Origin of the sequence: Bradyrhizobium sp. CSS354, assembly GCF_029051725.1 — a bacterium.
Classification (GTDB): Bacteria; Pseudomonadota; Alphaproteobacteria; order Rhizobiales; family Xanthobacteraceae; genus Bradyrhizobium.
In genome coordinates this window covers 57357-172699 of record NZ_JAACFU010000006.1, presented here as the reverse complement: position 1 = coordinate 172699, position 115343 = coordinate 57357, and the positions used below count along the sequence as shown (strand labels likewise).

95 protein-coding genes and 3 pseudogenes (2 of these 98 cut by a window edge) are annotated in these 115343 nt (G+C 60.8%); 45 read left to right on the top strand and 53 right to left on the bottom strand.

The genetic code is table 11. The features are described from left to right. The 5 genes from GWG67_RS16500 to GWG67_RS16480 all read left to right on the top strand — a co-directional run. On the top strand, positions 1–792 hold the 3' portion of the coding sequence (locus tag GWG67_RS16500) for a DUF3618 domain-containing protein (protein ID WP_275170669.1). 192 nt of this gene lie to the left of the window's left edge; 792 of the gene's 984 nt are visible here — the last part of the coding sequence; the start codon falls outside the window, past its left edge; the stop codon is at positions 790–792. Beyond that, positions 789–1487: a hypothetical protein gene (locus tag GWG67_RS16495; RefSeq protein ID WP_275170338.1), complete on the top strand. Its 699-nt coding sequence runs from the start codon at positions 789–791 to the stop codon at positions 1485–1487. The genes GWG67_RS16500 and GWG67_RS16495 overlap by 4 nt, the downstream gene beginning before the upstream one ends. Further along, positions 1484–1900 carry a phage holin family protein gene (locus GWG67_RS16490; protein WP_275170337.1) on the top strand — a complete coding sequence of 139 codons (417 nt, stop codon included), beginning with the start codon at positions 1484–1486 and terminating at the stop codon, positions 1898–1900. Before GWG67_RS16495 ends, GWG67_RS16490 begins: the two co-directional genes overlap by 4 nt. After that, a complete protein-coding gene (locus GWG67_RS16485) occupies positions 1897–2631 on the top strand; it encodes a hypothetical protein (protein WP_275170336.1) in 735 nt (244 codons plus the stop codon). The genes GWG67_RS16490 and GWG67_RS16485 overlap by 4 nt, the downstream gene beginning before the upstream one ends. Before the next feature lie 460 nt (positions 2632–3091). After that, positions 3092–3550 (top strand): nuclear transport factor 2 family protein, encoded by a 459-nt coding sequence (locus GWG67_RS16480; protein ID WP_275170335.1) that lies wholly within the window; start codon positions 3092–3094, stop codon positions 3548–3550. Between the two features lie 167 nt (positions 3551–3717). Here GWG67_RS16480 and GWG67_RS16475 read toward each other — a convergent pair whose 3' ends face one another. Continuing rightward, entirely contained in the window at positions 3718–3972 is a 255-nt protein-coding gene (locus GWG67_RS16475; RefSeq protein ID WP_275170334.1) for a hypothetical protein, read from the bottom strand. 252 nt (positions 3973–4224) lie between these two features. On the opposite strand from GWG67_RS16475, the gene GWG67_RS16470 reads away from it, so the two are divergent. Beyond that, positions 4225–4443, top strand: a complete 219-nt coding sequence (locus tag GWG67_RS16470; protein ID WP_275170333.1) for a hypothetical protein — start codon at positions 4225–4227, stop codon at positions 4441–4443. 865 nt (positions 4444–5308) lie between these two features. On the opposite strand, the gene GWG67_RS16465 is transcribed toward GWG67_RS16470, so the two are convergent. The 9 genes from GWG67_RS16465 to GWG67_RS16425 all read right to left on the bottom strand — a co-directional run bounded on the left by GWG67_RS16465 (position 5309) and on the right by GWG67_RS16425 (position 12340). Next, entirely contained in the window at positions 5309–6274 is a 966-nt protein-coding gene (locus GWG67_RS16465) for an ABC transporter substrate-binding protein (RefSeq protein WP_275170332.1), read from the bottom strand. A gap of 653 nt (positions 6275–6927) precedes the next feature. Next, positions 6928–7761, bottom strand: coding sequence for a class I SAM-dependent methyltransferase (locus GWG67_RS16460; RefSeq protein ID WP_275170331.1), 834 nt, complete (start codon positions 7759–7761; stop codon positions 6928–6930). Between the two features lie 593 nt (positions 7762–8354). Continuing rightward, the gene (locus GWG67_RS16455; protein WP_275170330.1) at positions 8355–8939 is read right to left on the bottom strand and encodes a hypothetical protein; all 585 of its coding nucleotides are present in this window, start codon (positions 8937–8939) and stop codon (positions 8355–8357) included. After that, complete coding sequence (locus GWG67_RS16450) at positions 8936–9130, bottom strand: hypothetical protein (protein ID WP_275170329.1); 195 nt, start codon at positions 9128–9130, stop codon at positions 8936–8938. The genes GWG67_RS16455 and GWG67_RS16450 overlap by 4 nt, the downstream gene beginning before the upstream one ends. After that, complete coding sequence (locus GWG67_RS16445; RefSeq protein WP_275170328.1) at positions 9130–9369, bottom strand: hypothetical protein; 240 nt, start codon at positions 9367–9369, stop codon at positions 9130–9132. The genes GWG67_RS16450 and GWG67_RS16445 overlap by 1 nt, the downstream gene beginning before the upstream one ends. Positions 9370–9525: 156 nt before the next feature. Continuing rightward, complete coding sequence (locus GWG67_RS16440; RefSeq protein ID WP_275170327.1) at positions 9526–9876, bottom strand: hypothetical protein; 351 nt, start codon at positions 9874–9876, stop codon at positions 9526–9528. Positions 9877–10532: 656 nt separating this feature from the next. Then, positions 10533–10874, bottom strand: a complete 342-nt coding sequence (locus tag GWG67_RS16435) for a hypothetical protein (RefSeq protein ID WP_275170326.1) — start codon at positions 10872–10874, stop codon at positions 10533–10535. 413 nt (positions 10875–11287) lie between these two features. After that, positions 11288–11638, bottom strand: a complete 351-nt coding sequence (locus GWG67_RS16430) for a cytochrome c (protein ID WP_275170325.1) — start codon at positions 11636–11638, stop codon at positions 11288–11290. A gap of 234 nt (positions 11639–11872) precedes the next feature. Beyond that, complete coding sequence (locus GWG67_RS16425) at positions 11873–12340, bottom strand: pyridoxamine 5'-phosphate oxidase family protein (protein ID WP_275170324.1); 468 nt, start codon at positions 12338–12340, stop codon at positions 11873–11875. A 442-nt stretch (positions 12341–12782) separates the two neighbouring features. Here GWG67_RS16425 and GWG67_RS16420 point away from each other — a divergent pair, with 442 nt between their 5' ends. The 4 genes from GWG67_RS16420 (at position 12783) to GWG67_RS16405 (ending at position 14866) form a co-directional block, all read left to right on the top strand. Then, positions 12783–13133, top strand: coding sequence for a cytochrome c (locus GWG67_RS16420; protein WP_275170323.1), 351 nt, complete (start codon positions 12783–12785; stop codon positions 13131–13133). A gap of 217 nt (positions 13134–13350) precedes the next feature. Beyond that, positions 13351–13914, top strand: a complete 564-nt coding sequence (locus GWG67_RS16415) for a hemerythrin domain-containing protein (RefSeq protein ID WP_275170322.1) — start codon at positions 13351–13353, stop codon at positions 13912–13914. A gap of 381 nt (positions 13915–14295) precedes the next feature. Next, entirely contained in the window at positions 14296–14508 is a 213-nt protein-coding gene (locus GWG67_RS16410) for a hypothetical protein (protein ID WP_275170321.1), read from the top strand. 46 nt (positions 14509–14554) lie between these two features. Beyond that, entirely contained in the window at positions 14555–14866 is a 312-nt protein-coding gene (locus tag GWG67_RS16405) for a cytochrome c (protein ID WP_275170320.1), read from the top strand. A 650-nt stretch (positions 14867–15516) separates the two neighbouring features. Here GWG67_RS16405 and GWG67_RS16400 read toward each other — a convergent pair. Genes GWG67_RS16400 through GWG67_RS16390 form a run of 3 tightly spaced genes read right to left on the bottom strand, consistent with a single transcriptional unit; the run spans position 15517 to position 20038 of the window. Next, complete coding sequence (locus GWG67_RS16400) at positions 15517–15840, bottom strand: DUF3240 family protein (protein WP_275170319.1); 324 nt, start codon at positions 15838–15840, stop codon at positions 15517–15519. Beyond that, positions 15837–18914 carry an efflux RND transporter permease subunit gene (locus GWG67_RS16395; protein WP_275170318.1) on the bottom strand — a complete coding sequence of 1026 codons (3078 nt, stop codon included), beginning with the start codon at positions 18912–18914 and terminating at the stop codon, positions 15837–15839. The genes GWG67_RS16400 and GWG67_RS16395 overlap by 4 nt, the downstream gene beginning before the upstream one ends. A gap of 2 nt (positions 18915–18916) precedes the next feature. Further along, positions 18917–20038, bottom strand: a complete 1122-nt coding sequence (locus tag GWG67_RS16390) for an efflux RND transporter periplasmic adaptor subunit (RefSeq protein ID WP_275170317.1) — start codon at positions 20036–20038, stop codon at positions 18917–18919. A gap of 1015 nt (positions 20039–21053) precedes the next feature. Between GWG67_RS16390 and GWG67_RS16385 the strand changes: the two genes are divergently transcribed. Beyond that, positions 21054–21716: a DUF6064 family protein gene (locus GWG67_RS16385; RefSeq protein WP_275170316.1), complete on the top strand. Its 663-nt coding sequence runs from the start codon at positions 21054–21056 to the stop codon at positions 21714–21716. A gap of 403 nt (positions 21717–22119) precedes the next feature. Here the strand turns inward: GWG67_RS16385 and GWG67_RS16380 are convergent, their stop codons facing one another. Continuing rightward, on the bottom strand, positions 22120–24747 hold the full coding sequence (locus GWG67_RS16380; RefSeq protein WP_342761045.1) for a cation-transporting P-type ATPase: 2628 nt from the start codon (positions 24745–24747) through the stop codon (positions 22120–22122). A 154-nt stretch (positions 24748–24901) separates the two neighbouring features. Here GWG67_RS16380 and GWG67_RS16375 point away from each other — a divergent pair, with 154 nt between their 5' ends. Beyond that, positions 24902–25189, top strand: a complete 288-nt coding sequence (locus GWG67_RS16375; protein ID WP_275170315.1) for a hypothetical protein — start codon at positions 24902–24904, stop codon at positions 25187–25189. A gap of 343 nt (positions 25190–25532) precedes the next feature. Here GWG67_RS16375 and GWG67_RS16370 read toward each other — a convergent pair whose 3' ends face one another. The 7 genes from GWG67_RS16370 to GWG67_RS16345 form a co-directional block, all read right to left on the bottom strand. Further along, on the bottom strand, positions 25533–27824 hold the full coding sequence (locus GWG67_RS16370) for a heavy metal translocating P-type ATPase (RefSeq protein WP_275170314.1): 2292 nt from the start codon (positions 27822–27824) through the stop codon (positions 25533–25535). A gap of 90 nt (positions 27825–27914) precedes the next feature. Further along, positions 27915–28751: a universal stress protein gene (locus tag GWG67_RS16365; protein ID WP_275170313.1), complete on the bottom strand. Its 837-nt coding sequence runs from the start codon at positions 28749–28751 to the stop codon at positions 27915–27917. A gap of 659 nt (positions 28752–29410) precedes the next feature. After that, on the bottom strand, positions 29411–30688 hold the full coding sequence (locus GWG67_RS16360; RefSeq protein WP_275170312.1) for a DUF2130 domain-containing protein: 1278 nt from the start codon (positions 30686–30688) through the stop codon (positions 29411–29413). A gap of 122 nt (positions 30689–30810) precedes the next feature. After that, on the bottom strand, positions 30811–31047 hold the full coding sequence (locus GWG67_RS39100) for a DUF6634 family protein (RefSeq protein WP_369335503.1): 237 nt from the start codon (positions 31045–31047) through the stop codon (positions 30811–30813). A 174-nt stretch (positions 31048–31221) separates the two neighbouring features. Beyond that, a complete protein-coding gene (locus tag GWG67_RS16355; protein ID WP_275170311.1) occupies positions 31222–32019 on the bottom strand; it encodes a metallophosphoesterase in 798 nt (265 codons plus the stop codon). Then, a complete protein-coding gene (locus tag GWG67_RS16350) occupies positions 32016–32522 on the bottom strand; it encodes a hypothetical protein (protein ID WP_275170310.1) in 507 nt (168 codons plus the stop codon). The genes GWG67_RS16355 and GWG67_RS16350 overlap by 4 nt, the downstream gene beginning before the upstream one ends. A gap of 137 nt (positions 32523–32659) precedes the next feature. Next, complete coding sequence (locus GWG67_RS16345) at positions 32660–33232, bottom strand: hypothetical protein (protein ID WP_275170309.1); 573 nt, start codon at positions 33230–33232, stop codon at positions 32660–32662. A 125-nt stretch (positions 33233–33357) separates the two neighbouring features. On the opposite strand from GWG67_RS16345, the gene GWG67_RS16340 reads away from it, so the two are divergent. Next, on the top strand, positions 33358–33495 hold the full coding sequence (locus tag GWG67_RS16340; protein WP_275170308.1) for a hypothetical protein: 138 nt from the start codon (positions 33358–33360) through the stop codon (positions 33493–33495). Positions 33496–33651: 156 nt separating this feature from the next. Here the strand turns inward: GWG67_RS16340 and GWG67_RS16335 are convergent, their stop codons facing one another. Further along, positions 33652–34140 (bottom strand): hypothetical protein, encoded by a 489-nt coding sequence (locus GWG67_RS16335; protein WP_275170307.1) that lies wholly within the window; start codon positions 34138–34140, stop codon positions 33652–33654. A 306-nt stretch (positions 34141–34446) separates the two neighbouring features. Between GWG67_RS16335 and GWG67_RS16330 the strand changes: the two genes are divergently transcribed. Then, the gene (locus GWG67_RS16330) at positions 34447–34704 is read left to right on the top strand and encodes a helix-turn-helix transcriptional regulator (RefSeq protein ID WP_342761044.1); all 258 of its coding nucleotides are present in this window, start codon (positions 34447–34449) and stop codon (positions 34702–34704) included. Positions 34705–34844: 140 nt separating this feature from the next. After that, positions 34845–35033 (top strand): hypothetical protein, encoded by a 189-nt coding sequence (locus tag GWG67_RS16325; protein ID WP_275170306.1) that lies wholly within the window; start codon positions 34845–34847, stop codon positions 35031–35033. Between the two features lie 926 nt (positions 35034–35959). Here GWG67_RS16325 and GWG67_RS16320 read toward each other — a convergent pair. Together GWG67_RS16320 and GWG67_RS16315 are read right to left on the bottom strand one after the other, a co-directional pair. Beyond that, a complete protein-coding gene (locus GWG67_RS16320; RefSeq protein ID WP_275170305.1) occupies positions 35960–36121 on the bottom strand; it encodes a hypothetical protein in 162 nt (53 codons plus the stop codon). A gap of 194 nt (positions 36122–36315) precedes the next feature. After that, entirely contained in the window at positions 36316–36873 is a 558-nt protein-coding gene (locus GWG67_RS16315) for a hypothetical protein (protein WP_275170304.1), read from the bottom strand. A 170-nt stretch (positions 36874–37043) separates the two neighbouring features. Between GWG67_RS16315 and GWG67_RS16310 the strand changes: the two genes are divergently transcribed. Continuing rightward, entirely contained in the window at positions 37044–41060 is a 4017-nt protein-coding gene (locus GWG67_RS16310) for a BTAD domain-containing putative transcriptional regulator (RefSeq protein WP_275170303.1), read from the top strand. A gap of 31 nt (positions 41061–41091) precedes the next feature. Here the strand turns inward: GWG67_RS16310 and GWG67_RS16305 are convergent, their stop codons facing one another. The 4 genes and pseudogenes from GWG67_RS16305 to chrA all read right to left on the bottom strand — a co-directional run bounded on the left by GWG67_RS16305 (position 41092) and on the right by chrA (position 45499). Further along, positions 41092–42576 (bottom strand): hypothetical protein, encoded by a 1485-nt coding sequence (locus GWG67_RS16305; protein WP_275170302.1) that lies wholly within the window; start codon positions 42574–42576, stop codon positions 41092–41094. Then, on the bottom strand, positions 42557–42985 hold the full coding sequence (locus tag GWG67_RS16300) for a hypothetical protein (RefSeq protein ID WP_275170301.1): 429 nt from the start codon (positions 42983–42985) through the stop codon (positions 42557–42559). The genes GWG67_RS16305 and GWG67_RS16300 overlap by 20 nt, the downstream gene beginning before the upstream one ends. Before the next feature lie 602 nt (positions 42986–43587). Next, positions 43588–44041 (bottom strand): annotated as a pseudogene (locus GWG67_RS16295) (SOS response-associated peptidase family protein); the annotation flags it as partial. 237 nt (positions 44042–44278) lie between these two features. Continuing rightward, positions 44279–45499 carry a chromate efflux transporter gene (gene chrA / locus GWG67_RS16290; RefSeq protein WP_275170300.1) on the bottom strand — a complete coding sequence of 407 codons (1221 nt, stop codon included), beginning with the start codon at positions 45497–45499 and terminating at the stop codon, positions 44279–44281. A gap of 187 nt (positions 45500–45686) precedes the next feature. Between chrA and GWG67_RS16285 the strand changes: the two genes are divergently transcribed. After that, positions 45687–47123: a multicopper oxidase family protein gene (locus tag GWG67_RS16285; protein ID WP_275170299.1), complete on the top strand. Its 1437-nt coding sequence runs from the start codon at positions 45687–45689 to the stop codon at positions 47121–47123. An 8-nt stretch (positions 47124–47131) separates the two neighbouring features. On the opposite strand, the gene GWG67_RS16280 is transcribed toward GWG67_RS16285, so the two are convergent. Beyond that, positions 47132–47434 (bottom strand): PadR family transcriptional regulator, encoded by a 303-nt coding sequence (locus GWG67_RS16280; RefSeq protein WP_275170298.1) that lies wholly within the window; start codon positions 47432–47434, stop codon positions 47132–47134. 112 nt (positions 47435–47546) lie between these two features. On the opposite strand from GWG67_RS16280, the gene GWG67_RS16275 reads away from it, so the two are divergent. The 4 genes and pseudogenes from GWG67_RS16275 (at position 47547) to GWG67_RS16260 (ending at position 49863) form a co-directional block, all read left to right on the top strand. Next, a complete protein-coding gene (locus GWG67_RS16275; protein ID WP_275170297.1) occupies positions 47547–47756 on the top strand; it encodes a hypothetical protein in 210 nt (69 codons plus the stop codon). 59 nt (positions 47757–47815) lie between these two features. After that, a complete protein-coding gene (locus GWG67_RS16270) occupies positions 47816–48997 on the top strand; it encodes an MFS transporter (protein WP_275170296.1) in 1182 nt (393 codons plus the stop codon). Positions 48998–49222: 225 nt separating this feature from the next. Beyond that, positions 49223–49423, top strand: coding sequence for a hypothetical protein (locus tag GWG67_RS16265; protein WP_275170295.1), 201 nt, complete (start codon positions 49223–49225; stop codon positions 49421–49423). A 13-nt stretch (positions 49424–49436) separates the two neighbouring features. Continuing rightward, positions 49437–49863, top strand: a pseudogene (locus tag GWG67_RS16260) (hypothetical protein). Positions 49864–50136: 273 nt separating this feature from the next. Here the strand turns inward: GWG67_RS16260 and GWG67_RS16255 are convergent. Next, positions 50137–51363 carry an ABC transporter substrate-binding protein gene (locus GWG67_RS16255; protein ID WP_275170666.1) on the bottom strand — a complete coding sequence of 409 codons (1227 nt, stop codon included), beginning with the start codon at positions 51361–51363 and terminating at the stop codon, positions 50137–50139. A 1159-nt stretch (positions 51364–52522) separates the two neighbouring features. On the opposite strand from GWG67_RS16255, the gene GWG67_RS16250 reads away from it, so the two are divergent. From GWG67_RS16250 to GWG67_RS16235, 4 genes are all read left to right on the top strand, one after another. Continuing rightward, positions 52523–52873: a hypothetical protein gene (locus tag GWG67_RS16250; protein ID WP_275170294.1), complete on the top strand. Its 351-nt coding sequence runs from the start codon at positions 52523–52525 to the stop codon at positions 52871–52873. Positions 52874–54208: 1335 nt separating this feature from the next. Then, positions 54209–55678 carry an adenylate/guanylate cyclase domain-containing protein gene (locus tag GWG67_RS16245; protein WP_275170293.1) on the top strand — a complete coding sequence of 490 codons (1470 nt, stop codon included), beginning with the start codon at positions 54209–54211 and terminating at the stop codon, positions 55676–55678. Positions 55679–56972: 1294 nt separating this feature from the next. Next, complete coding sequence (locus GWG67_RS16240) at positions 56973–58061, top strand: DNA-binding protein (protein ID WP_275170292.1); 1089 nt, start codon at positions 56973–56975, stop codon at positions 58059–58061. Between the two features lie 385 nt (positions 58062–58446). Continuing rightward, the gene (locus GWG67_RS16235) at positions 58447–59061 is read left to right on the top strand and encodes an NYN domain-containing protein (RefSeq protein WP_275170291.1); all 615 of its coding nucleotides are present in this window, start codon (positions 58447–58449) and stop codon (positions 59059–59061) included. 209 nt (positions 59062–59270) lie between these two features. On the opposite strand, the gene GWG67_RS16230 is transcribed toward GWG67_RS16235, so the two are convergent. The 5 genes from GWG67_RS16230 to GWG67_RS16210 form a co-directional block, all read right to left on the bottom strand. Beyond that, positions 59271–60320, bottom strand: a complete 1050-nt coding sequence (locus tag GWG67_RS16230) for an HD-GYP domain-containing protein (protein WP_247457016.1) — start codon at positions 60318–60320, stop codon at positions 59271–59273. Positions 60321–60409: 89 nt separating this feature from the next. Beyond that, positions 60410–60733: a PilZ domain-containing protein gene (locus GWG67_RS16225; RefSeq protein WP_247457014.1), complete on the bottom strand. Its 324-nt coding sequence runs from the start codon at positions 60731–60733 to the stop codon at positions 60410–60412. Beyond that, positions 60730–61806, bottom strand: coding sequence for a DUF2336 domain-containing protein (locus GWG67_RS16220; RefSeq protein WP_275170290.1), 1077 nt, complete (start codon positions 61804–61806; stop codon positions 60730–60732). Before GWG67_RS16220 ends, GWG67_RS16225 begins: the two co-directional genes overlap by 4 nt. A 1449-nt stretch (positions 61807–63255) precedes the next feature. Next, positions 63256–64080 carry a papain-like cysteine protease family protein gene (locus GWG67_RS16215; protein ID WP_275170289.1) on the bottom strand — a complete coding sequence of 275 codons (825 nt, stop codon included), beginning with the start codon at positions 64078–64080 and terminating at the stop codon, positions 63256–63258. Positions 64081–64732: 652 nt separating this feature from the next. After that, positions 64733–65368: a LysR substrate-binding domain-containing protein gene (locus GWG67_RS16210; RefSeq protein ID WP_342761040.1), complete on the bottom strand. Its 636-nt coding sequence runs from the start codon at positions 65366–65368 to the stop codon at positions 64733–64735. 113 nt (positions 65369–65481) lie between these two features. On the opposite strand from GWG67_RS16210, the gene GWG67_RS16205 reads away from it, so the two are divergent. Continuing rightward, the gene (locus tag GWG67_RS16205; protein WP_275170288.1) at positions 65482–66063 is read left to right on the top strand and encodes an EAL domain-containing protein; all 582 of its coding nucleotides are present in this window, start codon (positions 65482–65484) and stop codon (positions 66061–66063) included. 307 nt (positions 66064–66370) lie between these two features. On the opposite strand, the gene GWG67_RS16200 is transcribed toward GWG67_RS16205, so the two are convergent. Both GWG67_RS16200 and GWG67_RS16195 read right to left on the bottom strand, forming a co-directional pair. Next, positions 66371–67750: an OmpA family protein gene (locus tag GWG67_RS16200; RefSeq protein ID WP_275170287.1), complete on the bottom strand. Its 1380-nt coding sequence runs from the start codon at positions 67748–67750 to the stop codon at positions 66371–66373. 520 nt (positions 67751–68270) lie between these two features. Beyond that, positions 68271–68831, bottom strand: a complete 561-nt coding sequence (locus GWG67_RS16195; RefSeq protein WP_275170286.1) for a hypothetical protein — start codon at positions 68829–68831, stop codon at positions 68271–68273. A 429-nt stretch (positions 68832–69260) separates the two neighbouring features. Here GWG67_RS16195 and GWG67_RS16190 point away from each other — a divergent pair, with 429 nt between their 5' ends. The 3 genes from GWG67_RS16190 (at position 69261) to GWG67_RS16180 (ending at position 73514) form a co-directional block, all read left to right on the top strand. Beyond that, positions 69261–71177 (top strand): caspase family protein, encoded by a 1917-nt coding sequence (locus GWG67_RS16190; protein ID WP_275170285.1) that lies wholly within the window; start codon positions 69261–69263, stop codon positions 71175–71177. Positions 71178–71215: 38 nt separating this feature from the next. Beyond that, the gene (locus GWG67_RS16185) at positions 71216–72244 is read left to right on the top strand and encodes a hypothetical protein (RefSeq protein WP_275170284.1); all 1029 of its coding nucleotides are present in this window, start codon (positions 71216–71218) and stop codon (positions 72242–72244) included. 91 nt (positions 72245–72335) lie between these two features. Then, on the top strand, positions 72336–73514 hold the full coding sequence (locus GWG67_RS16180) for a hypothetical protein (RefSeq protein ID WP_275170283.1): 1179 nt from the start codon (positions 72336–72338) through the stop codon (positions 73512–73514). A gap of 19 nt (positions 73515–73533) precedes the next feature. On the opposite strand, the gene GWG67_RS16175 is transcribed toward GWG67_RS16180, so the two are convergent. The 3 genes from GWG67_RS16175 to GWG67_RS16165 all read right to left on the bottom strand — a co-directional run bounded on the left by GWG67_RS16175 (position 73534) and on the right by GWG67_RS16165 (position 77881). Next, positions 73534–74001, bottom strand: a complete 468-nt coding sequence (locus tag GWG67_RS16175) for a DUF4384 domain-containing protein (protein ID WP_275170282.1) — start codon at positions 73999–74001, stop codon at positions 73534–73536. Between the two features lie 211 nt (positions 74002–74212). After that, positions 74213–75976 (bottom strand): caspase family protein, encoded by a 1764-nt coding sequence (locus GWG67_RS16170; protein ID WP_275170281.1) that lies wholly within the window; start codon positions 75974–75976, stop codon positions 74213–74215. Between the two features lie 138 nt (positions 75977–76114). Continuing rightward, positions 76115–77881: a hypothetical protein gene (locus tag GWG67_RS16165; RefSeq protein WP_275170280.1), complete on the bottom strand. Its 1767-nt coding sequence runs from the start codon at positions 77879–77881 to the stop codon at positions 76115–76117. A 158-nt stretch (positions 77882–78039) separates the two neighbouring features. On the opposite strand from GWG67_RS16165, the gene GWG67_RS16160 reads away from it, so the two are divergent. Together GWG67_RS16160 and GWG67_RS16155 are read left to right on the top strand one after the other, a co-directional pair. Beyond that, positions 78040–78321, top strand: a complete 282-nt coding sequence (locus GWG67_RS16160; RefSeq protein ID WP_275170279.1) for a hypothetical protein — start codon at positions 78040–78042, stop codon at positions 78319–78321. 51 nt (positions 78322–78372) lie between these two features. After that, positions 78373–79401 carry a DUF4424 domain-containing protein gene (locus GWG67_RS16155; protein ID WP_275170278.1) on the top strand — a complete coding sequence of 343 codons (1029 nt, stop codon included), beginning with the start codon at positions 78373–78375 and terminating at the stop codon, positions 79399–79401. A gap of 111 nt (positions 79402–79512) precedes the next feature. Here GWG67_RS16155 and GWG67_RS16150 read toward each other — a convergent pair whose 3' ends face one another. Genes GWG67_RS16150 through GWG67_RS16110 form a run of 9 tightly spaced genes read right to left on the bottom strand, consistent with a single transcriptional unit; the run spans position 79513 to position 93106 of the window. Further along, on the bottom strand, positions 79513–81318 hold the full coding sequence (locus GWG67_RS16150; protein ID WP_275170277.1) for a serine/threonine-protein kinase: 1806 nt from the start codon (positions 81316–81318) through the stop codon (positions 79513–79515). Further along, positions 81315–82091, bottom strand: coding sequence for a PP2C family serine/threonine-protein phosphatase (locus tag GWG67_RS16145; protein WP_275170276.1), 777 nt, complete (start codon positions 82089–82091; stop codon positions 81315–81317). Before GWG67_RS16145 ends, GWG67_RS16150 begins: the two co-directional genes overlap by 4 nt. 6 nt (positions 82092–82097) lie before the next feature. Further along, positions 82098–82799, bottom strand: a complete 702-nt coding sequence (gene tagF / locus GWG67_RS16140; protein ID WP_342761039.1) for a type VI secretion system-associated protein TagF — start codon at positions 82797–82799, stop codon at positions 82098–82100. Further along, on the bottom strand, positions 82796–86335 hold the full coding sequence (gene tssM, locus GWG67_RS16135; protein ID WP_275170274.1) for a type VI secretion system membrane subunit TssM: 3540 nt from the start codon (positions 86333–86335) through the stop codon (positions 82796–82798). The genes tagF and tssM overlap by 4 nt, the downstream gene beginning before the upstream one ends. Positions 86336–86376: 41 nt before the next feature. Next, the gene (tssL, locus tag GWG67_RS16130; RefSeq protein WP_275170273.1) at positions 86377–87906 is read right to left on the bottom strand and encodes a type VI secretion system protein TssL, long form; all 1530 of its coding nucleotides are present in this window, start codon (positions 87904–87906) and stop codon (positions 86377–86379) included. Beyond that, complete coding sequence (tssK, locus tag GWG67_RS16125) at positions 87903–89240, bottom strand: type VI secretion system baseplate subunit TssK (protein WP_275170272.1); 1338 nt, start codon at positions 89238–89240, stop codon at positions 87903–87905. Before tssK ends, tssL begins: the two co-directional genes overlap by 4 nt. Before the next feature lie 48 nt (positions 89241–89288). Further along, positions 89289–90656: a type VI secretion system-associated FHA domain protein TagH gene (gene tagH, locus GWG67_RS16120; protein ID WP_275170271.1), complete on the bottom strand. Its 1368-nt coding sequence runs from the start codon at positions 90654–90656 to the stop codon at positions 89289–89291. 12 nt (positions 90657–90668) lie between these two features. Beyond that, entirely contained in the window at positions 90669–91181 is a 513-nt protein-coding gene (locus GWG67_RS16115) for a hypothetical protein (RefSeq protein WP_275170270.1), read from the bottom strand. Positions 91182–91237: 56 nt separating this feature from the next. Continuing rightward, positions 91238–93106 carry a type VI secretion system tip protein TssI/VgrG gene (locus tag GWG67_RS16110; protein ID WP_342761043.1) on the bottom strand — a complete coding sequence of 623 codons (1869 nt, stop codon included), beginning with the start codon at positions 93104–93106 and terminating at the stop codon, positions 91238–91240. Positions 93107–93436: 330 nt separating this feature from the next. Between GWG67_RS16110 and GWG67_RS16105 the strand changes: the two genes are divergently transcribed. The 9 genes from GWG67_RS16105 to GWG67_RS16065 all read left to right on the top strand — a co-directional run bounded on the left by GWG67_RS16105 (position 93437) and on the right by GWG67_RS16065 (position 105516). Then, positions 93437–94753: an ImpA family type VI secretion system protein gene (locus GWG67_RS16105; RefSeq protein ID WP_275170268.1), complete on the top strand. Its 1317-nt coding sequence runs from the start codon at positions 93437–93439 to the stop codon at positions 94751–94753. A 122-nt stretch (positions 94754–94875) separates the two neighbouring features. Then, entirely contained in the window at positions 94876–95403 is a 528-nt protein-coding gene (gene tssB / locus GWG67_RS16100; RefSeq protein ID WP_211397493.1) for a type VI secretion system contractile sheath small subunit, read from the top strand. Between the two features lie 24 nt (positions 95404–95427). Further along, positions 95428–96930, top strand: a complete 1503-nt coding sequence (gene tssC, locus GWG67_RS16095; RefSeq protein WP_027568116.1) for a type VI secretion system contractile sheath large subunit — start codon at positions 95428–95430, stop codon at positions 96928–96930. Between the two features lie 49 nt (positions 96931–96979). Further along, the gene (locus GWG67_RS16090) at positions 96980–97465 is read left to right on the top strand and encodes a type VI secretion system tube protein Hcp (protein ID WP_275170267.1); all 486 of its coding nucleotides are present in this window, start codon (positions 96980–96982) and stop codon (positions 97463–97465) included. A 223-nt stretch (positions 97466–97688) separates the two neighbouring features. Beyond that, positions 97689–98195, top strand: coding sequence for a type VI secretion system baseplate subunit TssE (gene tssE / locus GWG67_RS16085; protein ID WP_275170665.1), 507 nt, complete (start codon positions 97689–97691; stop codon positions 98193–98195). 1 nt (position 98196) lies between these two features. Beyond that, positions 98197–100158 (top strand): type VI secretion system baseplate subunit TssF, encoded by a 1962-nt coding sequence (gene tssF, locus GWG67_RS16080; protein ID WP_275170266.1) that lies wholly within the window; start codon positions 98197–98199, stop codon positions 100156–100158. Then, positions 100122–101186, top strand: coding sequence for a type VI secretion system baseplate subunit TssG (gene tssG / locus GWG67_RS16075; RefSeq protein ID WP_275170265.1), 1065 nt, complete (start codon positions 100122–100124; stop codon positions 101184–101186). Before tssF ends, tssG begins: the two co-directional genes overlap by 37 nt. Before the next feature lie 98 nt (positions 101187–101284). After that, positions 101285–103924, top strand: coding sequence for a type VI secretion system ATPase TssH (tssH, locus tag GWG67_RS16070; protein ID WP_275170264.1), 2640 nt, complete (start codon positions 101285–101287; stop codon positions 103922–103924). Positions 103925–103929: 5 nt separating this feature from the next. Continuing rightward, entirely contained in the window at positions 103930–105516 is a 1587-nt protein-coding gene (locus GWG67_RS16065) for a class I SAM-dependent methyltransferase (RefSeq protein ID WP_275170263.1), read from the top strand. A 78-nt stretch (positions 105517–105594) separates the two neighbouring features. Here the strand turns inward: GWG67_RS16065 and GWG67_RS16060 are convergent, their stop codons facing one another. The 3 genes from GWG67_RS16060 to GWG67_RS16050 form a co-directional block, all read right to left on the bottom strand. Continuing rightward, positions 105595–106494: a DUF4399 domain-containing protein gene (locus GWG67_RS16060; RefSeq protein WP_275170262.1), complete on the bottom strand. Its 900-nt coding sequence runs from the start codon at positions 106492–106494 to the stop codon at positions 105595–105597. Between the two features lie 119 nt (positions 106495–106613). Next, complete coding sequence (locus GWG67_RS16055; RefSeq protein WP_275170261.1) at positions 106614–107840, bottom strand: OmpA family protein; 1227 nt, start codon at positions 107838–107840, stop codon at positions 106614–106616. 26 nt (positions 107841–107866) lie between these two features. Next, positions 107867–109567, bottom strand: a complete 1701-nt coding sequence (locus GWG67_RS16050; protein WP_275170260.1) for a caspase domain-containing protein — start codon at positions 109565–109567, stop codon at positions 107867–107869. On the opposite strand from GWG67_RS16050, the gene GWG67_RS16045 reads away from it, so the two are divergent. From GWG67_RS16045 to GWG67_RS38955, 4 genes and pseudogenes are all read left to right on the top strand, one after another. Continuing rightward, a complete protein-coding gene (locus GWG67_RS16045; RefSeq protein ID WP_275170259.1) occupies positions 109551–111338 on the top strand; it encodes an SUMF1/EgtB/PvdO family nonheme iron enzyme in 1788 nt (595 codons plus the stop codon). The genes GWG67_RS16050 and GWG67_RS16045 overlap by 17 nt on opposite strands. Positions 111339–111835: 497 nt before the next feature. Continuing rightward, complete coding sequence (locus tag GWG67_RS16040) at positions 111836–112864, top strand: hypothetical protein (RefSeq protein ID WP_275170258.1); 1029 nt, start codon at positions 111836–111838, stop codon at positions 112862–112864. A gap of 80 nt (positions 112865–112944) precedes the next feature. Continuing rightward, a complete protein-coding gene (locus GWG67_RS16035) occupies positions 112945–113403 on the top strand; it encodes a hypothetical protein (protein WP_275170257.1) in 459 nt (152 codons plus the stop codon). A gap of 9 nt (positions 113404–113412) precedes the next feature. Next, a pseudogene (locus GWG67_RS38955) lies at positions 113413–113724 on the top strand (hypothetical protein); the annotation flags it as partial. 66 nt (positions 113725–113790) lie between these two features. Here the strand turns inward: GWG67_RS38955 and GWG67_RS16025 are convergent. Next, positions 113791–114861 carry a hypothetical protein gene (locus tag GWG67_RS16025; protein WP_211397511.1) on the bottom strand — a complete coding sequence of 357 codons (1071 nt, stop codon included), beginning with the start codon at positions 114859–114861 and terminating at the stop codon, positions 113791–113793. Between the two features lie 331 nt (positions 114862–115192). Between GWG67_RS16025 and GWG67_RS16020 the strand changes: the two genes are divergently transcribed. Then, positions 115193–115343, top strand: the 5' portion of a protein-coding gene (locus tag GWG67_RS16020; RefSeq protein ID WP_275170256.1) for a hypothetical protein. 56 nt of this gene lie beyond the right edge of the window; the window shows 151 of its 207 coding nt (coding positions 1–151); its start codon is at positions 115193–115195; the stop codon falls past the right edge of the window.

Here is a 115343-nt window from a genome sequence, read left to right as displayed (position 1 = left end):
CTGAAGCAGCAAATCATGGACAACCCGATGCGGACCGTGGCCGCCGGGACCGCCGTGGCGGTTCCACTCCTGCGCTTGGCACGCGGTGTCCCCTTGCCGCTTTTAATGATCGGTGCCGGCTTGGCGCTCACCTCGAAAACCGTGCGAGACCGCGCCGCCGAGGTTTCCGGCCCTGCGATGGACAAGGCGGGCGAGGTTTTCGAGGACATGGCGGGCCGAGCGCGCGCCATGCAAGGCGATTTCACTGATCAACTATCTTCCGCCCGGAATCAGGCCGCCAGCATGGCCGAGACCGCGCAAGATTCGACTGCCGGTCTCGCGGCGGATTTACGCGCACGGGCCAGCCAAGGCGCCGAGACGATTGGCGAGAAGCTCAAGAGCGGGGTGGATGCGGCGAAGGACAGTGCCTCGGCAGCGAAGGACGCGGCCGGAAGGGTGCCCGAACAAGCTCGCGCGACTATCAGCGATAATGCCGCGCTGATCGCTGGCCTTGGCGTTGCGATCGGAGCCATTATCGCAGCCGCTCTTCCGGAAACCAAGGTTGAAGCCAAGGCAATGGGCCAGGCGAGCGACGACGTGCAGCGGGCCGCCGCCGAGGCCGCTCAGTCCGGATTTGAAGCAGCGAAAGATGCCGCAATGTCGGCAGCCGACGCGGCAACGAACAGCGTCGCTGAGGCCGGTCTCGGTGAGCATGCCAGCCGCATGACCCACAACCTCGCTGACTCGCTCAAGACAGCCGCCGACGACGTCGTCGGAGCCGCTTTCAATCCCTCTCGCAATTCCAATACTTGAAGGAACGCATCATGAACGATCTAGACCTGAACAGAGGCACGACATCAAATCAAGATCGGGACGCGGGTGCTCCCAAGAACCTAAAGGACCAAGTGGCGGACGCTGCAGCGACTGCGAAGCAGCGGGCCGGCGACGCTTTTCAGGCAACGGCTGACGTCGCACAGGACAAGTTCAAGGAAGCGGGGGATGCGGCCAAGGACCTCGCTTCGGGGACTATGGACGAGATTCGTGGGCAGGCACGCGAGCAGCAGCGCTCTGGAGCCGAGTTCATTGAGCGACTTGCGGGGAATGTTCGGGAAGCGGCTCGTGCCTTCGAGAGCGACGTGCCTTTCGCCGCCCGCGGCATCAACTCCGCCGCGGACTATGCTGAAGATGCCGCCGAGAAGATCCGAAACGGCAGCTTCCGCGATCTGCTCGACGGCGCAACTGATTTCGCGAAGCGCCAGCCGGCCGCTTTCCTTGGCGTCTCGGTGCTCGCCGGTTTCGCCGCCGTACGCTTCTTGAAGGCCTCCGGCGGTGGCTCGCCTTCATCATCGCGACCTGGAATGAGCAGTGGAACGCCATGGAGGCAGGGCGACGCCTGGCGCGGAACCACGTCTTCAACCGGAGCCGGACACGCGTCCACGCAGGGCGCATCGGTATCCGGCAGCAATCCGCAGGGACCGACCTCCTTCAAAGGCGGCAGCGTATCATGACCATTCAGCACGATATAAAGACCAGCCAGAACGATCTTCGGACCATCTCCACACTTGTAGCGGACGCGATGGGGCAGTTTGCCAAGCTGTTCCAGAACGAGATCGACTTGGCCAAGGCTGAACTCAGCGACAGAGTGCGGAAAATAACGGGAGCAGCAGGCCTCATTGCCGGTGGCGCCCTTCTGGTGATCCCCGCCATTGTGATGGCGCTGTTCGCACTGTCGGCGGCGTTGATCTCCGCGGGATGGTCGCAACCGCTTTCCTACCTGACATCCGCGATTCTCGCTGGCGCCATTGCGGGCGTGCTGTTTGCGGTCGGCATCAACCGGCTGGACGCCCGTAATCTCGCGCCGCGGGAGACCCTCAGGCAGCTGGAAAAGGACAAGGACACCGTGAAGGGAATGGTGCGATGAGGAGCACGCAAACTAGCTTTTTCGACAATCTGATCGCAGCGGCCAAGGAAAATCCCCTTGCCGCCGTCTTGATTGGAGGCGGCGCGCTGTGGCTTATGGCTGGCGACGAAAGGATCAAGGGCGCAGCTCGGTCCACGGCGGCTGCCGCGTCCGGTGTGGTCGATACCGGAGTGAGCACGATGCGGACTACGGCGTCGGCGCTCCAGCGCACTGCGGCGCCTCCCACGGCGCCCGAAATGGATCACGTAGGGTCACTCGATGGCGACGATACGTTGCAGTCAGCCAAGGGCGCCGCATCCAGCGTTCTGTCAGAGACCGCCGACAAGATGAGGGCCCAGTTCGAGGGCGGCGTAGAGATGGTGCGGGACGGCTTCGCCAAAGTGGGCGACCAGGTTCCGGGCGGCGAAGCCGTCTCAAAAGCGAAGTCGTCGTTGTCTGATGTGCTCGAAAGGCAACCGCTGGTGCTTGGCGTCGTCGGCTTGGCCATCGGCGCTGCAGTCGCGGGGGCATTTAGGGCAACCGACATCGAGAACGAGTATGTCGGAGGGACCAGCGATGCTGTGAGGGCCGACCTGAACAGCCGAGTTGCTGCCGTCTCGCAGGCGTTGCGCGAAAACTCCGACACGCTGTTGGCAGAGGTTTCCGATACCGGCGGCGAGGCTCTGGATCGGATCAGGCAGACCGGGATGGATGCAGTCGAAGCAGCCCGTGAAAGGGCCAAGTCGCTGTAGCTTGTTGTGATTGGGAAGAAAGTCGGCGCGAGGCCTGCGGCGACTTTTCTAGATTCACCCTCGTACAGCATCAGCGCATCATCTAGGTGCCCACCTCGTGGACCCTGGTACGTCAGCGTCCCCCGTAGCCGTGCAGCGAAGCAGCAGATCTGCTTTAGCGGCGCCTGTGCGCGCTGTCAGCGCTCTAAGAACGGCTCCTGGTCATCGCGACGACCGCTTAGAGTCAAAAACGGCTGGCGAGGCAAGTGCACCTCGGCGTCCAGCGACAGCAGACATCGCCGTGACTGAACCGCTCTTCGGCTTAGGGCCAACATCCGACATGGAAACGGAGTAGGCCGACCATTGTGGCGGCCTACGCGTTGCGATGAATCGCAAGCCTCGATCCCGACTTTGGGATAGTGTAGCTCGTCCGGACCAACTTACGGGGGAAAGTTTTCAGCATTTAGTGGGAGGATACAAGATGCGAATATCTCACATATTAGGTTTCCTTCTGGCGCTTTCGTTACCTGCGGCTGCCGCAGAACAGGATCAAAACCTGAAGCAGGAAATCGCCAAGCTCGCTTCAGCATACGCGGAATGCTTCAATAAGAAAGATGCTGCCTGTATTGCTGCGCTTTTTGCAAATGGCGGCTTTATCGTCAATCCAGCAGGAATGCAGACGGATTTCGCAAAATACTACGAACTCCCGTTCAAGGCCGGTTTTGATCATAGCGAGATAACAGTTGATCAGGCGTGGCCGCTGGGCGCAGATACCGCTCTCTCTATTGGCGAGTACAAAATAAGCGGTAAGAACCAGAGCGGTACCGCTATAGAGAGTTCTGGCCGTTGGACTGCAGTTGATGTTCGCGAGGGCGGACAGTGGAAGCACCGCATGCTCACCACAGTCCCCAAGCCGCCGCCGCCGCAAGCAGCAAAGTAACTTACGCAAAGACCGCGCGGCGGTGCCAACCAGCACTGGCGCCTTTTTGCAATCGTCGGGGCAGCGCCATTACGGCGACGACCAAGCGCAACCACCATCACGACCCGAACATGCGTGGCATCAGAAGCAATTACCGCAAGGCGCCGGAAAACGCCGAAGGTTATCCATCACATCCTTCGGTTTGCCGGAGTGCCCCTTATCGGCTTGCCGGACGCATAGGGCGGGCTTTCCTTTGCAGCCCGCACCTGCCGGTCCCGCTCAGCGCACAGGTCGTCAACCTTGCTCAGCATGCGCTGAAGCAGGGTCTCAGCCGAGGCGGTCGACAGCCCGGCTCGCTGCAATTGAAGGATTTCCTTCCGCTGTCGGCTGATCTGCGAGCGCATACGCTCTATTTCCGAGCGGACATATTCGAGTGTGGGCATTAGCGAACCTGGATTTTCCGCACTAGAACAATAGAGAACATCGAGTCAAGACGGCGAACTCGATTTAACCCCGTCTCACTCCTCGGAGTATCGCACCGGCATTGGCACATAGTGCACTAGCCAAACACGGATGGTCTGTTTGTCTACGGTGCGCCTTGCCAGTCTTTCAAGCCCCCAAGCTTCCGACGATTGGCGAGAACGTCGAAGGCCCCGGCGCGGCAACAACTTCGCCGGGGCCGGTCAACGGGGACGATGGACGCAGAGGGTGAGCGGCAACGTGGTTTGGAGTTCCGCCGCCGGTGGGCGGAGCATGCTTCGGCATACGAGTTGGCCACCATGGTGAGCGGTTCGTTCGATGACCTCAGCCAGATGCTGCCAGCGGACTCGTCCGATCAATTCGTCGCCGGCTTTGGCGAAGGCGTGTTGCGCGTTTCGCGTGGAGCCTACGCCCTCATCACCGACCCCCGATGATCATCATTTCCCGGGCGTGTGCCGCTCCACTTCTGATTTTACGGAAACTTAATAAGTCATTGCCAACGTCTTGAGCATTGCAACGCGTCGTGGCGGCGACTCCGTTTCCGCTAAATTATCAGCTAAGACCTGCTCGGTTGGCAGTCTCTTCATGGGAGAGGCCGATGCTCAAAGGATGCATGATTGCTGCTTTCGCACTTCTTTTTTTGGCGTTGTGGGATCATCAAGTGTCAAACGGAAAGTACACTGACGCGGTTCTGGTCATGACGAAGCAGATAACTCGCTCGTTTGGCGTCTGACAGAGCGGCGAATCCATTCAGACGGACGAAGCATAGACAAACGTGAAAAGTATCGGCTAGTCATTTCGCATGGGCTGGATTCCGAATTGGCTGCGACGGGCAGATGTCAGGCTGCAGCCTAGGGCCGGCGCTCAGGTCGACTTACAACCACTGTCGGAGCGCGGCGGCCGATGGCTGAAGGCGAACTTGTTTCGCTTCCCGGGGGCCGTGTGGTCGCGGAAGCGTGGCTGTGTGGAGCTGTCAGAGGGCGACGTGATCGCGCTGCATCTTGTTGTCGAGCGGATCACGGAAGCCGGGCTGAAGGTGCGGCTGTCGGGGCGCCTTCGAGGTTGGGACGGTGCATCGCCTGTTTGGACTTTGCTGGTGCGCAAGTGTTAGGGGATCGGCCCGTTTTTTTTGTTCGCATTTGATGCCACTATCCTCGCCCGCTTTCTAAGGGTCACAAGCCGCGCTCGGTCCAGAGTCAGCTCGGCGTCGGGTTCACCAGCGACAGCGGACATCACGTCGGCTGAACTGCTCTTCGGCTTAGGGGCATGAACGGACTCTTGCATCGCAACGAGATAGCTCTATTCAATCACCTTGTCAGCGCGAATGAGTAGTGAGGTCGGCACTGTTAAGCCGAGCGCCTTGGCCGTCTTCATGTTGATCACAAATTCGAATTTGGTCGGCTGCTCGACCGGCAACTCGGGAGGCTTGATGCCTTTGAGGATCTTATCGACGTAGGTGCCAGCACGACGCAATAGATCGAATATATCGGGGCCGTAGACGACCAAGCCGCCATCCGCGAATTGTCGGAAGAAATGCATTGCGGGCAGATGATGTTTCGCAGCGAGCGCGATAACTCGTGGGGCTTGGCGAATGATCAGAACATCGCCCAAGACAATCATTGCATCGGCGCGCTGGGCGGCGGCCGAGGCAAAGGCGATATCAAGTTCCTCGTCCGTGGTCGCCTCAACTATCGGCAGAGCCACGCCCAGCTTCCGCGCTGCGCTTGGTGCCTCCTCGGCTACCATCAGCCTATGCATGGGGTTGCCCGGATTGACCAAGAGCGCAATTTTCGACGCGCGAGGAACCAGTTCCTGGAGGATTTGTATTTGTTTGGCGGTCCAATCTCCCGGCACCCAGCTCGCAAGGCCGGTGATGTTACCGCCTGGATGCGCGAGGCTTTGGATGAGACCGAGCCCCACGGGATCGGCGACAACCACGAATACAATCGGAACGGTGGCAGTTGCCGATTTAAGGGCAAGGGCTGGTGACGGCCCTAGGGCAATTACCAGATCGGGAGTTAGCGCCACCAACTCCGCAGCTAGGGTTGCCATGCGATCCGGAGTTTCGGCAAATCGATATTCAACGAGCAGGTTCTTGCCTTCGATCCAGCCCTTCTCGCGCAAACCATTGCGCCACGCGTTGCGACCCTGAGAATCTAGGAATCCGCCCAAGAAGCCGATCCGGCGAGGCGCGCCTTGGGCCCGCAAAGGTGTTGGCGAAACCAGCAGCACCGCAGTGCCGGCTATGAACTCCCGCCGCTTCATTCGTACCTCATTGAGGCCTGAGGACGATGGGAGGCAGGGTATCACGTCTCGTTAGTTGGTGCACCCACAGCGGCCAGCTGCGGGTATAGGCCGCAGGAGCAACTTCGGGTCACGTGCCGACATCGCTAGAGGCGAGCGCCAGGCTTCACGTAGTGGCACTATTGGATGGGGTTGGAAGTCATGACTTATCGTGTTCGTACTTCTCCAGGAGCAGCCGATTATATTCCTCTCTCACGGCCTTCCGCGAAATATGCCCTCTTCGGGTTTTGGCAATCTGCAGAAGATCAGGATCGGTCGGTGCCCGTGATTTCCGCCTAAATCTCACAAAGAGTCTCGCAGTGGGCGAAGACGTCCTTCCAAACAGTCGGTCAAACCATCCCATGATGTCCTCCCCGACGGGCCGCAATTGCGACACTATCACCATGAATTTGGAGGTCAAAAGGACAGCGCGACTGCATCTTTCAAAAAACTCGCAACCACGTAATCCGCAACGGGTATTAGCGGGCCGGTTTACGACGTTATCGGCACTCGCACGATATATCCGCTACGGGTCAGAAGCGGTCTTCGAGCGGGTGCGGGCGGAAGGTCAGCTATGGGCCAGGAAGCGACATATGCAGCGCAACAAATCACATCCACATTGAGAAGCTTACGACCTACTTCGCCGCAACAATTCTTATGCCGCCTAGTTGGCGCTGTTGAACGAGTTCGACCAATCTAATGTACGATTCATGAAATGCGTCGTGTCCGAGCGGTGTTCCGGCCTGTCGCGCTTCTTCGCGCAAGCGTTGATACATCGCGAGGCGATCCTTTAGGATTGGGCCCCATTCATCGGTCAAGTCTGTGACCGAAAGCACCTTGAGGCCAGTGCCCTCGACCAGGCGACGGTACTCGGGAATCGAGCGGAGCGGCTGAATTGCCATCCCGTCCCACATCAGTTGAGCATCTGCGGCTGAAAGCGGTTGATTGGCGACCCAATCGGTAAAGGCCAATCGACCGCCTGCCTTGAGAATACGGCTGGCTTCCATCGCAGTCCTTTTCACATCAGGGACGTGACAGAATGATTCTTGGCTGACGACGGCGTCGACGCTCGCGTCAGCCAGTGGAACGTTCATCACGTTGCCCTCGACGATTCGCGCCACGTCCTGAAGTCCGACCCGCCTGGTCAGATCCTGCGCGCCTGCGACGCGCACAGGCGTGAATTCGATACCAGTGACATTGGCTCCGTACTTATAGGCAAGATAACGCACGGTACCGCCAAGACCGGCGCAAAAGTCGGCAACGAGCGTTCCTGAGCCGATCTGAGCTTGCCGCGCCAGTTCGTCCGTGGCCTTGAGTCCACCATAATGATCCTGGTCGTGCGGAGACAATTCCTCCGGGCGCAGGTTATCGAGATGCCCGCGGGTCGCTTGCAGCTTGGCCAAGATGATGTCGCGCGAGATGGGATGCCGAGTGTAGAAATATAGCAACTGCGAGGTGGCGTCATTCATGAAACTCGCTCCATGGCTCGGGTCCACACCAAACTTCGCACTCAGACTAGCCCAAAATCGGAGCCACGCTAGATTTGCGCCGCAACAATTCCGAACGGCGCATGTCTTGTGTGGGTCAAAAACAGAAGTCGCGACCTCGCGGTGCAATGTCTTTCTTTGCTCCCCGCGAGCAGACATCGTCAGCATTGAGCCGCCGGGTGCTCGCGATTTCGAACTCAAAATCAATCTCAAAACTCTGCCACAGTCGGAGGTCGCATTGGCAGAAATTGAGAGAATCAAAAAGAAGCCTGAACTACTTTAGCGCGCTTGGGCGCGCCACGAGGCTCTGATGTGGGAGCCTGCGCGACCGCACCTGTCGCCTAACGCACATACGGGCTCAACGGAGCCGACCGAACGGCCAACGGGGTACCGCCCCAGCGTTTGGGAAACTGGGGCGGCATTGGGGCTGGGTTGTTGTCACGGCGTTGGAGGGCGCCGTGGACGAGATAATAGAACTTCAATTCGGCCATGGAGCCAATTGTCCTGAGGTACAGGATCAGAGTTCGCTTGGGCCTTTGAAACCAGAGCTAGAGTTCGGCGGTCCCTGCTGCCTCCTAGATGAAGCCCGGCCGCAGCTTCGGTGTCGACGGCGGCGATGCCGGCGACGGCATGAGCGGCATCGGCCCGCGAGCAGCGGCCATGACGGCCTTGAGTTGCTCCTGGGCTGCGCGGATCGTCGGGTCCGGATGTGACCACGCATCAGGCGGAGGTCCCATCTTCTGCGGGACGTGATTGTACGCCGAGCGCAATTTGTCACGCTCGGGATCGAAGATCACGCCTCCGCCGTACAGGTGCATCGCCAGCGCGTTCTTGACCTCCGGCGGAAGGTTGATCTTGCCCTTGGTGAACTCTTCGAGCACTTGGCCGCTAAGGACAGCGGCGTTGGTGCCGATGCCGTCGAGCAGACGATTTGCGATGGCCCTGATCGCGACATCGTCGGCATCGGGTGCCATGTTGCGGGCGATCTCGCGGGCCTTGGCCTTGTTGTTGGCATCGTTGATCGCATCGCTGACGTCGGCGGCAATCCGGGCGAGCGGTGTCCCGCTCGGGCCGCCAGTGCGAGTTTGCAGGTGCTGCAGGAGCGCTTGCGTGCCGGTGATCTCGGGCCCGACGACGGGCTTGCGGTTGAACATATTCATTGCGGTGCTCCCTGGAGCTTGAGACCCATGCGGCGCGCCAGCGCCGCGAGTTGTTGATCGGTCACGGTGAACTGACGCCCGAGCGAGAATTGCTTGAATTGGTCGAGGGACATACCGGCGACAGCTGCGACTTCGTCGGAAAGATAGAGCGCGGCGCGGGCTTGAATGCGGCGGATATCGGCTAGTGTCATTATGGTCCTCCGACAGGCAGGCGCGCGATCAAATCGCGAAAGCTGTTGCGGCGCGGCTCGATGGTGCCGCGCGGCAAGCTGCCGTAGATGCGCACGGGCATCGAGCGCATCGAGCGCGTCGGTCGCGGCGGTGCCGGCACGACCCGCCCCGGCTTGATACTGATATTATCAGCATCAGCATGCAACTCCGCCGTATTTTCGGCGTTGCTCGACCATGCGACTCGCAACTGCTCCAGCATGACCTTGCAGCGAAGCAGCCCGGCCACAGCAGCGTCGTGAGAGTCGACGTCGCGCCTGGAGAGGATCAGCGTTGTTGGATTGCTCGGTTTGTCGGTGAGGCCGATATGAACAGCCGTGGCCTTCAGGATTCGCGCGTAGTAACCTGACGGGCTGTGTTAGTCACGGATCTCGGCTTCGAGCACGCTGGCGCAAATCGAGAGCGCCGGCATTGTCCGAGCAACTTCGTCGACGACCTCAGCGCGAATGTGGAGCCTGCCATCGGCGGCATAGTCGAGAGCGCGCACGAAACCAACGACCTTGCTGATATCATGTCCAAGCACCAGCGGAAGCGTTGCCAGGTCGGCAGGAAATGAGATTGAGTTGCGCGCGAAGCTGCACCGGTCGGAATCGATGTCGCTCGACGCGGCGACGCCCGTGATGACAACTGGTCCGACAGTTCGGGCGAGCAGAGAGAGTGCCGGACGCGAGACCGGCATGCTTCGATGTCGGATCGCCAATTGCGCCATTGCGAGCTTGAGCGCGTGGCCTCTCATGGCTTGCGCTTCCTCGGTGCCTGCACTCCTCGCGGACTGCCCGCAACCTGCGCGCCAGTTCCACGATCGCGGCGTTCTCTTTCTCGAACGCTGAGCCGCCCACGGGCCCGGCGACTGCGATCTGCTCGGCCATCATCGGGTACCGGTCGGCGAACGGGACCGGGCTGACGTTCGGCGTTGAGGTCAACCGCATGCCTTTGACGATTCCGTCGCGCTTGTCATGGATCTCGGCAGGGCCGCCGTCGGCAACGACGAACGAACCGCGTTGCGGAACTTCCTTGCGCGTCGCCATCATTGTCCTCCGCCGTGCGGTGATGAGAGGCCGGGCCCCGTGGTTGGGCAACGTCGCGTCCGGCGCGACCACCCTGACCGCGCGAATGTTATCGCGGCTGCGGCGAGATCAAGCGAACTCGGTGCACGATGGGCGTGATACGCGCGCTGTACTGCAACATGAGATTCAGCGAAACTTCGAGGTCATGGGCACCCCCTTCATTGCGAAAAAAGCGGATGCGAAGTACCCCCCGGGGACCCAGCAAGGCGGACGGTCTTGAATGCGGAGGATTAGGCTGTGGCGAAAGCGTTTCGCGACACTTTTGAGAACACAGAGCCGAGAGCGGCGTTGATATCTCTCAGCTATCAGCCCGCGTAACGTCATTGCTAAGGGAATGACCCGCTGGAATGCCAATGACAGTCACTTGTCCAACGACGCTTTGAATGGGTGATCCAGACATTTGCAGCGGGATCATCCTTCCCAACAGCGCGGCAAACGTCTTGGGGTGCCTATCGGCGAGGAAAAAAAGATAACCAGTCAAACCATTCGCTCCGGCGCCATCGCCGCCGTGGGCTTCCGCAGCGGCAATGATGGCCTGACGCAGATCGCGTGTGATCCGATTTGCTTGCCCCTTCACGCGCGGGCGCGGCCGGAGATTCGCGATTCGCCGCCGTCTTAGCTCTTCGCCTGCGGTCAGCATGGTGTGCCAGCGTGGTTTTTAGAGTCACTAGACCGATCAATGTACTCCTTCAACGCATCGCGTCCAGTATCGCCCTCAGCTGCCCCTAACATTGCGCGGCAACAACAGCAGCAGGGCACCCGGCCAAATCAGTGAGATCAGTGGAATCAGTGATCGTCTTCTCCTCTCCCTCCTGCTCACCTTTTATCCCTTTGACCTTCTGAGTTGTTGTTGTCAGTAAGTAGGGGGAAGAGGATGGAAAATCACTGATTTCACTGACGACCACTGATTTGGTCGGTGTTTACATCGTCAGTTGCTGGGCTGCTGCCATCGCACGCCCAGCCTCGCCGGCGTTCATTGCAGCGTTGAGCAGCCATCGTGGCGTTCTCTGAGACCTTGTAAACCGATCAGGCTCGGTCGCGCTGATCAACGTTCTAGTCCAGACCTTTTAGGCTAAGGATGTAATTCGCGAGAGCTTCGGCTTGATCGGGCGCGATGACCAAGTTCGGCATGTTCTGGTGGCTGGTTTTCAGGAACACTTTTAGCGAAAGCGCCGTCGTTCCATGCCTGTTTGCGATTGCCGCGAAGGCCGGCGCCTGATCCGACATTCCCGCCATATGCGGTTCGATTGCATGGCACGACTTGCACCATGCAATCGCGAGACGATGTCCTCGCGACGCGCTGTCCGCAGCCAGTTTAGATCCGTTCGCATGGTGCACGCGGACAAGAAACAACGCCGCTGTCGCGATCAGCATCGCGAGGCTGACTAGCATGCTTCGCGACATTTTCCGGCTTCTCGCAGTTGGACACTCACAGCAAGCCTGACTAAGCCATGGAGGACACGTCAGGTGTTGCGCTGGATCAAAGAACGAGAGATTCTACTCGTACCGAGAGCTCGCGCCTAATTTCGTTGCGAATTGCCCTCGGCGTAAGAGAGGATGATTGCGCGCAGGCGCACGCGGGCACCACACTCGCCAAAGGCCGCCTACCTAGCAGCTGTTCGGTCCGCACTACGCCCCTTAATGGAGGATACGGCAGTTTAGCACGCGATCAGGTCGGTATGTCCAAATCGCTTTGAGTAGTCGAGCAGGGAGACGATCGTGGGTGTCAGGCGGAAGACGGTCCGAAGTTTTCGGCATGGGGAGATCAAGGCCCTTCTGGTTCGGATATCGCGAGATCAGGAGACGCAAGGCCTTTTTGAATTCGGCGGGATCCGTTACGAGCTTCGCGCGTGCCGCCATCGATAGGCCCGCGATGTCCATCACTTGCGCGGGATCGTCATCCACAGTAAGCGAGACGCGATCGTCCCGCGCCAAGTTAGCTGCCTTCTGACTGTCCGCTCCGCACAGGAAGTAGATCCCGAGGCCATCATTGGCGTAGCCAACGGTGGTCACCTGGGGCCAGCCGTCAGTTCGTAACGTCGCGATCCTCATGGTGCGGTGCTGATCCAGAAGCCGAAGGATTCTCGGCCTGAACGATTCGTCCATTGGTCTTCTCCGTTTTTGACAGAATGTACGTCCGAAGAAGCGTGCGCTTTTTGAGGCAGGTCAAACGTCGCCGAAGACACAGGGCTGACGGCTTCTTGAGACAGGTGCGCCGGCTTCGAGCGGCACCTCAGAGGACGGCCGCTATTTGGCGACCCACACTCGTTGCCCTGCACTCCCTCATCACTAGCCGAACTGATCTTTTGAGCTGCATCAAACTGGCTTTCGCCAGCCGTGGTATCGTTCTTGAATCGGGATGATTTCCTCGGATGGGCCGATTTGCCAGGACAGCTCTATTAACGGCGCTCGCTTTCAGGGCACGCGAAAGGAGCGGATTGATCGTGACCTTTGAACTTTTCGGCGGTTGGTCCGTCGGACTAATTGCGCTTAATATCTGCGGCGAGGCGACTCGTGCTGGCAATTATTGCGTGACGAGACTGCGATTATGCGATCCTTGCTGATACTTTTGGTAGCCAGTCTCTTGTGGGCCACTTCCGTCAATGCGGGCGACGAGGAGCAGCAACGTGGCAAAGAGTTGCTGCAAAGCTTGTGCGCCCGCTGTCACTCGGTTGGCAGAACCGGCGCGAGCCCCAACAAGCAGGCGCCGCCCTTCCGCAGTTTTAGCGAAACCAAACTCTACGACAGCGACTTCCTGCAACGACTGCAGGATGGCTATAGCAGCATCCATCCCTCGATGCCGACCTTCCGCTTCAAGAGGGGCGAAGCGGAGGCAGTCCTGAACTACATGAAATCAATTCAGGAAGTACCTAAACCGAAGCGATCTCTGCAGCGATGAGTTTTGGGTTACGATCCGCCGTTCGCGGCATCTGGACTGAATTCAAAGGCGATCGCGGCACCGGTCCAGGGCGTCGCGAGACCGCATGCCGTTGCCCGGCAGACACTCATTTCAGAGTGCGTGGCTACATCCTTAATCTGACTAAATTTGATCTGCCGCAAAGCGGCTACGGGCCAGAGGACCATTCTCTAAAAAATTCACTCAGTGGAGCGCTGCCATGATCATTGAGCGCTTATCCCAAGAGCATCGCAACATCGAGAAATTGCTCGCCATCCTCGAGCGGGAGCTAGAGGTATTCGACCGCGGAGACCGTCCCGATTACGAGGTCATCCACGCGGTGATCAGTTATTTCGAAGTCTATCCAGAAGTGTATCATCATCCCCAGGAGGACTTGGTCTTTGCCAAGCTGAAGGTGCGAGATCCAGCTGCTGCCGCGAAAGTCGGCGATCTAGCTCGTGAACATCAGAAAGGGGCCCAGCTTTTACGCCGCGTCGCTCAGGCCGTCGACAGCGTGCTCGCAGATCGTGAACTTCTTCGCGAGGATGTCGATATTATCGTTCACGATTTTGTTGCGCACGAGCGCCGTCACATGATGATGGAAGATCGCGATTTCTTTCCTGCGGCACTTAGGGTTCTCAAGCCTCAAGATTGGACCGAGATCGCTTCGGCCGCAACGAGCCACAAGGACCCGCTGTTCAGCGATATTGCCGAAGGTCGCTTTAACGCACTGCGCGCGCATATTTTGAGACTTGAGCAGGAAGCCGAGGCCGATCGAAAGTAGACGCGCTTTCCTGGTTATGGGGTCACAATGGCGAGTACATCGCGCCGGCCGAATACAGGGGGGCGATTGAATTCCAGAACCAGGCGACGGGCGAAAGCGTTCGCCCGGCGCGCCACTGTGATCGGCCCGTTCCATCCAGAGGTGACCATCAGGGTTAGTGACGACGCCTCCAAGTCCCATGCCTAGTACCGCGCTGGAAACATGATCAAGAGCGATGGCGCGTGCTGGGAGCATGAAGATTTGATAGAGGAGATTGCTTGCCAACTCTCAGATGCGGCCGACGGCGTCTTCGGAGTAAGTGGGGTCGGCCGGTTCAAAAAATGTGAGCGGGCTCCTGCCGATCACTTCCGATGGCCCTGCCCCGCGACAAGGAGGAGCCCCATGCCTCGCTTCATCATCCGTTTCGCCAAGGATGTCCTCGGCGAAAATGGCCAAATGTCGGAGGTGTGGCAGACCACCATCGAACTCGACGCTCGGGACGAACGGGAGGCGGAGCTGATGGCCAAGGCGAGATTCTGCGATATTCACGGGACCCACGACTGGTCTCTGCATGCGGATCGTCTGAAGGTAGATCCGGCCGACTTTCCATCGTAGTCGCGCCGTCTACTATCCTCGAAGCTGAGATGTTAAAAGGCGCACCATGTCCGAAGCACTCAAATCCTCCTTCGTCGCATTTCTCATGTTCGCAATTCTTGCGCACTCCGCCGCGGCCGATCCCCAACACGGCAAGGACATCGCGAAACGCTGGTGCTCTAACTGCCATGTCGTCGAGCCCGGCCAGACAAATGCCATCGACCATGCGCCGCCATTCAGCCAAATTGCGCGAACGCTTGAGTTCGATCAGAATCAACTCGCGTTCCTGCTGCTCAGCCCTCACCCCAATATGCCAAGCCTGTCGCTGCAGCGGTCCGAAGTCTCGGATTTGGCCGAGTACATCCGCTCGCTCAAGTGAAAGAAGAGCCGGACCGCGCCGCGCTTGGCCGCAGCAGAACGCTTAGAGTGGGTCTGGCTGGCGCAGCTCTGACGCTGATCGCGTTCGCGCCTAAGCGACGAAAACTGGGTTTCTTGCGCGCGTTCCCCCGAGCTATCGTCGGATCGACCGATCCGCGGTTGCACAGCGGTGTTCAAACCGCGCGAGCGGCTACTCACCCAGCTGGTCGCAGCTTACACACACTCGGGGCCTCACCTTCCGAGCGAGCGGGGTTCTGGACCGCGCGAGCCATTCACCCAACGCTCGACGATCATATCGCCATCAACAATCGCGGCGTCGCATTAATGGACAAGGCGAGTTCGACCGTGCAATCACCGATTTTGATCGTCCTATTCGACTGACGACGGACTACCTCGCGGCATTGGATGCTCGAGCAATGGCTTATGGCCGCAAGGGCCTGTTCGACCGGGCGCTCGCCGACCTCGATTTGGTCATCAAAGCTGACCCGAGAATCCTGCTCTAATCCATAAGCGCGGAATGGTGAAGGCTAAAATGGGGACGGGGCCGATGCGGAAGCGGACCTTTGCCCGAGCCGAGGCACTTGCGTCCGGTGCTACCCCAGATGACGCCCACTACGATCGGATGCGCGCCCACTGGCGATCGGTACATGCTCATCCATTTGAGACATCGATCACGCCAAATTCCGAGACAGGCATGATCCAATAGACGATCCTGGACCCAGCGAAGGCCGCCTTCAGCCGTTCGAGCAACTCCGTCCCACCCTGCACCTTAAGAATTGTCCGCACCATCAGTTCGTCGGCGTGGCCTTTGACCCGCTCGGCTGATGTCTGCAATCGGACCTCCGGACCATGTCCCGCGGCGTCCGAAGCCGTGAAACCGGAAACGAGATCGCGCTGTTCGCTGAGATAGTCCAGCAACTCGTCGCGGAGCGATCGACTGGCGATCAGCGTTAGGCAGACGAATTCGGCACTCATCTGGCCCCCTTCACTATGCCACCAAACCGACGATAGAGGATCGGCAGAAGGATCAGCGTCAAAGCCGTTGACGACAGCAGGCCGCCGATCACCACGATAGCGAGGGGGCGCTGGATCTCTGATCCCGGACCGGTCGCGAACAAGAGCGGGATCAGGCCCAAGGCCGTGATGCTCGCCGTCATCAAGACCGGTCTGAGCCTGCGCATGGCGCCGTCCACCACGATACGGCCTTCGGGTACGCCCTGTGCGCGCAACTGGTTGAAATACGAGACCAGCACGACGCCGTTGAGCACCGCGATCCCCAGCAGCGCAATGAACCCAACTGACGCTGGAACCGACAGGTATTCGCCGGTAAGCACCAGGGCAAAGACGCCGCCAATCACGGCGAACGGAATATTGACCAGGACCAACAGCGCTTGTCGGATCGAACCGAAGGTCGTGAACAGCAACACAAAGATGAGACCGATCGCCACTGGCACGACGATCGAGAGGCGCGCGGCCGCGCGTTGCTGATTTTCGAACTGACCGCCCCAAGTTAGCCTGTAGCCTTGCGGCAGAGGTAACTCGGCCGCGACTTTCTGCCGGGCTGCCTCAACGAATCCGACCATATCGCGGCCGCGAACGTTGGCGCGCACGACGCTCATCCGATTCCCGTTCTCGCGATTGACCACGACGGGACCGTCCACCCGTTGAATGCGGGCCACTTGCGAGAGCGCCACATGCTGACCCGAGGCCAGAGTCAGCGGCAAGCTTGCGAGCAGTGTCGGAGCTTCGCGGGTGGTTTCGCTGCCGCGAACGAGGATCGGTGTGCGGCGCCCTTCTTCGAGCACCGTGCCGATCGTGCGGCCTTCGATCTGGGTGCGCAGCGAATTGGAGATGGCGTCCACTGTCAGGCCGAGGCGTCCCGCCTCCATCCGATTCACGGCAACCGTGTAATATTGTGCGCCCTCGTTAAGAGTGGTGTAGACGTCCTCGGCGCCGTCGATGCTGGACAAAACGGCGGATAGCTTGCTCGCAATCTCATTTAGCTTGGCGATATCGGGTCCAAAGATCTTCACTGCAACATCGCCGCGTACGCCGCTGATCATTTCCTGAACGCGCATGTCGATCGGCTGTGTAAAGCTGAGCGATAGTCCCGGGAAATTGCTGAGTACCTGCCGCAGTTGTTCAATCAGGGCCGATTTGTCAACCGTCTTCCGCTCTTCCGCGGGCTTCAACACCAGGAACGTATCGGTCTGGTTGGGTCCCATTGGGTCAAGCCCCAGCTCGTCAGAGCCGCTCCGGGCCACGATGCTTTTGATGTCGGGGACCTTCGCGAGGATGGCCGATTGAAGTCTGGCATTGATCGCAATCATTTCGTCGAGGTTGATTGATGGCAGTGCCTCGACGCTGACAATGATATCGCCTTCGTCCATGGTCGGCATAAAGGTCTTGCCGAGCTGGGTGTAGGCATAGCCAGCAGCGACGAGGACCGCAATTGCCGCGATGATCACCTTGCGTTCGTTGTGCAGAGCCCAATCAAGTGCAGGTGCATAAAGCCGGGACGCATTTCGGATCAACCATGGTTCGTGGTGCGGCGTGTTCTTGAGCAGGAACGAAGTTGCCACGGGGATGACCGTGAGCGCCAAGAGCAGCGAGCCGCCGAGCGCGAATATGATCGCGAGCGCCACAGGGATGAATAACTTCCCTTCAAGCCCCTCGAGTGTCAACAGTGGGACGAATACGATCATGATAATCAGCACGCCAGACGCGACCGGCTGGAGCACCTCGCACACCGAGCGATAGATGATATGGACGAGCGGCGCAGCTTTTCCTTGTGGCTCCTTGCTGAGATTTCCTACGACGTTTTCGACCACCACCACTAGGGCGTCGATCAGCATGCCAATAGCGATGGCAAGGCCGCCGAGGCTCATCAGGTTGGCCGACATGCCGACAACGCGCATGACGATCAGCGCTATGACGATCGCAAGCGGCAGGCTTAGTGCGATCACCAGGGAGGCTCGCCAATTGCCGAGAAACAGCAGGAGGAGGACGACCACCAGGACGGTTGCTTCACCAAGTGCGCGGACAACGGTACCAACCGCGCGGTCAACCAGCCGGCCCCGGTCGTAAAACACTTGGATGCTGACACTCTGAGGAAGCGATTGCTTGACCTCGTCAAGGCGAGCCTGGACGTCGGTCACGAGTTGGCGCGCATTCGCACCTCGCAGACCGAGAACAAGGCCTTCGACCGTTTCGCCGTGACCATCCGCGGTGACAGCGCCGTAGCGCGTCAGCGAGCCCAACTGGACACGGGCAATGTCCTTGACCCGGATCGGAACGCCGTCCTTGGTGTCGATGACGATTTGCCTGATGTCGTCGATAGTCCGAATGCTACCTTCGATACGCACAAGAGCGCTGTCTTCGCCCTGATTGACGCGGCCGGCGCCGTCGTTGCGGCTGTTCGTCTCGATGGCACGCCGAAACATCTCATAGGAAATGCCGCGCGCTGCAAGCGCATCATTGAGCGGGACGATCTCGAAAGCCCGAACATGGCCCCCGAGCGCGTTGACGTCGGCCACTCCTGGCACTGTCCGCAGCGCGGGGCGGATCACCCAATCAAGTAGACTTCGTCGCTCGGCCAACGAGAGATCCGCACTTTCGATGGTAAACATGAACATTTCGCCGAGCGGACTCGTGATCGGCGCCAGTCCGCCGGTAACCCCTTCTGGCAGGTCGCGACTGATGTTGGCCAGGCGCTCGGATACTTGGTTGCGTGCCCAGTAGATGTCGCTGCCATCCTCAAAATCGACAGTGACGTCGGCGAGCGCGTATTTGGTGGTGGAGCGCAGGATTTTCTTGTTTGGCAACCCGAGGAGCTCAAGCTCGATCGGCACGGTGACCCGCTGTTCCACCTCCTCCGGTGTGAGGCCCGGCGCCTTCATGATGACTTTGACTTGGACGGGCGAGACATCCGGAAAAGCGTCGATCGGTAGACTAGGCAGCACAACCAGCCCGGCACCGATCAATAGTAGCACGCCAAGAACGACGAACAGCCGCTGTGAAAGTGCAAATGCGACAAGCCGTTCGAGCATGACTAACCTGCCCCGAGCTTCAGCAGGATTCCCCGGAGCGCGGAGATGCCGCTGACCGCCACTTCGTCCTTATCCGTGAGGGTGCCAGAGACCACGACATGGTCCTGGTCCTCCTCAAGCAGCGTGACCGGCATCAGACGGAAGCCGTCCTGCGTCGATACGAATACTGACGCTTGTTCACCGCGGCGGATCAGCGCGCTGTAAGGGACTTCCCAGGCACTTTCCCGTTTGGAAGCGAAGGAGATTCGAGCGGCAGCAGTCTGCCCCGGCCGCAGGTCGCCGGAGTTCGGCAGCTCTGCCCGGATCAACACGGTTTGTGTCGCCGGATCGGTCGTTTCAGAAACGAGCATCACCTGGCCTGGAGTTTCGTAACCGTCGACCTCGACCTTCGCGCCTTGTCGGATGGCCTTGATGTTCGATGCCGGAACTGCGATCTCGACCCATAGCGGAGACAACTGTGCGACCTTGATCAGTGGTGCCGATTGGTCCACGCGTTGGCCGGGAGAAACGGCAATATCGATGACAGTCGCCGGCCGCGGCGTCGCGACCGTGAGGGTCCCATTGATTGCTGCTTCGCTCGTTACTTTTGAGATTGCCTCATCGGAAAGGCCACTCAATCGGAGCACCTGCCGACGCTCCGCGACTGCAATGCTTGCCTGCCGCGCCTCTGCTTGGCTCCCCTCGAGAACGCGCTGTGCCACCGCATTGCCTTGAAACAGTTGGGTGTTACGGTTGAGTTGTTGGGCAGCCAGAACTTCCTGAGCAACTGCATGCAGATACTCGCGCTGCTGCGACACGAAGCTTGGGCTCTCCATCGTGGCGAGCGGCTGTCCAGCGACAACACGGTCACCCCGCGCTACTGAAAGGTTGGTCACCATGCCAGCCACGGGAGCGCTAACGACCCACAATTGCGGGGTTGGAATGACGATCTGAGCGGGATAGGGCAGCGTCTTGTCGGTCGGGCTCGCAACGGGATGAATCACGCGGATGCCCAGGCTCCTTGCCTGCTCAGGGCTGAGTTTTAACTGATCCTCGGCCACCGCCTTGGACAGCAGGCCCAGGAACGCTAGTCCGATCAGGACGTGTGTCCAGTTCAGCCGGGGCGCTGATGAACTCGGATACATGGCGAAGATCCTTTGTAGCGACCGAAACCGAGAGTTTTGGCCGCTGTGACCGTATATTGCCGCCCTGCAGGTCAGAGGTTGACGTTCATCAATCCGGTCGCCTGTCTGACCTGACGGCAACACCGAGCGGAGCGACACGCGGCTGCTTCATGATGCACCTTCACCGACCGGAAGCTCTTGATCCATGTCAGCAACTTGTAAGATCGGATGTGCGATCATGAATTGCTGATCGCGCCTGCGCGACGGCGGCTAGGTATCTAGGAGACCCACCATGCTGCTGACAAAATGCGCTCTTGCGACGACCGCGTTCGCTCTCTGTTTTTTAGGTTTGCCTCAATCTGCGTTCTCACACGGAGGGACAGCGCAAAATCCGTGGGATTCTACGCACCTAACCAATTTGCCTTCGGAGATCCGAGCCCAGGCGGAAAAATGGGAGGCTGCGTGTGGCGCCCCGATAGCTGTGGCACAGCAATTTGCGCTGTACCTCACGACCCCCAGCGCTCAATTCGTTGCTCTTCACTTCGACGATTTCCAATGCCGCAACAGGGGGGTCGTCTGCGACGCATCAGGGTGTTTGCACGAGGTGTACACGAAAGTCCGGGGACGATACCGGAAGGTACTGACACTGCGCGCTCAGGATGTCCGCTTGGTGCGGGAGCAAGACGTCGCGTTTGTGGAGATACAGGACCGCTCGGGCGGAGCACGACGGCTGCTTCGCTGGAATGGCTCGCGGTTCGTGACTCAGACTGGGGCTGAGAACCGGTAAGCTCGACATCTATGCTCGGTGAAACTGGCTATCAAGCCGAAGTGGTACATCTCGTTTGAAGCGGGTCAGCCGCGAACGAGGCCGCATTTGTCGGCGGGAAACCAAGACCTTTTCCACGGAAGGTGAGGCTAAGGCCTTTGCGCGGACGATCGTCAATCGCGCCCTTCGCATTTCCGCTGGAACAACAAAATCCCGTTCAGTCAAAGCAAGTGATCGGGTCAAAGCGAGCGCGAGATGGAGGATTGGACCATGCTTCCGTTTACTCACGAACAATTTCTTTCCGTCTTCGCAAATTACAACACTGCTATTTGGCCAGTACAGATCGGGGCCGATCTGCTTGGTTGCCTTGCAATTGTCGTCTTGCTTTGGAAACCGGTACACGCAGATTTTGTTACCGCGTGCATCTTGGCGATCATGTGGCTCTGGACCGGGATTGCCTATGACGTGGTTTTCTTCTCGGCCATCAACAAGGCGGCCTATTTCTTCGGGACCTTGTTCGTCATTCAGGGCGCGTATCTGCTCTATTCAGGCGCGTATCTTGGCCACCTCCGTTTCGGTCTTGAACCCACACCGACCGCCTGGGTCGGCGTTGGACTCGTGATCTACGCTGCAATTCTGTACCCGTTGATCGGTATGTCGACGGGCCTCACTTACCCCCAGATGCCAATGTTCGGTGTAACGCCTTGCCCAGTGACAATTTTCACATTTGGAATGCTTCTGTTGACCACGCACCCGATATCTCGCTGGCTTTTCGTCATTCCATTCATCTGGTCCCTGATCGGCGGCAGCGCCGCCCTTCTGTTGCACGTACCTCAAGATTGGCTACTGCTGGTCAGTGGTTTCATCGCGGTCCACCTCATGATCCTGCGAGACCGAGACGTCCGTCGCTTGGCAGCGAACGTCAGTGCCTAACAGTTCACCCAGTTCGCTGAGACGCACTCCCTGCCGCCGCTCGAGGGCTCGGGTGTTCGGTTCGGGCCTAACTTAATTAGGCGGTCGCTGCTCGGCTCTAAACCGGCAACTACACTCACGGGGGCCCAAGTCGGAGATCAGTCATGCGGCGCCTTTGCACAATATCCGCGGCTTTTGAACCAGAGGATGGCGCCGATCCAGATGAGGCCAATCATGAAAGGTAGCACATAGGTTAGCAGCCCCTCACCTCTAGCTCCCGCACCGCTTCCGTTTTTGCATCTTGGGTTCCCACTGGTGCTCGGTGCCTAGACCTTGTCCCCGCAGCGGGACGTTTTCGCCGAGGAATTGCACGATTACACACGGCAGAAGCCCCGAGAACAAGAAGGACAATAGCTGCCTCGCATCATCGCACCCTCGTATGGCATGCTCTGGCGACAGCGCTGATTGCCTGTGTGACAATCGTCGGCCCCAAACTAAACAGAAGGACGACTGACCACATGTCGGTGGTCGGGGGAGCAAGCTGCAACAGGAGCGCTGCCGACGGCACGTAAGGCGGCACTGCAAGTAGTGCTGCACAAAGCAAGAGCGCACCCCAAAGCCAGCCATTTCGAGTGATTTCGTTCACGATGAGCGGCGAATGCGGATCGCGCATGTTGAACGTATGCCAGAGCTGAGCAAATGCGAGAGTGAGGAACGTGACAGTCACCGTTCCGCGAGCGTCCAGAGCGAGCCAAGATGACGCGGCCAGCGCACCGAACGTGCCGGCGGTCAATGCACCACCATGCAGGATTATTGTGATCCATTGCCGACGGCCCAAAATGGGCTCTTTTGGATCGCGCGGTGGAAGCTTGAGGATACCGGCCTCACCTTCGCCCATTCCTAGGGCGAAGGCCGGAAACACGTCTGTCACGAGATTGAGATAAAGAATTTGCATCGGCAGGAGCGGCAAAGGCAGCCCCGACAAGACTGCCAACCCAACTACCATCACCTCGCTAAGATTGCAGGACAAGAGGTAAGCGACGAATCGGCGGATATTCGCGAAAATGATCCGGCCTTCGCGTATCGCCCTGACGATCGTCGGAAACGCGTCGTCAAGCAGGATCATTGCGGCCGCTTCACGCGCGACGTCGGTACCCCGCAGACCCATTGCCACGCCGATATCGGCCTGCCGCAGGGCCGGCGCGTCGTTGACCCCGTCCCCGGTCATGGCCACGATCTCGCCTGCGGCCTGATAGGCCCTGACAAGGGCAAGCTTCTCATCGGGATTTACCCTTGCGAAAATTACGACATCGCGCAGTGCAGGCTGTCCCGTCTCAATCACCTGCGCGATGTCCTTACCTTCCACGACATTTGCAATCTTATCGGGTAGGCCGACCGCGCGGCCGATGCTTCGTGCCGTCACAACGTGGTCCCCGGTGACCATGACGACGCGAATTCCCGCTTCTCGGCAGTCTCGAATTGCCTGCGGCACGTCGGCACGCGCAGGATCATCCAAACCGACGAGACCGACAAGTATCAGTCTCTCATATGGCGCGGCATCGGCCAGCTTTTCCATTTTCATCGCGCAGGCGAGTACGCGCAGGCCACTATGGCCGAGCTGATCGGCCCGGCTTAGCCACTCCGCTCGCTTGTTGTCATCAAGGGCGATTTCGCCATGTTCGGCGGTTGCGCGCGTCGCCACCGCCAGGACTGCTTCCGGCGCTCCCTTCACTGCTACCAGCACGCCGTCACCACATTCGTGAATAGTCGCCATCATCTTGAGGGCAGGATCGAAGGCGTGCTTCCGAACGATGCCGTGTCCATGCAGCAAGACTGGCCGGCTCAAGCCCAGGTGTAATCCGGCCCGGAGCAGTGCAACTTCCATCGGGTCGCCGCAGCCGCCTTCGTCCTCGCGGTTGAGATGGGCCTCGTTGCAAAGAACTGCAATCCGGAGCAATCCGGCCGCCGGTCGGTCGTTCGCCAGTTGCGAAGGCTCACCCTGTTTCAGCGCTTCCGTCTCGAGCGAGATGTCACGAGAGGCGGTGCAGAGCCGCCGCACCGTCATGCGGTTTTCAGTCAAGGTGCCGGTTTTGTCGGTGAGGATGACAGTGGTAGCCCCGAGCGTCTCGACCGCCGAAAGACGCTCGATTAACGCATTTTGCCGGGCCATGCGCCACATGCCACGCGCGAGGGCAAGCGTCGCGACGATCGGGAGACCCTCTGGGATCGCAGCCACAGCGAGCGCGATGGCCGCCTCGACCATCACGAAGGGATCTTTACCGCCCATGAGGCCGGCGCCGCCAATTGCAACTGCGACAGCAATGGTCGCCAAGACTAGCTGCGCCGTCAGACGCCCGAGCTTGAGTTCAAGCGGGGAACTGCCCGGGTCGGCTTCCAGAACGAGCCGCGTCACCCGGCCAAGTTCCGTGGCGAGGCCGGTCGCCACCACGGCTCCGGTGCCCGTACCCCGCGCGATAGCGGTGCCCTTGAACGCCATAGAAGCGCGATCGCCAAGCCGCATGTCTGCGCTGACTGGGCCCGTCTGCTTGTCCACGGCGACGGATTCGCCGGTCAGCGTCGACTCGTCTGCCGCTAGACGGGAGGCCTCGATAAGGCGGAGGTCGGCTGACACGGCGTCGCCGGCGTCCAAAACGACGATATCGCCCGGAACGAGTTCCTCGGCCGGGAGGATGTGAACGCGGCCTTCGCGCCGGACGCGGGCGCGGCGCGTCCCAAGCAAACGCAAAGCCTCAATTGATCGCGCGGCTTTTAGCTCGGTCACGAAGCCGATTAGCGCGTTGATGGCGAGGACCGCAAGGATGGCGCCACCTTCGTCCGGTTCGCCGAAATAGAACGCCAACCCTGCTGCAAAACTCAGGAGATAGACAACCGGGCTCTTGAACTGGTGAAACAGCAGGCTCATTACGCGGGTGGGGCGGCGCGTGCTGATCGTATTCGTATCGAAGCGCGATCGGCGCGCTTTGACCTCAGCATCGGAGAGTCCCTCGGAAGGGGACACGCGCAATTGCCGAAGCAGCTCAGCAACCGACAGCGCATGCGGCTTTTCCGGCAGGATTATCTGCTTAGCGTCTGCGTGACTTTCGATGGCGAGCCTCCTTTACCTAGGAAAGCGCACCTTTAGGGTAGACGAGCCTCGATAACCGGTCTTGATTTGGAGCAAGCGAGGGCCACTAAAGTCCGGAGCAATGAATCGGATGATTGCCCAAGCATCCGAACAGACGATCGAGCTTCGGGTCGAGGACATCGCCCAGCTCTTTCATACGCTCGGCCCTTTCCCGTTTCGGGAGCGAGACCTCGACCGAGAGGCGGAAGAATACATTGTGGGCTGGGCCCGAGAGCTCTCGGGGTGTCCAGCGATTCGGATTCGAGTTCATCATCCCAATACTGATGTGCAAGCCAAAGCAGCGCCGGAGCTCCGCGAAGCTTTAGTCACTATTTTGCGGATCGCGCGGACGCAACTTAAAGAGATATAAACGAGCTGTTCAGAATAGGACGTTGGTCGCTGACCATCGGCCTGGCCATTCTCATAACCTGTCTGCCGTTTGCGGCAGGTCGTGGTTGGTGCGCTATTCGTGAACCCCTTGCGGCGTCTCCTGGAGGAAAAGTCTGCTGATCTTGGGGTGGGTTGCGAACTGGCGCCCTTTAGGGATCTTTCTCCATGACTGGTGGCCGCTTGTTCGCCGGCGTGATCTGTACCGACGCCCCTCCAAGGCTGTGATCGAAACTCGGCGAGGTACAGTCGTGAACGAATCTGGTGTAGTGGCCCGCCAAGACGGTTAGTGCCGCTTCAGACGACAGATCCCGCCAATATTTCGGCTAAGCCGCTGCCGTCACAGCTTCGTAGATATCTTCTTCCTGGGCCGTGTGCATGCGGACCAGTGTTTCGATCGCCTCGATCACCCGCTGAGCGTCCCGTATTAGATAACGGTCCATCTTCTCTGACGGCAGATCCTCCACGATGCGAATGAGCAGACGAGCAAGGTGCAGGATCTCACGATGGGCACGGCTCATGGCGGAGAGGCCATGGCGTTCGCGCAGCACCTCCGCGAGCTTCGGATACACGCTGTCCTCATCCTCGCGCTCGTGCATCACCACGCTGCTCTGAACAAGGCGCTGAGCTTCCCGAATCAGAGCCGCTGCGGATTCGGGCGTGGCATCGTCCAACGCATCAACGATCCTACGCAATCGGTCGAGATCCTTGAACAACGCCAGGTGATCGTGATGCAAGGTCAACCCCTGCTCTGCGGTAATGCGGGGCCCGCCGCTGCCGAGGGCCGGAGTGAGCGCCCGCAGCGCGTTCAGGATGACGGCAACATCGATCACTTCCTGGACAATCGCCGCCGGTACGGGATCAAGCCAGCCAACAGTGGCAGCTATCATTGCCACTAACGACAATCCCATACCGACAACAATGCTCTGCAGGGCGATCCGCCGTGCTCGCTGCGCAATTATGATTGCTTCGCCAACGCGATCGAGCCGATCGGCCAAGATCACGACATCGGCTGCCTCCGACGAGGCACTGGCGCCGCGCGCGCCGAGCGCCACTCCGATATCGGCTACGGCCAACGCCGGAGCGTCATTGATGCCATCGCCGACCATGATCGTGGGATGCAGCCGCTGTTCCGCGCGCACCGCCTCGACCTTATCCGAAGGAACGCGATCAGCCAGCACGGCGTCGAGGTCGAGCGCCGCTCCGATCGCCTGCGCCGCTGCGGCGCGATCGCCAGTGACCATCACCATTCGCGCGACGCCCGCATCACGCAGCAGCCGGATCGCTCGCGGCGTATCAGCCCGCAGCTCGTCGGCCAGCAACAGTGCCCCGACTGGGCGGCCCTCCACAGCGATAAAGACGATGAGCGCCGAGCGCCACGAGGCTCGACGGGTGGCCCGCAGCTCCCACGACGACAGCTCAGCACCAGAGAGGATCATCTCGCGCGAGCCGGCGGTGATCTGGCGGCCGTCGATCAGGCCGCTCAGCCCGGAACCCATGGCCTCCTTGACATGTTCAGGGGTCTTCAGCTTCAGGCCGCGATCGACAGCCGCTGCCACGACAGTCTTTGCAAGCACGTGATGCGAGGCCTGTTCGAGCGACGCGCCAAGTCTGAGAACCTCGTCAGGGTCCTGCCCCGGGGCGACTTCAACAGAAAGCAGCCGTGCCCCGCCCACGGTCAGTGTGCCGGTCTTGTCGAACAGCACTGTATGAGCCCGAGCCAGCGCTTCCAGCGCCCCTCCGCCTTTCGCCAAAATCCCGCGGCGGGCCGCCTGCGCCACGCCGGCGATGAAGGCGACAGGCGCGGCCAAAATCAGGGGACAAGGCGTCGCCGCCACCAGCACCGCAAGGCTACGGGCCAAATCACCGGAGATCCACCAAGCCACGAAAGCGACAACGAGCGTAACCGGCAGAAGAAGCAGCGCAAACCGGTCGGCCAACCGCACGAAAGGGGTCTTTGCTGTTTGCGCCGCCGTCACCATGCGCACGATGCCGGCGTAGGTACTCTCGCCGGCCGGTGCGGTCACAGCCAGCTCGAAGGTCTCACCCGCATTCAGGGAGCCGGAAAGAACAGCGCTGCCGCGTGTCTTCTCAACCGGAATGGGTTCGCCGGTCACCGCGGACTCGTCCATGGTGGCCGAGGCCGATCGAATGATACCATCGACCGGCACGATCTCGCCGGCCCTAACCAGGAGCTCTTCGCCGACCGATACTGCTTCGATCGAGACCTCCTCGATCCGCTCGCCAGCCTTGCGATGTGCCTGCCGCGGCGCCCGATCGACCAGGGACCGCAGATCACGCTCGGCCCGTGCGATCGCGATATCCTCCAGCACGTTGCCGCCGGAATACATCAACGCAACTACGGCCCCTGCAAGCGGTTGGCCAAGCGCCAGCGCCGCGCTCATCGATAGGAGCGCAATCGCGTCCACTCCCAGGCGGCCGCTTAAGAAATCCCTGGCGATCGAGATCGCCAGTCCTCCGATCACGGGTGCCGTGCCGAGCTCCCATGCGAGATCGGCCAGATCGGGTCGCCCAGCGGCTTGCGCCAAAATGCCGACCGTCAATCCGGCGATCGCAATCAGGACGAGCGCCCATCGTAGAACCCGCTCAAACGACATGACTTACTTCCGTATGATCGTGGTCATCCAGAAACACCCGAGTCTTTCGTACGATCATAGGCGAATGGGCCGGGGTGACATCACAGTGCTTCAGTGAGAAAACAACACTGGAATGGGCGGGTTCGTCAGGAGGCTCCGGGTTGCGCCTCCCAATATGAACTCACGGAAACGCGAATGGCCGTAGGCGCCCATGACGAGCAGATCCGCTTTGCGGGACTCGATCTGTGCTGCGAAAACGGCGCCGATGCTCCGGTTGGCGGCATCCACCTCCTCGACGATCACATCGATTCCATGCCGCGAGAGGTTCTTGGCGAGCTCGGAAGACGAGCGCCGGCTTGAAATCGCTTTCTCGTTAGTCACCGTGAGGATGCACACCTCACGCGCCTTCTCCAGGATCGGGATGGCATCAGAGACCGCTCGTGCGGCAGCGCGGCTGAAATCCCAAGCGACGAGCACCCTGGAAAGATCGATCGCCTTTAGCGACGGACCTTCCGGGACCACCAGGGTCGGTCGCCCGGAGCCGAACATGATGGCTTCGGCATACCATTGATCGTAGGATTCCGGCACCGGAACGATGGTGAGGTCGCGTAACCGCGCATATTCCGTCAACAGGCCCGCGACTTCAGATGTCACACAGCGCTCGAGAATGATCTCATGCGGTACGCCGCATCTCTGAGCGGTCGCCTCAAACGTCGCGAGCAGGTCTTGTGCGTTCTTTCTGCTCGTATGCGCCTCGCTGGCCACGATCGACCCGATATTGCCGGCGCTGCCCAGGAAGCTGCCGGGAACCTGCACATGAGCTTCACATGAGATCGCTGCGATGTGGGCGCCGAGAGTTGACGCCAGCGAAACGGCGCGATCAATCACCGTGACCGGCGTCGGATCGGGATAGCTGGTGAGCGCGAGCAAAACGTCTCTGATGGCCATCTTCGTCTCCGAGGCTGTAACTTCTTCTTCGAAGGTAGCCCCGACAGGTCCTGAACACTTGATCTAGCTCATATCACCGGCACCTAAGGCGCCTACAGACCGAGACAAATGCGAAACTGCGGAGCAAACGGCTCCAACGTGACGTCCTAGTGCGACATCATCACGCAGACTGGAGCTTCATCCGGCAGACTGCGCGTCATAGCCCCCGAACATCCACTCTCCGAGCCGGCTGTGGCCTCATAGCCTCCAGTGACGATCAGATCAGCGAGCGCGTCCTTGGCTAGGCGACCAAGGTGATGCGAGTCGGGTTCGGACGTGTGCACGCGGACATCGACCTGGCATTATGGGATGGGCCCGCAGATATCTCGCGAGGTCGCGGACGCGCCGTCGCGCCGTGTCCTGTTCATTCGCTTGGCTGGTCGCTGGGTGAAGGGCCTTCCTTCTCGCTTGGGGCACGCAGCGGTCCGCGTCGGCCGACCCTTGACCGCCGTATCGGTGGCCGGCCTTGTGCAGGTCGGACCACCAGGCGCGCCATCCGGCGGTGCGGGCATCGGCGCCGCAGCTGCCGGAACGGCCTGTGTTCGCGTGCTGGTCAACGGAGCTATGTCTGCACTGACGCGGCGTACCCGCTCGCGAATGCCGCGACGCCCGTTGAAGTCTCACCCTGAAGGGGGCTCGGGCGACGTGGCGATCGCCACGACGTCCAAGCACTCGATTTCCGGCATCGCGCGCCCCGCTATTCCCTGGAGATCGCCGTAAAGACCGACGGTCGTCTCCAGCACGGTACTAAGTTGCTCCTCACGTTTCGCCCAAAGTCGCGTCATCGCCTTGCGCTCGCGATCCAGGTCACTCTGCATATCAGAAAAGCGCTCCACGATGGCTTCGATCCGGTGACGGAAGCGCGAACCCGTCAAGTAGGTATAAACGAGCTCCATCTTCGTCTGCTGCCCCTCCTGGCAAGCGCGAACGCCCGCAACGCCGAGCAGTGCCTGCCTCAATGCTATTGCAACGGGGGCCGCAAATCGCGGTTTGACAACCCAAACATTCCCGACGAGATCGAAGGTATCGAGCCCCTCCGGCATCGCGGTTGAAACGATTGCGGCCACGTCTGCCCGCGCGGCGCGCTGATCGTCCCGGAGCTTCGGGAGCCAACCGTCGCTCCAACTCCGCGTTTTCTTGGACTCCCAAAGTATCGTGCCGCACATCTGGCCGCCCGGGCCGACCACGCGCTGTACGATATCGCCGCCGAATACCCCTTTTGGCACCTCCTCGATCAGATCGGTCGGAAAACGCGAGCGGAGCAATGCTTCCAGCTCGATTTCTTGCGCTTCTCCCTGAAGCTGCTGAGAACCCTGCTCTGCCTTGCGGCGGAGGTCTTCGATCCGACGCTGCATGGAAGCGATTTGCGCCTCCTTTTCGGAAACCTTGCAACGGAGGTCGTCCTCAGCCTCGATCTTGGCTCGCTCATGCACGACCGCCAACTCTTGCTGGACCCTCTTCTCAACGGTCAATTCAAGTTCACGCTTGGCGTCGTCGAGTTCGCGCTGTTTGCGCAACGTTTCGGCATGCGCCATCTGGGCCACCGTAAGCTTATCCGCGTTCATTGCGAACAGTTGCCGCAAATCAGCAATCTCCCGGTCGCGCTCACCAAGTTCGACCGCAACCACCTGACGGGCTCGGCTGGCTTCCACTTCGGCGATTTTGGCCTGCTCAGGCCCAAGCCGCGCTGCGACTTGCTCGTCAATCTCTACCTTCGCTCGAGCAATCTGGTTCTGTGCTTCCCTGATCTGAGCCTCGCGGCGATCGAATTCAATCTCTTTGGCCGCGAGCTGCTGCTCGAAGCGGTGCCGAGCAGCAGCAACGAGCGGTGCCGCGAGTGATTCGGTCAGCTTGATTTCGTTTCCGCAGTTAGTGCAAACGATGTGTGGATCGATCATTTCGTGCATCCCGGAGTATTGGTCCGCCACCCGAGCGAGGTTCGGCTGCAGCGAATTTGCCTTGATGATTGTGTACGGCCCGCAATGGTGGCGCGCCTCCGTGTGCTGGCTCGCCCTGAAAACTAGTGCACAGTCGTGCCGGGACGACGAGTATCGTCGGCGTTGACTGGAGATCCCAAGCGGTAAAAGCGAGACAAGCTTCTCACCCAGTGGCCCTCTGGGTCCGCCCACCAGAGTTGACTGGTCATGACTGTTCGGTCCCCGTGAACGGGATGAGCGAACGCCCGGCCGACCAGATGCAAGCCTTCCGTTGTCAACGCCGGGGTCCAGTTTTCAAGCAGCGGAGCGTTCCGCAGCATCAGAGGCGAGACTATGCCGTAGGTTTTGAGTTGCTCGCAATCGTCCGCGAGCCGGCGCAGTCGGGGCGCCAGATCGGGTGAAATAAGGGTAGGATCAAGAAAGCGAAAGTAGCGCGTCAACATAGGAGGAACTCGCGTGTGCGCTGGTTGCAGATAGAGCACGTGGTTTGGTCGTCACTTGCCAATGTCTATGGTCAGCGCGCCGTCGAAGCTGGGATTCTCTGCCCCGTAGCCATGCGGATTGCAGAGAATCCGCGTGTCACCGACAAAATAATCGGATGAATTGTGGACGTGGCCGTGTACCCAGATTGTTGGCCGATAGGTCTCGATCAGAGCGGACAGGTCCGACAAGAAGGCTCCTGTGAGATGATCGTCACGAAACCTTGGAGCAATCGACGACCAGTGCGCGGCATGATGCGAGAGCACAATGGTTGGCCCTTCGAACCCGGCTCGCAGTACGCTCTCGATGTACCCTCTCGACTGGCCGTGCATAAGGGCAGCTTCCAGCGGCCTGAACCTGAGCCACGGGCGCTTTTGCCAGCCGATCAGTCGATGATCGTTCATTCCAGCCGCACATGCGTTCATCACTAGACCCTGGCTTGCTTCACCGAAGGCCCGATAGTCCGTCCAAAGTGTCGCGCCAATGATACGAACCGCGCCGCTCCCAACTCCACCCGGTTTTCCGCTCAGCACGGTCGTTTCGTTTTCCAGTAGATGAATATTGAACGCTGGCGCATGCGTGCGAGCGGCCGACAGTTCATCAGGGATAAAGCCGCGATAGTACTCATGGTTGCCGAGGACCATGACGATGGGGATGTTCATCGGAACGATGCGGCGCAGGTGCTCAAAAGCCTTTATCGCCCCTTCGCACGTATCGCCAGCGACGATGACAAGATCGACATCGGCCGCGATCGTGATCTGCTTCATGGGTCGAACGTCGATGTGTAAATCGGAGAAGATCTGGATCTTCATGCGCAGTTTCCGTTCGCTTTATCGTCGTACCGCTCGCGCAACGCAGTCAGCGATGCCGTTTCTTCCGGGCTGAAGGAACGGCGGTGCGGCGAGCGATCGATATGTTGCACGAACCACGAGGCGGACAGTTCGGTCGCGTGGTCGAGGTCCGTACGGCTGAGCACGTTAGCCAACACCAGGGCGGCTGCGCTGTCGCCCTCGGCAGCGCAGCGAAGTAGCGCCGTCATCGTAATGTCCACCTCCAGTGTGAACTTCCGGATCGGCATGACCGAGAGGGCCGTGGCAATGGCGGCAGCAGCATCGCCCTTCTGAGCTGCCTGGAGTTCGGCGGGGCCGCGCAATAGCGCGATCCGCTCTAGGGTCACTACCAACAGCAACTTCTCTGCGTCCCGGAGCTTGTCGGAAGGCAGCGTCCGCCACCATGCGATCGGCGACGTGTCCAGAGAGCTGAACCGGCACGGCCGTTTCGTGAACGAGGAAGCCTGATTGCGCTTAGTAGGCATGGGATCTCTGAAATCTCACTGTTCGATTGAATGAACTTGGATGATCGGGAGAGCCCCCGAAGGGGCTCTCCGCCTCGCCTCACCACGCCGGACCACGCCATGCCTCGCCGGGCCACGCCCCGCCCGTGGGATCTCTGCTAGTCAATGATCTCCGCTTCGAAGGTCCCGTTCTGCGGCCGCCAATCGCCGAGCCCGCGCGTGAAGCCGGCGATCATGTAGGTTTCATAGACCTCGTCGCGGTCGAGCAACGTGGGCAAGTAGTGCGCCGTGAACTCCACGCTCCAGTCGTCGAAGACGGGACGCGTCCGCATCGTCCGGGCGCCGTGCACATTGACGCCGACACGCAACCTGAAGCATTTGTCCTGCCAGAGCTTGTCGACGTCATGCGGCCCTTCGTAGCGGAGCACGGCGTTGTGGTCGACGACGAGCCCCGCCTCGGCTTGCATCGTGCGCCGTCGCGATTTCGCGGCCTCCACGAACGTCGCCGTGAGCGCCTCCAGGGGAATGCAGGGCTGGCCACCATGGAGCCAGAGCCCGCCATTCCATTCCACCCGGGCGATCTCCTCGTGATCGGCTTCCGTCTTCGCCCGCTTCGAAGTGAGGCGCGCCAATTCCTTGGTGATGGGGTCCAGAGGATCGGCCAAGCGCCCGGAGTGCATGATGAGGCGCTTGGTGCCGACGAGGCGGAGGCGGATCGATTGGGCCTTCATGATCTAATGTCCTTACGGGTCGGATCGACGAGGGGGCGGCGCAGGTCGCGAAGACGAGGAACGTCAGCGCGCAGCGGGGCACGCCGCCGATAGCGGCGTCGTCGGATAAGACATGTGACCTTCCGGTGGCAGTCGTTGCACAACGCGACCAGATCGCCGTCGCGCTCGTTGCCGAGGTTGTCGTAATCGCGATGATGCGCCTCGAGGGGACCCCGCTCAGCGCAAAGGCGGCACTTTCCCTGCGCGAACGCGAGCTCGCGTAGGCGCGCCTCATTGGTTCGCCAGCGATGGCTGGCAATGTAAGTTGCGTAGTCCATCCACTTCCCACCTTTGGCTTCGCTCGCCGCCACCGACATCGACCTGGTCGAACCGCGGTGTCGGACGGCATCCCGCCGTCCGACACCGCTACAGCACTCTCGTCAGGCGGCCTTCGTGGCCTCGTTCTCGTCCGGCATATCCGGCTTGAGGATGTTGCGGACCGGCTGCGGGGGCCGGATGGCCTGGTCGTAGTCGTCGCGGCGCAGCTTCTCGTTCCAGGAGGCAGCGGGCGACTTGCACGACCGGACGCCGCGCGCACCCAGCTGCGCGAGTGTGTGAAACAGGACGATCGCAGCCGCCTTGGTGTTGCTGCCGTTCGACAGCGCGCAGTTGAGCAACGCGGTCATCAGCGCGTCGAGCTCGACGCCGAGGTGCTCCACCGGCCACTCCGCCACGACCAGAGCGGCGGCGTCCGCAGTGCCGCCGGTGCTCGCGCCGATCCACCGGGGGTCATCCATGACCGCTTCCGAGAGGAACCGGCGGATCGCCTCGCGATCGACGTCGGTGAATTCGTCGGCGTCCTTACGACGCCAGAGGCGGTCGGCCCCCGTGGGACGGGACTGGGTCGAAAGCAAGATCGGTGCTGGCATAGGCGCTCATTCAGTCTTCCGAGAAGACTGTCCTCTGTTCGGATCAGGTGCATCGGTGGGGTGTCGTGGGATCGGCTGAACGTCAGCAGCTCACCCGGTGTCGGCAAACGGCGTCCCCATGAGGGCCATTGGGGCCTCGGCGAGACCCGCTCCCGTCACCGGGATGCGCATGGTCCGCTGCGGCCCCGCGGGCGGAAGGTGCGTAAAGCAGTTGCTTTTCGGAGCGGGGGCAGGCATCAATGCTCAACTCGATTTGCTTACTTCGGGCAATATTGCACGAAATCTGCAAAATTGCAAGCTATTTCTATGCCCCTTCCCCCAAACATGGTTAACGGTTCGCAAATCCGCGCGGCTCGCGCGTGGCTGAATCTATCCAGGGAGGATCTGTCGCGGGACTCGCACGTGGCCGTGCGCACGATCGCCACTATCGAGTCGGGTCAGAGCGTCACGCCGCGGACGCTGGCCGACATCGAGCGCGCACTGCGCGCGCGGGGGATCGACTTCATCTTCGAGAGTGGACGGGCTATCGGAATACGCGGGCCGTCTGAGCGATCGGGTGGCTGAGCCCACCGGAGAGCTGTGGCAGGAGATGCAGCTTCTGACGCATGGCCGGCGAGCCGCGTGCGCACGCGACGTGGTGCTGATTGATCCAGAGGGGGTGAACTTCCACGCGACGGTGCTCAAGATCCTGGTGAGCTATCCTGATGGCTTCGCGCCGCCATGGAGGACTCAAGCGCGACATGGCCATCCTGGCGAAACACCCTTCACGTTTCGCCGACGTTAGAAAGCGCGAAGGCAGCAAGCAAGCCGACGACCACAAGCACGCCGGCCACTGGCGGCTCGCATCGCCGGCATGGCGCCTCGACGAGCGCACGTCGCAAGAAAGCCGTTGAAGGTCTTGATGGTCGGAGGCTAGGACGACTTCACATACCCAAGCGGCCGAATTTCGTGTTTCGCTAGTCGTAAAGCGAGGATAGGGAGGTTGTGGTCTCAGTGGCGGGGGCACGCAGCCAGATCGTGCCGGCGATGACGTGAATCACTAGGAATGCCACGGCCACGGCCACGAGCCAGCCCATCCGATCTGGGGCAGGAGGCCGAGCAGCCAACCTTGCTTGAGCCGGCCTTCTGACGACGAGCATTTCATGACCTCCGGAGTCTTTGGGGTGCGCGACCAAATGTTCATATCGCCGCAGGATTCGACGTGCCTGAAGGCGTCGTGAGCAGTGCAGCGCCGATATGATAAAAGCGAAAAAGCTTCGCTCTTCCTTCTCGACGCGAAAATCGGAAGTCAGAGGCACCGGTGCGCCCGGAGCGTGCGAAACGTTTCTCATGTTTGGACCCTCGCTGAAAAAAATTTATAAAACTCGATGCCGTTGTCAGCCGAGCATTTTGGAATGAGCGACCTTGTTGACCGCCGCTAGAAGAACCCGGGACTGAGATCGAGCCCGTAAGTCATCGACAGCAGCGACACCAACAGGCCCGCTGCGCAAAACAACGCAATCTGCTTGAGAGCTTCTGTTCGGCGTGATGATGCGGGAAATACCCGGATGAAGACGCTTGCGATGGCAGCAGTTGCGGGGCGAGCATGATAACCTCCTGGATTGCCAGTGCGAGACCGTAGCCGCATCGTCGGAACAGGTGATGCAGTGGATATTTATTCGTGCCGTAGAGGGCGGCGGCGCCGGCGGCCTGACGAAAGGTCAGCGACGCCAGAATCCTTGGTCCACGCGGCCCTGTAGCCGATGCGCACCCCTTACGGCTCCGGCGGGTTCGAAACGTAATGGGTGACGAAATCGTCGGACGCGAGATCCGCTTGACGCTATCGAGGTGCCTGGCTCATCGCAGCGAAGACAATCAACAGGGCGAGGAGCGAGCCATAGAATGCGATCGCTCTCAGTCTCCACGTCCTGATGAGTCGCTGCTCCTCCTCAGGTGCGAGAAAAAGGTGCGACTTCTTTTCCAGCTGCGCGATATCGGTCAATGCGACCTCCTGCTCGATGGTTGTTGTGAAGTTGGACTGAAATCAGTCGCCCCCGAAAAGGAGCGGTGCGACGGCAGGTGAGTTCTGCGAAACGGCGCTGAGTGTTGGGTGTGCGAGGGCCGTCGCTTCATTCAGCCGGAGCACGCTCTGATTGCTCAAGTGTTTAAAGCTCCTGCCTTGCAGAGGCTGGCCACTCACCTGATCGCTGTGGGCAAGGGGTTGCGCGATCCTTTCGCGCGATCTTCGCCAGTCGTAAGCGAGGAAGGTGACGTCGCATCAGTCGCCGGAGTGATTCCAGCGCTGCGATTGGTTTCCTGAATGAATGGGTTTGGCCATTGCTCCGCCTCTTGCCGGGAGGTTGTGGTCTCAGTAGCGGAGGCACGCAGCCAGATGCCCCCGGCAATGATGTGAATCGCTAGAAATGCGACGGCGGCGGCCACGGGCATGGGGCGGCGCATCGGATTCGGGGAAGGAGGCCGAGCAGCCAACCCTGCTTGAGCGGGCCTGCTGGCGACGAGCATTTCCCAGCCGCCGGAACTCTGGCTCAATCCGTGCGGAATGCGATCTTTGGACTGCGCGAGCAAATGTTGATGTTGACGCAGGATTCGAGCTGCCTGAAGGCTTCGCGAGCGGTACAACGCCGATATGATGAAAGCGAAAATGCCTTGTTCTTTCTTTTCGACGCGCAGGCCGGAAGCGTGAGGCGCCGGTTCGGTCGTCATCCGAAGAGTCCGGGTGGGAGTGGTGGACATTGGCTACTCCTCTGACGATGTGTAATGCGGAGACGGTGAGCGCGTGACACCCGTTGAAGCCTGCCCCCGTCATCGCCGCCGTTCGTTTGGCGTGACAAGGCCGTTATTTTTCTTCGGAGGGCCGTGAAAAATGTAAGATGCGCTTCGTTGCGAATCCTGCGGATGGAACGATGGACGGCGTACCTCGCCCTAGATTTGATCTTTCACTGCTGGGACGCTTCGAGCTGACCGGACCGGATGGCGTGGTTGACCTGCCGAGCAAGAAGCTGGCGGGCTTATTGGCCTATCTGGCCTGCACGGCGCCCCGGCCGCAGCCACGTGAGAAGCTGACGGCTCTGTTGTGGGGCTCGCATTTCGACGCGCAGGCCAAACAGAACCTGCGCCAGGCACTCTTCCGGCTGCGCAAGGTGCTCGGCCAGGACGTTTTGGAGAGCGACGGCGAGGTCGTATCGCTCAATGCGGCCTTCATCCAATCCGATGTCGGCCGGTTCGAGGCCCTGGTCCGTGAGGGCAGTCGTGATGCATTGGGTGCGGCAGCTGATCTCTACCAGGGACAGTTGGTCGACGACGTGATTGTCGGCGAAGAGGGCTGGAACGAATGGCTCACGGGTGAACGCGAGAGGTTACTGGAGCTCGCGCTCGGTGCCATGATCGGGCTCGGTGAACAGGAATTGGCCGCCGGTCGCGCCGAACGCGCTCTGAAGGCCGGGCAGCGTGCCGTCGCGCTCAACAACCTGCGTGAGGACGCCCATCGGCTGATCGTACAGGCGCTCGCCGCCACGGGACGCAAGCCCGAAGCACTCAAGCACTACCAGGACCTCGTCGCACTGCTCAAACACGAGTTGAATACGGAGCCGGATGCGGCAACCAGGTCGCTGATCGCCGAACTGCGCAGCAGATCGCCGCCGGCCAGTTCGCCCGCTGTCAAAGAGGCCGCCAGGTCCGCGCTGGCGCAGCCCGACCGGCTGTCGGTCGCGGCGCCCTTTGCCGATAAGATCGATCCCGCACAGGAGCTGAAGGCCGGAAATCCCGCCGCGCGGAGCGATGCGGCATCGTCTGCGGGAACGGTCGACTCCGGCAGCTCCGAGCGACGGCAGCTCACTATCATGGCGTGCAACATCGTCGATTCGATGGCGATTTCGGCACGTCTCGACCCCGAGGACATGCTCGATGTGATCACGTCTTTCCACAGGGTGATCGACGAAGCTGTGTCGCAATTCGGCGGATTTGTTGCCCAGTACCTTGGCGATGGCGTGCTCATCTATTTCGGCTATCCGGCGGCTGACGAGCACGACACCGAGCAGGCGGTGCGCGCCGGTCTTGCCATCCTCGATGCGGTTCGCAAGCTGAAGGCTGATTCCCGCGTGCCACTGCAGCTGCGCGTCGGCATCGCCACCGGGCTAGTGGTCGTCGGCGAGCAACTGGGGACCGGCGAAACAGCGAAGCGCGTCGCGATCGGCGGGACGCCAAACCTGGCGGCGCGGCTGCAGGCCATCGCACCGGCAGGCGAGGTCGTCATTGCGGCCAGCACGCACCGGCTGGTGGGGCGGATGTTCGATTGCCGTGCGCTTGCTGCGATCGAGGTGGAGGGGCTGTCGCAACCGGTCGAGGCGTGGCAGGTGCGCGGCGAGACCGCGGGTGTCAGCCGCTTCGAGGCGCGTCGCGCCAGCGCGCAGTCAGCACTCGTTGGCCGGCAGGAGGAGATCGACCTGCTGCTCCGCCGTTGGGATCAGTCCAAGCTCGGTGAAGGGAGGGTCGTACTGCTGTCCGGCGAGCCCGGCATCGGCAAGTCGCGCATCGCTGAAAGCCTGCTGGACAAGCTCGAGGGCGAGCCGCGAGCTTGCCTTCGCTATTCTTGCTCTCCGCACCATACGCACAGTCCGCTCTACCCGTTCATTGCGCAGCTCGAGCTGGCCGCGAGATTCGAACCGGGCGGCGACTCCACCGCGAAGCTCGATAAATTGGAGGCGATGCTCAGGCCGACGTCGAAAAATCTGCCGCGCGACGTGGCCCTCATTGCCGAACTGTTGGGGGTACCGGCCGACGAGCGCTATCCGGCGGTCGCGGTCAGCCCCCAGCAGAAGCGAGAGATGACTCTCGCCGCCCTGCTCGACCAGCTTGACGGCGCAGCAGCGCAGGGCCGTGCGCTCATCTTGTTCGAGGACGCCCACTGGATCGATCCGACATCGCAGGATTTGCTCGACCGAATGGTTGCCCGCGCCGCCGGCCTGCCCGTGCTGCTGGTCGTCACCGTCCGGCCGGAGCTGCAGCCGGGTTGGGTCGGGGAGCCGCATGTGTCGATGCTGCCCTTGAACCGGCTCAGCCGTCGCGACAGTGCCGCTATCATCGCGGGAATCGCCCGGGACAGGCCGCTGCCCGACGCGGTCGTCGAGCAGGTCCTTGCGCGCGCCGACGGCGTGCCACTGTTCATCGAGGAGCTGACCAGCGCGCTGCTCGAGAGCGGAGCTCTCCGTCAATCGGCCGACGGTTACGCGCTCGACGGGCCGCTTCCGGAGCTCGCCGTTCCAACAACACTACAGGCCTCGCTGGTGGCGCGCCTCGATCGCCTCCCCTCGGTCAGGGATGTCGCCCAGATCGGCGCCGCGATCGGACGGGAGTTCTCGCACAAATTGATCGCGGCTGTGTCTGCTTTGGCTCCGATGGATCTCGACGCGGCACTTGGCCGGCTGACCGGAGCCGGCCTCATCTCTCGGCGCGGAACGCCGCCGGAGGTGATCTACCTGTTCAAGCACGCGCTGGTACAGGACGCCGCCTACGCCACGATGGTGAGAAGCCGGCGGCAGCCGTTGCATGCGAGCATCGCCGCAGCCCTGATCGAACGGTTTTCAGCGCTGGCCGAAACCCTGCCTGAGGTTGTCGCCCATCATTTCACCGAGGCCGGGCGTGCCAGCGAGGCGATCGTCTATTGGCTCAAGGCGGGCCGGCTCGCACGCGCGCGCTCGGCTAATCGCGAGGCCGTTAGCTCTTTTGAGCGGGCGCGGAGCCTCCTCCAAGCGCTGCCGGAGAGCCAGTCCACGTTGGAGCAGGGCTGCGATCTCCGTCTCGAACTGCGTCCCGTGCTGCTCGAACTTGGCAGAAGCCCGCAGATGTGGGAGTGCCTGCGCGAGGCCGAGGCTCTCGCCGAGCGGCTGAACGACGACAGCCGGCGCGGCCGGGTCTACGGGTTCGTGACGGTCGCCCACTCGCTGTGCGGCGAACTGGACGAGGCGCTCGCGGCTGGATCCCGCGCGCTGGAGGTCGCCGCGCGCCTCGACGATTTGAGACTTCGCATTGTCACCACGAGCCTTCTCGTGCAGGTGCATCATGCCCGGGGTGAGTACGACCGGGTGAGTGAACTCGCCACCGGCAACCTTACCGCATTGCCTGCCGAGTGGGTCCACGAGACTTTCGGACTTGGCGGACCGCCGTCGGTCTGGGACCGGGGTTGCCTGATCATGAGTCTCGCCGAGCGCGGACGGTTCGCCGAAGCCGCCAGGTACGAAGCCGAGGCGATCGGCATTGCAGAGTCGACCCGGCATGCCTTTACCATCAGTATGGCGCTCTTCGCCGCGAGCGTGCTGCACCTTCTTAAGGGCGATTTTGGTCACGCGCTCGCGCGGATTGAGCGCTGGCTCGCGGTGGCCCGAACCGGGAATTTCCACTTTCACCTCGCCTGGGGGATAGCCTCCTCCGCCTGGCCACTGGCACAGCTCGGCGAGACGAGCCAGGCCGTGAGCCGGATCAAAGAGGGCGAGCAACTTCTCGAGCGTCTGGCGGCGGGCGGAGTTCTCGCCAATCTCGCCTGGTTTTTCTTTGTGCTGGCGCGCGCCACCCTGCTGCTCGGCCGGTGCGACGAGGCGAGGCGTCTTGGCGAACGCGCGCTCGAATTCTGTTCGTCCCAGCCCGGGTTCGCGGCCCATGCACAGCATTTGCTCGGCGATGTCGCAGCCCACCCCAATCAGTTCGATGCCGGGCGCGGCGAGCTCCATTATCGCCAGGCGCTGGCCCTCGCCAAGGGGCTCGGCATGGATCCCCTTGTCGCCCACTGCCACCGCGGTCTTGGCAAGCTCTACCTGCAAACCGGCACACGCGAGCAGGCACAGTCGCATGTTGTGGTGGCGACGGCAATGTACCGCAACATGGGCATGACGCACTGGCTGGAGCAGGCGGAGCTGCGTTCATTGTAGTCGTCGAAATGCGGCCCGCGGGCTGGCTTTGCTACTCCAGTAGCCCCGCAATGCCTCGCAGGGTCTCCATGCTCGGCAGCAGGCAATACGCCGTCCCACGCGTCACGATGAATTGCGGCAGGCTTAAAATCCTGATCGGGTTTCCGATTGGCATCGCGATCGTGAACGATCGATCGCCAGCGGCCCCGCGGTTGGCGAGCAAGGCGTCCTGTGTGTTGAAACCCGGAGAATACGCGTTGCTGAAATCGTTGACGTTGATCCACGAATAGAGTTTCTCGAACTGGGCCGCCAGCGCGCCGCACAGGAAGATGCCGATCAGACCGCGCTCTCCATCGTAATCCGGCGGCACCGGTGGTGCGCCATATGGCACCCCGCGGCGAATCAGGCGCGGCACCGGCGTGCCGGTTGGCAACATCGTTTCGTCGCGCGGATTCGACACGCGGGAATGTGCCGAGAACGGACATCTCAGCGCATTGCCGTCGTCGCGCTTGTATAGGAAATCGGTTTTGTCCGATGTCGCCTGATCCGGCGCATCGGGCGACAGAACGAGCGGAGAGCCGTTGCGCCAACGGCCGACTAGCTTGGCCGCCAGCCATTCCCTGGCGTGATCTTCCGAGCCGCCGATCGCAGCGACGACCATCGGCGCGGTGTCGGCGAGAAATTGATCGAAAGCCCTGACATCCTGGTAGAGCACGCGGAAGGCGTTGTAGCATCCGTCCTTGGCGAACCTGCCTGCCCGTCCGGTTTCCGGTCCCGGTTGAAACGTTGACCCGGGATAGCCGACCAGAAAGTTATTGGCGTCGCCCGGGTCACTCTTGACGGGATTAGTCGGCACGGCGGGATCGGCCGGCCATGCGAGTCCGGGGTTGTCGATTCCATCCTTGTAGCCGAAATGAATGTAGTTCTCGAGCGGGGCATACTCTTCCAGCCGGCCGCTCTGGCCGCGCTCCGGCTTGAGCGGCAGAATTTCGCTCACGCGGTTGGTACCGGCCGCCTGCGACACGGTCGTGACTAGGCTGCCAAGCGCTTCGGCTGTTAATCCATAAACGTGGACGATGCAGTGGACGGCTTGCTTGGTAGCGTTCCACCACACTTTCGGATCGCTCGGGCCTGTGTCATGCAGCGATTGTTGCGAGTCGGCGGACCAAGGCCCGGCCTCGAACTCTGTCGGGAATTGACTCTTGAACCCGGGTTCGAACGTCAAGACCCCATCGAAGGTGAGGCCGATATTGAGCATCCGCTCCGGCTTGTTGCTCCAGGCCTCTGCGGATTGAACATAAGGAAGCAGTGCTCGAATGAAATCGGTAGCGCCTTTGCGATCCGCGAACGTGAACAGCATGTGGCACGAATAGCGATGGGTATACCCGCGCAGGATCATGCCCTGCACATTGCGCGGCTCGTACGGCGGCGTGGGGCTGTTCGTCATACGAAATCGTTTCTGATCTGCGTCATCGGCGCTTGCGGCAGCCTTGATGCGAGGCAGCGTAGCGCGGGCCTTACGCCGGATACTTAACATCGGCTTTGATCTGCACGACGGTGTACTTGTAAGCCTGATAGAGTTCGCCTATCTCGCTGAGATTGTTCTCATTGATGAAGTTTTCGAATCCGGTGTAGTCCGTAATCGACGTATCCGCGAGCGCCATTTTGGCGAGCCCTGCGAATACCTCCCGAAGGGCGGGATCGTTCCAGAAATCCGTGAGATAGGGATTCGTTGGCCCGTCGAACGACGTCATCACGCAGATCGCGAGAATCTTTCCGGGCACGGCGTGGTTGGGAATCAGCACGAAGCGCGCGTAGTGGACCTTTCCGAAATGGTCGAGCGCCGGGGTGTACGTGGACACGAAGTGCTTACGCGCGGCTTGGGCTGCGTCTTGCGTTGTCTGATCCTGCTTGATCGGAATGTAGAGCGTGAGCGGATTGGCCATCAGAGTGCTCCCATGAGGCTGAGTAGGATAGGAAGTGATCTTGCCGAACGGATCGAAACGCCTGTGCCGCTAGGCGCGCAGCCCCCGAGGACAAAAATTGTCCTTAGGTTGACGGTGTCAGTGACGCTATTACAAGTCAACCGTGGCAGAAGCCACCTGTCTCGTCTGGTTCTATTACTCGCTGGCGCGCTGGTTCTGGGCGCGAAGCCGACTCTAGTTTAGAAGAGCGTCACTCGGCCCACGCGATCTCTTTTCCGGTGGAGCCGCAATGAGGATCAGGTGCTGCTCTCCCCGGGCCAAAGTCGCGCGTCGATGACCACATGGCGCAAGTCCGGTTCAACTATGAGACCGGACCTTGGCCGCCTCCCGCCCCTCTTCGCTGAGGGCCAATAGCGGCGTACGAAGTTGACTCCACACGAAACTAACCGCCACTGCCGTTGGATCAACACAGTTCATGCCGGTCGGAATTTTGCTGTCGCCGCTACGCTGTGGCGTCGTTGATCGCCTAGAGGTCAAAGATGTCACCAGCTTGCACGAGGTCGCGACGGGATTTTCCGCTGACAGCAGATCAGCTTGACGCTCCTCGCGTCTTTCAGCCTTTTTCAGATGTCTTGGGCAGGATCTTCCTTGTCCGCGGCCGACGATCCGCATCGCCCCGTCCGGCAGCGGCCGCTGAAGCTTCAAGGCTTCGTCCGCGGTCACGGTCATCCAAGTCTCGACTTCGTCGGGCGTCGTCAGGATGACCGGAATCGCCTTGGGGTGGATGGCGCCCACCTCGTCGTTCGGCTCCGTGGTTGGGAACGCGTAGAGGTCGTTGGTGGTCTCGCCTTCTTTTACCTTCCTCACCGACGTCCACTCGGTCCAGATGCCGACGAAGCAGAGGAGCGGCCTAGTCTCGTCGATTGCGAACCAGATATCGCCCCCCCTCGGTTCGCCCTTTCGCACGCTGGTCCAGTTCGTCCAGATGCCGGCGAAAGTGACGAAGGGGCGCGACTCATCGACTGCGAACCACACCGGTACCTTCTTGCCGTCGATCGTGTCGTACTCCGAGAATGTCCAATTGCAGCGGAAGCAAGCCTAAGGGCTGTCTTCCTTGCAAACCCATAGAATCGATCGCACTTTTTGCAGGGCAGAAGCCGAAGTGTGCGCGCGCGGAATTTTCGAACGTCCAACTCGCACATTGGCAGGAGCGCCGCGTAAACAAGATGGGCATCTGTTGGGGCGCAATCAGGCCCGAAGACGACATGGGACCGAAGTCCGCCAGCGTCGCCGATCTGGCCGCGCCCCGTCCAGCTATGAGGCCGCTACCTCGAGCAGGACGCCGCCGAGCGCACTGATCGCAACCACGATCAGCGGCGGCGAGCGCCAAGCCGTGAGCAGGACAAAACCAACGAGTGCGATTCCGAAGTCGCCACCGGATTTCACTGACGTTGTCCAAACGGGATTGTAGAGCGCAGCGCCTAGCACGCCGACCACTGCGGCGTTGACGCCGCGCATGATGGCTTGGGCGCCGGCGCGCTTGCGAAACGAGTCCCAGAACGGCAGGGCGCCGAGCAGAACCAGAATCCCAGGCAGGAATATTCCGACCAAGCCGAGCGTTGCGCCGGCGAGCCCGTGCGGCTCCGGAGAGACCACCGTGCCGAGGTAGGCCGCGAAGGTGAAGAGCGGGCCCGGCACCGCCTGGGCGGCACCATAGCCGGCGAGAAAAGCGTCGTCGCTCAGCCAAGCGGGCGCGACGAAGGCCTCGCGGAGGAGAGGGAGCACGACGTGACCGCCGCCGAATACGAGTGCGCCGGAGCGGTAGAATGCGTCGAACAGGGCAACGCCCGGCGATCCGGTCACGTTGCGCAGGGCGGGCAGCCCCGCCAGCAGGACGAAGAACATCCCGAGGGTGATCAGCCCCACGGTCCGTGAGACCGGCATCTCGACGTGTCCGGACGGCGCCGCCATCTGGCTGCGGCACAGCCACACACCGGCGAGTCCGCCGAGGATGATCACGCCGATTTGGGCGATCGAAGCCGTGCTGAAGAGGATGATCAGCGCGGCCACGAGTGCGATCGACGCACGCTCGCGGTCGGGACACAGGTTGCGCGCCATGCCCCAGACCGCCTGCGCCACGATTGCGACCGCGGTCAGCTTCAGCCCGTGCAGCAGGCCGGCGCCGACCGGTCCGCTCAACGCACCGGCGCCGTAGGCGAACAGGATCAGGATCGTGGCCGACGGCAGGGTGAAGCCGGTCCAGGCGGCGAGCGCGCCCAGGTAGCCGGCCCGCATCAGTCCGATTGAGAAGCCGACCTGGCTGCTGGCAGGGCCCGGCAGGAATTGGCGCAGCCCGACCAAGTCAGCGTAGGCGTTCTCGTCGATCCACTTCCGCCTCACGACGAACTCGTCGCGGAAGTAGCCGATGTGGGCGATCGGCCCGCCGAAGCACGTCAGCCCCAACTTGAGGAAGATCAGGAGCACTTCGGCAGCCGAGGTGGTACCCGCGTTGCCCTTGATCGCGTCACCCGTCATGACTTTTTCTCGCCCCTCATCATTTCGATGTGGTTCTACGCGTTGTCGAATTTCGATAAAAGGCCGGTTGGTCCAGAAACTGCCGGCTACCTAGCTCAACTTCTTTTGTTGACGGTGGTTGCGCGCTCGGCTGTCCCGCGGCGTTCGACCAGTGCTACTTCATGGGCATCCGAAAAGAGATAGAGCCATGACGAAGATCGATCGACGCGGAGACAGCCCGTACAGACAGCGGCAAATCAGCCGGAGAGCTCTGCTCCGCGGCGCCCAAGCCGGCGCAATCTCGCTCGTGACGGCCAAGACCCTGCCGCTCGTTCATGCTCAGCCAATGCCGAAGGAGACCGCCGATCACAAGATCAGAATCGCGCCGATGTCGCTGGAGATCGCGCCCGGAAAGGTCATCAAGACGACGGCCTACAACGGGACCGTTCCCGGCCCAGCGCTGCGGGTCAAGGAAGGTCAGCCCGTCCGGATCGAGGTCACGAACGATTCCGGCTACCCCAACCTGATCCACTCACACGGCCTGATGATCCCGTCGCAGCAGGATGGAGCGACGGAAGAAGGCTCGCCGATCATCGAGCCCGGCAAATCCTTGACCTACGAATACGTCGCGAAGCCGGCTGGGACCCGCTGGTACCACAGCCACGCGATGGCCATGACCGATCTCAACAAGAGCACCTACACGGGCGAGTTCGGATTCCTCATCGTGGAGCCCGCCGCCGGCGATCCGGGCAGCTATGACCGGGAGGTGCTCCTCGCCGCTCACCACTGGGACGGCCACTGGGTGAGCATGCAGGACATCAAGAAGGGTCCGCCGCCCGACAACGGACTGGAGGTCATGTATCACGCAGCGACCCTCGGCGATCGCATGCTCGGCCACGGAGAACCGATCCGCGTGCGCACAGGCGAGCGGGTACTCTTCCGGGTGCTCAACGCGAGCGGCAACATGGGCATCTCGCTCGCTCTGCCGGGGCACCGCTTCAGAGTGCTTGCGCTCGACGGCAATGCCGTCCCGACCTCTGCAACCGTGGACATCCTAAAGCTCGACGTGGCCGAGCGCGCGGACGTGATCGTGGAGATGAACAATCCCGGAGTCTGGGTCTTCGGCTCGACGGAAGACGAGGACCGCAAGATGGGAATGGGCGTGGTCGTCGAATATGCCGGCCGTAGGGGCGAGCCGAGTTGGTCGACGCCCGCGCAATCCAAATGGGACTACAGCGCATTCGGACACTCCGATGTGCCGGCCGCTGCGCCGGACGAGACCATCGGCCTCAAGTTCGAGAAGATCCCGGGCGGAAGGGGCGGCTACAACCGCTGGACAATCAACGGAAAGTCCTGGCCGGACACCAATCCGCTGTTCACTATCGTCAAGGGCAAGCGATACCGGCTAGTGCTGAACAACAGCAGCGGCGACGAGCATCCCGTGCACCTGCATCGCCACTCGTTCGAGATCACGAAGGTAGGAGACAAGCCGACCGCTGGCGTGATCAAGGATACGATCAGCATGCCCAGATACTCGACGGCCGAGGTCGATTTCGTGGCCAACGACCCGGGACCGACCTTCTTCCACTGCCACCACCAAGACCATATGGACGAAGGCTTCGCGGGGCTGATCACGTACGCCTGACCGATCACCTATTTCTTGAGCGCTTCGCCCGTGAATTCGAGGACCCTCAACTTCGCCAGCGCCAGCCCGCGCTTGCCGAGCGGGGTCGCCCGGTAGAGCGTGCGCGCGGTCCGACCCGGATGCTCCTTGCGAGACCGCAGGTAGCCTTTCCGCTCCATCCCGTGAAGCAGCGGGTAGAGCGTGCCGGGGCTCAGCTTGTAGCCGTGGCGGGCCAGCTCCTCGATCATCCATTGGCCGTAAACTTCATGTTCCGCCGCGTGGTGCAGAATATGCAGCCTGATGAATCCGGTGAGCAAGTCCTTGTATTTCATGCCGTCTTTATCGAATTTCGTAATTGGAACGACGCTCTCGACGGTCTGTTAATTCGCCATCCCGCCGAGCGCTCCTATGCCCGGCGCAGCCTTAGCAGCGAGGAGACCGACCATGGCAAATGCGGCAGACCGCGATCCCCGACACCATACGCAGAAGATGCAGAAGGCGCTCCAGGACATTAGGAACCACCTGCGCGAGGACATTCAGAAGGTTGATGAACCGCAGTTGAAGGCGATGTTCGAAACGTCCGCCGAGGTTCTGGGCGGGCTTGAGAAGGCCTTCAAGGACTACGAACAGAGGAACCAAAAGGCCTGGCGCTGATCGGCCTAGGCGCCACGGCCAGCCTTGTCATCTCGCGAGTAGCGCAGGGAGAGTAGCCGATGGCGCAATCCCGAAAGGCAGGCAACTTCGGCTCTCCGGCGTTTCTCTTCGTGATGACGACGGGCATCGTCAATCTGTTCGGCGACGTCACCTACGAAGGCGGCGCCAGCATCAACGGCCCATTCATGGCGACGCTCGGCGCCAGCGCTGCCGTCGTCAGCATGACGGCTGGGCTCGGGGAATTTCTTGGATACGCCCTGCGCCTCCCGGCCGGCTACGCGGCGGACCGCACGGGGCGCTACTGGCTGATCACCTTCGTCGGCTACGTCATCAACCTCTTCGCGGTTCCGGCGATGGCGCTCGCCGGAAGCTGGCAGGTGGCGGCCGCTCTCGTTCTCGCCGAGCGCATCGGACGGGCGCTACGGAAGCCCACGGTCGAGGCGATGCTCTCCTACACCACGGGCGAACTCGGCAAGGGCTGGGTGTACGCGCTGAACACCGCGCTGGACGAGATCGGCGCCACGATCGGTCCCCTCATCATCGCGTTGGTCCTCCTGTTGAGGGGGGACTTCCGTGCTGGTTACGCCTTGCTGACGATCTCGGCTGCGGCCGCACTCGTCGCGCTGGTGGTCGCGCGGGTGAACTTTCCGCTGCCGTCGCGCCTCGAACAGGGCCGCACCGCTCCTGCGAAGGACTTCGGCATGGCCTATTGGCTCTACATGCTGGCCGGCGCCCTGTTCGCCGCCGGCCTCATGAGCTTCGAGCTGATCTCCTATCATCTCTCCAAGACGAAGATCGCCTCAGAGCAATGGATTCCTGTGATGCTCGCGATCTCGACCGCCTTCGGCGTGCTGACCAATTTGGCATTCGGAAAGGCTTACGATCGCCTCGGATTGCCGGTGGTTATCGCCGCGGTGTGCGTCTCGGCAGTGTTTTCGCCCTTCGTCTTTCTCGGGGGCTTCTGGCTTGTGCTTTTCGGGATGCTGCTCTGGGGTGTAGGCTACGCTACCCAGGACACCCTGCTCAAAGCGATCGTTGCAGAGGTGCTGCCTGAGGGAAAACGCAACTTCGCGTTCGGCCTGTACTACGCCGGCTATGGCGTCGGATGGCTCGTCGGCAGTATCGTGGCAGGCCTGCTGTACGAAAATTCGCGGGCCGCGCTGATCGCGTTCTCAATCGTCATTCAGCTCGCGTCGGCACCGGTGTTCTTCATGGCGGCACGACATTCACAGCCGAATTGAGCAGTGGCAAGAGTTGATCGCGGCCGGCGCCGGACCTGACTAACCGCCATCCAATGGCCATGGCCACCTTCATCAGATTTCGGTCAGTGGCTGGCCTGAGCTCTCGGCACATCCCAGCCGCCTCTGGTTCGCCAGATTCCGCGCATTTTCCGCAAAGCTTAACATGCCTGAATCCCTAAGCCGGCAAAACGGGGCTAGGATGGAGTTTTCCCTCTGGGGGCGCCCATGTTTGACGCGGAAACAACCGCGCTTTTGCGCGCGGTCCTGGACGAAGTTTGCGAAAGCGTGTCGCACGGCGAGATCGGGGCACGTACTCACGTCGCTTCGAAAATCCTGGAGGCCGCCACCCGAGGCGAGGTGTCGCTCGATGGCCTCAGGCAGGTAGGCCGCGACGCCCTGTCCCGTGCGCCGACGATGTGGCGCTGATCCGGAGCGGGGCGTGAACTTCCAGGTGACGGTCCTCAAGATCCTCGTGAGCTATCCGGATAGCTTCGCTGTCATGGAGGACCTCAAGCGCGACATGGGCCATCCTGGCGACCAGTGGCCGCGATTGGGCGGACCGGACCAAGCGCCTCGCCGCACGGGTGCCCGATCTCGACATCTTTTCCCATGGGCTGGTAGAACGCATCAGCAGCGGATGGCAGATCACTGCCAAGGGACGGGCGGTGCTCGAGTTCATGGAAGCCCGCCCCGCTGCGGCCGAACCGATCCAGGCGCCTTTGGTCGAGGAGGCTCCGGCCGCGATAATCGCTGCGACGCAGGGGGGTCCTGGGCTGCGGCAGCCCCCTGACCGAGCCAAGCGGCGGCGCGAACGCCGGGAACGTCGGCGCGAGGCGCGCGAACGAGCGAGGGCGAACGCCTCCTGAAGTGTCCTACAGAGCCGGCAAGGCGCGAAAAGAGGAGGTCGAGAGCCGAACCATAGGCGCAGACCACAAATTTGACCGCCGCCTCGATTTCATCGGCACTGTTGATGTCGCAGACGGCGCCAAGGGCGGTGCCGCTCCCGCTGCAGGGCAATTTTCGGAAGCGCGCGGCCCGTTCGTAAGACCATTTTTACAGCAATGAAGCTGCCAAGCAGTTCCTTCCTGTAGCAGACGCTCCGGCCCGCGCAGACGATTGCGGGCCGGAGAGAAATAGCTTTACGCTCCCTTCTCGCCGCTCATGACAGGCCCGAAGCGCTCCCAGCTCTCACCCTTGAACCGCATCATCTGCAGCTGCTCGATCGGTGCAAAGTCGGTCGGGCTGGTTTTGATGCGCGTGCCCGGTAGGTAGATGCCAATTTCGAAATCGAGACTGGCAGCCTGCTTCATCACGTTCTCGCGCGTCAGGTCGTCCTTGCATTGACGCAAGACCTGCTCAAGTCCCTTGGCGACGCCGTATCCAAAGACTGTGGCGGCATCGTCGAGATCGCCCTCGGGATACCACTTGGTCATGAAAGCACGCCATTCGTTCATTGCCGGATCGTTCTTCCACTCGGCGTCCTTGGGATCCTTAAGATACGCGGTTGAGAGAATGCCTTGCGCGTTGTCGTAACCTGCGGGCTTGATCACGCCGCCGATCGATCCGGAGACATTGGTCAAAAACTGGACCGGATGCCATTTCAGCTCGGACACCTTCTTGATGGCCTGGGCGGCAAATTTTGGTGTCGCGATATTGAAGAAGATGTCGGGATTGGCCCCCTTGATTTGCACGACCTGCGAGTCGACGGTCGGTGAGGAGGTTTCGTACGGCGCCTCCACCACGATCAGCTTGCCGGCCTGATCACCAAGCCCGTCCTTCAGCCCGATCAGATAGTCCTTGCCGAAGTCGTCGTTCTGATAGAGGACGCCGATGGTCTTGCCGGGATAATTTTGCAAAATGTATTTCGCATAGATCCGCGCCTCAACCTGATAGCTCGGCTGCCATCCCATTGTCCAAGGATGGTCCTTCGGATCGTTCCATTTGGCGGCACCTGTCGAAACAAACAGTTGCGGCACCTTCTTGGTATTCATGTATTTCTGGATCGCCGTGTTGCCCGGCGTTCCGAGTGGATTGAAAACCAGCAGCACCTCGTCGCTCTCCACCAACTTGCGGGCCTGCTCCACCGTCTTCGGTGGGCTGTAGGTATCGTCATAGGAGATGAATTCGATCTGTCGGCCGTTGATGCCACCTTCTGAGTTGATCTTCTTGAAATAGGCGGCTTCGGTCTTGCCGATAGTGGCGTAGGCTGACGCTGGGCCCGAGTACGGCATGATATTGCCGATCTTTATCGTGGCATCAGTTGCGCCGGTATCGTATTTTTTCTGGGCGTTTGCGCTGGTGATACCTGACGCGATCGCGAATGCGATCGTCGCGGTGTGGATCAGTCTGCGGCGAGTCAAATGCATTGCAGTCCTCCCATGACGCTGATCATTCCCAAAGCTTCTGTCGAGCTCTTGGTGTGTCGCAAGTATGCACGAAGACTCGATCATCGCCAGTGAGCGAACGTCGCGCCAAATTCCGTGAAATGATATTTGCGGCGACGCGGCATGATGTCTGACCGAGCGAGCATCGGTCCGACGGGAACACCCGTGTCCTCACGATCTGGGGCTGCTGATCGGTACCAAGCCACGCCGTCGCGCTGACCACGAAGCAGGCGGATCAGACGGCCACAGGAATCCTTGAACTTCTCGGCGCGACCCGGTCCGGCGCCGCCTGGCAGCGCTGCCTACTGCAACCGATACACGCAGCTTGCCCCGCGTGGGGCATGCCGCCACCCTGCGCCTCCTACTGCCTCTCTACTTCCTCGAGCAAACATTGCCGTGGGTACGGGGATCTTGGCCCATCCGGAATACTTCTATGGCTTCGTGTGAACGGCTCTAGCCGCACAAGGTATCTTTTCATGATAGCGTATGATCCCCTACGCTTTCGACCGGCGATGCTGTTCGCCGTCCTTGAAAAGCTGGCGTTCTCAGTCCCGGTCTTTGCGCTATTTGAATCCGGTCGTGTTGTCGGCTCTGTGGTGCCGTTCGGCGCCATCGACGTCTTCTGAGCGATCGTGTTCGCGTCTTTGTGGCTCCTAACGGCTAAAGCTGCCTTGGACGCTCGGTTTTGATCCGCCTCATAGATGGAATTGGATGCTCCTGCAGGGCGCGGCCGCCGAGCACCCTGATCTAGGCGCGAGAGTCCAGCTGGCATCGTTGAAAAAAAGGCCCTCCGGTAGGCCAACTTCGGCGAATTATATTGGACATATCGTCGCTCGGTAGAGGCTGCTCGGACGGCTCGTTAAGACGTGGCGGGTAGTTTTTGAGCCATGCGATACACGGACGGTTCATTTGCCGATGTGAAATCCATCAGTCAGCAGGCCATGTGCCGGTACTGGGCACGCACGGCCGGCGATCTGCCCTTTCCCTCGCTCGATCAGTTCAGGCCGGAAGCGCGGCTGCATGACCCAAAACAACTGATCATTTGGAGTGTTGAGCGCCCGGGAGAGGGGCACATATTTCGAGCGCTTTACCAAGGCGCAGCGTAGGAGAGGTCTTCAATTCGAGCTGGGCCGGGAAATCGATGGAAGAGGTTCTGCCACCAGCGTTGAAGGAGTTCGGTCTAGAGGCCGCCGAACAATGCGTGACCAGCGGCTGCGCCATCTACAATGTGTTTTCGACCTACAACAGGGCGGCCATACCATCGATTGCGAGCGCTTGCTCCTGCCTTTTGGGAAGGGAAGGCCGGGTCGAGCAAATGGTTGGGTCCCTTCAACTGATCAGCATGGCGGGATCGTTCAACCACGAGACCGTCATCCAACACTTCGAATGGAAAACGGACGTATCCTGCGCAATCCGCATCTACGCTTCAGGCGGTCTCCGGCAATCATCACAATCGACACGCGAGGAGCGGGAAGCGCACCGCACTTCTTAGCCGGATGCGCGATGGGGCGGGTTGGCGGGGCATCTCCAGACGCTAGACAGCCCTTGGGTGAGTATGCTGCCGACCCCGGATTGCTACGGTCCCACTGGTGCGTGATCGTTTACGATCTTCAACTATATTTGCGCCTATGGATCCCCCCTATGACTCCGCGCGCGAGGCCATCGCGGCAATGAAGCTTGCTGCCGAAGCCGATGGGCTAGAACGGCAGAGATGGATCATCGCCGGGCTGGCGTGGTCGGAGCTCGCTCGCCTATCCGAGTAAAGGAGGGCCGCGATCGCTGTCCCGCGAATACGGCGAGGATGAAGTGGTCATCGCGGGTGGCGGCCGAAGGCGCTGCCTTGGGTCCCGTAGATTTCATCCGACTTTCTCATACTCGCATGCCGCCTTCTTGGTCCGCGCTACATCGCACCGAGCACACCTTCCAAGAAGGGAAAGTGCGAAAGCACGTGCAACGGATTCGGCAAATATGCGGGATGGGGACCGTGGAGGCATCTCGGTCAAAGCAACACCCAGAACCGCGCCCCTTTTGACTCGGTGTCCGGCATTGCAAGAGCCCTCAGAAACCCTCTTTTGTGAATGCCATTGCGAGCGCTGCTTGACGGCCGGTACCCATCACAAGAATGACCTTGCGTCATGACGCGCCGGATTTGCCAGAGAGAACCATGATCTCAGACAGCGCGACTTCTGGTGATGAACTAATCAAGGGTCCCGCACTCTGCGCGGCTTCCGGGACGTTTCGGAAACGTTCGGCGGCCAGGGAATTCCCAAACTCTGCAAGGCCGGCCCCACTATGGTGAAACAGACAAACCCGTGGCGGGCTATGACAAGCGAAACATGGCGAAAGATCTTCGGGAACTGATGCGAAAACTGGATATCGAAAAGATCGCGTTGGTTGGTCATGATCGCGGGCGCGGGTAGCGACCCGGTTCGCAAAGGACTATCCAGACGCGACCGACCGCCTGGTCGTCATGGACAACGTCCCCACCCGCATCATCGCGCGCGACTTCAACTTTTCTAAAATGGCAAAGACATACTGGCTATTCCTCTTCCACCTAATGCGAGGGAGGGGCGCCTGCCCGGGTCCTGAGCTTATTTCATAACGTGGCGCGCACGGCCTGCCCTCGAGTCAACGCACCGCTCTCATGGACATGATGGACAAGACCAGACGTTGCCTATTCGATCAAAGTGTCGCATTGCCGACTGATACAGGCAATAGAGCTGACTTTTCTTGTCCGGCTCGGTTCGACTAAAACCAGTTGGACACAAAGGGACCGCGTCGATTGTCGCGTGGCTAGTCGAATGGCCGACTAACCAGTATCGCCAGCATGGAGCGAGGTATCATACTTGATATGCAAGGGTCATCCCCAGTCAACGAAGGCCTCCTGAATCAGCGTCTCATAGAGCTCGGGTCGATAGCGAGCTGGGCGCCTCAGACCCTTTCGGATCTCGAAGGTTTTATTCGCACCTCTGGCGACTATGATCTTTTTCGCGTCAATCCTATCCAATACGCGACTGCCAACCGCCTAAGTGACGCTGAAGGAATCGAGCTGTTCGTCCACGCCGCTAAGGTTGGCCTATTCGAGATGCAGTGGCTGCTCATCTGCGCCTATTGCCCGCAGGTTGCCGGCACTTTTCGTGAGCTAGACCAGGTTCATCCACGTTTCCAGTGCGAATTCTGCAACGCCCTCAATGAGGCGGCGCTTGACGACTACATCCAGGTCGCCTTTACCGTCTCGAGTTCGGTTCGCGACATCCTATATCGTCATCCGGGCATGCTGTCCGTCCAGGACTACTATCTTCGTTACAACTTCTCCAAGGACTTCAAGCCCCCGCACGGAATGACACACGAGCAACTCGTTGCGACACTCTCGCGGGGATTTGCCGATATCGATGCGGGTCAGCGGTTGAACTTTGAATTCGACGTAACTGCGGGCCGTTTCGAGGTGCTCGATCTTAGCCACAAGCTTCTTGTGGTCTTCTTCGCGAACGGTGAACCGGCGGAACGCCAAGAATCGCTGATCCAGCTCGAATCGGGCCGGTTCGTAGTTGCTGATCGGCCGACTGGGCCGAGAAATATGATCCTTGGCGACGGACGCTTTGCGTTTCGACAGACGGCCGATCTTAGCCCAGGCAAACACATCATCCACATTGAGAACCGCACCAAGGATCGAGGCCGCTTCTGGTTTCTTCAGTATCCGTCCCAGTTCCAGCCCCACCTGGTCGAGTATGAGCCTTTTCTTTCCGGTAAGCGATTGTTGCTCACCCCCTGCTTCGGCGAGCTCTATAAGACCCAGCTGGTGGACGAGCGCGATAGTCTAGCCGTTTCCGACATCACTTATCTGTTCACTGATCTAAAGGATTCGACTCCACTGTACGAAAGCATTGGCGATGTGAATGCCTACTTTCTCGTCCGCCAGCACTTCGACATCTTGAATAAGATCATTAGGAATCGATCTGGCACGATCGTGAAAACGATCGGTGATGCCGTCATGGCTGGCTTCGAGCGTCCACAGGATGCCGTTCTTGCATCCGTCGAGATGATCGAAGAGCTGTCGCGATTCAACGAAACCGCTTCGCGGCCGCTCGGCCTCAAAATCGGCGTGCACAAAGGCAAGGCCATAGCCGTAAGGCTCAACGATCGGATCGACTACTTCGGACAGGACGTGAATATCGCTGCTCGGGTGCAAGGTCTAGCCGGTGTCAACGAAATATGCCTGACAGAGATGGTGATGGAGGCTCCCGGAGTAAGTGACATCGTCAAGGATGCCCGAGGTCGCGTGACTACCAAAACTTGAAGGGCATCGGCCAGAAAATGGAAATACATCGGATCACAATTTCTCCCGCGCAGAAATGAACGACCGCGCGCGTCCTGCGCAGCGGCGGACCGATTCTCGCCGCGGATAAGCGGCGGCGCTGCTGCGTTGGTCTCCTGTATATTCCCGGCGGACGACGCTGACAGGCATCAGCGTGCCTGCGTTCCCAGGCCGCACGATCGTTCGGGTATCCTTTGTTTTTGAAGAAATTGGCCGGAGACCGATCGACCTACCACGAAGGCGCCCCAAGCACATTGCGGAAGCCAAAGGCACCGCATCCCACGGATGCCACCTTACCGGGATTGGCGCCTCCCAAATTAGAGCCCCCGGGCAAGAGCTTAGCCGACTACGTCTGTAGCGGCTGAGGATTTTGACAAGCTGGGACGTCTCCAACGAAACTCTCCGCATCGCAAGACGAGGTCGGCCCGCTCGAGTGCTTTCGACAACGCCTCACGCGACCGACAGCAACCCAAACCGCGGATTCGCAAAAACGATCAGTCTGCGGTTTGGTTCTTCGTCTTCTTACCGATCTTCGTGCTGCTCTACGCGACAGTCGAGAAGATGCACGTTAGATAACGCGCTCGGCGGCCGCGCGTCGATCTCAAGGCGTACCGTCCTTAGTCGTATCGCTTGAAGATGCCCTGCCCTAAACCTGAAGCCCGCTCACACTCGAAAGCCGATCCCTGAGTGCATTCCGCTGGGCAGCTCGTGCCAGGCCACCCTTCAAGCAATGGAGGATTGCTTTTTCTCGTGTCGCGCTAACGTGCGAAAGTGTACTAACTAGGTCTGCCGGCGCGCAAAGCTTCTTTGACTGCTTTCTGGTAGGGCGAGGAAGTCAATAGCTGAAACAGCGCTCGTGCCGCCCTATATCTCGCCTCGGCCCGACTGCGCTCTCGGCCTTCTACTAAGCATTCGCCCGAGCTTGTCCGAATGAACCAGCCCCAACGTCGCCCCCTGCGCTGAACATCGATGTCAAAGGTTGGCAGATCACCGGTTCTATTCCGACAGAAGTTGCGTTCGTAGCTGTTCATGAATGCGGGCTCAGCGAAAATCGGGAACAGCGGAGCGGCCCGCATTGCCCAAGAGGGCGGTCGCTACGAGCCCCTGTAGGACCGTGGCCAACTTCCGTGATGGTCATTTTGCTCTCGCCTTGCCGAAGTCGGTCTCGCCGACCTACCCCAACCCCTTGATAAGGCGAATGTCCTGAGGCAGCATGGCCCAATTGGGCTACGCCTTTAGAGGTGCGGCGGCACATTCAACGACGTCGGAATGGTGGATGGAACCCTTTGATCTGCAGCGACTTAGCCGCCTGTTGGCCGCCGCCGCGATCGATCCCTCTCTCTGGACAGAGGCATTGCAGACGGCCGCGGAATGCACCGGGTCGTATGGCGCGGTCCTGTTACCAGTTGTCGGAACATTGCCTATCGTTGCTGCTACGCCTTCCATGGATCGCAGCGCAAATGTTTACGTCAGTGACGGATGGCAAAGCCGCGACGAGCGCTACCGCGGGAAGGCCGCCTTCTTGGCCAATGGAGTGGCGACAGACGACGACTGCATGCCATTAGACGCACGCAAGCGTTCGCCTTTTTATCAAGAGTTCCTTCGGAACTGTAATCTCAGCGGTTGGGCAGGCGTCCGGATCGGCCGGGGAGATCTAGTTTGGAATTTGAGCCTACAAAGGACGCCAGAACAAGGTTCTTATTCCGCGAGAGAGTTGCGAGCTCTTTCCGAGTTGTCCAACAGTTTGGATTCGGTCGTTCAGACTTGCGCAGCGCTCGGCCTGGCAAAAGGGGAATCAGCACTAAGTGCCTTCGATTTCTCCGAGCGCGCGGCACTTCTGCTTGACCGGTCGGGCCACGTGGTTCGCGTCAATCCGGCGGCGGAGCGACTAATGGGAGCGGATCTGCAGATTTCAGCAGGACGCATTCGCTGCCAAGATCCGAAATCAAATGAACTCCTGCAGAGCGCGATCAGAGCTCTGTTCTGGAGCCTTGAAGCCTCCACTATCGCGCCCATAGTTCTGCAAAAACTTTCAGGTGGCCGACTGGTCATGTACCCGATGCGGCTTACTGGTCTAACTGACTCTCCCCTTTCCCTATTCCACGCAATACTAGTTATCTCCGACACCGACCTGATGCAGTCAGCGGGCATGATGACTCTGCGGGAGGCTTTCGAACTGACGGCCGCAGAATCCCGGCTCGCAGTGGCTCTTGCGAGCGGCAAGAATTTAGAAGATTTTGCGGCAGAGCGAGGACTTTCCAAGCAGACCCTGCGCAATCAACTGAAGTCTGTTTTTATGAAGACGGGGACAAACCGCCAGGCTCAGTTGGTGATGATGCTGTCGAACCTCGTCCCGAAGAAGTGATGACTCCAGCTTGGCGACGCCATCTATCACACTGCCAAACCGGTAAGAACGATTCACGCTAATGTCTTCGAGCCATTGCGCCGCAAGCCGGTCACGCTCACTTCGGTCAATTACGAGATTCCGCATTCATCCGAGAGGATGCTACATGCGGCCGCGCGCCCCTAGTATTGCCCGACGACGTGGCAAAACACGGTGCGGGCAAAAGCGCAAATATGACCGCCTGCAACCTGAAGTACAAAGGCAGGATCGAGAATCCCCTTTTCAACCGCCTAGCGCGCATCAGCCATGGCAACTATGCTACAACAACTGTCCGCCTTTCATCTTCAGTCTTCAGCGAAGCATTCCTTCTCTCATTTCCTGATGAAGTACCTCCGCGAAAGCAAAAATGACCTCCACCATCAACAAGATCGTGCTCTTCATCGATGGAGCCAATCTCTACGCGACGGCGAAAACTCTGGGCTTCGACATCGATTACAAGCGCCTGCTGAAGGAGTTTCAGAGCCGCGGGACGCTGCTTAGGGCGTTCTACTACACCGCGATCATCGAGGATCAGGAGTACTCCTCGATCCGGCCGCTGATCGACTGGCTCGACTACAACGGCTACACCGTCGTCACCAAGGCGACCAAGGAGTTCATCGACGCCTCCGGCCGCCGCAAGGTCAAGGGCAACATGGACATCGAGCTCGCCGTGAACGCGATGGAGCTCGCCGAGCACATCGATCAGATGGTGCTGTTCTCGGGTGACGGCGACTTCCGCTCCCTGGTCGAGGCCGTTCAGCGCCGCGGCGTGCGGGTCACCGTGATTTCCACGATCGCGAGCCAGCCGCCGATGATCGCCGACGAGCTGCGCCGCCAGGCCGACGTCTTCACCGACCTCGTCGAGCTGCAGTCCAAGCTCGGCCGCGACCCGTCCGAACGCCCCGCCCCGCGTGATCGTGAACCGCGTAACCACATGCCGAAGTTCTTGCAGCAGCCGAAAGGCAATGACCCATTGGTGTAGCGACTTTCATGCTGGGACTGCTGCCGACGTGTTCGCATACCAGTTATTATGGAAGAATTCGGCCGAAGTCGTTGATGTGCTTAGCGGACTTATCAAAATTCAGGGCGGAAGTCAGCAATGGGCCAGAAGCGGAAGCGCATGGAAGGGAGACCGCGTTCTATCACACCGTCGGTGGAGAGTTGTAATTCCTTCATAGGGTCCACCAGAATTCATCTGGTAAGCGCGACAGGCTTAAAGGAGGCGACTAGCACCCTGTCCAGCTTTCCTCTCATGCCGCAGAGAATCTCGTAAGCCGCCGCGCGGGGCATTGTCGGCTTGTACGGCCGGTGCTCGATCAACGCCGCAAAGATATCCGCAATTGTTAGAACGCGCACAATATCGGTGATGTTCTCGGCGCAGAGGCCATCAGGATAGCCGCTGCCATCGAGATATTCGTGATGGTGCCGGACCGCATCGAGGACTTCGGGTGAGATGTCCAAGTGCCCTTGCAGCACATCGTAACCCGCCGCCGGGTGGGTTGCGACCAACGCTCGCTCGTCCTCGTCGAGGCGCCCTGGCTTGTCCAGGATAGCCAAGGGCACCCTGGCCTTTCCTATGTCGTGGAACATGGCAGCAGTGGAGAGCCGTTCAAGGTCACTTTTGCGGAACCCCAGACTGACGCCGAAATCGACGGCGACGCCGGTCACGAGCAGGCAGTGCTGGAACGTTCCCTCGTGATGGCGCCGCACCGTGGCCAGCCATTCGGTCAACCCATGCTCGGAAATCCGGTTGGTGATCTTGCGGCCCGCCTCCTTGGGACCGGCGATGTCGACCCGCTCCCCGAGGGTGATCGAGGTGAACATCGATGCAATGGCGGTTGCTGCGGCGTCGACCGCATTGTCAGGCTGCGAGATGCCGCTCGTCGGCCCAGTTCCGTGGCCGACGGGATCGGCCAAAGCGGCCAGGAGCTTGGCCGCATCGATCTTCCCAGGCAACACCGACGTTGCGCCGAGCGCATAAGCTTGCGAGATGCAAACGTGGGAGATTTGCTCGACGAGGAAGATCCGCTTCTTTGCTTTGGCCAACCGCGCAGCTCTCTTTTTCAGTGCGGCGATGTTGTCGAGCGCTCGCAGGTCGACACGGACGACGACCGCAGCACCATCGTGCGGAAGCTTTGCTTCTACATCGAGCCGCTCGCCGGCAACGGTGAACTGTTCTCCAAAAAGCGAGCAGAGCCCGAAGAGCTTCTCGGAGGTGTCGGCCAATACGTGCACGAGCATGACTGGTGCCTTCGTTCGTCGGGTGCCGGGCTGAATGGGCCTCGTCGGTGGTGCAAGTTCATTGGCTCATTTCGATGAGACTGTTTGGCTCAACTTGGTTTGTGCGCGCCCCTGTCGCTCGCTGTCGTTGGGGCCTTCTTGCCATTTGCTTGGATAAAGTGGACGCCAGCCGTGGTTCCGTCGATCCAGACCAGCTCGCAGCGTCGATAGGCCAGGCCCGTCGACGACAGCAGCATGAAGAACTCCTTGGCCGAGAGAACATCGAGCGTCCCTTCGACTTCGATCTTGGCGCCGGTGTTCGAGATATCGAGCAAGACGCAGCTTCGCCGCCAGGTGCCGTCGGAGCCCATCAGGTTCACGGGCTGTCTGTTGTCCATGCGCACCCGAGACGCCTTGCGACCGTCGAATTTCATTGTGTTCCTGCCGATGTTGCAGTGTGGCGGTGGGCGCGCGCGGAGATTTCTCCCCAACGAACGGACCATTGGCTAGTCGAGAGATGAAGCGTTTCAAACAGCTCCTGCGCTCGCACGCGTTCGCCTGGTGAAAGCCCCGCGCCGCGAGTGTTGAGGACCGCCAGCGTGGTCTGCCAATTCAAGCGCGATGCCCGGCACGCCATAACCGGGCCTTCGTAACCGGACTCTGCCATAACCTGATCGATGGCCTCAATCGGTGCACCCGACAGCACCGACAACGCTGTGAACAGGTTGGCTATCTCACGCCGGATCGCGAACCGATTGACAGTCGAGTCGCTCAGCTTTCCGCTCCGATTGAGCGATATGATCCCCGGCATCGCGGCGGCGTACTCAGTGTCGGAAGGTCGCTTCGCTGTCGCTAATACTTGAGAGGACACGCTCCCGTTCGAGGCCTGAATCGCCGGTCCTGGAGATGTTGACAGCAGCTCCCGAACCACCATGTCCGGGGTGTCTGGCCTCAGCGTCAGCGCTTTCGTGATCTCGTCGTCCTTTAAAGCCCTACGGATCAAGTGGTCATAGGCCGCGCCTGAGAATTCAGCGCCCGGATTGCCGATGAGGGCCAGACAAGTCTTGCGGCTGCCGCGTTGCAATATTGCCTCAGTCACTGGGCTTTCGATCCTGCGCCGACGCGCGATGGCGAGAAGGTGAGCCTCGCTGCCGGACGTCGCGATCGCCACGAGATCAACCGGCGATAGGGCGGGAGATTTGACAAGGATCGGGACTGCGATTGCCGGATCGCCGCACGAGGCGAGACGCCTCAGGGTTTTCATCGGAGCAATAGGCAGCTCAGCAAGCGTCGTGCTGAGCTCGGCCAGCGTCCCCGGCGCAATTCGACAGGCCAAACGAATTAGGACGTCGTCAAGCAGGCCGACATGCGGCTCTTGCAATCGGTTATTACCGTCAACGAGCAGCTCGGTAGCGCGCCAGAGCATGCGCGCACAGCGTTCGGATGAGCTCTTCGCGACGGTGGCGTCCAAATCTGTAATGAGATCGGCCGCAGAAATTGCCCTCATTGGCTGGCCCGCGAAATTGATTTTAGTATCGTCACGTCAAATCAAACGTATTACGCGCTGAAGTTGTTAAGATTCCTTTATATAGCCAAACCGTGACATACGAGAGGCTGCTCTAATCCAACTGAACAGCGCTTCCTGGCGTATTAAAGTACCTGCTTGATCACGTCACGACACCGTGGTCGGACGAGAAGATTTTTACGAGATCGTCAGCCTTAGTCTTGGAGTTTTCAGTAAGTAGCTTGCGCAGCGCCTCGATCTTTGCATCGTCCAAGGATCTGTTAGAGGCGAGGTCCGCGAGGAACGCCTTTGCAATTGTCTGCTGTAACGTTGTCATAAAACCAAACCTTTGATGCAACGCAATCAAGAGTATATGAAAGAGATGTTAGCACGCTAAAGGGGATTAACTCCATAACGAGCTACTACGCAAGGCTTGCGTTCTTGGATTTTCGGCGAACGTTTAGCATGTGACCGTCAGCTTTTACATGAGGTAACAACTGATCAGGTTTTGTCAGGAAGCCTATCAGTGCAACCGTCGTCCCCTCAGCAGCAATCGCCAATCTAAGCCAGCTTCCGTCATCCGTTGCCGCAAACAGAAACTTTCAGAAGGCGCGGAGTCTCCGGCTACCGGCGTCCGCGAAACGGCGATACCGCAGCGAGCCGAGAAGTCTTCAGTTGCTGTTGCTTGAGCGAGAGAGATCCAAACCGCTTTCCTTCCAAGCGCTTGGTCTGCCGAAAAAATGCCGTACTAGACCGATTCGCAGGGTACTAAGATTCGGAGAAAATTCGGTTCTCCGAGCCAATTGAACGCCCTGTTTGATCGGAAAAGTGTTCTCTGGCGACAAAAAGGCTGGAAAACGGCCGGCCTTTTGGCCTTGTCTCCGCGTAGAAGTACGCAATGGCCTTGGTTGGCTGGCGGAGAGAGTGGGACTCTCATCCGCTATGCCGCAGATACGCTAAAAGCGCCGAAAAACAAGGATTCCGAAGAGGCCCGGCCGAATTTTGTGACCACCGCTGTGTACCACAGCGCCTCCCGATTCGGCCGTCAATCTCGGACGATTTCGAGACCGATTAGGACTGTCCGATTCCACCAAGGCAGCAGAGCGGAATGGCGAAGGACTCCGAAACGAGCCCACGAGCAGGGCCTTAGGCCAGGGGAAGCGGGACGCCCGTTAGCCGCCCTTGCTCGATACGAACCCTTTCGCGGCGAATGGTGGAAAGCGCTTGACCGAGGAAAAGCCGCGCCCTCGACCAGCGCGGGCTCTTTGCTGTCGGGCCCTGTCACCAGCGGTGATGGTCCCAGCGGTGCCGCACGACCGGATATGATCCGCGGTACCGGCCGCATTTTCAAGATCAAGGCATGCTTTCGAGGGAGTGAAGGATGGCCGCGGCGGCGGCTGTGATTGCATTTACGCGCATCGCTGACACCGGGGACAGACTTCCGGCACCGCCTCACTTCCCGAACCGTGTCGCCACAAGCGGTGAGTACAGGTTCGAATTCGCGTTCATCCGCTCGCACTCGCGCGACGCGTTCCAGAACGTTTCCACGCACGGCTTCGTAGTGCCGGCGGCCTGCCTCCAAGTGATCGCGAGCGTACTCGGATCAGTGAAAACCCACCTGCCAGTGTTGTGCGGCTTGGCGGGGGGGCCGGGCGAGGACGGCGCCGTCTTACTCGACATCGCGATACTGTCGTTGCCGAGGTAATAGTACCATGTGCTGCCGTCCCACACACGCCACCAGCCCGTCGGCCATCCATCTTTTTTTGTCACTCCGTCTGATGCGAGAACGAGTTCTTTCTGGTATCGAGCCCACTGGTTGAGCTGCGGGTCGCGCACCAGCATTCCACCCTTGAAGGCGCCTCCACCCGTGCGATAAATATTGAACCTGTTCACCGGCATCGTTTGATTGGGTCCAACGGCGGGATCATGGTGGTACAAGTCCACCCCGAGGACGGCAACGACCAGCGATACGTGTAGACCTCCGTCCCAGCTAACCATGATTGGCCCGAGCGCGGTCAGCGCTAGGTCGATATCTTTCGCTGTGGAAGTCGGAACGTCCTTGTGAAGAAAGCTTAAACCCTCGTTTCTCATAAATTTGTTATACGCGTCCCCTCCCAGTCGTTGATGAGTGCCGTCTTCGTTCTCGAGTTCCGGCAACTGCAGCGGACTGGCATAGCCGCCCCCGTAGTATAAGCGCAGCATGCGTGCACATGCCCACCAGCAACCTGTGGGATCATTGGCTTGGCTTACAAAAGGCACGGGCCGCGGCAAGGGCATGATCGACCTCTCACTTTTTCAATGCGCACCCTACGCAGTTAGAACAGGCGCGCCAATGGCTCGCCACCGCCATTGCTGCGGCGCGGTATCGCCACCAACCACCCCACCGCGCGGTCCCCGACCACTGGCAACTTAGCGGAGCGCGCGAGTTCCCACTTTCGGTAATCGCGCCCGTTGACCGTGAGAATCGTCCAGAGGACGCGCTTAATACTGGCGCCTCGGAAGATGCTGGAGAAAACCTTGAGCGAGGCGGCTTTGGCGTCCTGAGCGCCGCATCGGGCGAGGAGGGGATCAGGCTGCTCGGCGCGACACTCCTGACGCGCGCTTTGGTGACCGACATCAATCTCGCGCCAGGAGCTCGCCCGCCTGGCGCGGCAGCACGATCCCTGCTGCGCAATCCTCTACGTGACTGGAGATAGCGCTCACAGGTGGGCGGCGAACGGAGTGCCGCGCAGCGTGATGCAGTCCAAACCATTCGCGCCGGCCCAACTGGTCGAGGCGGTAACCTCCTCAATCATTCAGGGCCCCCTAGCTGACAGGGTCGAGCCGTCAGTCCGCCCATCCGGGCTGCGGCCCAGCGAGCGCGTCTCGATACTAGTTGAACCGGTCCGAGGCTCGCACAGGTTCGAGAAGGATTGCCGCGCGCGTCTGTCTAGTTCGGCGGCGGCGGTGCGGCGTTGATCGTCTGGGTCCGCGACTGCCGCCCATGCACTCCACGAGGTAGGCCACGAATACCCGGACGCGAGCAGGCATGTTCGCTCCCCCGAACGAACACGGCCTGGAAGATCTCCTTGTCCCCGGGATTGAACGGTTCGAGAAGCGGGACCAGGCGCCGTTGCGCGATCGCGTCTCCGAGGCTGAAATTGCCCACCCGCGCGATGCCCACGCCGTCGAGCGCCAGCTGGCCCAGCGTCTCGCCACTGTTCGCCTCGATGGCGCCTCGCACCTTCAGGGCGAAGTCGACTCCGTCCCGGCGGAACGGCCAGACCGGCTCTGCGCGGCGAAAACTGAAGTTCAGGCAGTTGTGGTTGTGGAGGTCTTCCGGGATCTCGGGTACGCCCCAGCGCGCCAAGTAGTCCGGCGAGGCGACGATGGTCCGGCCGTTCTCGCTGAGGCGACGCGCAGTGAGCGCGCTGTCGCTCAGCGGACCGCCGCGCACCGCCACATCCGCCTGCCCCGCCGCGACGTCGACGATCGCGTCGCTGAGATCGATGTCGACCACGATGTTCGGATAGCGACGCACGAAATCGCCAAGCAAGGGGACAATGCAAAGACGCCCGTGGGACACCGCAGCGCTGACTCGGACGCGGCGGCGCAGCGAACCTTGGTCGGAGATCGCCTGCTGGGCGAGATCGGCGAGAATTCGGCGGGCCGCGCTGAGATAGGTGCGGCCTTCTCTCTATGGCCGTCAATCTCTCGCCGAAGCAGTTCACCGACAATGAGCTGCTGGGATTTCTCGACGCAGTCCTACGTGAAACAGGCTTAGCTCCCGAGCTGCTGCAGCTTGAGGTGACCGAAAGCATGGTGATGCAGAACTTCATGCAGGCGACTGCGGTCATGCAGGCCATCAGTCGTCGCGGTGTTCGCCTCGCTATTGACGACTTCGGGACGGGCTATTCGTCTCTCTCGTTGGTGAGAAGTTTCCCGATTGACACGATAAAGATCGACCTTGGCTTCGTTGGCGGAATCGGTGAAAGCGCTCAAGATCGCGCTATCTCCGCAGCCATCATCACGCTCGGACGGGCGCTGGGTTTGACCGTAGTTGCCAAAGGGGTGGAGACCGCGGAACAAGACGCTATTCTAAAGGATTTCGACTGTCATGAATTTCAAGGCTTCCTGTTCAGTCGCCCGGTTTCGGCCGAGGAAATTTCGCGGTTGCTGGGGGCCAGCGACAGCCTCACGGAACACGTAACATCTCCCTTCCTCGTCCCGGCAGGCGAGAAAGAAGATGCATTGTGTCTGGCCTACCGGCGTTTGGGATAAGTTCCAGTGACGAAGTTCGCTGATCGCCCTTTGGCTTCGCTCGATGGCGTCAGGCGGGTCGGCCGCGATGCCCTGTCCCGTGCACCCACGATGTGGCGCTGTTAATCGCTTCCAGATGACAGTTCTCAAGATGCTGGTGAGCTATCCGGAAAGGGGTTGGCCTGCGAGTCACACGCTGGCTCGTCCCGGCGTTCGCGGGCCCACATTTAAGGTTTTGATTCGCTCGATTGAACGTGGCGGAGAGAGTGGGACTTCTCTCCACGATTTCGAACTCCGATCTACGATTAACAGTCCGCGCATCAGCGCGTCAGCTGTTCACGATGTGAAGCTCGACCCGCCGGTTCTTGGCTCGGCCCGGCTCATCCGTGTTCGGCGAAAGGGGCTGGGTCTTGCCGAAACCCTGCGTCCGGATCTTGGCGCGCTCGAGATATTTGCGCGTGACGAACCAATCGGCGGCCGCCTTGGCGCGCGCTTCCGACAGGCGCTGATTGTAGTCTGCCGAGCCTGTCGCGTCGGTGTGCCCGTTGATGAGGACATATCTCAGGCGCGGGCCGATTCTCGCCTTGATGTCCGCTGCGGCCTTCTCCAGCGCCGCGTTGGCCTCCGGCTTGATGTTCGATTTGTCGGTATCGAACAAGACGTCGCCGCTGATCCTGATCAGCGAGTCATCATTGGCGGTGACTCGCACGGGGCCGGGATCCGACGTGATGATGTCCAAGCCGTTATCGATCCAGCGGCCGGGCCCTGGATCTGTCATGACCACCCGCCACTTGGCCTTTTCTGTGATCGGCTCGGGCTTGTCGAGCAGCTTGTCCAGCAGCGTGTAAAGGGCCCACAGCCAGGGCCTCGCGTTCTCGCCCGAGAATGCCTGGCCGGCGCCCATGATGTTGCCCGCGAGTGCCGCGTTGGTTGAGCCATAGCAGACCAGCGCGTTCGTGCCGCCCGCGAGCGGGCTTCCCGCGGGCAGATACCGGTCGACATTTGCCGTGTTGAGATTCGCGGCGAGCTGGCAGATCGGCGCCTTCGTCAGCACACCGATGTGGTCGAGCCCGATGGCATGGCCGATCTCGTGAGCAATCACGGGGTGGCTTGCCGGCATGCCGGGGGCGTGGCCGAGAGGGAACGCCCATGGGGTCGCGTCGAACGAGTCGTAAAGAAACGCGTGGGAGCGAAATACCCCGGGATCGGGCACCCTGCCGGTTGCGGTGATAAAGGCGGCGTTGAGGTTGGTGACCTCGATGGTCCTGTGGGCACCGCTTGCGGGCGAGAAGTCGACCTCTAGTGCACACAGCAGGTTCGGCCGAAAGATCTTGTTCGGAAACTTGTTGAAGAACGGATCCTTTTGGTAGACCTCGTCGAGCCCCGAAAAGGCGGGCGGCGGAACGAGCCAGAACCTGTTATTCCATAGGTTGACCTGCGTCGACGCGCTGTTGACGAACGCAGACCACTGGGCGTCGGTCCACGGCGTCGTGAGGAACGGCTTGTTGTCGGCGTCCAGCTGGACCGGCAGAAATCCCCTCGCCTGTTTGAGGCTGATCTTGAGCTTAATCGTGAGCTTGACGTGTTTGAAGCCGCCAGTCGCCTGGTAGAGGAAGGTGTCGAACGCGGCCGGAACGCTGCCGCCGGTCCTGGAATTTGAGCTGAATGCCGCGCCGACGAGCGGGACAGGTTTGTAGGACGGTGCCATGGGCTCCTCCAACAGAGGTTTCGACCGCAGGATGCGCCTCTTGGTCGCGGCGAAGCGCGACGGCGTTCAATGGACCCGGCGCGGATCTCCAGGCTCGCGGCTGCGATCGCGATGCGATTCGGCGCTCCGGCGAATGCGCAATCCGCGGCCGAACGACAAAGGTCGAAAACAACCCCATGCATAGTAGATGGCGGCTGCGGGTGCGAGGTGCGCTGCAGCCGGAGAACTATCTGAAGCCTCGGGTGAAATTTCGAAAGCGGGTTACGCTGGGCAGGGGTGGCTCAGACTAGACACCGGAGCGCGTTGCGCGGCGAGCCGCCCGGTTCCGGTCACAATTTCGGAGGTCGGCAGAGATAGGTGCTCACCGCAACGTCGGTGATCCGGGTGGCCTTTGGCGCGCTCTCGATCATGTGTTTGAACAGAAACCAAGCCCGTTTTCCGAATGCGGCTGCCCGCTTATCTAATTTAGACAGCGATGACGCTGCGCGGATCAATCGCATGGTGGAGCTTCGGACGCGGGTTAGCCGCCAAATCTCTTGACAAGCTTTGACCCCTTGGCCGTGCCGATCTGCTGGCTGGTCAAATCGCTGCCTGCACTCAACCCAGGCACCATGAGGTTCTTGACGCGCTGCGCCGCCTGCTTCTCGTTGGAATAATCGATCTCGACATGATCGAGCTCCATCAGATGCCCAAGCTCGTGTGCCCAGGCGCGTCCATTGGCGTGGTCATTGCCATACCACTGGACGAAGCTCGTCGGCTCGGGAGCGCCGTTCGGAAACGAGCCCCCGCCGGCGTTCAGATTTGGAATAGAATTGACGAGGTAGATGTGGACCGCATTGTCGGGGTCATGCCGGGACGCCAGAACACCCAGCAGGACCTCGTCGCTGCTGCGCCGGCTCTTTGCCATGTCCAGCGGCCTTTCCATCACGGAATCACTGATCACGAATGCGATCTTGGCCTTCGACCAGATCGTATTGACGACATCAACCGCCTTCTTGGCGGTGTCGCAATCCCATTGCGCAGGCTCGAGAACGCCTCTATCGGCAAACGGCGTGATATAAACTCTCAGCGGAACGGACATGCGCAAGGCTGCCAAATATTTCAGGGGCCAAAGCTGGCCAAGAGCTTTCGCTAAAGCTATCGATCCGCAGGTCTAACACCGGATTTCACTTCCGCTTGATGTGCCGCCAGCGGAACGCCGATTCTAGGCAAGCCTAGCCCCTTGTACGCTTCAACGAAGCCATCGCACAAGACCAAAAAGTCGTTAAATATCAGCACGTTAAATTACAGCACGCCCCCTATACGCGCCAACCGTGCCCAACGTGCCCGGCACGACAATCGTCTCAGGCCTTTGAACGCATTCACTGAAATGCGCGACAAATTTAGGAATGGATCGGGCTCGAGACTACTCCTAAACGGAGACAAGCGGCCGCCGAGAGCTCATTTTTAAGCATTCTGCGCGGCCACCTCCGTTGACGCTCCCCACTCGGCTGATACTGGACGTTGCGCCATGAGCTTCTGTACGCAAATCAGATTATTCGCCCTTGTCCTCGGCGCCTTGCTGGTCCTGACTGCTGAGCCGGCTTCCGCGACGAAGCGTGTGGCCTTGGTGGTCGGCAATTCCACCTATCAAAACGCACCCCTGCTTCCCAACCCGGCCAACGACGCCGCCGCCATCGCAGCGACGTTGAAAGGCGCAGGGTTTGACGTAGTCGACTCGAGGCTCAATCTCACCGCGACGGACATGAAGCGAGCCCTGAGGGATTTTGCTGATCAAGCACGCGACGCCGACATTGCTCTCGTCTACTACGCAGGCCATGGGATCGAGATCGATGGCACAAACTATCTGATCCCGACCGATGCAAGGCTTGAACGCGATACGGACATTTATGACGAGGCTTTCTCGCTGGACCGTGTGCTGCTGGCGATCGAGCCTGCGAAGCAGCTACGGGTCGTGATCGTCGATGCTTGCCGCAACAATCCTTTTGCCGACACCATGAAGCGAACTGTCGCCTCACGATCGATCAGTCGCGGGCTTGCGAGGGTCGAGCCCACCGTGTCCAATACGCTGATCGCCTTCGCCGCAAAGGCCGGATTGACGGCGCTCGACGGCAATAGCAAGAACAGCCCGTACGCGGCGGCTCTGGTCAAATACATCGCAAAGCCCGGCCTCGATCTGCGCAGGGTCTTCGGCTTTGTCCGCGACGATGTCCTGCAAGCCACAGGAAACCGGCAGGAGCCCTACGTCTACGGCTCGTTGGGAGGCGAGGACGTTGCTCTCGTGCCTAGCGCCAAGAAAGAGGAACCGAAGCCCGCGGCGCAGAATCCCCAGTCCGAGGTCCGCCGTGACTACGAACTGGCGTTGCAACTCAACAACAAGGCCGCCTTGGGCGTATTCCTGAGCCAGCATCCCGAAGGATATTACGCCAGTCTGGCAAAGCTTCAGCTCAACCAGATCGAGGCGGAGGACGCACGGATTGAGGCAACCGAGAAAGCGCGCCAGGCCGAACAGCAGCGCGTTCGGCTGGCTTCCGAAGGCGCCCAGAGCACCGACCAGGAAAGGGCGGCCGCAGACTTGAAGGCCGCGGAGAACGCCCGCATTGCCGCCGAAACGACAAAGCAGGTGGCCCAGCAGCAAGCGACTGATGCCGAGCGGAAGCGGGCCGCCTCCGAGGCATCGATCATCGCTGCACTCAGCCCGAGGTCCGCGACCAAGAATTCCGCCGCAGTTGGTTCGCCTCCGGCGGCTAAGTCCGTCCAGAGCGACGCGATCGCTGCCTTGAGCGACGGGCCGCACCAAGTCGATCTCGCTAGGACCGATGTCCCTCAAGCCGAACTGGCCAAGTCGTTACAGAGCGAATTGAGCCGCGTCGGGTGCTTCACGGGTGCCGTCGATGGCGAATGGAATGCGGCTTCCCAGCGATCGCTGAAGCTCTTCAATCGCCAAGCGGGGACCAAATTCGACACCAAGCTCGCCAGCGTCGATGCGCTCGATGCGATCAAGCTCCGGTCGTCGCGGATCTGTCCGATGATCTGCGACCACGGCTACCGAGCCGACGGCGACCAGTGCAGCAAGATCACTTGCGCCGAGGGCTCGTTCCTCAACGACGACAACGAGTGCGAGAAGCAGCGCGCCGCCAAGCCCGCCAAGCCAGCGACCGCCAAGCCTGCGACCGCAAAGCGTGACGACGGCGACGAGCGTCCCGCACGGCAGCGTCGTCAAGCCGGCGGAGAGGCTGCCGGAGCGGCCGGCGGCTTTGGTGGCGCTGCGGGCATTGCTGCTGCGGCTGGCGCCAGCCGCCGCTCGAGTGGCGGACAGCTATTCTGCAACAACAGCGGCTGTCGCGCGGTCAACCGCGGCTGCCATCTCGAATATCGCGGCGGCGGCGGCCCCGGCAACGATGCCAATGCCGAGGTCTGCAACTAGCGCGCCGCAGAAGAGGTGCCCGAAGCGGAGCGATGTGAGTGACAACGTGTGAACTGGAGCAGAAGGATATCGGCACCTTTCCAGGTGTGACCCTCTTCACCAAACGGCAGGCGCCCGGCATGAGGCCGACGGCGGTCTATCTCCCGCCGAAGCACCTCACGAGCGCCACCAAATTCGACGTCGTGCTCTGGCTGCATGGATTCTATGTCAGGGATCATGAATACCTGTTCCGCAATGATCCCGCGCGCTTGCGCGAACAGGTCCGGGATTCCGGCAGGGACGTTGTGCTTATCGCGCCATTTCTGGGCTACGAATATGCCGTCGGCGACAGCTTTGCCGGCAACTACAGCGTCAAGGATCTGGCCTCCGCCAAATGGGGCGAACGCTACCTCGACGAAATACTGGGGGCTCTTGCCAAGTGGCTGGCTCCTGCTCTCGGAACCGGTCCCGGCTTCGGGACCAAGCTTGGCTCGGAGAGCGTACCCCAACTCCGGATCGGTAAGCTCATCATCGCTTGCCATTCTGGCGGGGGGAACGGCATGCGCAATCTGGTCGGAAGCCTCGGAAAATATCAGCCCAACCTGTCGGCTTGCTGGGGATTTGACTGCCTCTATGGCGCGATGGCACATCCCGATGATGCGATTTTCTGGTACCAATGGTTGTCCGCGCAGAGCACCTGCGCACTCGAGGTCGTCTACGGTCCGTCGACGCTTTCGCAATCGGTGAAGCTGGACTTGCTCGGACGCGGACTAGCAACGCCCGATGGCGATCGTGCTCCATCGCCGCGCCCTGCCCTCAAGAACCTCAATGTGAGCGTAGGTCACTATGACGCATTTCCAGCCTTCGGGCAGATGGTCAGGGTCAATGATCTGGATCCAGCTTACGTGGACCGCTTCATGATTCCGCAGGTCGCCGACCAAGTTCCCCTCGGCCACAAGCCCGCGTCGCATCACGGTGAATTCCTCAAAACGGCGATTTCAAACGTTCGCGACGCTTTTCCTTTTCCGAAAGACATTCATTACATGATCGCCAGGAGCGGTTTCTACGGCCGGTTGAGCAAGCTGTAGACTTTGCGGGAACGGCTGCGGCATCGCGGACTAGCCGGCCAACCGGCCACCTGCTAGCTTCCGCCGTGGCCACGCGAGGAGACCTTCGCAGATGACGGGCAGCCCCTTCGACCCGAACACCGCACCGATGGCCGGCAACATGGGGCAGGACCGCGCCGCGATGCGGGCGGACATGAACAAGGTCGCGCTGAAGCTGCACGAAGCCGGCATTCAGCTCTACGGCTTCTATAAAATCCACAACCTTGTGCCGTACTGGAATCCGCTTGGCTTTGACTTCATGTGCGACAACTGGCGGCAATTGCTCGCTGCCGCCGGCAAGGCGCCGCGGCTCGGTTCTGACCAGATCGACATGCCGGGTTATGACCCGTGGCTGAAGGCAGGCGTCAAGAGCGTCGGCTTCACGCAAACCGGAAAAGCTCCTCACGTGCATCTCGACATTGCGATCGACCGGCCCGGGCTGTGCCGGATCTACATTCTGGAGAAAGATGATGAGCGGCGTCTCGACGCGCTGCGACGGGCCCGGGTCGTTACGGCGAGAGACACCGAAGTGTTCAGAAATATCTACCGGCGGGTGGAGGGTCTTGGTGTCGATCTCGACGAGCACATCGGTTCGCACCTGGAGGCAGGACGGCTCGTGCTCGACGGCATCAATTTCGTCGCCAAGGATCACAACCGGCTTCTCGACGTGCTGACGAATCTGAAATATCCCGCCGGCAACAGTGTTTTTTTTCGTGGAGAACGATCCGGCCGCGGTCATTTCGCCGGCAATGCCTCGTTCCTGGCAACCGAGGGCATCGGCTTTCGGCAAATCTGGCAGACATTTCCGGAAGAAAGACCGGTTGCGACGACCGACCCGCGAACCGGGCCGGCGATTGATCCCAAGGCTTCGGCTCGGTTCGGCGATTCGAAGATCCTGCCCGATCTCACCTCGGTGCACTGTGCCGTCGCGAAGCGGATCTGCAACTTTCACATCGACGAGATGGGCTTTGTGGTCAGGGACAGCAAAGGTACCATCATCGTCGACCCGGACGCGTTGCGGCATATTTTTGTCGAACTGCTCTGGAAAACCGACTTGCAGGGCAAGCTGCCCTTCTGGGCGCTCGACAACGTGAATTTCATGATCCCGAGTTCGCCAACCGATTTCTCCCGCGTCGGAGTCAACGTCGACCTCGCGAAGTTCGGGCGTGTCAACATCGCGCTCAACGGCAGCTGCTCGGTTGACGGCAAGATGGAAACATCCGGCACGCTCACGCTTGGTTTCAAGTTCTGAGCCAGTCGAAGGCCCGGGCTTACTTGATGGAATAAAACTTGACGTCCAGCGACCAATTGTTCGACAGCAGTCTTCCGTTGGCGCTGTCCGGCACACGCAACTCGCTGGTCCAGGCCGCCAGGTAGCTCAACGCGTCGGCCTGGCTCTGCAGCTTGCGCGGGAGATCCGGCAAATCGAGCAATTGCACACGCCGCTCGCTGAGGATCGCAACCATGATTGCCGAGCCGGTCGGGGGGGCAACGACATACTCGAAGCCCCGTTGCCGCGCTGTCGGCGTCGGCACGATGAACTGGACGCCGGGCTTGACAAGATTGATGTCGCGTTCGTCCGACTGCTCCACCAACTCGGGAGTCGGAAAGATCTGGGACATGCGTCCTTCCGCATCCACATCGACCAGAATGAGATAGCCCTTTTTCCTGGAAGTTACGCCGAACGATACCTTGCCGCCGACCTCGACCGTCGGACCCGGCAGGATCTCGAGGGACACGTTCGCGGAATTGCTCTGCACCGCACTGGTCTGTCCGCGCGTGACCTGGATGCGCCAAAGCGATGAAGCGATCGCCGGGCTTGCATGCGGGGATTCCGGGGGCAATGGCGCTGAGTGCGCGGGCCCGCCCGTCAACAGGAGCAGCAACGCGAGGTATATTCGCTCGCGGCGGATCGGCTCCGATCGCAACATGGCTCCCCCGGTCAGACTGTCAGGGAGCACTGAAGAAGCCGACCGAGGCGATCCGCGCGTCCGCTGGCAGGTAACGCTCGAGACTCTTGATCAGTTGCCCCGATGCACGACGCCGATTCAGCTGGATCAGGACGGTCTCAAGGTCGGACATGCGCTGCTGCGAGGTCACCGCGACAATCTGCTCGGCGCCAAAAGGCTCGCCCACCCTGAGCGGCAGCCGCAAGCTCGGCGATTTGGCCAACGGCGCATCCGTACCCACGGGATACAACATCTGGATGGTTCCATCGCCTGACACATTGAACAGCAACAGCGCCCTCGCCGCGACGTCGGACAGTTCAACTTCGATGGTCTGGCCGGCGCGCTGCTGTCGATCGTCCGGCCAAATACGCATCGTCTGGGGTGAACGAGTCGCCATTCGCTTGAGCTCGCGGATGGCCGCGGTGCGATCCACGACCGTCGGCAAATTGGCCACCTCCATCCCGTAAGCGACCACATCGCCCCAGGCGATCACGTCATGAGACACGGGGTCCCAGATCAAGTCGGGATTGTCCGTCGGCTGAACCGCCTGCACGGTGACATCCTTGGTGCTCACGCCCGAGAAATAGCTCATCTTGCCGTCGAGCGCCGCCAGGCGGATTGGCGTTGAAAGACGGATGGGCGCCGGTGCGGTGCCGGCGAGCGCGGTGCCGGTCGGAACTGGATTGCTGGGAGCTGAATTGGGCGCGGCGGCAAGGGTTGGCACCGTCGGAGTCTTCGTCGTGGCAACCGGTGCGGGGGGCGCCTTCCCGTCGGCGGGAACCGTTGCCTGAGCAGTGGCGGTTCTCGGAGCCGGCCCTTGAATGAGCACCACCCCGCGCGTCAGTTCGAACGCGACGTCCGTCTCCGGCGTCTGGGCGGGTGACGATATTGTCACGATGTTCTGGCGCTGGTCTGAAAGCTGATAGACGACCTGGCGAACGTTGGCGAAGAGCTCCTTGAGTGTCACCTTGCCATCGTGATTGATGTCCGCGCTGCCCTCTACGGCCCGCGCCACCGCGTAGCTGAGAGCCCCGCGCAGGCCATCGATCCCGGGGATTCGCACTTCCGGGGCCTTGGTATTGCGATCAACGGCGGCCAGGAACGCGGTGTGATCGAGATCGAGCTCGGACTTCGGATCGTTGCTGTCCGACACCGGTTTTAATTCATCGACCAGCAGCGTGTAGCGAGGCACCTGGCGAAAGCTCATCTCCTCAGCCCGTGGATCGATATCGCGCACCATTCCGCCGCCGTGGCAGGTGTCCGCGACGAAAATCACCTTCGCACCGCGCAGTTCGAACTGCCGGATGAAGTGGTTGAACTCGCTCCCCAGAATACGTTCGACCGATCCAGTCGGCGTGGTTTCGAAGCCTGGCAGCAGGAACACGTTCTCCATGCCGTCCGGCTCCGAGCCCTTGATGCGCTCCGGCTCCTGCGTGCCGTGACCAGCGATCGACAGAAAGACGAGATCGTTGTTCCTTGTCCGCTCCACCATCGCGCTGATTTCGCGCAGCACGCTCGCCCTGTCCGCTTGAGCATTGGTCAGCTCGACGATGTCGCCAACCCCCATCGTCTTTAGGCTGGAGACGATATCGGCGGCGTCGGCGACCGCCCCCTTCAGCTTGCGGACGTGTTGATAATCATCAATGCCGATCACGAGCCCACGCACGGCACCGCCATCCGGATTGCCGATCGAAAGCGCTTCCGCCGCCCGAGCATGCTGCAGCGGCAGGCCGACCATCGCGGCGAGCGCGATGGCGACGCACAAGCGGCCGAACCTGTGGTCAAATCCTCTGGAGCTTCGCATCCCTGATCCACCTCGATGTCATGCAGGCCGCCCCGGAACCAGACTGTCGGATCGAGGCGGTAGTTCATAGTCATCTGTAGCGCCGAGGACACCGGGGGTTCAGCGCTTCTTGGTCGCCGGCTTGTTGGTCGCGGCTTTGGCAGCCGTCGATTTGCGTCCCATCGGCGCATCGTCCTCTTGATAGGCGTCCGCCGAGACCGTCGCGTGGTCATCCGCGAAGGCACGGAAACGGACCGGATTGTAGCCACGTGCCAGCAGGCTCGCCAACGGATAGACGTTGCGGCAGACGCGTCCATTGCATCCACCGGTCGAGGATTCCATCACCTCCGCCTTGCGATCGGGCGTGAACCGCAGGAATAACATCACATGGGAGCCCGGCTTGTTGAGCGCATCGCCAGGCTTGAGGTCCCAGGGATTCGACACGGGCGTCGCGATCGCCGGGATGGCGGCGGTCGTGTAGTGGACCGAGAGTCCCCAGGCGGCGCTGACGAACGCCGAACAGTCAACGCCCGCCGCGTCCGGCCGCGGCGCGTTCCGGGTGCAGACGTTGCCTGCCAGCGTCCCGCTCTCGATCCGCTGCCGGAAGTTTGCAAGCGAACCGTGGCAGCCCCAGCAATAGGGTACGCCGCGCACCTCCTGGTTCACCTTGCCCTGTAGATACCACGGCCGGCGAATGCGGTTGAAGCCGCTGCACTGGTTATCCGGATCGTTGCCATAGTTCGCCTGCGTCAGCTTCCACTGCACGCCTTCGAATGCGAACGCGGTCTCGATCGCCTGCTGACGATTGGACGGCCGGACCGCGGCAGGCGCGCTGAACTTGACGTCGTGGCCGGGCCGGCCCTCGGGGCCCAGGGCCGGCTTCGCTGAGGTCCGCGACGGCCGCACGTCGATGACCGACACGTTGCCCAGCGGTTTGAAGCCAACGCCAACCACTTCGACACCGTCTGGCTTGGTTCGCAGGAAATAGACATCGCCATCACCCGAGACGGTGACGAACCGCCTTGTCAGCGGGGTGTTCTCGAGTGGCAGTTCGTAGATTCCTTCGAGACGACCGTTCGCGGCATAGCGTGCGACGAAGGTCGAGGCGTTCTTCCCCGACGGCGGGATGTCCTCGGCCAGCACATAGAAGCGGTCGCTGTTGTCAATCTCGAGAAATTCGACCGTGCCGAGCTGGTCGCGCACGCGCAGACCGAGCGCGCCAATGCTCTCGTTCGTGACCATGGTCTGGATCTCGATCCGTACGCTGGAATTGCCCTTGTCCGGGAGGATGTCGGCGATCACCGAGCCCTTGCTGCGGGACGCGATGTATTGCCGATCGGGCTGCCGCCCCTGCCCGATGACGGCCGCGCGCGTGTTCTGGTCGAGTAGGTCGGTTGCGCTGCCTGGCGGCTGCGATCCCATCTGGGCGAAGGCGGAGGCGGCGACCTGATCGTCCACTCCGCGGCTTGAGACCTCCTCGAGCTGGATCTCGTCGCCGAGCCCACGCGTGGACTGGTGAGCCGCTGCCTTCAACGTGCGCACGCCGCCGTCCCAAACCATGATGTCGTCGTTGTGAACGACAAGGTCGGTCGGCTGGACATCCTTCGGCATCTTCAGGACGTCCGGGGCGGAGTTCGGTTGTTTGGGATCGAACTCGAGAATGCGGCCGTTGATCTGGTCGAGCACGAACAGGTTGCCCTGCCCGTCGGCGCTGAGCGCTTGGGGGCCCCCCAGTTCCACGTCCTCGCTGGCGGGAACGATGCCTACCATCGAGGGCGCCGAACCGCCGGCGAAGCTGCGCACGACCGTATCCTCGGCGTGCGCCACGGCGGCGAAAATGCCGGCACCGGCGATGAAGACCCAAGTCCAGCAAAATCGACGAAACATATTCGCCTCAGTGTACCCCGAACCGATCGTCGCGCCGGACCGACTAATCCGAGATGCCGTGAATGCGGCGCGTCAATTAGTGGTGACCAATCTCGATCCCGTTCAATTCTATCACTGGACGGTGATAGTCCGAATTCTTCAGCTTGCGGTGCAAATCCATGACAAGGAATAGATTTGAACAGGTCAACGAAGTCCAGCCCGACGCCATCACGCTGGTCCTGAAAGGCGACAATGACAGCGCCACTGGATCGGTCGTGATGCCGGCCGCTGCAAGCGGCGGGCGGCTGTCAAATGACCAGGTCAGCGCCCCGTTGCCTGCCCAGGATGCCTTTCGCGGCGCGATCCGGCTTGCCAATGACGTCAAGCTCGCGATCGTGGTGTGGGATCCGGACGGCGTCTGGAAGTCCGAATGGGGCGAGCTTTACCAGGCCCTCGACTAATCCATTGCCGGGCGGAACCGGCAGACGTTGCCACGCCATATGGAGACTAGCATGGTGAATGAACCACCGCCCCGGCCTTCGTTCCGGCCGCTGGCCCTGATGGCCGCGTTGATGGTTGCAACCGCTTGGCCGGCACGGGCCAACGACTCGGCTGCCGAATTGTCGATTGGCGGGCTGCAGTTCGTTCGCACCAACGATGTGGCCATGGAGAGCGAGGATCTGCGTATCGCTCTCGACAAGGTCAGCGTTCGGTATCAGTTCGCCAACATCACCAATAAGCCGGTTACGCTGACTGTGGCCTTTCCGCTGCCCGACATCGACCTGTCGGAAGCCGACAATATTGCTCTGCCGTCGAACGACCCGGTGAACTTCGTCGACTTCGAGACCAAGGTCGACGGCAGCCCGGCGCCGCTGACCATCGATCAGCGCGCCATGATCGGCGACAAGGATGTCAGCGCGCAGCTCCGCCAGTTCAAGCTGCCGCTGCTGCCCATCGGCAGCCGGGAGATCCGGGTAGCCGACCTGCCCGCAACAATCCGGACGCGGCTGGTGGACGATGGGCTCTTGATGCCTGCCGGCATGAGCGACAACGGTCGGCAGCAATATGCACCCGGCTGGGTCACCAGGACCTCCGCCGTGCGTCAGCAGGTGTTCCCGCCCGCGCGCACCGTCGTCGTTGAACATCAGTACCGGCCGAGCGTCGGCTCCAGCGCAGACACTATCCTGCGCGCGAGCCTGCGCCGCAGCAGCGCGCTTAGCCCGGAGGTCGCGCGTTATCGGAAGGAATATTGCGTCACGGATGCATTCCTCGCCGAGCTTGATAAGCGCGCAGGCGACGGCCAGGCCAATAGCGCGAAGCTGCAGGAGCGGCGCATATCATACGTGCTGAAGACCGGCGCCAACTGGGCAGGTCCGATCCGATCGTTCAAGCTGACCATCGAAGCCGGCGGCAGCGACCGCCTGGTCAGCTTCTGTCAAGGTCGGCTCAAGGCATCGTCTGCGGGGGGCACGCCTGAATATACGGCAGGCGACTTCAAACCGGATACCGACCTGAAGATCCTGGTGATCGGAAAATTCTAATCCGCGATCATATTGGGACGAACTGCCATCGCGCTTTAGCTTGTCGATTGAGCATGATCCCAGCGGAAAACTGCTTCAAACTTTTCCCGGATCATGCTCTGGGCGCGCTGATCAGTTCGTGAGCAACACGTAGCGTGCCGCCGCGGTGATCGCCACATGGTTGCGCTGGGAATCGCTCAACGCCTGCAGGAAGAATGTATCAGCGGCTGTCGGTCGCGGCTGGCGCAACGAGTCAAGAACCTTTGGCGTGGCCACAGCCAGCAGCAGTTGCGGACCGTTCGCGCGCGGTGCCGGGAGTGTGAACGAAAGCGAGTCGATCCCCGGCTTCAAAAGGTAGGACAAGCTCTGCACCTCGCCGCGGTCCGAAACCATGAGCAGCTCCACTACGCGGTTCGCGAAGTTCTCGATGGTGCCATTGAGGGTTTCGCCTCCCTTTAGCTCCGTCGCCGACAAGGTGATGCGCGGCACCCGCGTCTGATCGCTCCCGAGCTGGCTCAGGAACTTGACGGCGGGGCACTGTGCCTCGGTCACCTGCCTGACACCAACTGACGCCTCAAATCCCTGGTCCCGCCTGAAAGCTTTGTCGAACGTATCGAACGGAGCCGTCGAAGCACCAAAACCTTCGATCACCGCGGCGGTCTGACTAACCGCAACCGGCAAGATGAAGAAGCAGTCGCCGCCGGAATATTGGGCCACGTATTTGCGGATGCGGTCGGCTCGAGCCGGCCCATCGCTGGGCTGAGTGGGTGTCCCCGTGGGCGGTGGCGACAGCTTCGCCGTCTCCTGACGTTCGGGCTTTGGCGGGGGTTCAGCCTTCGTCGGCGACATCGTTCCCGCAAGCTTCGGAGGCGGCGGCAAAGTGGGCACGCCGGGCGCCGACCGGACCAGCTCGAATAAAGCATACCCGCCCCCGCCGAGCACAAGCAACACCGCTGCCACGCTCACACCGAGCCAGGCGGCGCGCCGCCTTGGAGCGGTCGATGGCGCCATGTCCTGTCGCACCTGCGCGGCACTTTCGGGCCGCGCCAGCGGATCGAAGCCGGACAACGGTGCGGTGGATGTGCGAGCCAAACCGGTCGGCGTCCAGCTGGCGACTTCCGCCATGGTTGGACGCAACGCCGGATCGGGCTGCAGCATCTGCTCCAGCAAAGGCCTGATGCGCATGTCTACCGCACCGAGATCGGGTACGCGCCGGCGCTTCTCAACCAGCTGAAACTGGCTCCCGCCCATGTCGAGCTTCTGTCCCGTCAGCGCATGAAACAGCACGAGGCCAAAGCTGTAGACGTCGGATTTGGCGGTCACCTCATTGCCGTACAGCCCGACCTGTTCCGGCGACGCGTAATTGTCCTTGCCGGCAAAGCCTGAGCCGATAATAGTCTTTTCACCCATCTGGGTCGATCGCGCGATACCGAAATCGATGATCTTGGCGCGCCTCACATCATCGAGCGGGACGATGATGTTGTCCGGAGAGACGTCGCGATGGATGATGCCATGCTCGTGGGCGGCATCCAGCCCGGACGCGACACGCTGCATCAGCTTCACCAGCGCCTCGAAGGTCAACGGGCCTTCGTCGAGCATGTTCGACAGCGAGCGGCCGTTCACGAACTCCATCGCGAGATATGGCCGCTGCAGCACAGGCTCTACCGTGAACAGGAAATAGCGAACGATCGCATCGTGCGGAAGATTGTGGAGTGCCGCCGCCTCGCGCCGGAACAGCGCAAGCGCCGCCTCGTTTTCGACCATGTCGGGCAACAGCATCTTCACGGCAACCGGCGATCCGGTCTGGATCTCACGGCACTTGTAGACCTCGCCCATCCCGCCCGCACCGATCACCGCTTCGATCTCGTAGATGCCGTTGAGCCGGGTGCCGGGCGGCACACCGCGATAGTTCGACCGGAACGGATCGTTGGAGTTCATGCTTGCGGCTCCCGATCCAGGGGCGTTCTCGTCGGCTCCGAGGATCGAGGCGTCAGCAGCCGCACCACTACGATCGTCACGTTGTCGAGCCCTCCTCGGTCCAGAGCCAAAGTAAGCATATCATCGCAAGCCGCCTGCGCGCGCTGCATGGCTGCATACTGCAGGATCTCGTCGTCCTGCACATGCCTGGTCAGGCCGTCGCTGCAGATCACAAAGACATCTTCCGGCTCGGCCGGACCTGTCACGACCTCGAACTCCGGATCGTCGGCGACGCCGACTGCCCGGGTGATCGCATTGCTCGGCCAGTCCTTGACGTCCTCGCGCGACACCGCACCGCCGGCAATCAGTTCCTCCAGCTCGCTGTGATCATGAGACACCTGGTTGATGCCGCTGCGGTTGATCAGGTACACCCGGCTGTCGCCTGCCCATATACAGGCATAATAGCCGTCGCGCACGAGCAGAACCGCCGCCGTGGTGCCGACGGTTGCGCCCTGCCGTTCCCGGCTGAGCGTCAGTATCTCCTGGTTCGCCCGGAACAGCCGCTCCTCGCACTCCGCCAGAAAGTCGGCGGCGGAATCCGTCATGCCTATTGCATCGAGCGACTGCACCACGATGCGGCTCGCGAGATCGCCGGCCTCGTGGCCCCCCATGCCGTCTGCGACCGCCCACATGCCGACATCGGTCCGGACCAGGCAGGAATCTTCGTTACGCGTCCGCACCCGTCCTGCATGGGTGACGCTGCCAACATCGAACAAGGATGCGACTTGTACCATCGCGCGTCACCCGGTCCCGGATTCTGTACGGCCGAGATCGCCGGTCAGCAGTGTGGAATAGTGAAACGGATCCGGCAATCCGCGACAAGCCAGCGCCATTGACGGAAAGCCTTCCCCACCGGCGGTCCACCAGAAACTGGCAGCGGCATGAATCTGCGGATTTGCGGCAGCAAGCGTGGTGAACGACTGGGCGAACGCGCCGACGTCTGAAAGCGCTGCCACCCCCGTTGCGCCCAATGCGGTCACGTCCGATCCATTGGAGAGCGATGGCTGTAGTCGCGGCAGCGAAAGACGATCCAGCGAATCCGAGATCTGCTCGAACGTTGCGGCGCGGTCCAGGGTCGAGAGCAGAAAGGCCTCCGCCTTGGCGAACCATTCATCCTGCGGGTCGATGCCTGGCGGCGGCAACAAGGCGATCTCGTCGCTCACCGCATGCAGCGTCAACGGATAGTATCGTCCCACCCCATCGAGCGAAGGCATGATCGCCCCTGTCACCGTGGTGCCGCAGATCGCCGCGCCGAGCCAGAAGCGCCACACCGGCGCAGTGAGGAAGGCCTGCTGCCAGCCCGAGCCAAGCTGATGGCGACTTGCAGACAGCCCAGCCTGCACCCACGGCTCCCAGGCTTCCAGGAAGCTGCGCGGCGTTGCGATCGCGATGAAATCGCGTTTGGCGCCGATCTTGCCGAATAGTCCGCAACGCATGGTCATATTCCGGTCGGGCAACGAAACTCGCGGAGCACGGACAGGTTGAGGGGATTGCGCAACGATCCGGTCGAAATCTGATAGTTGAGCTCCCGCCCGGCGACGATGAAAGTCGCACTGGCGCTTTCCGCCTTCACAGCCAAAGAGCCCGCCTCCAGCATCCGGAACAACGACCAGGGGCCGATGCGCTCGAGAATGGATGGCGCTCCGGTATCGTTGCTCACCGAAATCGCGGTTCGCGGCGATGGGCCCGGCCAGAGCACGGTGGTCGGTGGGTTGCTTTGCGGTTGCGGTGGCGGAGGTTGCGCGCCGCCGAACATCGGCGAGGCGGTCGGCGCGCCCGGCGTGATCGGGCTCGCTATTGTAGTACCGCCGATCTCCGTCTTCACCGTCACGCCGGGTCCGGATGCGCCCGGCGGCCGGATCGCGAACGATACTGCAGGCACGCTGCCGCCGGTCTGGAAGAAAGCATCACGGATATAGGCCGCGTTCTGGAACTGCTTCAGCGTGTCGGAGGAGAACGATCGTCCGACGGGACTTTCCTTTCGCCAAGCCCAGTCCGATTTCGAGGTGTCGGCGTAAGGCGCGAGGTACTGGGTAAAAAACTTGTCCATGACGCCGTTCGGACTGAACACCTTGGCAAAGTCGGCGAGCGGGACCTCTTGATTGCTACCGCGGACGAACGGGTAGCGATTGCTCACCGTCTGCTGGCAGACCGGCGTGACCTGATCGCGCAAGGTCTGCAGAATCTGTCCGGCCGTCGAGGCCGCGATGTTGCCTTCAAACTCGGCAGCCGCCGCGCGCAACATGTCGGAGAACGGCGGCGGCATGCGGGAGGCATTATTGCGCAGGGCTGCGACCTGGGTCTGAAGCGAAGCGGTCGCCTGCGCGGTCAATTGTGGATTCTCGATCATCAGCGTCAGGTTCTGCGCAATATCGTTCAGGTTGGCGATGGTCGAGTCGATCGGACGGTGCGTGCTGTCGCCTTCCAGCACCGCATGATAGGGCTTGAACTGCGCTTCGATTGTCGCCCCGGGCGGTCCATCCTGGGCGTTGGTGAAAAGAGCCGGTGCCGGCGCGGCCGCGGCAGGCGCCGCTGCGTTCGCCGGCTTCGGCCGTTCCTTGGTCAGCACCGTCTCGTCGCGCACCGATTCCAGGATTTGCCGCATCGGTGAGGTTGGCGCGGAAAGAGCCCTCAGCACCTCGTATTTCGGCTTGTCGGCGAGCAGTTTTTTCAGACGCAAGCTGCCCAGTGCGGTTCGCCACGTCGTGACAAATTCGTTGGAATAAATATTCAAGAGGTCGCCGGCGAGTTTGTCGTACTGCTGGTCGATGGCCGATTGCTGGCCGGCATCGCCCAGCACCCAGCGCTCCTTCTTCATACGCTCCGACAATCCCGGCAGTTTCGCGACGAAGTTTTGCTCGAAGCCGCTATACGTAAAGAACTGGGGCACCCGCACAGCGTCCAGACGCTGCCCCGTCGTCGTTTCGAACACGATGGCCATATCAGGACCACCGCGCCGGGCGGCGATCCAGTCGCCTGCGGTTGATGACCGCGCCTCGGATTTCAGGAACTCGTACGCGCGCTGCGACACGCTGAGGCGCGCGAGCGAGTTCTGCGCCTGCTTGATCAGCCGGCCGTCGAGCTGGACAAGCGGCGGCTGCTCCGTCTCGAGGTCGAACATCGCGGTGAGATTCTCATCGAGCAAGCGCCGTCCCTCCGCGTTGGTTGCACCGGGATAGAGGTTGTCCTGCCAGTCGCGCTGCATCCAGGAGCGGATCAGCTCGCGGTCCGGCGACTGCAGGCCGCCGAGCATCAGGTAGACCTTGAGCGCCTCGTAAACGAACGCGGGCTCGTTGATGCGTGCATTGAGCTGCTCCTCCAGGCGATACAGCAGGCGCGGCCGGAACATGCGTTCGAGCGCGGCGTGATAGGCGGCCTTGGAGGGCGACAGCAGGCGTCGATGCTGGCTGAGGCCGTAGCGGGCCGACAGGGGCACCGCCTCGTTGCGCAATCCGTAGCCTGCGGGCGCGTTGCGCAGCCGATAGAGCAGCGGCAACACCTTGTCGAGATCGTGGTCGTCGATCAGCGTCTGCTTGATGAGCGGCGCCCCGGCGGCTGCATATTCGCTGTCCGCCTGCAGGCTCTGCTCGATCAGGTCGGAATTGCGCTTGTAGCTCGTCAACCACGCCGCGATCAGCCCGATCGAGACAAGGCCGATCAAGGACAGCGCCGCGGTCTTGATGATCAGCGCGCGGCGGACCGCAGCACGATCAGTCGAGACCCAGTCAGCCTCACCGATGATGACTTTGGAAATGAGATCGGCAAGGAAGTAGCTCTTGCCCGTTCCTGAATAGGATCCGGAACCGACCTCCTCGGCGCCGAACGTGCGCGCAAGCGACCCGATCAACTGGTCGATCGGCGTCCCCTGCTGGGTACCCGAGGTGAAGTAGAACCCGCGCAGGTTCGCATTAACGTGATAGCGCGTCGGCTCGAATATCTGGTTGAGGAAGTCGTGGATCTGGGGCTTGAGGCGCGCCATCTGCGCGGGGAAACCAAACAATTGGACGCGGTGTTGCGGCGTCGGTTCGTCCTGCAGACGATCAAGCGTCTCCTCGCTCAGGCGCTCCAGCAGACGGTCAAACTCGACCGGAATCTGTCCCACCAGATTCTGGGTCTTGTCGGCGGTCTGGAACGTGGCGCCCCAGACCTGACGGCGACCGGCCTCGCCGAGATAGGCGAAATATTCGGTGAAGCCGGCGACCAGATCGGTTTTGGTGAAGAGGGCATAGACCGGGAAGCTGACCTTGAGCCTCTGATGCAGTTCGAGCAGGCGCATCCTGACGGCGTCGGCGTGAAGCGCGAGTTCCTGCTTCGGCAGCATCAGCACATCCTCGACACTGATGGCGACGAGAACGCCGTTGATCGGCTGGCGCGACCTGCTTTTTTTCAGGATGTCGAGAAAAGCCAGCCAGCTTTCCTTGTCAGCCTTGCTGTTGGAGTCCTGGGTCGTGTAGCGGCCGGCGGTGTCGATCAGCACGGCCTCTTCGGTAAACCACCAATCGCAGTAGCGTGTACCGCCGACCCCCGCGATCGCCGCCGGCGTTGCCCCGCGTGCAAGCGGAAATTTGAGCCCGGAATTCACCAGCGCTGTGGTCTTGCCGGCGCCGGGTGGCCCGATGATGACGTACCAGGGCAGATCGTAGAGGTAGCCCGACTTGTTTCCGCTTGCGGTCTTCAGCGTCACGAGCGCATCCTTCATGCGCTCTTTGAGCACCGGTTCGTCGCTGACAGGCTGATCGGACGCGCTGATCCCGTCGGCGATCTTCTCGGCGTTCTTGCGTCGCTTGAAGTAGCTGAAGCCGCCGATGCCAGCCGCCGCCGTGGTGAGCAGCAGAATTGCGATCTGGCGGATAATGTGGTTCTCGAGTGGGTGCCAGTCGCCAAATGCGATGAAGGGACCGGCGAAATAGATCACGCAGCCGAGCGAGCTGAGCCCAACTCCGTAAAGAATGATGCGGATAATATCCTTGGCGAGCATTGACCGGTACCTGTCGCAAACAGCGTGAGCTGTGGTGGCAGCTATTCGCTGCGTTCAATAAAGATTTCGACACGCCGGTTCTTGGCGCGTCCTTCAGGTGTCGTGTTGGGAGCGATCGGCGCGTCCGCGCCCTTGCCCTCGACGTCGACACGCGAACCATCCGTCAGGCCGGGCTTCAGCGCCGCGGCGACCGCCTTGGAGCGCTCGACCGACAATTCGAAGTTCGACGGGAAGCGCACGGTGCGGATCGGCGAACTGTCGGTATGGCCGACAACCCGGATTCGCCCCGGCTCCTTGTCGAGGGTTGCAGCGACCCGGACCGCAATCGGCTTGAAGCCGTCGAGGATGGTGGCCTGGCCCGACGAGAACAGTGCGAGGTCACAGACCCTGATCACGATGAAGCTCGCGGTCTGGTCCGCGGTCATGGCGCAGGCGGTATTCTCCTTGGCGAGCGCGTTGCGGATGCGCTGCAACTGGGTGATGCGGTCCGGCTGTGGTGGCGGAGGCGGTGGTGATGGCGGCGGCGGCGCGATCACCTTGCGTTTGAGCTCGATCGGATCAGTTGGATGCAGGGCCAGCGCCACCTCGGCGGCATTCTCTGACCGGCCGGCCAGCAGTGTGCGCAAGACGAAATAAGAGCCCGTCAGCAGCGCGGCGGCCACGGCCGCTACCAGCCAAACCGGAACACGGAGGCGCTGCCGGCGAGCCGCCAGCGCCTGCCCCCGCCAGTTCGGCGACAGGTCGCTCATCGTCTTGGGACGGACCCGGCGCAGCGTTTCATACAGGTTGCGCTGGATCACCTGTAGGTTGGCGAGCCCACCCGTCGATGTGCGGTGAATGCCCTGGAAGCCGAGCGCGAGGCAGGCATGCTGCAATTCGAGCACCGGATAATTGACCAGCGGATCAACCTTCAAATGGTCAAGGATCTCGAAGAAGCGGACACCGCCCACCCGCTCGCCGAAGAACCGGCTCAACATCGAGTATTGCGTCCAGACGTGGCGCTCCTCGGTCGGGATATGCTGCACGATATCGTCGGCGGTGGCGCACAGGATATATTTTGCCGTATTGGCCTGGTGCTCGGAGATGCCCGCCGAACGGATGTCCTTCTCGAAGAATTTTATGGCATCGGCCACTTGTTCCATCAGACTTGCGAATGAAGCGCGCATAAGCGCCACCCGCAAGCGGCCCAGCAGTTGCAGCAAGGGCCCTGCGGCGCGCATCACCGGATTGGCGTTCGGCGCGACCAGATCGTCGACGCGCAGAGGCGGTCCGGGCGGCAGCATCGCTTGCTGCGCGGAGGGTTGCGTCGGGGTCGATATCCATTCCTCCGACGGGTGGCTGGTTGGTGCGGCGGCGTAGCTCGGGCCTTGCGGAACCGGGGAAAACGATGACGACGGTGCGGCGCCGGGAGACGGCACGGGCGACGGCGAATAGGCAGGGCGTGCCGCAGGCCCTTCTCCCGCCGGCGGCTGGGCGGCAGGCGCCGGCGGCAATTTCCCGCCGGGATTGGGACGGATGATCGTCCGCTCCCCCCGACCGAATGGATTGACCGGCTTGTCCCTGTCGCTCATGGCCTATCTTCCAGGATCGCCCAAAGGTACAGTTCAAGCTCCGGCCAGTCGCCGGAGAAGTGCATCCCGATCGAGGCCGCCGTGCTGAACTCGGGCCACAGCGGCGACTTGCGATCGAGATAGAAATAGACGTGATCGGTGATGGCCCGGATGTGCGGCGGCGGGGTCGGCAAGTGCACCAACGTCAACCCCGGCAAGTTGGCGTGCACGATCTCGTTCATCTTGGTGTTCGGGCCGACCTTGAACAGATGCGGGAAATCGTTCTGGATTTCCACGAGCGGCCGCCGTGCCGCAACTTCGAGCACCAAGGTCGCATTCCGGAATAGCGCCCGATCGCGGATCGGCGACACGAATGCATTCTGTGCACGCTCGATGATCTCAAGGCGGATCGCCCGCCGGCCAAGCCGCGCGCTCAGGAAGTCCTGGATGTCGCTTACCAAGGGGGTGAAAATGTTTTCGAGGTCATCATGATCGTATGCCCGATAGTTGCGTGCGCGGCGTTCCGGCGTGGCAAACGTCGCAAGCTCACCGGCGAACCTCAGCAACTCCTCGTACAGCCGTTCGGGATGAATACTTCCGGAGCGCTGAAAATGGGTCAGCACGGGAATGGTGCGGTTGAGGACCTGCAGCACCAGATAGTCCACGCTCTGCAATCCGCCTCCGGACGATGGATCGACCGCGTAGCGTGCGAGCTCATCGAGCTTGGTCTCGACCCAGCCGATGATGCGATTGAGCCAGCCCTCGATGATCGGATGTGCGGCGCAGACCAGCATCGGCGGCACGAACTTGTCATCGAACAGCACGTTCTTGTCACGCACCTCCAGAATGCGCGCGATGCCGAGGCCCATGTATCCTGGCTTGCTGGTCTTGCGCAATTCGAATGACAACCGCGGATAGGCGATGTCGATCTCTTCCTCGATGCGCAGCGTGGAGGTCGAGTCGATGAAAGTCTCCGAAGTGCGAACATAGCGGCTGGCGCTGTCGGTCCGATCTTCGTCCACTTCGCGCGTGTTCGGTGCGGCGACGGGCATCATCAGCCAAACGATCTGGCCGGCAGCCGAATCCGGCACCTCTATCGCGTCCGGGATCGGGCTGTCCGCTGGGATGTCGAATGGCGTGCCATCTGGCATGACGCCGGAGGCGTTGCGCACCGCAAATTTACTCTGTTCAGTGAGGTCCGTGTTGATCTCGAGCTGGGCAAATCCCCAAGGGTATGGCGTCGTGTAACGAACGCGCTTTTCCAGCAAGTGCTCGACATAGCGATCATTCTGCTGCAAATGGTGCGGCCGCAGAAACAGACCTTCCGACCAGAAAACCTTGCTGTACCAAGACATTCCTACATCCACATTAGCAATGTCGGCGACCGGACGGCCGCCGCTAGTTCACTTTGCACCGCTTTTGTCGGAGCGGTCGTAATAGTCGGAGAAATACAGCATAAAGGTATCGATCGGCGCGCTGTTGTCGCGGCCGAGATGCGCCTTCCAGCGCGTCATGAACTCATCCCACAATTTGCTCTTGTTCGAACCGAGCCAGGATTTGGCCCCGCGCTGAAGCTCGAGCTCGCGCGCAATGAGGGTCGGATCGATGCCGGTGATGAGCTCGTGAACGGCGTGCTGCATCGCCATGTACGTCTTCAACTGATGTGATTTGAGGTCGCTGAAACCCTGCGCAAAGGCGCGTTGCGCGTCGAGATAGCTCCTCGTCTTGGGCCCGAACAAAATCCGCATTGCATCTTCCGAGGTGGGCGAGAATTTCAGCGGGTTGTTCTCAATCGCCTGAACGGTGGTCTGGCTGGTGCTGCGCGTCAGCTGCTTGGCCTGAGTTCGCGCTTGCAGCAGCGCCATCAGATTGTCCACGGTCATGCGCAAGATGCTACCAAGCTGTCCGGCGAGCTCGGCATCGGTCGTGTTCGCAAAGAAATTGTCGGGCAATCCGGCGGCGCGTGCCACCAGCCGCGCGAAGTCGGCACCGCCGGCCGTCATGGCGGGCGCCGGCGTTTCGTCCATCGCCTGCGCCGGTCGCGACGGCTCGACATATGGCGGTGGCGGCGGCTGGACGGGCGCCGCTTCAGCATCGGCCCACACCGAGGGCCGGCGCGGGGTCGGCATCGCGGGCGGCGGTTCGATGGGGGCTTTCGGTGCGGCGACCGGGCCGTCGGCCCAGCTCATGTCGTCCTGCGCGGAAGACAGGTACGGCGACGTCGGCGGTGGTCGTCGAAAGGGATCCACGCCCGGCGACGGGACGCTCGCCGCCCAATCCAGAAACTCCGGATTGACGGGTCGCGCCGCCTCGCGCGGCTTCTTCAATTGCTGCGGATCGATGGGCGGCGGTACGTCGCGATCGGCCGCCCACAATTCCTGATAATCGGCATGTTGCTGGACGAGAGGAACGTGCTGCTGTGCCTCGCGGTCCTGCGGATGCCCGCCCGCCTCATCCTCCAGTGAAACCCCGATGATGTAGTGGCCAATGGTGAGCCGGTCTCCGTCACGCAGCCGGTGCGGTGCCCGCATTCGCTGGTCGGCGCCATTGAGAAAGGTGCCGTTCGTCGAGACGTCATGCAGCCAATAGCCGCCATCGCGAAAATGCACCTCGCAATGCTTTCCGGAGATCGTCCGAGCCGGATCAGGCAACGTCCAGTCAAGATGACGGTCACGGCCAATATCGACCGAGCGCCTGCCGGTGACCGTAAATGATACAGGGCCACCGTCCGGAAGGTTCGATTCGTTCTCGATATTGAAGCGAAGCACCATCTCTTCGTCTCGTTAGCGCGGCGGGCGCGGTTCGCCGCGTGCCAACTGAATACCATCCTCTAGGCATGCCGTCATTATCCGGTCCCGGGACTCGCGGGGGAGCCGGCAAAGGGCGATCAGCAGGGCCGCGCGTACCGCGCGTGCAGCTTGATCGGGCTTGGCCTCGACCGGCGCAAATTCCGCCGGGACCACGCTTCCGCCAGACCATCCGGCCGCCAGCGCAAGCCATGTCGCCGGCTGTTCCGGATCGTTGGCGTTGCCGACGGCCAACGCCTTGTTCCGGGACTGCTCGTCGGGCTGCCTGACCCAGGCCTCGACGTAGTTCAGCGACCTGGCGTCGTTGGCATCGAAATGGTCGAACATCCGCCGTAACGAGCGGCATCCCCAGGCAACGGCGACGCGCCGGGGCAGCAGATAAGCGCAGAAGGAGACGGCCCCGTTCCAATTGCACGCATCGGTGGCGTCCTGCAGGAAATCGAGTGAAGGCATGTCGGGCTCGGCCCTGCCGACGTCATGGCGCGCCATTGGGTAGGCCTGAAAGAGATCCCGCACCGCACCGAACCTAACTTGGCTCATAGCACTCAACCGACAAGGGTTGGCAGGCCGTGGGCACCCAGCGGGCCCCCGGCTGTTAGCGCCATGGCTCCCTGCGCCGTCATCGCGATGGTCGGCGCGTTGATGACGATGCCCCCAGGCGTCAGGATAATCTGGCTGGGGCCGACCTGCAGCGTGATGTTGACGTTGGCCATGAGCGTGATGGTTAGGCCTGCGGTGACCGACTGATCCATCGCCATACTGATATGCTGACCGCCCAACTCGATATCGAGCTTGTCGTTGCCATTGACGAGGGTCGTCTTGCGGGTGTCGCCGCCGAGCGCGGCTTCGCCGATGGTCCGCGTCTCGGTGTCGCGGACCGTCACGTCATGGTCTTTCTCGGCATGCACCGTGATCTTCTCGGAGCCCTTCTTGTCCTCGAAATTCCACTCATTGTAGCCGCCGCCGCCCTTGGTCGAATCGGACTTCAATCCCGCGATCGTCTTCTTAGACGGCAGGTCATAGGGCAGCTTGTACTCGTCGTTATAGACGGTGCCGATGATCAGGGGCCGGTCCGGATCGCCTTCCAGAAATTCGACGACCACTTCCTGTCCGACGCGCGGAATGATCTGACCGCCCCATTTCTTGCCGGACCAGACCTGAGCAACGCGCAACCGGCAAGACCGCTTTTTCTTCCGGTCCCAGAAAAACCGTACATAGATTTCGCCGAGGTTTTCGACGTCGATCTCCTCGCTCGAATTGTCGTCCTTGGTTACCACCTTGGCGGTCTGGACACCATTAATCCTTGGCTTCGGCGTCAACATCGGCGCCCGGAACGGACGGTCGCTCGGCAAGAACTCGTAGCTCCCGAAATAGACGTGCTGACCGGCGTCGCTGGGACCACCCGTGCGGTAAGATTCGATCGAGAACGAATGGGTGGCTCGTACCACCAGATATTCGACGTTCTGCGAGTCCTTGTGATGCTTCTCGAGTTTAGTCAATCCACCGGGGAACAGGTTGACTGCATCACCGTTGCCGCGGCGCCGCCGGTCCATGGCTTGCTCGGACTGAAGCTGGATCTTCGCGTAGCGCTCGCCGTCGGATTTTTCCTTGAACTTCCCCGGATAGTCGTAAAATTCCATTTCTGATCGGGAGTAATGCTCGTTGCCCTTGGCGTCGCTGATCATCTGCGCGTTGGGCTTCTGGTAATTGTAATCGTTGAGCTCGACCTTGCCGGTCCGAAACCTGCGCTCCGAGACCCATTCGTAGATGTGTTGCTCGCCTCGCCGGTCGGCACCCGTCAGCGGTATGTATGGGATCGAGGCGAGTCCATTGATCGGACTGTGCGACGATTTTGAGTCCGCCAGTACCAGCGTGTGCTTGCCGCCCTCGTGCTTGAAGAAGTAGTAGATGCCGTGCTGCTCCATCAATCGGCAAACGAAATTCAGATCGGTTTCGCGGTACTGAACGCAATATTCGAGCTTCGGACAGGAACCTTCCTCGGTCAGCTTCGATTCGTAGTCGGTGAAGCCGCGATCGTTGAAGACCTCCTTGATGATGTCGGGCGCCTTCTTGTCCTGGAATATCCGGCAATCGGTGGTTCGCGATAGCAGCCATAACCAGGGCCGAAGCACGATTCTGTAGCTGAAATAGTCGTTCTTCACCCCAAGCCATTGCGCTTCGGTGAGAATGCCGCTGAACTCGCGCTCCTTCTCATGAAGCTTTATCTTCAGCGTGCACTGCTGACCGATTGCGCGGTCGAAGTCGAGATCGGCGTCCTCACTGAGACATTCGATACGATACTCGAAGAGTTCGCTGAGACCTTCCGAAGCCTCGTATCCGACGAAAACCAGAACGTCCTTGCCGAGTGGCGTCTTGAGCTCGCAGAGGCGGGTATCTTGGGTAAGCTGGCCCATGTGGGCGTTAAACTCCCTCGTCGGCCGCATGATCGGCTCCAAAGAGCAGATCAGACGGTCATGCAAGAACCACGGACATCTGGCCGCTGCTGGCAGGCCGGTAAGTCCGTCCGGGGTTGGCATCCTGACGCGCCACAGCAGCCGTACAGAACCACCCAGGCCTTCAAGTAGTCGCCTCCAAGAGCTTGCTGGTTCACGCGAAACTGTCATGATCACCGGGAATGAACCGGGACCGCCAGGCATCTGACCCATAAGACAATCGGATCATAGTCCCTCCCGCGCTCCTGGGTACGTCACGGGGTTCGGCGGGGGCCCAGCAGATGGACGATCATGCTCGACGTCGCCTCCTTGACCCAGCCCGTAGCCGCGGACGATCCCTGCGGGCCCGATCTCGAGGCAAGTGGGGACGTTCAGTACCTCAACTTCTTCGCAGGTGCGGAATCGCTGCTTCCGATGTCGTACTTCGAGGTGGTCAACGCCAATGGAGATCGCGGGCGCTTCGATCCGAAGGCCATCGACGTCGCGGGCCAGTTTGCGGCCGCACGACCTCTTCTGGCGCGCACCCGCGATCTGCGTTTGAACATGCTGCTGGCCAAGTTCTCCATCCTCAACCGGGATCTTGACGGCTTTCTCAATTGCCTGAAGGCGACGACCACGTTGCTTAGGGAGCAGTGGGAAGCTGTACATCCGAGGGCCGAAGACGGCGACTACGCTCTTCGCGCAGTCACGATCGAAGCGATCGACGTGTTTCCGACCGTGATCAATCCCCTCCAATTCCTGCCGCTGATCGAAAATCGCAGACAGGGGACCCTCAACTACCGTGCCTATCAGGTTGCCAAGGGAGAAATTCCCGCTGGTGGCGCCGACACTGACGGTCCCGATCTTGCAATGATCGAGCGGATCATTGACGACACAGATCTCGAGACCCTGAGGGCGGTGAGTGCACGTTGTTCGGCAGTCGCTGCCGAAATTGCAGGCATCAAGACGATCTGGCACGAAAAGTTGAACTCGGGGCAACCCATCAGCCTCGACAGGGTCTCCGGCGTCGTCAATGGCATGGCCGCCTGGCTTGCGGGTCTCGTCGCGGAGCGTGACCCGAGCGCCGTTGTGGCTGCGCCGTCAGACGACGCTGAACTATCCGACACGCAACACCCGATTGAGGCAACCGGTGCGCTGACGTCGTCGGGGCAGGCCACCGCGGCACTTGCCGCCGCCGCGGACTATTTCGCCCGAATGGAACCGTCGAATCCCGCCCTGCTGCTGGTGCGTCAGGCGCAGGAGATGGTTGGTAAATCTTTTATCGAAGTGATGCGAATGCTGGTGCCCGCCCACGTAGAGAGCGCCGCGATCAATATCGGGCGAGACAAGTTCTTCGACCTGCCCATCGAACGGATGGCGGAGCTTGCCACCCCATCCTCGTCCGGGATCGAGAGCGAAGTTCAAGATACTGTTTTCTCTGCAGAAAATAGAGCACAGGCCTTGGGCATGCTGGCCAAAGTGGCCGCATTTTTCCGGACCGCAGAACCGTCGAGCCCTATTCCCTTTTTGGTCGACCGCGCGCGCGAACTGGCACAGCGAGACTTTCTCAGCCTTTTGAATGACGTCCTGCCCGAGGGCGCGCTCAAGACAATCGACAAATCGTATTGAACCCGCATTTCGCTCGACGTCACTAACAGGACATACAGATTTTGCCGACCGCAAGTTGAGCTGCTCTTGTAACCTGCGTCGCGGCAAACCGGCTTCTCAATGATTTCGCAAAGAGGGGAACCATGGCTACCGACAGCGGTCAAAAATTCATCCGTCGTAACCGCGCACCGCGCGTTCACATCACTTACGAAGATCCCTACGACGCTGAGCGGCTGATCGAGTTGCCGTTCGTGATGGGCGTCCTTTCCGACCTTTCCGGCAACAACGCTGGCGTGGAGAAACCCAAGGTCGAGGAGCGCAAGTTCCTCGAATTCGACATGGACAATTTCGACAACCGCATGGCGGCCATCCAGCCCGGGGTGACAGCCCGCGTGGCCAACCGCCTAAGCGAAGCGGCCGACGAGAAGATTTCCGTCAGCCTGCGCTTCAACAAGATGGCCGACTTCTCACCCGTAGCGGTCGCCCGACAGGTTCCAGCCACGGCCAAGCTGCTGGAGGCCCGCGAACAGCTCGCCAACCTGCTCCGCTACATGGACGGCAAGGTGGCTGCCGAGGATCAGCTGAAGAAGCTCCTTAGCGATCCGCAGCTGATGGCCGCGCTGAAAGAACGGACAGCGAGCCAACCGACCGAACCCGACGCCGAGAAATAGAAATAAAGAGAAGGACTGGGGACCATGGCAAAAGAAGCTGGTCAAAAGGCGAACGTCACTCAGGTCGGGACCGCCGAGGCCGACGAGTTTGCGAACCTACTCAAGCAGAGCTTCAAGCCCCGCACGGAACGCGCTGCGACCGAAGTCGAGAATGCGGTATCCACGCTCGTTCAGGAGGCGTTGAAGGACACGAGCGTCATCAAGTCGGATGTCCTCGACACCATCGAGGAGATGATCGCGCGGATCGACCAGAAGCTCACCGCGCAGATGAACGAGATTCTTCATGCGCCCGAGTTCCAAGCGATCGAAAGCGCCTGGCGCGGCCTGCATTACCTCGTCTTCAATTCCGAGACGGACGCCAATCTCAAGATTCGCGTGATGAATGTCTCCAAGACCGAGCTCTATCGCAACCTGCGGCTATATCCAGACGCCCGCTGGGACCAGAGCCCGCTGTTCAAGCAGGTCTACGAGTACGAATTCGGCCAGTTAGGCGGCGAGCCGTTCGGCTGCTTGATCGGCGACTACTATTTCAGTCATCTGCCGACCGACGTGCAGTTGATGCGTGATCTCAGCAAGGTCGCCGGCGCCGCGCACGCTCCCTTCTTCGCCGGAGCCGAGCCCACGCTGATGGGCATGGATTCATGGACCGAGTTGTCCAATCCCCGCGACATCGGCAAGGTGTTCGACACGCCGGAATACGCGGCCTGGAAAGGTCTCCGCGATCAGGATGACTCGCGCTATCTCGGCCTTTGCATGCCGCGAGTGCTGGGTCGCCTTCCCTACGGCGCCAAGTCGGAGCCGGTGGAAGAATTCGCCTTCGAGGAAGAAACCGACGGGCATACCGGCGACAAGTACGGTTGGATCAACGCCTCCTACGCGATGGCTGTCAACATCAATCGCGCCTTCAAGGAGTTCGGCTGGTGCACCCGCATCCGCGGTGTTCAGTCCGGCGGCGAGGTCATCAACCTGCCCACGCACACTTTCCCGACCGACGACGGCGGCGTGGACCTGAAATGTCCAACCGAGATCGCGATCAGCGATCGTCGCGAGCATGAACTCGCCAAGGCGGGTTTGATCCCGCTGATCCATCGCAAGAACACCGACAAGGCGGCTTTCATCGGTGCGCAGTCGCTCTACAAGCCGAAGAAGTATTTCGGCGAGAAAGGCGTGGATGCAACCGCGTCTGACAACCTGTCGTCACGTCTGCCCTACATGTTCGCAGTGTCCCGCTTTGCGCACTATCTGAAGTGCATGGTTCGCGACAAGATCGGATCCATGAAGGAAAAGGATGAGCTGACGGTCTGGCTGCAAACCTGGATCAACGAGTACGTTGATGCCAACCCAGCCCTATCGTCAGAAGCTCAGAAAGCGCGCAAGCCGCTGGCCGCAGCGAAGGTCGAGGTCATAGCAAACGAGGAGAACCCGGGATATTACAACGCACGCTTCTTTCTCCGTCCACACTTCCAACTCGAAGCGATGGACGTCGGCCTCAGTCTTGTGTCGCGCCTACCAGGCCCGAGCTCCTGACGCCACATCATCGCAACTGTCAATTGCAGATTTTTGAGAGGACTAAGCTATGGCTGTCGATATTTTCTTGAAACTCGATCCCATCAAGGGCGAGTCGCTGGATGACAAGCACAAGGACGAGATTGATGTATTGAGCTGGTCGTTCGGCGAAAGCCAGGCCGGTACATTCCACAGCGGATCCGGAGGCGGCGCCGGCAAGGTCAACATCCAGGATCTCCACTTCACGCACTTCGTGGACAAGGCCACCCCGGAATTGTTTAAGGTCTGCGCGAACGGAAAGCACATCGAAACGGCGATCCTGACTGTGCGCAAGGCTGGCGAGAACCCGCTGGAGTATCTGAAGATCGAGATGAAGCACGTCCTGGTCTCCAGCGTGTCGACCGGCGGATCGCACGGCGAAGAGCGCCTAACCGAAAACGTGAGTCTGAACTTCGCCAAGGTCAAGATGACCTACAAGACCCAGACGGACAAGGGTGCCGCCGGCGCCTCGCCGACCTTCGGCTGGGACGTTCCTGCCAACAAGGAATGGGCATGATCTTCGGCCCCTCGCCTGGCGCCGGTTGCCAATAGCGGTCACCGGCGCCATGCGGCGATATCCCAAATTGCATCCTTCGAATGGCCCCGGTTACGGCCGGGTGCCTGGCCACGATACGTCAAGTGCGACGCCGATTGCCGCCTTCGAAGCGGCATAGGCGCCGAACGTCATGGGGACCAGATTGACGCTTACGCCAAAAAAGGATCGGCTCTCTCCGCCGCTGATGCTCGCCTTTCGCGCGGCGCATGAAGCGCGTGATGCGCGCAAGAAGCTCGATCTGCGCGATCAGTCCGGTGAACGGATTATCGCAGGCCGGCGCAGCACAGGACGCCATCCGATCTCGGAGGCACTCCTCCGGCGCGAGGTCTCCCATGACGTCGAAACGCTCCTCAATACAATCGCTCTCGAATCGACGCTAGACATGAGCGGCCGGGATTGCGTACGAACGTCGATTCTGAACTATGGCTTTCCCGACATCGCCAATCGTTCGATCGACGAGGTCACGGACGACGAGCTCAGCAACTCGCTGCGCACCACACTGCTCAATTATGAACCAAGGCTCGATCGCAAGACAATCCGGGTCCGCCGCGACGCCTCGATCGGACCCGAGCAGCTCAAGCTGCGCTTCATCGTTCACGCCGATCTGAAAGCTGAACCGCTCAACGTTCCCGTGGAATTCGTCGCCGACGTCGAGCTCGACAGCGGCGATATCCAGATCAACCGACTTTAGCATGAATCGCGAATTCCTGGACTTCTACAATCGCGAATTGTCCCTGCTGTACGAGCAGGCAGGAGATTTCGCCGAGGAGTATCCCGGCATCGCTGAACGCCTGGGCGGCCTGATCAGAGACCGCTCGGATCCGATGATCACCGGGCTACTGGAAGGCGCGGCGTTTCTTGCCGCCCGTGTCCAGTTGAAGCTAAAGCACGAATTTCCGGAATTCACCTCGAATCTGCTGGAACAGCTGGTTCCGAACTACCTTGCCCCTACCCCGTCGGCCATGCTGGTCGCAGCAGGACCGCCCTATGCCGACCCGGCGCTGCGCGACGGCAAAAAGATCGCGCGCGGCGCCTATTTCGACGCCACCTACCGCGAGAGAGAGCGAAGCCTCGCCTGCCGATTTCGACTTTGCCGCGATATCACGCTCTGGCCGTTCGACATCACAGGCGCCGAATACTTCTCGACGGCGGGCGCGCTGCAGGCACTCGGAATCCCGGTCGGAGGCGACGTCATCGCCGGACTCAGGCTGTCGTTGACCCACCGCACCGCGGCCCAGGTTGACGAGGAACTGTCGGATGCAGAGGCTCGGACAAAGCCGGAAACCTGGTTTGCGGGCTGCCGCATGAGCGAGCTCCCGATCTATCTCGTCGGTGCGGAATCAGATGGCATAGCGCTCTACGAACAACTGATATCGAATTGCAAGGGCGTCTACTTCCGACATCTCGACGATTTCGGCGATCCGGTGGTGACGCGCGCACCGCACGACTGCGTGCAGCAGATCGGTTTCGACGAAACCGAGTCGCTGTTTCCGCACGACAACCGCGTCTTTCGCGGCTCAGAGCTGCTCCGGGAATATTTCATGTTTCCGCGCAAGTTCCTTGGCGTTCACTTGACCGGACTCCGCAGCGTGATGCCGCGCCTGCGCAGCAAGTCGATCGATATCGTCTTCGCCTTCGATGAACACAATTCTCGGCTCGCCGCCGCGGTGCGTTCCGATAGCTTCAGGCTCTACACCGCACCGGCGATCAATCTGTTCGAGAAGACGAGTGATCGAATCCCCGTCAAGTCGAACACCCACGAATATCACGTGGTGCCGGATCGCAGTCGCTATCTCGAATACGAGCCGCACCAGGTCCTCGAAGTCTACGCGCATTTCCCGGCGGAGAAGGACAAGCGGCTGGTACGCCCGCTGTATTCGGCAAGCGTCGACCAAACCAGCGCACAGGGGCTTTACTTCACCGTCCGCCGCCTGCCCCGGCGCCGCACGGTGGAAGAGAAGACGTACGGCTCATCTTCCGATTACACCGGGACGGACATGTTTCTATCGCTGCTCGAGCCCGGCGAATTGAACGGGCAGAACTCGGCCGCCGAGCTCAGCGTCCGAGCGCTGTGTTCCAATCGGCACCTCACTGAGCACCTGCCGGTCGGCGCGAGCGGCGCCGACTTCCACCTGCTGGACGACACGTCCCTCGACCTGGTGTGCGTTGCTGGTCCAACCCGGCCGCGCGAGCCGGTGGTCGCCCAGTTGCGCAGTCGCAGCGAAATCGCCAACAGCGGGATCGTCAGTTGGCGGCTGATCAACATGCTGAGCCTGAACTATCTCGGCCTCGTCGAGCGCAACGGCGGCAAGAACGCAGGAGCGCTACGCGAGATGCTGTCCCTGTTTGCCGACCAGTACGACGACGCCACCGAACGCAAGATCCGGGGCGTGCGCAGCATCGAAAGCCGGCCCGTCGTGCGACGGGTGCGGGAGCGCACCGGGAGCGGTGCCGCGCGCGGCCTGGAGATCACTGTCACACTTGACGAGAAGGCGTTCGAGGGGAGCGGCGTGTTCCTGCTCGGAGCTGTGCTGGAGCGCTTCTTCGCCGACTATTCAGGCTTCAACACCTTCACCCAAACGATCGTCTCGACGCCGGAGCGTGGCGAGATCATGCGGTGGCCACCGCGCATGGGCACGCGGAGACCACTGTGACGCTGATCGACCAGATGAAGACCGAACCCTGGCGGTTCGATTTCTTCAATACCCTGCGTCAGCTCGAGCGAGCCAATCCGGATCGACCTCGGATCGGTGACAGCGCCGCCCGCCGCGAGGAGTACGTCGATCTCGGCCAAGTGCCCTACCTCGAGTTCCCTGCCTCTAATCTTGCCGTAGTCGACGACCAGAATGGCCGGCTCAGAATCCTCGTCAAGTTTCTCGGCCTCCTGGGTCCGCAAGGTGCGCTGCCACTTGCCACGACCGATGAAAGTCTGAGCTGGTGGCTGATGCGGGACGACGCCTTCCCGCGCTTTCTTGACCTGCTCAACGGCCGGTTCCTGCAGCTCTTCTTTCGTGCCTGGGCCGACGCCCGGCCGATCGCGCAGCACGACCGTCCCGCGGATGATCGCTTCATCGCCTATGTCGGCTCCTTCGCCGGCCTCGGCTCAGACGTTTTCGCCAATCGGGACACCGTACCCGACATGGCGAAGCTCAGCTTCGTCGGACTGGTCGCCCCGAGGACGAAATGTGCGTCACGGCTGACGCGGTTCTTGCAGGGACTGTTCGACGTCAAGGTCGAGATCGACGAGTTTGTCGGCACTTGGCTTGCGTTCGATCCAAGTCACTGCAGCCGGCTCGGCGAGGCGCATGCCAGCCTCGGTCGGGACGCGCTTCTCGGCTCACGCGTGTTCAGCGTCGAAGACAAGATCAGGGTTCGGGTCTTCGTCAAGAATTTTGTCCAGTACGAGCAGTTCCTGCCGACCGAAGCGCGCAACTTGTCGGAGCCGCTGGCCGACGCCGTTTTCTTCTACGTTGGCGACGAACTGGAGTGGGAGGTCGAGCTCGCCATTCCAGCAGGAGAGGTCGTCCCCGTCAGACTAGGGCAGAGCGGACGGCTTGGATGGACCACCTGGGTCTCCCCGAACTGGACCTCCACTGAAGAATATCGCCGCGATGCCCGCTTTCAGCTCGGGGAGCGCCTGCGAGCCCGCCGGAACGCCGCAGCCGATGCCTCGGCAATTTGAACCTATCGACCGCGCCGATCGTCCCAATGTCATGGGATTCGCGCCAATTTCCGTTGGGTGTCAAACATCGGCGGAGCAATTGAGCAGGAGGGGCCGCCGTGACCGACATCAGTATTGAAGCCGTAACGGGCAAACTGAACCGCGCCGGTTACGACGCCTTCATACAGGCTCTTCGCCATGCCAAGAGCGCCGGGAACCGCAACGTCGAGCTTGCGCACTGGCTGTTTCATATCCTGCAGCAGGAGCGCACAGACGTAAGCCTCTCGGTGGACCATTACAAGCTCGACCGGGGGCGGTTGCTGTCGGAACTTGCCGGCGCGATCAATGGCTTTCGGAAGAACGAAACAGACATGCCGGGTATCGCCAATCCGGTCATCGATCTCCTCGATCGTGGCTGGCACTACGCCACGCTCTTTTTCGGCGAAACCCAGATCCGCACCGGCCACCTGCTCGTGGCTGGGCTGAAGTCGAACGACATCCGTCGCGCGCTGAACAACCTCTCCCAGGAATTCGCCAAGGTCAACGTCGAAGCATTGGCCGCCGAGCGTCGCGCCATCTGGGCCGGCTCCGACGAGGAGACCATGCGGCCCATGGACGGCTCGGGTCTTGTAGGCGCTGGCACGGACGGCGCGGATCAGACCAGCCCGAAAGGCACGACACCGCTCGACCGTTTCTCGCAGGATCTCACAGCGAAGGCCAAATCGGGCGAGATGGACCCGATCCTGGGGCGGGACGAAGAGATTCGCCAGTTGATAGACGTTCTGATGCGAAGGCGGCAAAATAATCCGATTCTTACCGGCGAAGCCGGCGTCGGCAAGACGGCGGTAGTGGAAGGATTCGCGCAACGCATCGCCGCCGGGGACGTACCGCCGCCGCTGCGCAATGTCCGGCTCTGCGCCCTCGACATCGGCTTGATGCAGGCCGGCGCCTCGATGAAGGGCGAGTTCGAGCAGCGGCTGCGCTCGGTGATCGACGAGGTGCAGAGCTCGCCCACCCCGGTCATCCTTTTCATCGACGAAGCCCATACCTTGATTGGCGCCGGCGGTGCAGCCGGCACCGGCGATGCGGCAAACCTCCTGAAACCTCCACTCGCCCGTGGCACGCTGCGCACGATCGCAGCTACAACCTGGGCAGAATATCGCCAGTACATCGAGAAGGACCCGGCGCTCGCGCGACGCTTCCAGCCGATCCAGATCGACGAACCGGATGTCGAGACCTGTTGCGTGATGCTGCGCGGCCTTCTTGGCCCAATGGAAAAGCACCACGGTGTCCGCATTTCCGACGCCGCAATCATTGCAGCCGTCAACCTCTCGCACCGCTACATTCCCTCCCGACAGCTGCCGGACAAGGCCGTCAGCCTGCTCGATACCGCCTCGGCCCGCGTGGCGATCAGCCAGAGCGCCACGCCGGCCCTGATCGAGGACACGCGTGTCGCGATCACGGCTCGCGAAGCTGAGAAATCCGCGCTGGTCAGCGACCGCGATCTGGGCATCGAGGACGGCGAGCGCGTCGCTACGATCGACAGCGATATCGCCGCGTTGAAAGAAAAGCTAACCGCGCTGGAGGCTGACTGGGCCAAGGAGCAGGAGCTCGTCAAGGACATCCGCAGCATTCGTGACATCCTGTCCGAGCCCAAGGAAGATCAAGATTCAGATGCAAAACGAGCGGAGCTGCGCGGCAAGTTCGAGACGCTGGAGGGGATCAATCCGGAAAAACGGATGGTCTATGCCCATGTGGACCAGCAGTCGGTAGCGTCCGTCGTGTCCGACTGGACCGGCATCCCGGTTGGTCGGATGATGCGGGACGAGATCGAAACCGTGCTCAAGCTACCGGAGATCCTCAACCGCCGCGTCGTCGGCCAGTCCCACGGGCTGACGATGATCGCCAGACGTATCGAGACCAGCCGCGCCAAGCTGGACAACCCGTCGAAGCCGATCGGCGTTTTCATGCTGGCCGGACCATCCGGCGTCGGAAAGACCGAGACCGCGTTAGCGCTTGCCGAGACGCTCTACGGCGGCGAGCAGAACATGATCACGATCAACATGTCGGAGTTCCAGGAGGCGCATACCGTCTCGACCCTGAAGGGAGCACCTCCCGGTTACGTCGGCTACGGAGAAGGCGGCCGCCTCACCGAGGCGGTCCGGCGCAAGCCATACAGCGTCATCCTGCTCGACGAGGTGGAGAAGGCCCATCCCGACGTCCATGAGATCTTCTTCCAGGTGTTCGACAAGGGAGTCATGGAGGACGGCAACGGACGACGGATCGACTTCAAGAACACCTTGATCATCCTGACGACCAATGTCGGTACCGATCTGATCATGGGGCTGTCCCGCGATCCAAAGTACCGCAATGAACCGGAAGAGCTCGCGAAAATGCTCAGGCCGGAACTGCTCAAGGTATTTCCGGCGGCTTTGCTCGGGCGTATCGTCTCGATCCCCTACTTCCCGCTCTCGGACGAGATGCTCGGCGGCATCGTCCGGCTGCAGCTCGACCGCATCGGCCGTCGGCTACGCGATAATCACAACGCGGCCTTCAGCTACGACGACACCGTCGTTGAGCACATCGTGTCAAGCTGCAACGATCCGGATTCCGGCGGGCGCATGATCGACAACATCATCACCAACACATTGCTGCCGGAGCTGTCGCGCGAGTTCCTGAGAAAATCACTTGCCAAGGAAGAGATCAAGCAGACGCGCGTCTCAATCGCGAACGACAAGTTCGCATATTCGTGGAACTGAGCACGATGAATGTTCACACTGAGCATCGCCCTTCGACGACCGGCCCAACACGGTACGACGAGGTCTACTATCCCGGCCACGTCTACGGGCTCACCCACCCCAACCATCTTGCAACGATTGCCGCCGTCTACGGCATGCAACCTGCGCCGGTCGAGTGCTGCCGAGTACTGGAACTCGGCTGCGGCGTCGGCGGCAATCTTCTGCCAATGGGCTTTCAATATCCGGACAGCGAGTTCGTCGGTGTCGACCTGAGCGGCGTGACGATCGAGCGCGGCCAGAAAAATATCGCGACACTTGGCCTGAGCAACATCAAGCTCCTCCATTGCGACATCATGAATGTCGATCCAAGCTTCGGACAGTTCGATTACATCATCGCGCACGGCGTGTACTCATGGGTGCCACCGCCCGTGCGTGAGAAGATGATGACGATCTTCAAGCAGAACCTGTCACCGCGCGGGATCTGCTACGTCAGTTACAATGCGCATCCGTTCTCGCACCTCCGCGACATGGCCCGCGACATGATGCGGTATCACACCCGCCGCCTCACCGGCATGAAGGAGAAGGTCGGACAGGCTCGCGCGATCCTGAAGTTCCTGAGCGAAGGCTCGAAGGCCAACACGGTTCACGGCGCGATCATGCGGGATCAGTACAACCGCGTTCTCAAGTCTCCCGACGAATTGTTGTTTCACGACGATCTCGACGATGGCGCGACCGCCTTCCTGTTGCACGAAGTCGCAGAGGATGCCGCCCAGCGTGGCCTGCAGTATCTGGGCGATTCCGATTTTTCGCGCCGCTATCTCGCCGGCTACTCCGAGGAGGTCCGTGCCACGCTGCAGCATTTCCCGGAAAGCGAGTTCATGGCACGCGACCAGTATCAGGATTTCATCGACGGCAACGGCTTCCGGCGCACCTTGTTTTGCCACGACAATGTTTCCCTCGACCGGCAGATCGACACAGATTTCGTCAGGCGGTACCACCTCTTGAGCACGACCAGCGCCGTCGATCCCGAAGCCTGTGTGACAGACGATTCTGCAATGGAATTCGAGATCCAGAACGGCAGCAGGATTACAGTGACCAATCCCCTCCTGAAGGCAGCGCATCTGTGCCTCGGCCGCGCGTGGCCGCGCGCATTGTCATTCGGCGAGTTGCTGCACGGTGCGCGCGCGCTGCTGGATGGCCGTCACGCCGACGATGACGAACGGGTCCTGACGGAGGCGATGTACATCCTGTGCTGCAGCGGCGAGGTCTCCTTCCTGGTATCGCCGCCATTCCTGCTGAAGGAAATTACCGACCGGCCGCAAGCGAGCTTACTGGCCCGCAAACAGTCGCACACAAGTCCGCACGTCACCAACCTGCTCCACCAAACAGTGCAGTTGGAGGACGATCGAACCCGGCATTTCCTGCAATTGCTCGACGGCCTTCACACGATCGACCAGATCACGGCCGAGATGACCGAAGCATTTGGCTCCAGCATCCGGATCGAACAAAAGGACAAGGACGGAAAGCCAGTAGAGCCGCTGCTGCTTTCAACTCGAGAGAGCGTTGAACGCTCGCTTGCGATGGTCGGCAAGCTGGGCCTGTTGGTCGCCTGAGGCGATCGATCTCAACTCAAAGCGGGGCGCGAGACCACTGCGGTGGGCTGCGCGCGTTCGCGTGTCTCCGTCTCGTGCCTAATGATAGTGCGATATTCGGTGATGTTTCCGCGTCGGCGGCTTACGACCGTTGGCGGTCACCACAACATTGATAAGCTGCGAAAAAACCGGGGGATCGTGTGGTATGTGATTTTCGTCGGCCAGGATCAGCTGCAGCTTGTGACGACCCAGCGGCAGATTGATTTTGGCTTCGGTTTGACCCGCGCCAAAATGAAGATGGTTGAAATCATTGGGGATCGGCTGATCAAATGGCGGCAGGCTGGTATCGATCAGCAAATGGTGGTGCCCCGTATTCGCCTTTTCGAAGCCGGCGGGAGCAACGCCCATGCCGACCAGGCCGAAACGGACAACAGACGTTGGCGTGACGTACGCCCCGTCCACGGGATAGACAAAATAGACCTTCGCTCCGGAGGGCGACGGGTGACGTCCCGAATGCGGCGTGGCCTGGGCCGACGGGGCTGCAGCCTGATCGACGACGTGAACATGGATACGATCAGAGAACAGCGGCGGTGACGTCGGCACATGATTCTTGTCGCCCAACAGCAGCTGTAGTGTGTGGTCTCCCGGCGTGAGCGTAACTTCGGCTTCGGTCTGACCTGCACCGAAATGCAGATGATTGAAGTCGCTCGGAATGGGACTGTCCATCGGCGGCAGCTCGGCATCAATCAAGAGATGATGGTGACCGGAGTTTCCCTTGTCGGATCCGGCTGGCGCTACGCCCATTCCCTTCAAACCGAAATGAACGGTGAATTTCGTCGGGACGGTCTGCCCGTCCTTGATGTCCACGAAATAGACCGCAGCACCAGCAGGCGAGGTTGTAGGACCGCCGGCGGGCTTTGGCTGTGCATGCGCTGAGCCGAACGCTCCCGCTAAAATCAGGAGGGACGTCGTCATTGCGACCAAGGCTTTCGATACCATGAGAGACCCCCTAAGGCCGATAATTTGGAGCGCGGTGCGCTCTGGATTGAAGGAAATGAACGTGGCCAAACAAGACAAAAGTTGAGAGTGCGCGGCAGCTTCGAGACTTCAATGCGCATTCAGCATCGGTGTACGTTGAAATCGACGCGGCGGTCGATCGCATCGCTCGCGTCATCGCGGCCCGTCCCGACGATCGATTCTCGAGATCCGGCGCCGACCGCCTTCAGCCGGTCAGCCAGGCTGGGAGAAGCACTCTGCAGGAGATCCTTGATGAACTGCGCCCTTAGCACCGATAGGCGTTCATTGATTTGCGCCGGTCCGGTATTTGATGTGTGCCCAACGACATCGATGCAGGAATCGTTCTGCATCGCCTGCGACGCGATCTGACTTAGCCACATCGGGTATGGACCGGTGATATTCTGGTCATCGAGGAACTGCGTCGTGCCCGGCTTGAACAGAAGCCGTACGGACAACTTATTGGCCGTCAGGCCATACTTGACGAGACTGCCAAATGCCTCGGTGGCATCGGTCCGGCGATTAAGCTTCCAGCTGGACAGATAAATACCAGAATGAACACGAAGTTGGTCGCCGCCCGACATTTGCCGGGCCGTCCGATAGAACGCCAGCGCCTCTCGATAGCGTTTGTCGTCGTATTCGAGGATTGCGTCGCTCACAAATGCCGACGTGGCGATCCTCTCGACATATAGGGGATCGATCGGGTCGCCCAGCTTCGTCCCCTGGCAGGTCTTGATGTAGACGGCAATCGCCGGATCATTGGTCCAGATCGGAGCCTCGGCGAAGGCCGGCGTGGGTTCGGCTTTAACGCCGTCGAGTTTTGCCCTCGCAACGGCCTTCGATACGATGCTCTTGCTGCGAAGGTCTGCCAATGCAAGACAGATCCTATAGGCGTCTCGAACACCGTCAGGTGCACCGGCATTGTTTATCGCTGTAAAGGTCCCGATCAGGACAACAGGAGCGCGGCTCAGGGCCTCGCTGGAAAATGGCAACACGGCGAAGCGGGGATATGACTTGGCCACGAGGTCCTTGATGCGCTCCTGCATCAAGCGGGTTGCAGCTGATTGCGCGCCGGTCGCAGCGTCGATTAACGGATCGATGATGAGTTCAACCTTGTCCGACCCCGCGGGCACCGTAGCCTTGGAAAAGAGATCGTTGGCGGCCCGCAACAGCGCGTCGTCGAAAGGGATCGGCGTGGGCGGTGGCGGCGGCGCCGAAGAGGCTTGTGGCGGCGAAGGCGTTGGCGAGGTCGCCTGCGCATAGCACGCTTGGATGGACGTCATCAGGAAGCCGATCGCGAAGCAGGTGACGATTGGAGCGCGATCAATCATGTCTGTTCAACCTTGATTAAAATGAACTAGCGACATTGGCGAAGGGCAATGCGATCGGATTCCGATATGTCACCCAGTTGCGCACGTGCATTAATCTCCTGGCAACGGGGCGTCGATTTCTGCCGAGTCGGCGCAGGGGCTGCCCGCGAGTCAGCCGCGACCGACGGCAGCCGGGCAGTCTCGATCGCAAGGCGTTGCTCGGCGCGCTCACGATCGGATTGCGCCTTCGACAGTTTCTCCGCCATCGCGCGCTCCAGTGTGGCGCGTTGCTCGGCCAATCTGATCCTGTTTGCCTCGAGTGCCGCTACTTCATTCGCGAGCTGATCACGCCGATCTTTTTCCTCGGCGCCAGGTTCGGGAGGCGAAGGCCTCGACGGTTGCGCGGGAGCGCTCGAACTCAATCGCTTTTCCTCGTCGGCTTGCCTGACCTCGTCGCGCTTACGCAATTGGGCCAATTCCTCGCTGGCTTTTCGGAAGCCGGCTTCGGCCTGCTCCAGATCAACCCGAAGCTGCCGCTCCTTCTCGTTGTATTCGTTGACCAGTCGGTCGCGCTCGTTGGCATTCTCGATGGTGTCGATCCGGGCACGGGCCGCGTCGACAAGGCTGCTCGACGGAAACTTCGTGATGAATGCCTTCAATGTCGCAACGCTCGCGGAAGACAGCGGTCCCATCTTCTTCCATGCGTCCAGATCGCTCTCTTGGGGATTCAAATAGAAATCCCCCAGCAGGGAGACCGAGAGCTCCGGTGTTTGTTGCCCGCGCGTCTCACGGTTGACACTGACGGCGACATGCCGGAATAGCGCGCCGACTTCGATCCCCGGTTCCTGCATCTCGCGAACCAGTGCGTTTGTAAACGGACTGTTGCGGCCGGTACCATCAGCCGCCACCGCGTTGGCCTGGGTCGCATAGGCGATCAACATGCCCTGAGTCCGGTCGATCCGGGCAAGTCCTCGGGTGATTTCCTCGCCGCGATTGCCGCTGCGTTGGGCTATAGCCTTCGCAAACGGATTGGTCCGGCAGGCATCCAGAACCATAAGTCGCGTTCCCGAGCTATATCCGAGCGCTTCGACAACATCGTCAAGCTTCACGAGGTCGAATGTCACGATTGAATCGGGATCGACTTGGGCATCGACAGGGACAAGGTAGTTCTGACCTTCAATCTGAAGCCCATGGCCCGAATAATAGAACAACGCAGCATCAGTGCCCCGCAGCTTCTGCGCAAAACGCGCCAATGCAGCGCGCATGCCACGGCCATCGAGATCGCGACCGTCGATGACCTCGAACCCGAGGCGACGCAATTGATCGGAGATGTCGTCAGCATCGTTGCGGCTGTTGCGGAGCAATGTGGCATTGGCATATGCCGCATTGCCTATGACTAGCGCGACACGCCCGTCAGCGTGCGCCTCTGGCGAAAGAAGCAGAGACAGGCACATGGAACAAGCAATCAAGCAAAGCGTGCGAACGAATTTCACGAACGGAGTTCCGCCAAATGGCTTGCCGAGCGGCACCGGTAATCTGAGACTAGGAGCAATCGCCGAATCTCGCAACTTCTTGTTTCCATTCAGCCAGCGTGTTAGCTTCACCAACATATTTGCACACTGCGCCCGTTCGTTTGCTTCAGGCTGAGCAGACCGCATATGAACCGGAGTTTTTGCGCTGATCCAAGTCTGGGGCATTTTGCGTTGATCCAGGTCCAGGGCTGATGAAGCGATGAAACTGTCAGGCATGGGCCGCACTTTAAAGGTGCTCGTCGTTTTGTGCGCCTTTGCGGCTGGCGCGTTCATCCCACAGCTCTTTTTTCTTTCGGCCGCCCGGGGCCAGAACGCGAGTGCTGCGCAGGCCGACAAGAGGGTCGCTCTCGTTATCGGAAATGGATCTTATCCGCAGTCGCCTGTCCGTACGGCGGTTTCCGACGCGAAAGCGATCGCCGAGCTTTTGAAGGCTGGTGGTTTTGACGTGGTTTATGCGCAGGATGCGCGAAATGCCGATATGGATGGGGCAATCCAACAATTCAGCCAAAAACTGGAACGCGGTGCCACCGCCGTCGTCTACTTCTCCGGTCATGCCATCCAGTATGAAGGCCGCAATTTCCTCATCCCGATCGACGGTACCATTGCATCGGACCTCGATATTCACTCCAATGCGGTGGATGGCGATCTCATTCTCGATCCGCTGATCGTTGCCCGGCCCAGAGGTTCAGCCGTTATCCTTGATGCGGCGAGGAGAAATCCATGGCAGCAAAAGACATCGGTCAAGGCAATTGGGCTCGCCAACGTCAGTCCTATCCAGGGCATCACTCAAGCTTACCCCGCACTCCCCGGGCAGGTCGTGGAGGATCAAAAGGGAGCGCTCAGTCTGTTTGCTGACGAGTTCGTGAAAGCCGCCAAGGCCCCCGGTCGAACCTTCAAGGAAGCATTTGGCCAAACCCGGGCTGCGGTCGCAAAGGGAAGCCGCAACAAGCAACTCCCCTGGGAAGCGTCGCTCGAGGCCGCTGACTTTGTCGTTACAGGCCGCAACGAACCAACAGACACGGCGTCGCGCGCGGTCGCGAGATTGGGCAACCCGCCGGATACGGTGGAACAAGGTTTCTGGGATACGATCAAGAGCAGCAACAACGCGGCCGATTTTCAGGCCTATCTCGATGCCTATCCGAACGGTCCGTATGCCTCCGAGGCGCGGGCAGGCCTGCAACGCCTTGGCGCGGTAGCCAGCCCGGCAAAGCCGCAAACACCGACTGTGACCAACACGCCCGCGCCGCCGGTCTCGCCGCCACCGAGGTCTACAATTCGTGACTGTTCCCAATGCCCGGAGATGGTGCTGATACCTTCAGGCAATTTCAACATGGGTTCGACTGAGGTCTTCCCGTTTGAAGGCCCTGTGCATCAGGTGTCGATCCGCAAGCCGTTCTACATCGGTAAGTACGAAGTCACATACGATGAGTGGGACGCCTGTGTCATGGACAGAGGCTGCACCTATCGGCCGGCCGATGCCGGAGCGGGACGCGGCCGCCGTCCCGTCACTGATGTCGATTGGAACGACGCAAAAACCTATGCCGCATGGCTGTCGCAAAAGACCGGGAAGACCTACCGACTGCCAACGGAAAGTGAATGGGAGTACGCCGCCCGAGGCGGCACCAGTTCACCCTACTCTTGGGGCCGGTCAGTGGAGAAGGACCGCGCAAATTGTGCGGGCTGCACCAGTGAACCGCACTATGCCACCATGCAGGTTGGATCATTCAAACCAAATGCGTTCGATATTTATGACATGGCCGGCAATGCCGCAGAGTGGGTCGAGGATTGCTGGACCGAGGGGTATCGAGGGACGCCCACTGATGGATCCGCTTCGGTCAAACCGGGTTGTCCCGAGCGGGTGCTTCGGGGCGGCTCGTTTAATAATGACCCGAAATATCTGCGCTCAGCCGCACGGTTTAGATATGATTTCAATGTTCGCTATCAGGCGAATGGATTTCGAGTCGTTCGCGAGAAGGACGGCGACTAGGACGGTGATCGGAGTTTCCGGTCGGCAGGTTCAAACCGCCTTAGCCCAGGCACCGTTGACGTGTGACTCTGACCAGAATTGAGCTGGACCGCTGGCAACTTCATTGAACATTCCGGCATTTGAACCCGTCCCAGTTCGGATGCGACCAATCCGTGCCGAGGCGCGAGGCTGACCACGTGAAGCGCGATCTGGGTGCTGTGGACAAGATATTTTCACAATAGGACTCAACGGTTATCGGCGGGACCTGGCAAGGTGGGATTCCTATTGCCGGTTTCGAAGCCACGAGCGCCCGCAGGCTTTGAGGGTATGCAAAGGTAAGTGAAAGCGAGCTGGTTAGCCGATTTTCGCACCTACTTCGTGCTGTAGCTCTTCCTGTCGGGCCTGACGACCCAGACGGACCCGACACCATACACTTCAACTGAGCCGGCGCTTTGATTCAAACCGCCCGCGCGCAAAACTTCGCGTTGACGCGCCGAACTAGAACAGGAGAACCGGACATGGCCGCTTTCCAGGAGGTTTTCCGCCGCTCCGGCATCGATGAGCGCCGCAGCCCGCCAGGCGTGGTGGTGCCGTTCGGCGGCTCGAACATCGTGGCCCTGATCGATCCCGGAAGAAAGCTCGAAGTCGATCCTAACGCCCATGCCCTCGCAATAAAGGAGATCGATGGCGCCGATACCCTTAGACGCGTCATGCAGGCCAGAGATGCATTCTCCGCACCCGATATCGATCCGCAGCTCAGGGCGGCGTCACTTCCCGCCACATTCAATGGCGATGCACGGTTTTTCGAAATCAATGGCCGAATTAAGCCGATTGGCTTTCCCGGTCTGGAGGTGGTGGCCCGGTCGGCCGACCGGAAGATCGAAGCCAAGCTCCATGTCGTCGTGCTGCCGGAAATCAAGATCAAGGTGGCGTTCCGCAATGTCATGGTTCCGGGCAGTGGCGGCGCTCCGATGTTTCACGCCAAGAAGCCTTGCAGCGAGCAAGATGAATTGCTGACGATGAACAATATATGGAAGCCGCAGGCCAACATCCGCTTCGAGCGAGTGCCAAGCGACTGGCTCTTCATCGACGACGCGCAGGCTGCCATCAAACAGGAGCTCGCCACCGCGACTGGCATGAAGGATGCGAGCCTGGCGACCTTTCCCGATATGATCGATGTCGAAAAACTGAAGGGCTTCTTCGCCAAACACAAAGTCCGGGGCGCCCACTTAACCATTTTCTGTGTCGACAAGCTTCTGTCCAATGGCTCCTTCCCCAATGGCTCGTTTGTTCGATCGTTGGACCTTGCCTTTATCAGCTCGCAACGCGGGCCTAACACGTCTGCCCATGAAGCCGGGCATTTTCTCGGCTACTACTCGAAGAGCGCGACCAAACCTTGGGACAGCAACGGCCACACACTGGAGACCGATCCAAAAACCGGAAAAGAAAACAGGACGGAGGACATCAAGATGCTGATGCGCGACGGAGGCGCCGGGTGGAAAATTCCGTTTAATCTCGTCAAGGAGTTCCGCGAGTTCCCCGGTTAGCATCCGAAGAACGGACAGAAGCCGGACATCACGCTAGACGTTGAATAGCACCTTTGGGTCAACAGCACCGATCCGGCAAAATGGTCAAAGAACAACGGCCTTGTTGGGATGAAAAGACGCAAGCTTCCTTTGCAGAGCGGGACTGTTTCGACGTTTACATCACCAGCGTAACGAAGGTGACCGGCTTCGGCAAAAGCACCACTCACAACATCGCTGGTACCCGTGGATACGAGATCTCCGGCTTGCTGGTCTACCCACAATGGCAGGCCAAGCTGAAGGTCGATGAGAGCGACGGCGACTTCGGGCTTTGGTTCTATCACTCCTACGGCCGCGCCAACGAAGCTCGGCAACCGTTTCTGGAAATCTGGGTCAGTGATCGCGACTACAGCATCCGCGCGGCCATCGCGAGTGCTCACCAGGCTGCCGTCATCAGTGGGCACAAGCGCTCACTGGTCAGGTTCTGGAAGCGCAAAGGGACGGAATTTTCACGGCCGAGGAAGCCGCAGCTGGCTGGTCCTCCGAGAGGCGCTATCCATTGAACGGCATGTATGTGTGGGAGCAGTTCGAATCCGTGCATTTGCCGAGATGGGCGCTTCCCACGTCGAATGAACGTTTTTCGTCAGATGGAATGGCGGACTGGTACGATCGTTTCAAGCGCGCGAGAGCCGCTGGATTCGCGTTCGAGAGTGCCTATCTTTCCCGGAATGCTGAAATCCTCCTTTAAGCCTTGTCTGCCGACTCGTAGCACCAAAGTCCCCGACCGTCCCGACTGGATCCACGAGATCAAGCACGACGGCTATCGCCTGATCGTCCAGCGTGACGGCAACCGTGTCCGGCTGTTCACGCGCAACGGCCATGACTGGACGGCCCTCGAAGCACGAAGCCACAGCTCCGTCGGGAAATCAGTCTGCCAGCTACCCGCCCCATCACGGCGTCGGGGCGACCACATCCTTGAAGTCAGACAAAGCGCGAATGGCTGCCGTTCTGTTCAACACAAATCGCTTCACTTCCTCTTGCTCGCTCGAACTCAAATCCGTCCATTTATGTTTTTCAGTTGGGAAGCTGATCAGAAGGCCTTCGCTGCGGTGCTGTGCGACTTGGACAGGAATAACGTCATCAGGTGTGTCGACGAGATACTGGTCTGACGGATGATTTTCGGCTTTGAGTGTTCCGGATTGCACCTGATTGGATACCTCGGGAATACCCAACGAGAAACCGAGCGCCTTCAGATCGAAGACCAATGAGCCGGGATGAGTATCGACGCTGACGAACTGGAGAAAGCTGGTCTGCGACTTGGTCACGCCGGTTTTAAGATGACCGTGAACGACCCGCACGAGCTGGCCTTCCGATCCGTTGATCCAGTCTTCGAAGTCCATGAGCGGTGTCGTGAACACGACGGGCTTGCCCACTTGCGCATCCCGCAATTGTTTGGGATCGAACTTGTCGAAGCTGACGGGCGACACCTTGGGCACCTTCTTGAACATGCCGGGTCCGATGGTCAGATCACCGCCGATAATCGGCCCAAAAAGCGACAGTTCGCGCCCTGTACTCAAGTTCTTGATCTTCACGCGGAGCAAGCTCGATTTTACGCCGATACCCGAGGCGCCAAAGAGCGCTGCGATTTTCATCTCCCAGAAGGTGCTCGGCGCATAAACAAGCCGAGGCGGACGGTGCACCCTCTTGTAACCGCCCGTACCTGTCCAAACTAGGTCGACCATGAGGACGACACTGCGATCGATGGCGGCGTTATCTTCGCCGGCCGTCGGAAACGGTTCCGTGCTCCCGACTGCCTTTTGGCCAAGCGCGACGGGCAATCCCGGCAGCTGCATTTTGACGATGGGATCAACCTGGTCGAAGATCGTTTTCGCCCTGAATTCCGACAGGCGCTGATTCAGTGCGGACGCCGCCGCCTTCGTGCGGGCACCTCTCCAGCGTCGGCTGGCGTGACCAACGCATGTGATGCGGACCGAAACCGTCCCATCTTTGGGAATGCCCATGGAACTGCTCCTATATTGCAGGTCTTTTTTGGTCAGTTGAGCGTTTGGAACGGTTCAAATGCGCCGAAATGGATTTATCACGAGTGTGCTGTTAGGGGTTCACGCAGACCACAGCCTTGGACAGCGACGACAAGGTGTCGCCACGAACGCTGATGTGGGGATTGCGTTCGATGCCAAACAGCTGGATGACATCAAAGAAGTTTTTACTCCAAAAGCGAGTTATCGCGCACAGCCTACCTCACCTCGCCACCACCCACACCACCACCGGCAACGTCACAGCCGCCAGCAACGTGCCCAGCGCCACCGCGCCCGAGACCGGGTTCACCCGCGCATGGACATCAAGGAAGCCTCGGCGATGACGGAAGCCTCCGGGCTGGTGAACGAGCAGGAACAGGCGCCAGAGACGCGCCGGCCGCAATCCCAGAAAGACCCCGCCGCGAATTGGGCCGATCGTCTCCGGAAAGCAACCGTCCAGGCGCCGC

What these genes read in the sequence shown, in the direction of transcription:
- GWG67_RS16490 (WP_275170337.1), top strand. Translation starts at nt 1,484, where the DNA reads ATGACCATTCAGCACGATATAAAGACCAGCCAGAACGATCTTCGGACC.
- GWG67_RS16485 (WP_275170336.1), top strand. Translation starts at nt 1,897, where the DNA reads ATGAGGAGCACGCAAACTAGCTTTTTCGACAATCTGATCGCAGCGGCC.
- GWG67_RS16480 (WP_275170335.1), top strand. Translation starts at nt 3,092, where the DNA reads ATGCGAATATCTCACATATTAGGTTTCCTTCTGGCGCTTTCGTTACCT.
- GWG67_RS16475 (WP_275170334.1), bottom strand. Translation starts at nt 3,972, where the DNA reads ATGCCCACACTCGAATATGTCCGCTCGGAAATAGAGCGTATGCGCTCG.
- GWG67_RS16470 (WP_275170333.1), top strand. Translation starts at nt 4,225, where the DNA reads ATGGACGCAGAGGGTGAGCGGCAACGTGGTTTGGAGTTCCGCCGCCGG.
- GWG67_RS16465 (WP_275170332.1), bottom strand. Translation starts at nt 6,274, where the DNA reads ATGAAGCGGCGGGAGTTCATAGCCGGCACTGCGGTGCTGCTGGTTTCG.
- GWG67_RS16460 (WP_275170331.1), bottom strand. Translation starts at nt 7,761, where the DNA reads ATGAATGACGCCACCTCGCAGTTGCTATATTTCTACACTCGGCATCCC.
- GWG67_RS16455 (WP_275170330.1), bottom strand. Translation starts at nt 8,939, where the DNA reads ATGAATATGTTCAACCGCAAGCCCGTCGTCGGGCCCGAGATCACCGGC.
- GWG67_RS16450 (WP_275170329.1), bottom strand. Translation starts at nt 9,130, where the DNA reads ATGACACTAGCCGATATCCGCCGCATTCAAGCCCGCGCCGCGCTCTAT.
- GWG67_RS16445 (WP_275170328.1), bottom strand. Translation starts at nt 9,369, where the DNA reads ATGCTGGAGCAGTTGCGAGTCGCATGGTCGAGCAACGCCGAAAATACG.
- GWG67_RS16440 (WP_275170327.1), bottom strand. Translation starts at nt 9,876, where the DNA reads ATGGCGCAATTGGCGATCCGACATCGAAGCATGCCGGTCTCGCGTCCG.
- GWG67_RS16435 (WP_275170326.1), bottom strand. Translation starts at nt 10,874, where the DNA reads ATGCTGACCGCAGGCGAAGAGCTAAGACGGCGGCGAATCGCGAATCTC.
- GWG67_RS16430 (WP_275170325.1), bottom strand. Translation starts at nt 11,638, where the DNA reads ATGTCGCGAAGCATGCTAGTCAGCCTCGCGATGCTGATCGCGACAGCG.
- GWG67_RS16425 (WP_275170324.1), bottom strand. Translation starts at nt 12,340, where the DNA reads ATGGACGAATCGTTCAGGCCGAGAATCCTTCGGCTTCTGGATCAGCAC.
- GWG67_RS16420 (WP_275170323.1), top strand. Translation starts at nt 12,783, where the DNA reads ATGCGATCCTTGCTGATACTTTTGGTAGCCAGTCTCTTGTGGGCCACT.
- GWG67_RS16415 (WP_275170322.1), top strand. Translation starts at nt 13,351, where the DNA reads ATGATCATTGAGCGCTTATCCCAAGAGCATCGCAACATCGAGAAATTG.
- GWG67_RS16410 (WP_275170321.1), top strand. Translation starts at nt 14,296, where the DNA reads ATGCCTCGCTTCATCATCCGTTTCGCCAAGGATGTCCTCGGCGAAAAT.
- GWG67_RS16405 (WP_275170320.1), top strand. Translation starts at nt 14,555, where the DNA reads ATGTCCGAAGCACTCAAATCCTCCTTCGTCGCATTTCTCATGTTCGCA.
- GWG67_RS16400 (WP_275170319.1), bottom strand. Translation starts at nt 15,840, where the DNA reads ATGAGTGCCGAATTCGTCTGCCTAACGCTGATCGCCAGTCGATCGCTC.
- GWG67_RS16395 (WP_275170318.1), bottom strand. Translation starts at nt 18,914, where the DNA reads ATGCTCGAACGGCTTGTCGCATTTGCACTTTCACAGCGGCTGTTCGTC.
- GWG67_RS16390 (WP_275170317.1), bottom strand. Translation starts at nt 20,038, where the DNA reads ATGTATCCGAGTTCATCAGCGCCCCGGCTGAACTGGACACACGTCCTG.
- GWG67_RS16385 (WP_275170316.1), top strand. Translation starts at nt 21,054, where the DNA reads ATGCTTCCGTTTACTCACGAACAATTTCTTTCCGTCTTCGCAAATTAC.
- GWG67_RS16375 (WP_275170315.1), top strand. Translation starts at nt 24,902, where the DNA reads ATGAATCGGATGATTGCCCAAGCATCCGAACAGACGATCGAGCTTCGG.
- GWG67_RS16370 (WP_275170314.1), bottom strand. Translation starts at nt 27,824, where the DNA reads ATGTCGTTTGAGCGGGTTCTACGATGGGCGCTCGTCCTGATTGCGATC.
- GWG67_RS16365 (WP_275170313.1), bottom strand. Translation starts at nt 28,751, where the DNA reads ATGGCCATCAGAGACGTTTTGCTCGCGCTCACCAGCTATCCCGATCCG.
- GWG67_RS16360 (WP_275170312.1), bottom strand. Translation starts at nt 30,688, where the DNA reads ATGATCGATCCACACATCGTTTGCACTAACTGCGGAAACGAAATCAAG.
- GWG67_RS39100 (WP_369335503.1), bottom strand. Translation starts at nt 31,047, where the DNA reads ATGCTGCGGAACGCTCCGCTGCTTGAAAACTGGACCCCGGCGTTGACA.
- GWG67_RS16355 (WP_275170311.1), bottom strand. Translation starts at nt 32,019, where the DNA reads ATGAAGATCCAGATCTTCTCCGATTTACACATCGACGTTCGACCCATG.
- GWG67_RS16350 (WP_275170310.1), bottom strand. Translation starts at nt 32,522, where the DNA reads ATGCCTACTAAGCGCAATCAGGCTTCCTCGTTCACGAAACGGCCGTGC.
- GWG67_RS16345 (WP_275170309.1), bottom strand. Translation starts at nt 33,232, where the DNA reads ATGAAGGCCCAATCGATCCGCCTCCGCCTCGTCGGCACCAAGCGCCTC.
- GWG67_RS16335 (WP_275170307.1), bottom strand. Translation starts at nt 34,140, where the DNA reads ATGCCAGCACCGATCTTGCTTTCGACCCAGTCCCGTCCCACGGGGGCC.
- GWG67_RS16330 (WP_342761044.1), top strand. Translation starts at nt 34,447, where the DNA reads ATGCCCCTTCCCCCAAACATGGTTAACGGTTCGCAAATCCGCGCGGCT.
- GWG67_RS16325 (WP_275170306.1), top strand. Translation starts at nt 34,845, where the DNA reads ATGGCTTCGCGCCGCCATGGAGGACTCAAGCGCGACATGGCCATCCTG.
- GWG67_RS16315 (WP_275170304.1), bottom strand. Translation starts at nt 36,873, where the DNA reads ATGTCCACCACTCCCACCCGGACTCTTCGGATGACGACCGAACCGGCG.
- GWG67_RS16310 (WP_275170303.1), top strand. Translation starts at nt 37,044, where the DNA reads ATGGACGGCGTACCTCGCCCTAGATTTGATCTTTCACTGCTGGGACGC.
- GWG67_RS16305 (WP_275170302.1), bottom strand. Translation starts at nt 42,576, where the DNA reads ATGTTAAGTATCCGGCGTAAGGCCCGCGCTACGCTGCCTCGCATCAAG.
- GWG67_RS16300 (WP_275170301.1), bottom strand. Translation starts at nt 42,985, where the DNA reads ATGGCCAATCCGCTCACGCTCTACATTCCGATCAAGCAGGATCAGACA.
- chrA (WP_275170300.1), bottom strand. Translation starts at nt 45,499, where the DNA reads ATGACGGGTGACGCGATCAAGGGCAACGCGGGTACCACCTCGGCTGCC.
- GWG67_RS16285 (WP_275170299.1), top strand. Translation starts at nt 45,687, where the DNA reads ATGACGAAGATCGATCGACGCGGAGACAGCCCGTACAGACAGCGGCAA.
- GWG67_RS16280 (WP_275170298.1), bottom strand. Translation starts at nt 47,434, where the DNA reads ATGAAATACAAGGACTTGCTCACCGGATTCATCAGGCTGCATATTCTG.
- GWG67_RS16275 (WP_275170297.1), top strand. Translation starts at nt 47,547, where the DNA reads ATGGCAAATGCGGCAGACCGCGATCCCCGACACCATACGCAGAAGATG.
- GWG67_RS16270 (WP_275170296.1), top strand. Translation starts at nt 47,816, where the DNA reads ATGGCGCAATCCCGAAAGGCAGGCAACTTCGGCTCTCCGGCGTTTCTC.
- GWG67_RS16265 (WP_275170295.1), top strand. Translation starts at nt 49,223, where the DNA reads ATGTTTGACGCGGAAACAACCGCGCTTTTGCGCGCGGTCCTGGACGAA.
- GWG67_RS16255 (WP_275170666.1), bottom strand. Translation starts at nt 51,363, where the DNA reads ATGCATTTGACTCGCCGCAGACTGATCCACACCGCGACGATCGCATTC.
- GWG67_RS16250 (WP_275170294.1), top strand. Translation starts at nt 52,523, where the DNA reads ATGGAAGAGGTTCTGCCACCAGCGTTGAAGGAGTTCGGTCTAGAGGCC.
- GWG67_RS16245 (WP_275170293.1), top strand. Translation starts at nt 54,209, where the DNA reads ATGGAGCGAGGTATCATACTTGATATGCAAGGGTCATCCCCAGTCAAC.
- GWG67_RS16240 (WP_275170292.1), top strand. Translation starts at nt 56,973, where the DNA reads ATGGAACCCTTTGATCTGCAGCGACTTAGCCGCCTGTTGGCCGCCGCC.
- GWG67_RS16235 (WP_275170291.1), top strand. Translation starts at nt 58,447, where the DNA reads ATGACCTCCACCATCAACAAGATCGTGCTCTTCATCGATGGAGCCAAT.
- GWG67_RS16230 (WP_247457016.1), bottom strand. Translation starts at nt 60,320, where the DNA reads ATGCTCGTGCACGTATTGGCCGACACCTCCGAGAAGCTCTTCGGGCTC.
- GWG67_RS16225 (WP_247457014.1), bottom strand. Translation starts at nt 60,733, where the DNA reads ATGAAATTCGACGGTCGCAAGGCGTCTCGGGTGCGCATGGACAACAGA.
- GWG67_RS16220 (WP_275170290.1), bottom strand. Translation starts at nt 61,806, where the DNA reads ATGAGGGCAATTTCTGCGGCCGATCTCATTACAGATTTGGACGCCACC.
- GWG67_RS16215 (WP_275170289.1), bottom strand. Translation starts at nt 64,080, where the DNA reads ATGCCCTTGCCGCGGCCCGTGCCTTTTGTAAGCCAAGCCAATGATCCC.
- GWG67_RS16205 (WP_275170288.1), top strand. Translation starts at nt 65,482, where the DNA reads ATGGCCGTCAATCTCTCGCCGAAGCAGTTCACCGACAATGAGCTGCTG.
- GWG67_RS16200 (WP_275170287.1), bottom strand. Translation starts at nt 67,750, where the DNA reads ATGGCACCGTCCTACAAACCTGTCCCGCTCGTCGGCGCGGCATTCAGC.
- GWG67_RS16195 (WP_275170286.1), bottom strand. Translation starts at nt 68,831, where the DNA reads ATGTCCGTTCCGCTGAGAGTTTATATCACGCCGTTTGCCGATAGAGGC.
- GWG67_RS16190 (WP_275170285.1), top strand. Translation starts at nt 69,261, where the DNA reads ATGAGCTTCTGTACGCAAATCAGATTATTCGCCCTTGTCCTCGGCGCC.
- GWG67_RS16180 (WP_275170283.1), top strand. Translation starts at nt 72,336, where the DNA reads ATGACGGGCAGCCCCTTCGACCCGAACACCGCACCGATGGCCGGCAAC.
- GWG67_RS16165 (WP_275170280.1), bottom strand. Translation starts at nt 77,881, where the DNA reads ATGTTTCGTCGATTTTGCTGGACTTGGGTCTTCATCGCCGGTGCCGGC.
- GWG67_RS16160 (WP_275170279.1), top strand. Translation starts at nt 78,040, where the DNA reads ATGACAAGGAATAGATTTGAACAGGTCAACGAAGTCCAGCCCGACGCC.
- GWG67_RS16155 (WP_275170278.1), top strand. Translation starts at nt 78,373, where the DNA reads ATGGTGAATGAACCACCGCCCCGGCCTTCGTTCCGGCCGCTGGCCCTG.
- GWG67_RS16150 (WP_275170277.1), bottom strand. Translation starts at nt 81,318, where the DNA reads ATGAACTCCAACGATCCGTTCCGGTCGAACTATCGCGGTGTGCCGCCC.
- GWG67_RS16145 (WP_275170276.1), bottom strand. Translation starts at nt 82,091, where the DNA reads ATGGTACAAGTCGCATCCTTGTTCGATGTTGGCAGCGTCACCCATGCA.
- tagF (WP_342761039.1), bottom strand. Translation starts at nt 82,799, where the DNA reads ATGACCATGCGTTGCGGACTATTCGGCAAGATCGGCGCCAAACGCGAT.
- tssM (WP_275170274.1), bottom strand. Translation starts at nt 86,335, where the DNA reads ATGCTCGCCAAGGATATTATCCGCATCATTCTTTACGGAGTTGGGCTC.
- tssL (WP_275170273.1), bottom strand. Translation starts at nt 87,906, where the DNA reads ATGAGCGACAGGGACAAGCCGGTCAATCCATTCGGTCGGGGGGAGCGG.
- tssK (WP_275170272.1), bottom strand. Translation starts at nt 89,240, where the DNA reads ATGTCTTGGTACAGCAAGGTTTTCTGGTCGGAAGGTCTGTTTCTGCGG.
- tagH (WP_275170271.1), bottom strand. Translation starts at nt 90,656, where the DNA reads ATGGTGCTTCGCTTCAATATCGAGAACGAATCGAACCTTCCGGACGGT.
- GWG67_RS16115 (WP_275170270.1), bottom strand. Translation starts at nt 91,181, where the DNA reads ATGGCGCGCCATGACGTCGGCAGGGCCGAGCCCGACATGCCTTCACTC.
- GWG67_RS16110 (WP_342761043.1), bottom strand. Translation starts at nt 93,106, where the DNA reads ATGGGCCAGCTTACCCAAGATACCCGCCTCTGCGAGCTCAAGACGCCA.
- GWG67_RS16105 (WP_275170268.1), top strand. Translation starts at nt 93,437, where the DNA reads ATGCTCGACGTCGCCTCCTTGACCCAGCCCGTAGCCGCGGACGATCCC.
- tssB (WP_211397493.1), top strand. Translation starts at nt 94,876, where the DNA reads ATGGCTACCGACAGCGGTCAAAAATTCATCCGTCGTAACCGCGCACCG.
- tssC (WP_027568116.1), top strand. Translation starts at nt 95,428, where the DNA reads ATGGCAAAAGAAGCTGGTCAAAAGGCGAACGTCACTCAGGTCGGGACC.
- GWG67_RS16090 (WP_275170267.1), top strand. Translation starts at nt 96,980, where the DNA reads ATGGCTGTCGATATTTTCTTGAAACTCGATCCCATCAAGGGCGAGTCG.
- tssE (WP_275170665.1), top strand. Translation starts at nt 97,689, where the DNA reads ATGCTCGCCTTTCGCGCGGCGCATGAAGCGCGTGATGCGCGCAAGAAG.
- tssF (WP_275170266.1), top strand. Translation starts at nt 98,197, where the DNA reads ATGAATCGCGAATTCCTGGACTTCTACAATCGCGAATTGTCCCTGCTG.
- GWG67_RS16065 (WP_275170263.1), top strand. Translation starts at nt 103,930, where the DNA reads ATGAATGTTCACACTGAGCATCGCCCTTCGACGACCGGCCCAACACGG.
- GWG67_RS16060 (WP_275170262.1), bottom strand. Translation starts at nt 106,494, where the DNA reads ATGGTATCGAAAGCCTTGGTCGCAATGACGACGTCCCTCCTGATTTTA.
- GWG67_RS16055 (WP_275170261.1), bottom strand. Translation starts at nt 107,840, where the DNA reads ATGATTGATCGCGCTCCAATCGTCACCTGCTTCGCGATCGGCTTCCTG.
- GWG67_RS16045 (WP_275170259.1), top strand. Translation starts at nt 109,551, where the DNA reads ATGAAACTGTCAGGCATGGGCCGCACTTTAAAGGTGCTCGTCGTTTTG.
- GWG67_RS16050 (WP_275170260.1), bottom strand. Translation starts at nt 109,567, where the DNA reads ATGCCTGACAGTTTCATCGCTTCATCAGCCCTGGACCTGGATCAACGC.
- GWG67_RS16040 (WP_275170258.1), top strand. Translation starts at nt 111,836, where the DNA reads ATGGCCGCTTTCCAGGAGGTTTTCCGCCGCTCCGGCATCGATGAGCGC.
- GWG67_RS16035 (WP_275170257.1), top strand. Translation starts at nt 112,945, where the DNA reads ATGGTCAAAGAACAACGGCCTTGTTGGGATGAAAAGACGCAAGCTTCC.
- GWG67_RS16025 (WP_211397511.1), bottom strand. Translation starts at nt 114,861, where the DNA reads ATGGGCATTCCCAAAGATGGGACGGTTTCGGTCCGCATCACATGCGTT.